Origin of the sequence: Pseudomonas shahriarae, from assembly GCF_014268455.2 — a bacterium.
GTDB lineage: Bacteria > Pseudomonadota > Gammaproteobacteria > Pseudomonadales > Pseudomonadaceae > Aquipseudomonas > Aquipseudomonas shahriarae.
The window spans coordinates 1,091,790-1,207,132 of the sequence record NZ_CP077085.1 but is presented as its reverse complement, the minus strand read 5'-3'; the positions used below and the strand labels follow the sequence as shown (position 1 = coordinate 1,207,132).

Sequence of the window (115,343 nt, the reverse complement as noted above, 5' to 3'; positions counted from 1 at the left end):
CCTGTTTGACTGATGCCGTGCGCCAGGTGGTCAGTACGGCGTTGGGGCATACCCCACAGGGCACTGTCTGCCTGCTGACCCAGGTCCGCAGTTGGGGCCTGGCGTTCAACCCGGTGAGTTTCTTTTACTGCTTCGAGGCTGATGGGCAACTGGCGGCGATTGTCTGTGAAGTGACCAACACCCCATGGCGCGAACGCTATCACTACGTGCTGCCGGCCCGCGCCCTGGCGGGCGGCGAGCACCAGCATTTCGCGGTGGCCAAGGCGTTTCATGTGTCGCCGTTCTTGCCCCGGGACCTGGAATACCGCATGAGCTTCAGCCCACCCGGCCAGCGCCTGGGGGTGCATATGGCCGACTGGCAGGGCGAGACCAAGGTGTTCGACGCCACCTTGAGCCTGCAACGCGAAGCCCTGGACCGCGCCAGCCTGCATCGCTACTTGTGGCGCTTCCCGTGGATGACCGCCAAGACCGGCCTGGCAATTTACTGGCAAGCCCTGCGCTTGCTGCTTAAACGCACACCGATTTTCCCCCATCAGGCCGCCGATGGCGCCTGTGCAACTGGGTATCCCAAGGATCGCCGCCATGAAATCCCCTAGCTTATCGGTCAAATCCAATCGCCTGAACGTCAATGGCCTGACCGGCGCGTTGTTGCGCAAGGCCGTGCTGCGTCAACTCGGCAACCTGCGTCACGGCCAACTGGTGGTGGTCGAGGACGGTGAGCGCCAGGTGTTCGGCGCACGGGAGGCGCACTTGCTGGGGGAAATCCAGATCCTCGACCCGGCGGTGTGGGGCCTGGTAGCCGCCAACGGTTCCATCGGCGCCGGCGAGGCGTTTATTCATGGTTACTGGAGTAGCCCGGACCTGACCGCGGTGGTGCGGGTGATGGTCAGCAACCTTGAGGTACTGGATGCCCTGGAAGGCGGCCTGGCCAAGTTGGCCCGCCCATTCACCCAGGGCCTGCACTGGCTCAACCGCAATACCCGCAAGGGCTCGCAAAAGAACATCGCTGCTCACTACGACCTGGGCAACGACCTGTTCCAGGAGTTTCTCGACCCGACCATGATGTATTCGGCGGCGCAGTTCCTCACCGCCGACGACACCCTGGAACAGGCGCAGCTCAACAAGCTCGAACGTATCTGCCAGAAACTCGCGCTCAAGCCTTCGGACCACCTGCTGGAAATCGGCACCGGCTGGGGCAGCATGGCCCTGTACGCGGCGCAGCAGTATGGCTGCCGGGTCACCACGACCACCTTGTCCAAAGAGCAGTTTGCCTACACCGAACAGCGCATCCAGGCCCTGGGTTTGCAGAATCAGGTGACATTGCTGTTGCAGGACTACCGCGACTTGAGCGGGCAGTACGACAAACTGGTGTCCATTGAAATGATCGAGGCCGTGGGTCATCGTTTCCTGCCCACCTACTTCAAGCAATGCGCGCACTTGCTCAAGAGCGACGGGCTGATGCTGCTGCAGGCCATCACCATCCGCGAACAACGCTATGAACAGGCCAAGAGCAGCGTCGACTTTATCCAGCGCTACATTTTCCCCGGTGGCGCCCTGCCCTGTGTACAGAAGATGTTGCAGATCGTCAGTCGCGACACCGATATGAACCTGCTGCACATGGAAGACTTCGGCCTGCATTACGCGCGAACCCTGCGCTTGTGGCATGAGAATTTTCGCCGTGCCCATGGCCGCCTCACGGAACTGGGCTACGACGAATACTTCCTGCGGTTGTGGGAGTTCTACCTGTGCTACTGCGAAGGTGGTTTTATGGAACGCACCATCGGCACCGCGCAATTGCTGCTGGCCAAACCTGGCGCGGTGACACAACCACTGCTCGGGCGCTTCAATGCTTAAAAACCTGGCCAATGCCGCGCTGTTCCAGTGCGGCTGGTTTGCCTGTGTGATGGGTGGCGACAGCCTGTGGTTATTGCTCGGGCTGGGCGTGCTGGCGATCCACCTGCTGTGGATAACTTCGTGGGCCGTTGAAGGGCGGTTGATCTTGAGCGTGACCGTGCTGGGCACCCTGCTCGACACGCTGTTGCGCACGGCCGGTGTGTTTGAATTCAGTGATCCAGGCCCGTTGATTCCTCTGTGGTTGATCTTGCTGTGGGCGCTGCTGGCGACTACCTTGCGCCACTGCCTGGCCTGGAGCGCCCGGCCCTGGTGGCGCGCAAGCCTGCTGGGAGCAGTGGGCGGGCCGCTGTCGTACTACGCCGGTAGCCAGTTGGCAGGCGTGAGCTTCGGGTTTGCCACGGCCCCGACCCTGGCGGCCATCGCACTGCTGTGGGCTGTGGTATTTCCTGGCCTGCACCGGCTCGCGCGCTGACGTCCGTCAGAGCTTTCACACGCGCCCGACCGGCTTGCCTTACACTGCGCGCCTATGACCACCATTCCCCACATTCAAATCGCCGAACCCGCCGTGACGTGCTCCACGTGTGCAGCTTGCTGCTGCCAACTGGAAGTCATGTTGATCACCGACACCGGCGTGCCTGATCGCTTTATCGACACGGACGATTGGGGCGGCGAAGTCATGCTGCGCCTGGACGACGGCTGGTGCGCGGCGCTGGATCGCGACACGATGATGTGCACCATCTATGAGAAGCGACCGCTGATTTGCCGGGAGTTCGAGATGGGCGCGCCGGAGTGCCTTGAAGAGCGCCAGGGGATTGCGACGGTCTACCGCTGACCGTGAAAACTGCCGAGCTCAAATGGGGGAGCGGGCTTATGTGGGCTTGCCTGCGATAGCATCACTTCGGTTTGTCTGAAGCACCGAGCCATCTGCATCGCGGGCAAGCCCGACTCCCACACAAGCCCGGCTTCCACATGGGCTCTGCTGTGCCGGGGAATATCAGAGCGGCAGGGTGTAGTTCAACGAATAGCTCTCGATACCATCGTTGTGACTACTGATGCCTGCGTTGGAATAGTGCGTGGCACGGATCCCCACCTGATGCCCGCCGGCAAAACGCAAGCCGAAGCCCAGGCGGTCTTCGAACTGGAAGGCCCCGCCGATGTTGTTGTCCTCGATCCGGGTGCGTGAGAACAGCGCCACACCGATCCCCGCTTCGATATAGGGTTTCACCGACTCGCCGGCGAATTCGTACACAAACACCGGCGAAAACGACAGGCTGCTGACACTCGCCCGCTCATCACCGTCCCAGAAGGTATAAGCGCCGCTCCAGTAGCCGGTCAGGCGCCCCACATCGCTCTGCCACCAGCTCTTGTCCCAGTCCGATTGCAGGCCCAGACGATAAGTCATGGTCGAATCGCTGGTATGCCCTACCGCAAACTCCAGGCCGGCAGCCTGGGCCGAAACCGAGTGTCCCAACACAGCGGCTGCAATCGCAGCCAAATAGAACAAGCGCTTCATAAGAAACATCCTTTCCAAACGAAGTTGTATGGTTGTGTACCGCTAATCAAGAGCTATAGAAATCACGGACTACGCAGAAGTTCAGCTAAAAAACCCGCTATTTCACGAATTTTTCACAGGCCGAAGCTTCGCACAACGCCGCTGAACTTCCACAGTGTGGGTAGGATATTTCTTAGATGCTGCGGATCACCGCTGGTCCAGAACTGCGCAGCCCGAGGATTGCCCTCGGCCAGCAGTTGGCGCTCGCCCAGCAGACGCTGCAACTGACGCGCCACGGCCGCCCCGGTGTCGATCAGGATGACCGTCGGTGGCAGCATCGTCGCCAGCAATGGCTTGAGGAAAGGATAATGAGTGCAACCGAGGATGATGGTGTCGCACCCGGCCTCGACCAGCGGCGTGACGTACCCCTGCAACAACTGGCGCAGCGCCGGGCTGCCCAGGTCGCCGGCCTCGATCAACTCCACCAGCCCCGGACAGGGTTGGGTGACCACCCGCACATCGCTGGCAAAGCGGTCCAGTAACGCGGCGAACTTGGCGCTTTGCAGGGTGCCCGTGGTGGCGAGCACCCCGATCACCCCGCTGCGGGTCGCGGCGGCGGCTGGTTTGACTGCCGGCTCCATGCCCACCAGGGGCCAATCCGGATAATCAATACGCAAGTCCGCAACCGCGGCTACGGTTGCCGTGTTGCAGGCGATCACAAAGGCCTTGGCGCCCTGCTCGCGGAAAAACTCCGCGACCACCCGCGAACGTTCGCGAATGAACGCCGGGGTTTTCTCGCCGTAGGGGATATGCCCGCAATCCGCCACGTACAGCAGCGACTCATGGGGCAATAAACGATGAATTTCGTCCAGCACCGACAGGCCGCCAACGCCGGAGTCGAACACACCAATCGGTGCATCCTTAACCATGCTGGCTGCCGCAGACGCTGCAACCGGGATCGCGCTTGACCCGCAGTTCGCGAAAACGTGTGCCCAGGGCGTCGATCAACAGCAGGCGCCCAACCAGCGGTGTGCCAAAGCCAGCCAGCAGCTTCAGGGCTTCCAGGGCTTGCAGGCTGCCGACCAACCCCACCAGCGGGCCGACGACGCCGGCTTCGCTGCAGGTCAGCTCGGTATCGCTGCCGTGCCCATATAAGCAGTGGTAGCACGGGCTTTCCGGACGCCGCGGATCAAACACCGAGAGCTGGCCTTCGAGGCGAATCGCCGCGCCGCTGACCAGGGGCTTGCCAGCTGCCACGCACGCCGCGTTCACCGCTTCGCGGGTGGCGAAGTTGTCACAGCAGTCGAGCACCAGGTCCACATTGGACACAGCGGCGGCCAACGAATCAGCGTCCAGCGCCGTGCGGTGGGCAATCAGTCGGATCTCGGGGTTGATCGCGCTCAAGCGGCCGATGGCGGAATCGACCTTGCTCAGGCCGATGCTGTCGGTGTCGTGGATGATCTGGCGTTGCAGGTTGGTCAGGTCGACGGTGTCAAAGTCCGCCAGATGCAGCTCACCGACGCCAGCCGCTGCCAGGTACAAGGCCACCGGAGCGCCCAGGCCGCCAAGGCCGACAATCAGCACGCGGCTGTTTTTCAGGCGTAACTGGCCGTCGATATCGACCTGTTGCAACAGGATCTGCCGGCTGTAGCGCAACAGCTCCTGATCGGTCAGCACGGCCGGCGTCCCAGGCTGATGCGCTCATGGCCGCCGAGGTCGATACGGCTGTGGACCTCTTCGAAACCTTGCGCCAGCAGCAGGTCGCGCACGGCCGGAGCCTGGTCGTAACCATGCTCGAGCAACAACCAGCCAGCGGCCTCCAGGTGCTGCGGCGCCTGGGCGATGATCAGGCGCAGGTCGTCCAGGCCGTCGTGGCCGGCCACCAATGCGCTGGCCGGCTCGAAACGCACATCGCCCGCCGCCAGGTGCGGATCGCTGTCGGCAATATAGGGCGGGTTGCTGATGATCAGGTGATAGGTGTGATCTTTGAGGGCGCTGAACCAGTGACTATTGAGCACCGTGACGTTATCCAGGTGCAGGCGCTGGCGATTGCGCTCGGCCAGGGCCACGGCTTCCAGCACGCGATCCACCGCCGTCACGCGCCAGGCCGGGCGCTCGCTGGCCAGGGCCAGGGCGATGGCGCCGCTGCCAGTGCCCAGGTCGAGGACATTGGCCGGGGTCGCGGGCAACAACTCCAGGGCCGCTTCCACCAGCAGTTCGGTGTCCGGGCGCGGGATCAGGGTGTGCGGCGCGACTTCCAGGTCAAGCTTCCAGAAACCTTGCTGGCCGAGGATATAGGCCACCGGCTCGCCGCTGCGGCGACGTTGCAGGTAGTCGGCAAAGCGCAGCGCGTCTTCGCTGCTGACGATTTTTTCCGGCCAGGTGTGTAGGTAACTGCGGGACTTGCCCAAGGCAGCGGCCAGCAACAACTCCACATCCAGGCGCGCGGTAGGCGAGTCCGGCAGGTCGGCGGCGCGCAGCAAGCTGGCAATAATGGTCATTTATTCACCTATCGCGGCCAGTTGGTCCGCCTGGTATTCGGCGAGCAACGGCTCGATCACTGCGTCCACGCCACCGGCAAGGATCTCGTCCAGGGAATACAGGGTCAGGTTGACCCGATGGTCGGTAACCCGGCCCTGGGCGTAGTTATAGGTGCGAATGCGTTCGGAACGGTCACCCGAGCCCACCAGCAACTTGCGCTCACTGGCAATGGCGTTGGCGGCGGCGCTGGTCTGCTGGTCGTTGAGCTTGGCCGACAACCAGGACATGGCCCGCGCACGGTTCTTGTGCTGGGAGCGTTCTTCCTGGCACTCCACCACAATGCCGGACGGCAAGTGGGTGATGCGGATCGCCGAGTCGGTCTTGTTGACGTGCTGGCCACCGGCGCCCGACGAGCGGTAAGTGTCGACCCGCAAGTCTGCCGGGTTGATTTCAATGGCTTCCTGCTCGTCCGGCTCGGGCAATACCGCCACGGTGCAGGCCGAGGTATGGATACGGCCCTGGGATTCGGTGGCGGGCACACGCTGTACGCGGTGCACGCCGGACTCGAATTTCAGCTTGCCGTAGACGTTCTCGCCTTCGACCCGGGCAATGATTTCCTTGTAGCCGCCGTGCTCCCCTTCGTTCTCCGAGAGGATTTCCACGCGCCAGCCGCGCCGCTCGGCATAGCGCGAATACATGCGGAACAGGTCGCCGGAGAAGATCGCCGCCTCGTCACCGCCAGTACCGGCGCGGATTTCCAGGAATACGTTGCGCCCGTCGTTGGGGTCTTTGGGCAGCAACATGCGTTGCAGGTCGCCCTCCAACTCGATGAGCTTATCTTTGGCTTCGCGGACTTCTTCCACGGCCATTTCACGCATGTCCGGGTCGCTGTCCTTGAGCAGTGCCTGGGCACCTTCGAGGTCGGCCTGCACTTTGAGCAGTTGCGAATAGGTGGTGACAATCGGCTCAACTTCGGCGTATTCCTTGGAATAGGCACGGAACTTGGTCTGATCGGAAATAACCTCGCCATCGCCGAGCAAGGCAGTCAGTTCTTCGAAACGGTCCTGGAGCACGTCCAGTTTATTGAGCAGTGACGCTTTCATTGCGGTTTTTTATCCGAAGAGCTGTCTGACGCGCCCTCTCCGAGGGCAAAGAGTTCCTGGGCCATGGCCAGCGCATCGAGGCGGCCTTCGGCTGTCAGTTTTTTAAGCTGTACGCTGGGAGCATGCAACAGCTTGTTGGTAAGGCCACGGGCCAATTGCATCAAAATGTCTTCAGCGTTGCCGCCATTGGCCAGCAGGCGCTGGGCCTTGATCAATTCTTCGTCACGCAAGCGCTCGCCCTGTTGGCGATAGGCCTTGAGCACATCCACGGCGGCCAGCTCGCGCAGGCGCACCATAAAGTCATCGGCGCCGATCGCGACCATTTCCTCGGCCGCCTGGGCAGCGCCCTGGCGGCTCTTGAGGTTTTCGGCGACCACTTCGTGCAGATCGTCGACGCTATAGAGGTAAACGTCGTCCAACTCGCCGACTTCCGGCTCGATATCCCGGGGAACGGCGATATCCACCATGAAAATCGGTTTGTGCTTGCGCAGTTTCAGGGCGCTTTCCACTGCGCCCTTGCCGAGGATCGGCAACTGGCTGGCGGTGGAACTGATGACGATATCGCTGCGCACCAGTTCGGCCGGAATATCGGCCAGCAACACGGCGTGGGCGCCGAACTCTTCGGCCAGGATGCTGGCGCGCTCCAGGGTCCGGTTGGCCACCACGATGCGCTTCACGCCCAGGTCATGCAGGTGCCGGGCGACCAGGGTGATGGTCTCGCCCGCGCCGATCAGCAGGGCCTGGCTGCGTTGCAGGTCGCTGAAAATCTGCTTGGCCAGGCTGACGGCGGCAAACGCCACGGAGACCGGGTTTTCACCGATGGCCGTATCAGTGCGCACCTGTTTGGCCGAGTTGAAAGTGGCCTGGAACAAACGCCCCAACAACGGCCCCACGGTCCCGGCTTCGCGGGCTACGGCGTAGGCCGATTTCATCTGGCCGAGGATCTGCGGTTCGCCCAACACCAGCGAATCGAGCCCGGACGCCACACGCATCATGTGACGAACTGCCGCATCATCTTCATGCACATAAGCGCTGGCGCGCAGGTCATCCAGGCTCAAATGGTGGTAATCAGCCAGCCAGCGCAGCACCCCATCCGACGAAAGATGTTCCTGCTCTATATAGAGCTCGCTGCGGTTGCAGGTGGAAAGGATCGCAGCTTCGCGGCTGTCGGTGAGCCGGCACAGCTGCTGCAAAGCCTCAACCAACTGCTCCGGGGTAAACGCCACGCGCTCGCGGACGTCTACAGAAGCAGTCTTGTGGTTGATACCCAGAGCAAGGAAGGCCATTCAATATCGCTGATGATGTCGAGAAGCCGACAATTGTCCTACTTCGACTGATTCAGAACAACCACCGTCGTCTATTGTCCTAATGCCCTATGCCTATAAAGGCGCCAATTGAGACTCGGTTATGTTTGGCCGAGGGCTTGTGTCATGATGATCCGACCGCAGGTTAGTCGTCCTCTTCCTATATGAATAGATCTTCCGCGTTGCTCCTTGCCCTTGCCTTCCTAGGCGGCTGCCAGTCCATGGCCCCCGTATCGCCGCAGAGTCCTGCGCCGGTGGAAGACAACACCCCCGCCCCTGAAAAGCCCAAGGTTTATTCCTCGTTCAGCGAAGAAACGGTGTTCAGCCTGCTGAGCGCGGAGCTGGCCGGCCAGCGCAATCGTTTCGACATTGCCCTGGATAACTACGTGACCCAGGCCATCAACACCCAGGACCCGGGGATTTCCGAGCGCGCGTTTCGCATCGCCGAATACCTGGGCGCCGACCAGGCCGCCCTGGACACCGCACTGATCTGGGCGAAAAACGCCCCGGACGATCTCGAAGCCCAACGCGCTGCGGCAATCCAGTTGGCGCGTGCCGGGCGCTACGACGACTCCATGGTCTATATGGAGAAAGTCTTGCAGGGCAAGGGCGATACCCATTTCGACTTCCTCGCCCTGTCTGCTGCCGACACCGACCAGGACACCCGCGATGGTCTGATGAAGAGTTTCGACCGCCTGCTGCAAAAGCACCCGAGCAATGGCCAACTGGTATTTGGCAAGGCGCTGCTGCTGCAACAGGATGACGAACCGCAGGCGGCCCTCAAGCTGCTGGAGCAAAACCCGCCGGAAGAAGGTGAGATCGCCCCGCTGCTGCTGCGCGCGCGCCTGCTGCAAAGCCTCAACCGCGGTAAGGAAGCCTTGCCGCTGCTGCAAAAAAGCATCAAGAAGTATCCGGACGACAAGCGTCTGCGCCTGACTTATGCGCGCATGCTGGTAGAACAGGACCGCATGGAAGACGCCAAGGTGGAGTTCGCCAGCCTGGTCCAGCAATACCCGGACGATGACGAGTTGCGTTATTCCCTGGCGCTGGTATGCCTGGAAGCCAAGGCCTGGGAAGAGGCCAAGGGCTACCTGGAAGACCTGATCGCGCGGGAAAGCCATGTCGATTCGGCCCACCTGAACCTGGGGCGCATCGCCGAAGAACGGGATGACCCGCAAGGCGCGCTGATCGAGTACGCCCAGGTCGGCCCCGGCAATGACTATCTGCCGGCACAACTGCGCCAGGCCGATATCCTGATGAATAACGGCCGCACCGACGAAGCCGAAAAACGCCTGGCCGCCGCCCGCGATGCCGAGCCGGACTACGCCATCCAGCTGTATCTGATCCAGGCCGAAACCTTGTCGGCCAACAATCAGGGGGAGCGCGCCTGGAAAATCCTCGCCCAGGCCCTGCTGCAATACCCCGACGACCTGAACCTGCTGTACACCCGCGCCATGCAGGCCGAAAAACGCAACGACCTGGCGCAGATGGAAAAAGACCTGCGCCTGATCATCAAGCGCGACCCGGACAATGCCATGGCACTGAACGCCCTGGGTTACACCTTGTCAGACCGTACGACGCGCTATGCCGAGGCCAAGGCTCTGATCGAACAGGCGCACCAGCTCAACCCGGAAGACCCGGCAGTGCTCGACAGCCTGGGCTGGGTGAATTACCGCCTGGGCAACCTCGATGAAGCCGAACGCCTGCTGCGCCAGGCCCTGGAGCGATTCCCCGACCAGGAAGTCGCCGCGCACCTGGGCGAAGTGCTCTGGGCCCAGGGCAAACAACGCGAAGCCCGACAAATCTGGGGCAAGTTCCTCAAGGAACAACCCGACAGCCCTATCCTGCGCAGCACCATCAAGCGCCTGACCGGATCCGAGACTCTTTAATTCTATGTTTTTGCGCCACGCCATCGTTTTCAGTTTTATCGCCCTGCTCGCCGGTTGTGCGGGCTTCGGTGCCCGTGAGTCCGTCGAAGGCCAGGGCAACCCGGCACAGTGGCGACAGCATAAGGATCAGCTCAGCAGCATTGATGGCTGGCAGATCGAAGGCAAGATCGGGGTTCGCGCACCGAAGGATTCGGGCAGCGGCACCTTGTTCTGGCTGCAACGCCAGGACTATTACGACATCCGCCTTTCTGGCCCCCTGGGTCGCGGTGCTGCGCGCCTGACCGGTCGACCGGGGCAAGTGAGCCTGGAAGTGGCCAACCAGGGCCGCTACGAAGCGCCATCGCCGGAAGCCTTGCTTGAAGAGCAGGTCGGCTGGAAGCTGCCGGTCTCCCATCTGGTCTGGTGGGTTCGCGGCCTGCCCGCGCCCGAGAGCAAGAGCCGTCTGAGCCTCAATGGCGACAGCCGCCTGGCCACCCTGGAGCAGGATGGCTGGCGGGTCGAATACCTCAGCTATGTGGAACAAAGCGGCTACTGGCTGCCCGAACGCATCAAGCTGCACGGCTCCAACCTTGACGTCACGCTGGTGATCAAGGACTGGCAACCACGCAAGCTGGGGCAGTGACATGAGCGAACGCCTGACCCTGCCCTCCCCGGCCAAGCTCAATCTGATGCTGCACATCCTCGGGCGTCGTGAAGACGGCTACCACGAGTTGCAGACGCTGTTTCAGTTTCTCGATTATGGCGATGAGATGACCTTCGCCGTGCGCGACGATGGCGTGATTCAGCTGCACACCGAATTTGCCGACGTGCCCCATGACAGCAACCTGATCGTGAAGGCCGCAAAAAAACTTCAGGAACAATCCGGTTGCCCGCTGGGCATTGATATCTGGATCGACAAAATCCTGCCCATGGGTGGCGGTATCGGTGGTGGCAGCTCGAATGCCGCGACCACCCTGCTCGGCCTCAATCACTTGTGGCAGCTTGGCTGGGATGAAGATCGCCTGGCCGCACTGGGCCTGACCCTGGGCGCCGACGTCCCGGTTTTTGTGCGTGGACACGCCGCATTTGCTGAGGGTGTAGGGGAAAAACTCACCCCTGTAGACCCCGAAGAGCCGTGGTATGTCGTGCTTGTTCCGCAAGTATCTGTAAGTACAGCAGAAATTTTTTCAGATCCGTTGTTGACACGTAACTCTTCTCCCATTAAAGTGCGCCCCGTTCCCAAGGGAAACAGTCGAAATGACTGCTTACCGGTGGTAGCAAGGCGTTATCCAGATGTACGTAACGCATTGAATTTGTTAGGTAAATTTACCGAAGCAAAACTCACCGGAACTGGAAGTTGTGTGTTTGGGGGCTTCCCAAGCAAAGCTGAAGCTGATAAAGTCTCGGCCCTTCTTACAGAGACCCTTACAGGGTTTGTAGCAAAGGGAAGCAACGTTTCGATGTTGCATCGCAAGCTGCAAAGTCTGCTCTAAAGGAACCGAGTACTGGGTACTCGTTGCAACAGATACAGGGGCGTCGCCAAGCGGTAAGGCAGCAGGTTTTGATCCTGCCATGCGTTGGTTCGAATCCAGCCGCCCCTGCCATTTTCTATACTCATCCAGGTTACCCTCAGCCTCTAGGTACTGCGCGTGTCCAAGATGATGGTCTTTACGGGGAACGCTAACCCCGATCTGGCTCGACGTGTCGTACGTCAGCTGCATATCCCTCTCGGTGACATCTCTGTCGGTAAGTTTTCCGACGGCGAAATTACAGCCGAGATCAATGAAAATGTCCGCGGTAAAGATGTTTTCATTATTCAGCCGACTTGCGCTCCGACCAACGATAACCTGATGGAACTCGTCGTGATGGCTGATGCCTTCCGCCGCTCCTCAGCGACTCGAATCACAGCTGTAATCCCTTACTTTGGTTATGCCCGTCAGGATCGCCGTCCGCGTTCCGCACGTGTGGCTATCAGCGCGAAAGTCGTCGCTGACATGCTGACCGTGGTAGGTATCGACCGTGTTCTCACGGTTGACCTGCACGCTGACCAAATCCAGGGGTTCTTCGATATTCCGGTAGATAACATCTACGGCTCCCCCGTTCTGGTGGATGACATCGAAGACCAGCGCTTTGAAAACCTGATGATCGTGTCCCCGGACATTGGTGGCGTCGTGCGTGCACGGGCTGTTGCCAAATCCCTGGGCGTGGACCTCGGGATCATCGACAAACGCCGCGAGAAAGCCAATCACTCTGAAGTGATGCATATCATCGGTGATGTCGAAGGGCGTACCTGTATTCTGGTCGATGACATGGTTGATACCGCCGGCACCTTGTGCCACGCGGCAAAAGCCTTGAAAGAGCACGGTGCGGCTAAAGTCTTCGCCTACTGCACACACCCTGTGCTGTCGGGCCGAGCGATCGAGAACATCGAGAACTCTGTGCTGGATGAACTGGTGGTGACTAACACCATCCCGTTGTCCGCTGCTGCTCAAGCCTGTGCACGTATCCGTCAACTGGATATCGCACCGGTTGTTGCTGAGGCGGTTCGCCGTATCAGCAATGAAGAATCGATCAGCGCGATGTTCCGCTAAGGGTCAAACCCTGGCGGCATCAACCTGACGAAAAGCGCCCCGCCCCAGCACAATGCTGGGGCGGGGCTTTTTTGCCCATATCGCCTTTAGCGCTGGTCGCAAACGCTGGGGCGAATGTGGTTATTTTGGAGATACAACATGAACGATTTTACTTTGAATGCTGAACTGCGTTCCGACCTGGGGAAAGGTGCGAGCCGCCGCCTGCGTCGTCTCGCAAGCCTGGTTCCAGCTGTAGTCTACGGTGGCGAAAAAGCCCCTGAGTCCATCAGCATGCTGGCTAAAGAAATTGCCAAACTGCTCGAAAACGATGCGGCCTACAGCCACATCATCGAGCTGAACGTTGGCGGCAAAAAGCAGAACGTCATCATCAAGGCCCTGCAACGTCACCCAGCTAAAGGTCACGTGCTGCACGCTGACTTCGTACGCGTCGTAGCAGGTCAGAAACTGACCGCTATCGTACCTGTGCACTTTGTTGGTGAAGAAGCTCCGGTCAAGAAAGGTGGTGTTATTTCCCACACCACTACCGAGCTGGAAGTAAGCTGCCTGCCGAAAGATCTGCCTGAGTTCATCGAAGTCGACCTGTCGGCCGCTGAAATCGGCACCATCATTCACCTGTCCGACCTCAAGGCCCCGAAAGGCGTTGAGTTCGTTGCCCTGGCTCACGATGACGACAAGGCTGTTGCCAACGTCCACGCTCCACGTGTAGTCGCTGCAGATGAAGAAGCTGGCGAAACCGCTGCAGAGTAATTTCTCTCTGTAACGTCGGAGCTTGAGGAAACATCGCGGACCGAAACGTAGCGAGAAAGCGGGCGATAACGCGAAGTTTATCTCTGGATAAGTGAGCTCCTGTCGTCCACTTTCGCCGCAATGAGGTTGCGGCGATGTTATCCACAACTCCAAAGGAAGGGCCCCTGTCGTGACTGCCATTAAACTGATCGTTGGCCTGGGAAATCCAGGCGCCGAATACGAACAGACCCGGCACAACGCGGGGGCCCTTTTTGTTGAGCGCATCGCCCACGCCCAAGGCATCAATCTGGTGGCCGATCGCAAATATTTTGGCCTGACCGGACGCTTCTCGCATCAGGGTCAGGATGTTCGTCTGCTGATTCCCACCACCTACATGAACCGCAGCGGCCAGGCTGTCGCGGCGCTTGCGGGCTTCTTCCGGATCAAACCCGAAGAAATCCTGGTGGCCCATGACGAACTGGACCTGCCACCCGGCGTTGCCAAGCTCAAGCAAGGCGGCGGCCACGGCGGTCATAATGGCCTGCGCGACATCATTGCGCAGTTGGGCAATCAGAATACGTTTTACCGCCTGCGGCTCGGCATTGGCCACCCAGGCGTTGCCAGTATGGTTTCAAATTTCGTCCTGGGTCGTGCGCCACGCGCCGAACAGGAAAAACTCGATGCCAGCATCGACTTTGCCCTCGGCGTGCTGCCGGATATCTTCGCCGGTGAATGGAACCGTGCGATGAAAAACCTGCACAGCCAGAAGGCCTGACTTTTTTGCGAGGGGAAACACCATGGGATTCAATTGCGGCATCGTCGGCTTACCTAACGTCGGCAAGTCCACCCTGTTCAACGCCCTGACCAAGTCCGGTATTGCGGCGGAGAACTTCCCCTTCTGCACCATCGAACCCAACACCGGTATCGTGCCAATGCCCGATCCGCGCCTGGAGGCCCTGGCGGCCATCGTCAATCCCAAGCGCATCCTGCCGACCACCATGGAGTTCGTCGACATCGCCGGCCTGGTGGCTGGCGCGTCGAAAGGTGAAGGCCTGGGCAACAAGTTCCTCGCCAACATCCGTGAGACCGATGCCATCGCCCACGTGGTCCGCTGCTTTGAAGACGAGAACGTGATTCACGTCTCCAACAGCGTCGACCCGAAACGCGACATCGAGATCATCGACCTGGAACTGATCTTCGCCGACCTCGACAGCTGCGAGAAGCAACTGCAAAAGGTCACGCGCAACGCCAAAGGCGGCGACAAGGACGCAGTGGTCCAGAAGGCCCTGCTGGAGCAGTTGATCGCACACTTCACCCTGGGCAAGCCGGCACGCAGCCTGATGAAGAACATGAGCGTCGACGAAAAGGCCGTGATCAAGGGCTTCCACCTGCTGACCACCAAGCCTGTGATGTACATCGCCAACGTGGCTGAAGACGGTTTCGAGAACAACCCGCTGCTCGACGTGGTCCTGGCCATTGCCGAAGAAGAAGGCGCAATGGTTGTACCGGTCTGCAACAAGATCGAAGCGGAAATCGCCGAACTTGAAGACGGCGAAGAGAAAGACATGTTCCTCGAGGCCCTGGGCCTGGAAGAGCCTGGCCTGAACCGCGTGATCCGTGCGGGCTACGAAATGCTGCACCTGCAGACCTACTTCACCGCCGGCGTCGAAGAAGTACGTGCCTGGACCGTCAAGGTCGGCGCCACCGCGCCACAGGCTGCCGGTGTGATCCACACCGACTTCGAAAAAGGCTTTATCCGCGCGGAAGTGATCGCCTACAACGACTTTATCCAGTTCAAGGGTGAAGCCGGGGCCAAGGAAGCCGGTAAATGGCGCCTGGAAGGCAAGGAATATGTCGTCAAGGATGGCGATGTGATGCACTTCCGCTTCAACGTGTAAGCTGGCTGTACGATCCAAGCGGTAGAACAAAAAGCCGATGCTCTGCATCGGCTTTTTTGTGGGCGATGATTTCTGTTACCCATCACAACGAAACAATCACTTACCTTATAAATCAAAAGATTCAAATACAAATATTCCACTCCGCAGACAAAAAATCTTCTCAACAGAAAACTCACAGCTACTTGTAGACTATTCCTGCCGAGAATAAGCATATCCACACAACCAGACACTTGACTTATATAAAACCCCAGGCCACCAAGCCTTTCGCACAACAAAGCCGCCATTTACCATTTTTAACCACGATGACAATCCAGAAATTTTACTATCTACTTACCAACATATAACAAACTTTAGTCCCACAATAGTGAAGCGACACATTATTGGAGCAACAGCAATATGTCGACCTCCTATCAGTACGAGTTCGAGACTGACACATCGCTAACCGAGTGCCCGGATATCGAAAGCACAATCCACAATACCGCCACGCAGAACATCGATATATTGCTGTTGGGCGAAACAGGCACTGGTAAAGATACACTGGCGCAACGTGTGCACCGTTTATCTCATCGAAAAGGTAACTTTGTTGCCATCAATTGCGCAGCGATACCGGAAAGCCTTGCAGAAAGCCAACTGTTCGGAGTCAACAGTGGCGCCTATACCGGGGCCATACAATCACGTGCAGGATTTATTGAAGCCGCCCATCTGGGCACTTTATACCTGGATGAAATCGATAGCATGCCACTCACTTTGCAAGCGAAGTTGCTGCGTGTGCTGGAGGCTCGGGGTGTCGAGCGGCTGGGCTCTACGCGGTTTATCCCGCTGGACATACGCATCATAGCCTCAGCCCAACATTCGCTGCACGACATGGTGGAACAAGGTGCGTTCAGACGAGACCTGTACTTTCGCCTGAATGTCGTCAACATCACCCTCCCCCCCTTACGTGAACGCCCCGAGCGGATTATTCCGTTATTTTTTAACATGATCCGGCAAGAGGCAGAGTACTTTAAGTGCCCAGTTCCACAACCGCCCAGCACCCTCATTCAACAATTGCTGTGTCACCCATGGCGCGGTAACGTCCGAGAGTTGCGCTCAACCGCCAAGCGTTTCGTGCTGGGACTGCCTCCAACTTCAGTGCCTTTAATGAGCACCGAAGACAATAATTTGAACTTAAAAGAACGCTTGCAGCAAATAGAGAAACTTCTGATTGAAGAATCCCTGCGCCGCCATGTTTATAACGTGGACAGTGTGGCGACCGAACTGAATATCGCCAAACGCACGCTCTACCATCGAATGAAGCAACTGGGAATATCGCTGGAGTGAATGAAGACTGCTCAACAAGGACATATTTCGATACAGCTGCTCCCACAGGCTTTGGAACGACATGCTATTTGCAACCACATAGATAATGGCTACAGGCTTTGACTGCCCAACGTCAAGGGGCATTTGAAACACTGTCAGCAACCACCTTTTACGTTAATGATCATGGAGTAAACAAATATGGGTGTCAGTGGCGTTGGTAATAGTAATAGTGGCGGCTCTTCAAATTTTGGTTTTGGCGACGGAGATAACGCAGACCTGAAAGCACAACGTAGAGCCATCCAGCGTGAATCCCTGAAGGAAGGTAACGAATCCTTCAAGCTGAGTGAACAGAAAAAAAATATTGAAGCAATGCGATAACCCACTGCGTCCCCTGCCTCCTGGCAGGGGACGCAGCCTCACTGTCTGGCTTCGGGATTTTATATGCGTACAGAAGCGCTACAGGCGTTTTCATCAACCGATGAAAAGCGCCTGAAAACCTCCACAATGGCTACATCTCCTGTGTTCCAAAGCGAGGATGTGAACTTTTTCATCTCAAGCCTGGAGCACTCAGGCCAAGCTGCAATAGCCGTAGCCCCAACGGTTACGCCGAACGCCCTCACGGACATGTCCAACCAGTTGCTCAAATCGTCAAACTATATGGGCAGAGCCCTGAAAGCGATGGGGAACGGCACGAGAGAAAACTTCTCGCTCGGCTACTCCACCCAACTGTCCACTACGGTGCTGGGAACACAGATGCTGGTCAAGGGCCTCTCAAAGGGTGCCCAGCTCATCGAAAAAATCAGCAACCTGCAGTAGGTAAACATGATTCGTCTCCTGGTCACCGGGTTGGTTTTATCTCTGACATTAGTGCTCACGGGGTGTAATGACAGTGTCGAACTCCATCGCCAGCTTTCCGAGCAGGAAGCCAATGAGGTGATTGCGGAACTGGCAGACAAACACATACGCGCCCAGAAAATCCCCGCCAAAGATGGTGTGGTTGTACGAGTGAACAGCGCCGATATCAGTCGTGCAGTGCGTACACTTGATGCCGTCGGTTTGCCCAAGATGGCCCGCGCCACAATGGGCGATACCTTTCGCAAGGAAGGCGTCATCTCCACCCCACTGGAGGAACGTGCCCGCTACATCTACGCCTTGTCCCAGGAGTTGGAGGCGACCTTGTCAAATATCGATGGGGTGATTGTCGCCCGGGTCCACGTAGTGTTGCCAGAACGCGTTGCACCTGGAGAACCCGTGCAACCTGCATCCGCTTCGGTCTTTATCAAACACGATCCGCGACTGGAGCCTGACAGTATCCACGGACGCGTCCGGCGGATGGTCGCCAGTAGCATTCCCGGCATGGCCACGGCCGTCGATAACTCACAAAAACTGACCGTGGTATTCGTACCCGCAACGGCTTACCAGGAGCAGCAACGCCTGAGCTATTTCGGCCCGTTTCTGATACCGGGCGATGACCTTGTTTTTTGGCGCAGCACCCTCGCGTTGATAGCCGCCGTCATAGTACTTGTACCGGCTGGCGCCCTGTTCTGGCATAGGCGTGGTCAACGCCTGCGGCGTGAGACACTCACCACGGCCACCCCGGCCCATGAGTGAGCAGTTGGAGTGGGCCCGATGGTGGGCTTTCCCGTGGAAGTTTTCACACAGCGACTGGGGCAACTTCGACGAATATCATGCACAGAGCGCCCTGTACCACCCACGGCACGTTTTCGTGAATACCCGGCTGGGTATCGAACCCTGCCTGCCGCCCACGCCCCACTCCACAATCCTTCGCTTGGCGCTGGCCCCCCAGGAGCAACTCGAGAGCATGCTGGCGCTGCTGGACAACGTTTGTCGCCCCGCCACCGATAGCCAGTTGAGCCAAGACCAATACGAGTGGTGTCAGCGCCTGTCCAAGGCACTACGCCCAGACACGCTGTTGTCCGGTAAAGAAGACCCACTGCAATTGCTACGTGCCTGGGTAACCCCAGCCATCTGGCAACGCCTTCGATTGCGGTTTGAGCGCCGTCGGACCCACCCCCCTGAAGAGCACACACCCGCACTCAATGACGCTCGAAACCGCCTGGACACGCTGTGGCAGGCCATAGTCTGGCGAGCAACCACCATGCCAAGCGAGCAATCCTTCACTTATCAAACTGAGCAGAGAACGGATGATGTTGAACATACGTAAAATCGAGTTGCGCACCGGTGCTCCAGGATTACCGCAAACCCTGATTTCCCAGGAAATGCTGGCGGATTGCCGCAGGGCCAGTCAATTGTTGAGCCGTGCCAAGGTCCAAGCCAAGGAACTGCTGCGCCAGGCAACCGAACACCGGGAAAAAGCCCTTGAAAAGCTCACACTGGAGTTCTGGCGGCGGGCCAATGCGCAACTCAAGGAATGGGAAAAACAACAGCACGTTATGTGCGACAACCTGGAGCAATATGCCACCTCTATTGCCAACCAGACCATCCTCTGCCTGCTTGAAGAGGCACCTGTGGCACAGCGCCTTAGCGCCTTGGTCAAGCAATTACTGGCGACTCAAGTTCCATCAGGCAAGGCAACACTCCTCTGTCACCCACTTGAGTGTGCCGAGGTAGAACGCTGTCTTTCCAGGCAGCACGCCACGTTTTGGACACTACGTCCTGATGACCGGGTCCGTCCTCAATCCCTGGTATTGGAAACGGAGGAAGGGGACTTCTGTATCAACTGGGCCAGCCTGTGCGAAACAGTACTGGTCCGTGACGTGCAAACACCAGGTGCCTGACGGGTCAGGGAGCGTTGCCGAACAGATGTATCAATAAACACCGAAACAAATGGAACTGAAATTTGAGGGGAACCACATAGCTCAGACACATCAGGAGAAAAATATATGGATTTCCACCACGACGTGAAAAAGAACCTGCTCAGACAACTGCAGAGCAGCATAAACAAGGCAGCCGATATAAACGAAGATTTTGCCAACACAGATTTCGATGAGTATTTGTTCGCTGAGTTGATGAAACAGGAGCGTTACTCGTTGATCGCCTACAACGAGGCCGTTCGCGCCAGCCATACCATTCTCAAAATAGTTGCTGACGGCGTGCAGTAAGGTGGATGCGCTGATTGCCCGCTGGATGAACGACCAAACTGAACACATCAGCCTGATGGAGGGCAACGATGAGATTGTCTTACGGCGCTCTGGCCCAGTGCTGCTGTTAAGTGTGCAACTGACTCAGGAACGGCCCGACAAATCCACCCTGCAAAACTGGATGCGATTGGGACGCGCCAGCCTGAACCACTTCCAAGGAGCGCTGGCCCAATCACCGGAAAGTGGTGCGCTCTGGCTGCGTCAACAATTGATCAGTGGGTGCAGTCCAGAACAGTTGTGCAACACACTCGAAACGCTGCTCAACCAGCGCGACACCTGGCGCGCAATGATCAAGCGTCTCGCAAAGCCAAACCTGAAACACAAGCCCCTGTCACTACGCTCGCTGCCGTACTAATCAGAGAGTTCCCCCATGTATAACAAGATCGACAAGCGCAATCGCTTGCGCGCCGTCTCGCCTGCAGGTCCGCGAAAAATAGCCGATTGGCGCTGCCTGCTAGCGTTACCCTGGTTGCTTATGCCCCTGCAAAGTACGCTCGCGGCTATCCCCAGTGAATGGAAAAACACCGCGTATGCCTATGAAGCCGAACATAAGCCGGTGCAAGAAGTCCTGGAGGATTTCGCCCAGACCTTTGGCACGCAATTGCAGATCGACGGCCTGCTGGAGGGCAACGTCAATGGCAAGATCCGCGCTGATACCCCCCAGTCACTGCTCGACAGGCTGGGAGTAGAACATCGTTTCCAGTGGTACATGTACAACAACACGCTGTACATCAGCACCCTGGACCAACAGGAGTCCGCGCGCCTGGAAGTCTCCTCCGAAACCGTGGCTGACTTGAAGCAGGCCTTGACCGACATTGGCCTGCTCGATAGCCGTTTCGGCTGGGGAGAATTACCTGACGATGGTGTGGTGCTGGTGTCGGGCCCCAAGCGTTATATCGACCAGATCAAGCATTTCAGCAGCCAGCGTAAATCTCCCGATGAAAAACAGAGTGTGCTGACGTTCCCGCTGAAGTTCGCCAACGCAGCAGACCGCCCGATTGATTATCGTGGCGAAAAGTTGGCCATCCCCGGGGTTGCCAGCATGTTGCGAGGCTTATTGGAACCTCGGGACACCTCAGTGCTTTCGTCGAGGACCTCACGTCCCGCCTCGTCATCGCAGCCCTCGCCTGTCACCCCGATCCTGCCCCGCCTAAGCAACCCGATGCTGGACCAGATGCTCGGCGCGCCAGCTCCCCTCGGGCAGATGAATCCAGGCATGCCGCTCACCACCAGAGCCCCGGTTGCAAGAGGCCGGATCCGCGTTGAAGCGGATGTGCGTAACAACGCCGTATTGATCTATGACCTGCCAGAGCGCCAGGCAATGTACCGCGAGCTGATCGCCCAGCTCGATGTGGCACGCAAGCTGGTGGAGATCGACGCGATCATTCTCGATATCGAGCGCACGCAGCTGCGTGAGTTCGGGGTCAACTGGGGTTTCCAGAACAGCCGCTTTCGTGGCGGGGTGAACATGGCGCCGGGTACCTCCGCACAGATGTCGATTGGAAACCGCGACCGCTTCTACGCCGATATCCGCGCCCTGGAGGCCAAGGGCCTGGCGACCATGGTGTCCAACCCGTCGGTGCTGACCCTGGAAAACCAGCCCGCTGTGATTGATTTCAATCGCACCCAGTACCTGACCGCTGGCGTCGAAAACGCGACCATCTTGCCCATCACCGTGGGCACCAGTTTCCAGGTGGTGCCACGGGTCATCACCTCGCGCGGCAGCCATCAGGTCCATCTGGCGGTGGATATTGAAGACGGCAACTTCGACGAAACCAACCCCGAACGCATCGGCCCCGATGTACGCCGCGGCAAGGTCAGCACCCAGGCGGTGATGGCGGAAAAACGCTCGCTGGTGGTCGGCGGGTTCCATGTCAGCGAAAGCGCCGACAGACGCAATAAAGTGCCGGTGCTGGGCGATATTCCCTTGCTGGGCAAGACGCTGTTCTCCTCCACCGAGCGCAAGAACAACCGCCGTGAACGCCTGTTTATCCTGACCCCGCGGGTGATCGGCGACCAGGCGGACCCGTCGCGCTATTTGCCCCAGGACGACCAGGCGGAACTGCAGGCCGCCCTCAAGCCTTTGGCCAGGCGCTATGCCGAGCATCAGCCCGTGATCAAGCGCAGCGATATCACCAGCGCCCTTGCACACCTGGTCACCGGTCAAGTGCCCCACACGTTCAAGGCTGAGCCTATGCCGCTGGGCCTGAACACCTTGTGCAGCACCCGTGATCTGCTGGCGCTCAATACCGAACGCAGCCAGTGGTACACCGGCCCGCAGTTCAACTTGGCGGTGGTCGTGCTGCGTAACCAGTTCAAGCGCAACGTGCGTATCGATGAGAAGGAATGCAGCAACTCCCAGACCCTGGCCGTCGGTGTCTGGCCGCGGGCCTGGCTCAAGCCCGGTGAAGAGGCCGAGGTATTCATCGCCATGCGCCCGGTGGTGAAGGATGAACATATCGGTGTGACCCGCCCCTCCCTGCTCACCCCAACACGGAAAACTGCGCCATGAAACAGCGAATCGCCTGCATCACCCTCCTCGGCCTGACCCTGCTGCTGGAGGGGTGTACACCGACATGTCGAGGCGACTCCTGCTCCCGCCCCCAATCGAGCGCCGACAAACTGGTGGTGTGGTGGCCGCCGCAAATGCGTGTCGAACCCGGCCCCTCGGGGGAGCGCTCGGATTACCAGACAATCTCCCTGGAGCGATGACGGTCATGCCATTACCCGACGCTGGTTCGCATGACCAGGAGTTTCTGCAGAACCTGGTGAGCGGCCGTGTCGCTTACCACTCGCTGCACCCGGGCATTGGCCTGTGCCGTTTGAATCCCGGCTCGCAACCCGGCCTGGCCTTGCAGATTGCGCCTGAGGCGTTGCAGGTCGGCCAGTTGGAACGGGTGCTGGAGCGGCGCTTTGAACACGCAACGGCGTTCGATGGGTGCTTTGTGTTCCTCGATGCCAAGGGCAGCCTGGTGATCTGGCATGCACTGCCCTCCTGCGGCCACTCGCCCGCTGACACCCTCAGCCGCATGCTTTCCCTGGCCCGGCTCGAAGCGCTGGATGTACACCGCGCGCCCTAGCGGCGCGCAAGCTCCGGCAACTCCAGGGTCTGGCGCTTGGCTTCATCATCCAGTTCACGCAAGGTGCGATAGATCAGCGCCACTGCCTGCAGGGTCTCCCGGGGAATCGGCGCGCCCAGCTTGCGCTCATACAGCATGCGCGCCAACCACACACATTGGATCACCGGCACGTCGGCGGACTTGGCCCGTTCAATCAACTTACGGGCCAGGGCATCCGTGCCTTTGTCCACCAGCATCGGCAGCGGGGTTTTGCCGGGGCGGTAGTACAACGCCACGGCATAGTGCGTGGGGTTGACCACCAGCATGTCGGACTCTTCCAGCTTGGGTAACTTGATCTTGGGTTCTTCCTGGGCGAGCTGGTAAGCCAGGGAACGCCGCTGCCCCTTGACGTGGGGGTCGCCCTCCATGTCCTTGTACTCCTTGACCACCTCCACCTGGGTCATGCGCATGCGCTTGGCAAAGAAGTGCTTCTGCATGGCCAGGTCGATCAGCGCGAGCACCAGCAGCAGCCCCAGGCAGGCATGCAGCAAGTGGCGGAACAAGGTGATCAGCGCCACGATATAGCTTTGCAGATCGCTGGTGGCCAGGTTGATCAACACCTGCAAAGAGGGGGTGATAACCACATACAGAATCAGCGAGAGCAGCAATGCCTTGCCCAGCCCCATCAACAGGTTGATCACCGACTGGGCGGAAAACATCTGCTTGAGCTGGTTCAGCGGATTGAGGCGATTGAAATCCGGCTTCAGGCTTTCCGGGGCAAACAGGAAGCCGAACTGCATCCAACTGCTGATCAGTTTCGTCGCGATCGCCACCGCGCACATCAACAGACCAAACGAGAAAAAAACGACCAGGCCATCGAGCAACACTTCTTCCAGGGCGCGAACAAACGGTTGGTCCAAGCGCGAAAACGGCAACACCATCAACTGCTGGAAGCGCTGCATGCTGGTTTCGGCGGTGAGCAACGCGATCTCGCTGATCGCGGTGAGCACCAGCAACTTGGGCACGTCCTGGCTTTGTGCAACCTGGCCTTTCTTGCGTTGGTCCTTGAGCTTCTTGGGCGTTGCCGCGTGTTTTTTCTCGCCGGAATCGCTCATTGGTTCACGCCCCGGAACATCAGGCCAAGGGCATGCTTAAGGTCGCCCAGCAGCCCCATGCGCCCTACGATCAGATCTTGCAGCAATGGAAAATACAGCAGTAAAAAGGCCAGTCCCGCCAGGCTCTTTGCCGGCATTGCCAGGGTACTGACCTGCAACTGCGGGCTGTACAACCCGAGTAAGGCGAAACCGAACTCCAGTAACAGCAGCACCGCGATAAAAGGCGCAGCGTAAAGCATCATGTGTGTGAAGGTTTCACCAAGCATCCCAACGAACACGCTGAAACCGTTGACGGCCACCACCGGCAGCCAATCCGTGGCGGGCCAGATCAGGTAGCTATCCCAGATAACCTGGGTCAATACGCCCAGCCCAAGGGTGGCAATCAACAGGAAAATCACCACCTGCTTGAATAAATGCCCCACGGGCGTGGCGTCCGGGCCGAGCGAGGGGTTCAGTTGCCCGCCCGCCAGGGCCCCACGCTGGTTATCCAGCAGCGCGCCTACCGACTCGAACATCCAGAATGGCATGGACAACAAGACACCCAGCAAAACCCCCAGGCCCACCTCCTTGAGCAATAGCCCACCGAGCATCAGCACCGAGTATTCGTTGCCCGCCAGCGCAGCATGGATCATCGGCGCCGGCATAAACGCCATGACCATCACAATGGTATGCCGGGGCATACCGCGTATATGTTGAAAACAGAAGGCCGGCACCAGGAACGCGCAAGGGTAGATGCGTGCCATGGCGATCACCAGGCTGACCAGGAAGTCGAGATAAGGCAGCACCGGTCGTACCTCAGTTCAAGGCCGAACGGGCGATCATGTCGAACATCAGGTTGATCAGTTGGATCAACTCCACGCCAATCCAGCGCCCCGTCAGGATCAGGGTAATGCCAACCGCCACCAGCTTGATGCCAAAGGGCAGCGTCTGGTCCTGTATCTGCATCAGGGCCTGTACCAGAGATGTCATCACGCCGACGATCACTGCCACGATCAACGGAGGTGCCGATAGCACCACCACCAGCAACATGCCCTGTTTGAAGAGTAGGATCGGTTCCATAGGCCACTCAGAGATAAGAAAAGAACAAGCTGTCGAGCAGGCGCGACCACCCGGACACCAGCACGAACAACAACAACTTGAGGGGTAAGGAAATGGTCATGGGTGAGACCATCTGCATGCCCAGCGCCAGTAACAGGTTGGAAACAATCAGATCGATGACGATAAAGGGCACATAGATCAGGAAGCCGATCTCGAACCCTGCCTGCAACTGCGAAAGCACAAAAGCCGGGATCAGCAGCAACAGGTCATCGCGATGGGCGTTTTGCGCCATCTCCGGCGGCCACATGCGCGCGGTGTTTTCCACCAAATGGGTCAGGACGTCCGGGTCGGTGTTGCGGCTCATAAAGGTGCGCAGCGGCTTTATCGCCTCTAGCCCCGTTTCTTGCAGGCGCTGCACGCTGCTCATGTCCACGGGGAATTGCTTGGCATTCTGTGCCATTTCATATCCCACGGGCGCCATGACAAACAGGGTTGCCGCCAGCGCTATGCCGTTCAACGCCATGCTGGGCGGCACCTGCTGCACGCCAATCGCGTTGCGGGTGATCATCAGCACAATGACGATTTTCAGAAAGGCCGTGCAGACAATCAACAACATAGGCATCAACGACAATGCCGCGAGAAACAACGCCAGGACAATGGGGTCGATCCCCTGAAAAGTCATCGCGCGAAAATCACACGGGACAACTGCAAGCCGAGGCGTCCATCCACCTCCACCAACTGGCCCTGACCAATCGGTCGATCGCCGTAGTAAAGCCCTGCCATGCCCGGGGCGTAGCCCGCGATGCTCAACACCGCGCCGGGGGCCAGATTGCGCAGCTCCCCGAGGGTCAGGTTCAGGGTCCCACAGCGCACATTCAAGGCCATGCTCAACTCATCGAAAGGCTCATGGCCAAAAACATCTACCACGGGTTCATCAAGATCATGCTCGTCATACCCTGAGTAATGTTGTGCTGAAAGATCCTCGTCCACAGACGTCTCCTCGATAGATATAAGTGTCAGGCACACAGACCCCGATTCATCATCAAGGCGCCCATGCACGCGATGCCTTCCCATCCGCAACCGACCATTGCCGTGCACATCGAAAAAGGCCTGTTCCAGCATCACCACATCACCGACACGCAGGCTGCGAACCTGGGTCAGGGGTAGCTGCAAGCGCCCCAGCGTCACGGCAATCGCCAGTTGAAACGAGGCCGGTAATGGCTGGGCCGTCGGCTGCCATTGCCCCGCCTCGCACAGCGCCAACAGACTTTCAGGGGTCAGCAACAGATACCCCACCACCCTGGAGGGCCCCAGCGTCACCGTAAGCCGGCAACCGAAATTCAGTTTTCCAGGAGGCGTGCGAAGGCGCAGGTAACCGAACAGCGCTCGCACCTGAGGGCTCAAGTGGTGCTGGAACAGCTCCCAGAACCAGGAATCCGGATCATTGCCAGCCTCTGCCAGCGTCACCGGGCACTCCCCCAGCAGGCTGAACATCGGCCCCGGCTCGCTGAAGGCCAGCAGGCCGCAAGCACTGTCGAAATACAGGGGGGCAGCGCTTCTGGGCGCGCGCCCGGGTTCCAGCAGCAACTCTCCCTGCTGGTCCTGGACCGTAAACCCCATGCGCAAGCCGCGCCCCAAACGAAGCCTCGCCGCCACCGTGCCGCTTTTGACCGATGGAATGAGCAAGGTCGGCAGGATCATGCCGTCCCCACATGCACCAGATGCACATTGACCGGCTGGCCCAACCCTTCGGCCAAACGCTCCTCGCAGCACTGGCGCACGCCCCCCAGCCAACGGGCGGTCAGCTCCTGTTCTGCCGCCAACTCTATGCTCCAGGCCCCCTGTTCACGACGCACACTGGCATTGATCCGGCCCAGGCGCGGCAGATACAGCAACGCCTGCAGGGGCCACTGCACTCCCCCACGGATCTGGGGGAGCAACTGGCCGGTCATGGCTTCAATCATCAAGATATCGGCGGACGCCGCAGCACCCGTGGCCGATGGGCCGTAACCGGCGCTCTCGTCGGTGTCGCCAAGCAGATGAGTAAACAACTGCCCCAGCTCCCTGGCCAAGCCGCCCACCATCACCGGCTCCCTGTCGTCCCGAGGCTCACGCAGACGCGGGCGTTCGGGTTTGCTTGCTGGAACTTGCGTCATATTTCTTCCTGTATTGCTTCCTGAGCCAACAAAACGGACAACTCCTGAAGTTTCTCGACCTCTTTAAGGCATTGGCTCACCTGTTGCTGCGCACTGGCGACCTGCACCACCTGCTCCTCACGCCGGCCATGCAGCTCATGCAACTGCCCTTCTTCGCGCCGGGTTCCGGCGGACAAAGTGCGCTCCTGGGTCCCCCAGGACTTGAGCTGGGACAGCGAGAGCACCTGCCCCTGGTGCTTCTCCAACAGCTCTGCGGTTTTCTGGATTTCCTCCAGGCGGGTCTGCTCAAGGGCTTGCTGGGCCTGCTGGATTTGCGCCAACAAGGCCTGCTGGTGCCGCTTGGCCTCACGCAACGCGCGCTCGGCGCGGTCGGCGCGATGCCTGCGCAGACGCCGCAAGGTGTCGAGTTCAGAAAGGGACATGGGTGGTCAGGCTCATCAATTGATCGAGGGTCATCGGCATCGGTGCCGGCTCGCGCAAGTCCTGGCGCAGGAAGCCATCCACCGCCTGGCGGCTGTCCACGGCCAGGTCCGTCAGGGCATCGTTGCCGGGCTGGTATTCCCCCAGCTTGAGCATCAGCTCGATCTGTTGGTACGCCGATAACAAGCGACGCAGTGCCGTCCCGGCCTGGATATGCGCGGGCTCGGCGACGTTGCTCAAAATCCGTGACAGGCTGGCCAGCACATCCACCGCCGGGTAGTGGCCGCGCTCGGCCAATTTGCGCGACAAGACGATATGGCCATCGAGCAGCGAGCGCACTTCATCGGCCACCGGATCGCTCATGGAGTCCTGCTCGATCAGCACCGTATAGATCGCCGTGATCACCCCCTCGCGGGTCAGCCCTGCGCGCTCTACCAGACGCGGCAGCAAGCTGTACACCGACGGCGGCAGGCCGCCACGCCCCAGCGGTTCGCCGGCGGCCAGGCCGATTTCGCGCTGGGCCCGGGCAAAACGGGTCAGGGAGTCGATCAGCAACAGGACCCGCTTGCCCTTGCGTCGGTAGCCTTCGGCCAGTGCCGTGGCGGTGAAGGCAGCCCGGGCGCGCTCCATGCTTGAACGGTCGGACGTCGCACACACCAGCACCGCCTTGGCCCGCAGTTGCTCATCCAGTTCATGATCGAGAAACTCGCGCAACTCGCGGCCCCGCTCGCCAATCAGGCCGAACACAATCACATCACAGTCGACGTTACGGGCGATCTCCGCGAGCAAGGTGGTCTTGCCACAGCCGGCCCCCGCAAACAGGCCAACGCGCTGGCCTTCACCCAGGGTCAGCAGGCCGTCGATCGAACGCACCCCGGTGGACAATGCGCGGTGGATCCGCGGCCGCTCGGTGGGCAACGGCGCCTCGCACAACACCAGGCTGGTATCGTGGGCGTGCGCCTCGACAAAGGCGCTGGCCCCCTCCCCCGTAATCGGGCGGCCAAAGCCGTCCAACACCTGGCCCAACAGGTCATCGCCGACCCGCACCCGATGCGCAACCCCCAACTGCTCGACACTGGCCCCCACGCGCACGCCTTCCAGGTTGCCCAGGGCACTGAGCACCGCATCCTGCTGATCGAAACCGATAATTTCGGCCAGCATGTAGTCGCCCGTGGACTTTTCCACCTGGCACAAATCGCCAATACGCGCGTCGGGCAAGCGGCATTGCAGCAACATGCCGTTGACCCGCTGAATACGCCCACGTACCGAGACCGGCGCAAAATTGGCCAGGGCCTGTGATCGGTCCTGCTGCCAGGCCTCCAGGCGTGCCTGCAGCTCGCCACTCACCAGCGCACCTCATAGCGCTGCACGCCGTCGAACACCACCTTGCTGTTATCAATCAGGACCAGCCGCAAGCCATCCACTTCATCCCCGACAAACAGCCGGCTGCCTTCATCCAGGACCACATGCCCATTGGGCCCGCCGACGATCTGCAGGATCTTGAAAGGGAACACGGCGCTGCGCTCTTTGACCCGGCTGATCACCGGCACGGAGGTCTCGAACTGCTCGCCAAAACGACTGAGCATGCGCGACACCACTCCCACCTCGTCCAGGGAAACGTCACCGTCCAGAGCCACCTGGCCATTGATCACCTGCAGGCGGATCCGATTACCCAGCTCACGCTCGTTGAGCATTTTCAGCAGTTGCTGGCGGACTTCGTAGGGTGAGTCCAGCTCGTTTTTTTGACTTTTCACCGGCATCAACGACGCCTGCGCCTCGTGGTCGCCCGTGGTGGCCAGGCCCACCGCCGTAATGATGACGGCAATCACCAGCACCAGGCTGAGCATGCGCTTCTGTTGCGGCCCGGAAATCGAGGACAACGTTAATGCCGGCACCGCCTGGCCGACCGGCCTGGGCGCAGGCGCATCGGCAGCAGGCATCGCTGCTTGCGGCCAAGGCTGGTCGGCCAGGGTGACACACAGGCGAACATTGCCAATCGTAAAAGGACTACCCAGTGCCAGGTCGGCAATCTGCGCCAGAAGCCGACCGTCGCCGGCCCGCACCAGCCCTTCTTCGGCCTGCACCGACCAGCGCTGCTCGATACAACGCAACAGCACATGCCGCTCGGCAATACCTTCGTCATACAGCGAAAGATCAGCATCCGGGTGGGCCCCAATCAGCCATTGCCCGCCAAACAGTGGCAGCGCAGCCCCCTGGTGCAGACCATCAAGCACGCGCAATTCAAACATCATCGAGCCTCATCACCGCTGGAACGACATTGGCCCGCGCAAGACTCACCAACGCCCTCATGCCACCTCCTCGCGCATCAGATCGTCCCGGGCCAGATCAAAACGCCCCAGCACCTTGACCTTGGATGAAGCACTCAGCTCGGCGAACGACAGAACCGGCACATGGTTGAACTCTTCCAACAGCAGGGTGCGCAAGGGGCTGCGCAAATCCTGAGCCACCAGCAGCACGCTCTTGCTCTTGGGGCGCACGGCAAAGGCTTGCTTGAGCAGGCTGACCAGCGCCGCACTGCTTTCGTGATCCAGGGAAAAGAACACCCCCGTCTGGGTCTGGCGCAGGGCATCGCGCAATACGTTTTCGGTGTGGGGCGACAGCAGCCAGGCATGCAGACCGTCGACTTCGCTGTATTGGTGGAGAATCTGCGACTTGAGGGCTATGCGTGCATAGTCAGCCAGGGCATCCGGCTCACGCTCATGCTGACCGTGTTCGATCAGCGCCTCGACAATCAGCCGCACCGCCCGTAGGGGTACGCCCTCACCGGCCAGGCGCTGCAACACCGATGAAAACCGCGACAGCGGCATGATCCGCTGCAGCTCCTGCACCAGCTCCGGCTGGTTGAACTCCAGCCAACTGAGAATCGCCTTGCTCTCCTGAATCCCGAGAAACTGCGGGCCACTGAGCAACATCGCCCGGGTCATCCGCTCCTGGAGCAAGCTGTACGCCGTCGAGCGCGCCAGGTGTTCGTCCGCCAACACCGGGTCATCGGGGGGGAACCAGACCCAGTCCTGTTCATCACGCTCCACCAGGCCCCTGCTGCCGCTTTCAGGCTCGGCCGACAGTGCCGCCAGCTCCACGCCGACCCAGTGACCTAGGGTGGCTTTCAATATGGGCACTTCATGCACGCAGAAGCGAAACTCATCGTCGGCCAGCGTAGGCGCAAACTCGACTTCAAACGGCGGCAGCGTCAAGCCAATCTGGGTCACCAGGCTATTGCGGCTCTGGCGCACCCCGTGGATCACTTCAGTGACCAGCGGGCTATCCTGCAGGGCCGGCGGAAACTGCAACAGGTAAGGCCGCGACGGATCGAAACCACGCAAGTCCTCCACCCCGTTCTGCTCCGGCGGGAGGGTATCGGCGACCGGTTCCTGCGCCTGCTGCTCACGCTGACGCTGGCGCGTAAGGTAATAACCCAGGCTGCCGGTCATCAGCGAAATAAGGATAAACACCACCGTGGGCATCCCCGGCAGCGTCGCGAACGCGAGCATGCCCACCGAGGCGATCATCCAGCTCTTGGGCTCACTGGTCATTTGCCGGGCAATCTCGGCGCCCATGTTGTTGCTGCCTTTGTTGCGACCGGACGGCGCCACACGGGTGATGATCATGCCGGCCGTCAGCGAGATCAGCAGGGCCGGGATCTGCGCGATCAAGCCGTCACCAATGGTCAGTACCGAGTACAACGCCATGGAGTCGCCGGCGCTCATGCCATGCTGGAACATGCCGGTGGCAAAACCGCCCAGCAAGTTGATCACCACAATGATCAGCCCGGCGATAGCGTCCCCCTTGACGAACTTCATCGCCCCGTCCATGGCCCCGAACAACTGGCTTTCACGGGACAGTTGCTCACGCTTGTCCCGGGCCTGGTTGCCATCAATCAGGCCGGCACGCAGGTCACTGTCAATGGACATTTGCTTGCCGGGCATGGCATCGAGGCTGAAACGCGCGGCCACTTCCGCAACCCGTTCCGAGCCCTTGGTGATCACCAGGAAGTTCACCAGGGTCAGGATCATAAAGATCACCAACCCCACCGCCAGGTTGCCGCCCACCACAAAGTTGCCGAACGCCTCGACAATGTCACCGGCGTCCTGCTCCAGCAGGATCAGACGCGTGGTGGCAATCGACAACGCCAGGCGAAACATCGTGGTCAGCAGCAGGATCGACGGAAACGAGGAAAAGGCCAGCGGCCCCGGCAGGTACAACGCCAACACGATCAGCAGGCACGAAATACAGATATTGACCGCAATCAGGATATCCACCAGCCAGGTGGGCAACGGCACGATAAAGATAAACACAATGGCCATGACGACCACCGCGCCCAGCACCTCGGCACGCTGTGCAACCTTCAACAGCACCCCGTTGATTGCCCGCAACGCACTCATGCCTTGAGCCCTGGCCACGTGTGGGTATGTCGCGCGCCTCGCTCCTGCATGGCGTATTCAAGCAGCACCTGCTTGTAGCTGTTCACGGCCTCTTCGCGCCGTCTTGCATCGCACCACCAGGCCAGGGGCAAGGCTTTGAGCTCGGGAAAAAAGGCGCCGAGGGAACTCAACTGGTGAGACAGCTCACTCCCCCCCAGGTCCCTGGCCAGGTGCTTGATTTCGTGGGGCGTAAGACCATTGGCCGCATACCCCAGCAAGCGCTGCAACAGACCCAGCGGATCCAGATGCAGTTCGGGGTACAACAGCAGGGAGCGCCCGATCAGCTCCTTGCAGCGCGCGAGCACGCCGCTCAGCCGGCTGCAGTCGTTCAGGCCCAACAGCAAAGTGCGCAACTGGCCCCGATCGACCGACGAGGTCTGCGCGGCAATATCATCGGCCAGGGCCCGGCGGATCAGCTTCAGCCCCGTCTCGAAGTCACCTTCACCATACAGCCCCAGCAGCGACTGCATCAGGGTCGCCAGCGATTGGGTCGTGACCACGCTGGTGTAATACAGGCTGCGCACCGCCTGGCGCATCTGTGGGTCATCGCTGCCGGCCTGCAGCGCCATCGCCGTGTTCAGGCCCGCCTGGATCTGCGGCTGGTAGTGGTTCTCCAGATCAGTCAGGGAACTGCGTGCCAGGCTAGCCTCCGCAGTACGCCCCTCAGCATCCGCCTGGAGCGCCACGTGCTTGAGCACCACATAGGCCCGCGCCGGGTCGTTGCCGGTGATCTGCATGATTTTGCCGACGCCGGCGCGGAGCAGCAATTGCCCCCTGACATTACGGGCAATGGTCGCCATTTTCGCCTGGGCCGGGTGACCCAGTTGCTCATAGAGCTGGACCAACTGCTCGGCCGGAGGCGTACGCAAGCCCAGTTGACGCTCGCTCAGGGACGTGGCGTTGCGTGCGACCTCCTGGCTGAACATCTCACTGAAATCGTCAGCGATGGGGGCGTTTATCTGCGACGACGGCCCACTCTCGAACCGTGCAGATGCCGGTTGATTCAACTGCGGGTGATTTTGCACATCAAGGTTGGGATCGACTTTCATGGGAGTGCCAGGACAAGAGATTCGTATCCTTGTGTGGCTACAGCACCCGATACAGTTCCATCTTCGCCGTCATTTCCCAGGGCAATGAAAATACCTGCACAAACTCATGATGCTTTGTGCAAGGCCTTGCATGAAAAACACCTAAAACAAGATATTTCCTTATATTTATCAACCAGATAGAGACTTTCCGCGCTTGGCACAAGCGGTGCTAACAGGGTTCTCGTCGAAACCATTTCGACTGCTTCTACCCTGAGGAAAAATCATGGATATCCCTATCAGTGTTTTAGTTAATTTACCCCGTGACCCTAGCCAATCCATCCAAGATCTGTCCGACGACCACCACAAGCGCCTGCGCCGGTTCATTCATAAACGCGTACTGAACCCAGAGGATGCGGACGACATCCTGCAACTGACGTATCTGGAGGCCTGGCGCAACCGCCATCACTTCAGCGCGCAGGCGTCACTGAGCACCTGGATGTGCGGGATCGCGCTGAACTTGATCCGCAATCACTTCCGCCGCCTCTATGCCAAGCCGGTGCATTGCGAGTTCGACGAAGCGCTCTCCCATGGGCAGAACGAAGAACAGGATCTGGCGCGCCAATTTGAGATCAGCCGCCGCCTGGAAAATACTCTGAGTGCCATCCAGCACCTGCCCCTGGAAATGCGCAATACCTTGTATGCCTCATTGGAAACCGACGGCAGCTACCAGGACACCGCCGACGCCCTGGCGATCCCGATTGGTACCGTCCGCTCCCGACTGTCCCGGGCGCGGGAACAGCTCAAACGCGCGACAAAGTCTCACCCCTACCAGTAGGAAAGGTGTCGCCCAGGGATAGGGCAAACCTTACGGCTTTACGCTTTTTTCGTGCGAGGCAACAGAATCGCCAGCACCCCGAGCAATGGCAGGAACGAGCACAACGTGTACACGTACTCGATGCCATGAATATCTGCCAGATACCCCAGCAACGCCGCGCCAATCCCGCCAAACCCAAACATCAGGCCAAAGAACACCCCGGCGATCATCCCTACATTGCCCGGTACCAATTCCTGCGCGTACACCACAATCGCCGAGAACGCCGAGGCCAGGATAAAACCGATCACCACACTGAGCACGCTGGTCCAGAACAGGTCGACATGGGGCAACAGCAAGGTGAACGGCGCCACACCGAGGATCGAGAACCAGATCACCGCCTTACGGCCGATCTTGTCGCCAATCGGCCCGCCAAAGAACGTACCCGCCGCCACCGCGCCGAGGAACAGGAACAGATGCAACTGGGAACTGGCCACCGACAGGTCGAACTTCTCGATCAGGTAAAAGGTGAAGTAACTGGTGAAGCTGGCCATGTAGAAGTACTTGGAGAACACCAACAGCCCCAGCACCACCAGCGCGCCGAGCACACGGTTTTTCGACAGGCCATGGGTGGCGGCCTGGCCTTGCTTGAGCTTGAACAGGTTCAAATGGTTGCGGTACCAGCGGCTGATCGCATACAGCACGCCCAGGGCAAACACCGCGAACAAGCCGAACCAGGCGACATTGCCCTGGCCGAACGGAATGATGATCGCCGCCGCCAGCAACGGGCCAAACGCCGAACCCACGTTACCGCCCACCTGGAAGGTCGATTGTGCCAGGCCATAACGCCCACCCGAGGCCAGGCGCGCCACGCGGGACGCCTCCGGGTGGAAGGTCGAGGAGCCAATACCGATCAACGCCGCCGCCAGCAGAATCAGCGGGAAACTGCCGACCTGGGACATCATCAAAATCCCCACCAGCGTACAGATCATCCCGCAGGGCAACAGGAACGGCTTGGGATGACGGTCGGTGTAATACCCCACCCATGGCTGCAGCAGCGAGGCCGTGAGCTGGAACGTCAGGGTAATCAGGCCGACCTGGGTAAAGGTCAGGCCATAGCTTTGCTTGAGCATCGGGTAGATCGACGGCAACACCGCCTGAATCAAGTCATTGATCAAGTGCGCCAGCGCCACGGCGCCGATGATACGCATGACCAACGGGCTGGATTGCGCCGCGGCCGGCGCCGTAGCCACTGAAGGCTGGGAATTGGTAAGGGCCATGAGGAACGTTTCCGTACAGCAGATGGATGCACAGGTGCAGGTGTGACAATGTGCCACTTAATGGGGCAGGAAGGCTATCCCGTTAGCAGGCTAACGAGTAGGTGAATCGTTGCAGCGAACACCTGCCAGGCGCCGAACGCGCCACAAATCAAATGTGTGCGGGCTTGTGTGGGAGCCGGGCTTGCCCGCGATGCAGGCAACTCGGTGTATCAGATGCCATCGCAGGCAAGCCCCACACTCAGATGTTCGCGGCCTGGTGAAGTGCACAAATCCCCAGCCACTGGTCGCCTCACCCGGTGTTTTTCCTTAAACAGTTGATAGCGTAGATAAATTTTCAAAAAAAGCGCTTGACGCATTCCCGTTCTACGCGAATAATGCGCGCCACTTGGCTACATAGCTCAGTTGGTTAGAGCATAGCATTCATAATGCTGGGGTCCGGGGTTCAAGTCCCTGTGTAGCCACCAAGTACCGATCCATAGATGTCTACAGCAGTCTATGAATCACCTCAAGAAGCCCGCCTCGTGCGGGCTTTCTTGTTTCTGGCTGTCTACCTCTACCCCATCCTTCCCCTCTGTGTAGGCCCACACGCATGCTTCAATAGCACATGGCGGAAGCTCGGGCGCAGACCATCATCGATGAAGGCATCCCATCAGAAGAGACGCTTCGCGAACTGCTTATTCTTTGCTGGCACTCGTCCCAGATCGCGGACTCATTCTTTCTATCTCACGCCAACTGCACCCGTTTTCTCGTCCAACTGGCGCAGATCGCAATTGACGAAAAAGACTATCAAGGCGACGCACCGCCCGCTGCTGCTTACTACCTTGAGAAGCTGCCACCTCCAGTGTTGAAGGGCGTCGCGGATATCCTGCTACGTGGTTTTCCCGTTGAGGAGTGCGGCCACAACAACTCACTCGCTGTCGCAATTGCACTCTCCGGGATCGAAGGTGGCAGGGCAAAAGTTCAGGGCGCATACGAGAATGATTTCCTCAACACCGACAGCTACGAAAAGGCCATGGCAATCTATGCCGAGCACTCGCAGCCCTGACCCTACGCTCAAGTTCGCTCAGTAAAGCGTAAGCTGGAGATGCGAATGGCCGAGGCTCATGCCAGGGTCGCTCAGGAGCTTGATACTGCGCGACGCGTCGAGACCACAGAAGTGTGGCGATGCGCCCTCAAAAGGGAGAACCCAATGCAGCGGGCAATTGTTGATCAATGGGTTATCCAGTGATGCCCCGGATGAAGCTTCAGCAAATGCCGCCTCAGCCACGCCACCTCCTCATCGGGCAGCGTCGGCAAGGTCTTGTGAAAATCCTCCTCATCCTTTGGCCGCACGTGCAGGGCTTTGAACAAGAGGATCGCCGCTGGCCTTAAATATGGAATGCCCTCACTGCTCAGATACAACATTTCGGTACGGGGAAACCGGATAGACCCATCCCGTTTGTATACCCATACTTCAGGGCTTCCTGATTCAATCATCATGTCCACCCGCCAGGCTTGCGCAACAGGGTCGAAACACCACACCTGCTGAATGTCTAATCCTGGGCTTTGACCCACGGGGAGAAAAGTGAGCACTCCGGCCTTCGCGGTGTACATATCAAGGTCGCCAAGCGCGTGCCGGAACTCCAGAAAATCGTCTCGCAACAGGGTGAACTCTATATCGTCATGCTCCCTCGTTTTTTCGCCGTGCCATAGGTCAAGCGCCCACCCGCCGACAACGCACCAGGGGAGCGAGACGGTCTTCAGGCGAACAGCCAACTCAGCGGGCGTCCATGAACGCCATAGTTCTTGATCCGGCGCCAGAGCCTTGTCCGTCATAACCTGATCTCCGATCGTTCTGAAAATTACTGGCATGCCTAGCGCATTGGGCCACTCACGCATCACATCAATGAAAACCGCTTTCGATAATCACTTGGCCCAACGCCGAGACGCCGCATAAATGCCCTTCTGAACCCGTCCGCATTGGCATAACCGACTGTATCGGCCAAGCGTTTAAGTGAAACATCGGCATCTTCAATCAGCCGTCTGGCCGCATCAATGCGGGCCAATTCGACAAATTCGGCCGGGGTCGAACCGGCTTCAGCCTTGAAGGTACGGGCGAAGTTTCGCTCACTCATACCGGCGCGGGCGGCCAAGGCAGGGACGCTCAAGTCGGCCTTCAGGTGCTCTACCACATATTCCTGCACGTCCCGGATCACGCTGCGTTCGGCGGTTTGCGCTGCCAGTTGCGCGCTGAACTGCGATTGCCCGCCAGGCCGCTTGAAGAACATCACCATTTCACGGGCCACGCTGAGCGCCAATTCTCTGCCGTAATCTTCTTCGACCAGCGCCAACGCCAGGTCCATGCCCGCCGTAACACCCGCCGACGTGTAGATGTTGCCGTCCTTGATAAAGATGCTATCCGGATCGACGTGGGTGTGCGGATACTCCTTGGCAAGTCTTGCGCTGGAATTCCAATGGGTGGTGACACGGCGCCCGTCGAGCAGACCTGCGGCGGCCAGCAAAAAAGCACCGCTACAGACTGAGCCGATACGACGGACGGATTTGGCTTGCCGGCGTAGCCAATCTTGCAACGCAGGGTCATGCGCGATTTCGTTGATATGTGGGCTGCCGGCCACGAGCAAGGTGTCGACCTTGCCCTTATATGTTTCGAAGGTTTCATCAATGCCAAGCTTCAAACCACTTGAGGTTTTGATCAGGCCCTTGCTGGTACCGATGACTTCGACCCGATAGGCACGCGGGTTCCCCAGTTGCTTGGCGGCTTCAGCAAAGATATCGGCGGGCCCGGCGACGTCCAGCAGTTGCACACGAGGGAATGCCAGAAGGGTGATACGCATGATGTCTGTCCTTGTCGAATAATTGGCTGAATACATCGCTTTATGACTATTTCAGCCAATGTTTATTTGGCTGAAAATATCCACAACAGCAAATTCAGTCAATCAAGAGACTAGCATGAACACTGCATACACCCCCACCGTCGATACCGCTCGAGCGGTAACCGTCAGCAAAACTTCGATCAAAAACCTGCCTATCAATTTATTCGGCTCAGTGATGGGTTTGGCCGGCCTGGCCCTGGCTTGGCGCTTGAGTGGTCAGTATTACGGCGTCGGCGGCAGCTTGGGTGAGGCCATTGGCGCGCTGGCCGGCCTGGTATTCGTGCTGTTGACCCTGGGTTACCTGACCAAATGGGTGAAACATCCAGCAGCAGTCAAGGCCGAGTTCAACCACCCGATTGCCAGCAACTTTTTTGGCACCGTCACCATTGCACTGCTGTTGCTTTCGGCAGTCGCGGGGGCCCACAACGAATGGCTCGGACAGGCTCTCTGGATACTAGGCAGCGCACTGACGGTGCTGCTCGCAGGCTTCGTGGTTTACCGTCTGTTGTCGGGCAATCAGGACCCGTTGAATGCCGTACCTGCCTGGCTGATTCCAGGCGTTGCCACCCTTGATATCGCGGTAACCGGTGCGCATATGCCGATGGCCTGGGCGACTGAGTTCAACCTGTTTGCCCTCGCCGTGGGTGCGGTGCTGGCGCTGGTATTCTTCACCCGAATCTTTTCGCGGCTGGTGCATGAGGCCGCTCCGGCCAAAGGCATGGTGCCTTCGCTGATGATCCTGATTGCCCCCTTTGAAGTAGGTTTTCTGGCCTACACCAACGTGTTCGGCGAGATCGACCGGTTTGCCAGCGTGTTGTTCTACTTCGGCCTGTTCCTGTTCGTGGTGCTGAGCTTCAAAGTGTTCCGTCGGGATGTGCCTTTTGCCCCTTCATGGTGGGCAATCAGCTTCCCCATCGCAGCGCTGAGCAACGCAGCGTTGAAATATGCACATGCCCAGGACAGCAGCGTGTTGATGGTCATCGCCGCTGTGATCCTGCTGTTCCTCACTGTGGCACTGAGCGTGCTGCTGGTGAAAACCCTGACCAGCCTGCTCAGCGGAAAACTGTTGGCCAACTGACCGTTTACCTCCCTTTGGCGAGCCTTAACGGGCTCGCTTTTTTGCCTTTGCGCATCGTCATGCCGGCTCTGAGTGCTAACTCACCTAGCGTACACCGCCAAAGACAATGGCTCCCATCAACCATGCTACTCCCCAAGCGCCAGACCGGGCCGTTGCCAGCCTTGATCGCGAGCAAACCGAACAATGGCCAGGCAAGGGTTATGTGAACCGCAGATTTGCGCCATCAGGCGGGCTCGCCCGCAACGGCTCTATCGCTACCTTTATCACCAAATGATCCGAGGTGAACGTTGAAAGGTAACAAGGCAGTTCCCCTTGTTGATCCCCTGACGACCCATCGGTTGGTACTGCGCACGGTCCATGCATCTCATGCGGCAACAATGCACACTTATTTGCTGGAAAATCGTACCTATCTCCAACCGTGGGAACCGCTGCGAGATGGTGGATTTTTCAACCTTGATGCCGTGACTCAACGGCTGCAGTTGATGGAGCACAAAGCCGCCAGAGGCGAGGCCTTGCACGTGCTGATGCGCGATAGCGATGAGCATCGAGGGTAGGAAGCTGCACCGGATCATGGCCAATGACCGACCGGAGAACCTGCGCAGCGCGCGTCTGTTAACGCACTTAGGATTCGAAACCGAAGGCAAGGCACGCGCCTACCTTCAGATCAATGGCGCCTGATCAATCCTAAAATGGACTGAGCCATCAGCAAGCCCGCGAGCAGCTGTTGCTCGCGGGGCATGGCTACACCTCAAAAGTAAGTCGTAGCCCCGGCAAAAAACGCCCGGCCCGGCACATAGAACGTCGTCGAACCATCCCGCGCATCTTCATCCAGCAAGTTCTGCACGCCGCCATTGAGCGTCAACCACTTGGTCACGGCCAGGTTCGCCGTCAGGTCATAGGTGGTGTAGGACTTGACGAAGTCGTTACCCACACCCCGCTGCTTGCCGACATGCTGCGCCGACAGTTCGGTGTTGAGTGTGTCGGTGGCTTGCCAGTTGATTGCACTGAAAGCCGACAACTTGGGCGCGCTGATCAGGTCTTCGCCGGTGGACAGGTTTTTGCTCTCCAGCATGTAGGTGGCGTTGGTGCGCCAGTCCAGGGAATCGGTCAGTGGTACGCGAACCGAGCCTTCCCAGCCGCGGGTGCGCGCTTCTTCGACGTTTTCCAGCATGGTCCACCAGCGACCCTGGAACTGGCCCAGTGGCGCGTATTCGATCTTGTCTTCGAAGTCGGTGTGGAAGTAGGTCAGGCTGGCCTCCCAACCGTCACGGTCGAAGGACACGCCTATTTCCTTGTTGACGCTGGTCTCTGGCGACAGGTTCGGGTTACCGGCCATCCAGCAACTGCCGCTCACATAACCCAGGGGTTTCAAGGAGCCGCAACCGCGACCGCCGGATTCAGTGGCGGCGCCGGCGCTGCCCTCTTTCAGGCTTGGCGCACGGAAGCCCTTGGACACCCCGCCGCGCACGGTCCAGTCCGGGTGCGGATGGTAGACCAAGTACGCCCGCGGGCTGTTGTGGTTGCCATAGTCTTGACTGTGGTCGAAACGGTTGCCCAGGGTCAGGGCCAGGTTGTCGAGCAGGTACAACTCATCTTCGATAAACGCGGCCGAGTAGTCACCCTTGAGCGACGAACCGGAAACCGCAGCGCCCTGGTAGTCCACAGGCACCGTGCCCAGGGTATCGCTGTTGGTCAGTTCTTCACGCTTCCACTGCCCGCCCACGGTCATGCGCTGGCTGAGCAACAACTCAAACGGAATGTTCAGGCTGCCTTCGGCGATTTTCTCTTCGGCGCTGGATTTGCCCCAGTCGATGTCGTTCTTGAATTTGTTCAGGTACAGGTCGACCTTCGAGGTACCGAAACTCCAGTCCCCGCTGTGGGACACAGAGTAGCTGTCGCGAATCAACCGCCCAGGACCGAAGCCAGCGCCGAGGGTTTCGCCCCAATCGCCAAAGGTCTTTTTGCTCGACCAGGAGCGCTCGACGCCATGCACGGCCTCGAACGACAGGCTTTGCTCGTCATTGATTTTCCAGTCGAGCAAGGCGTTGACGCTATGGTCCTTGGCGCCGCCAGCGCCGTCGCCGTACATGAACTCGCCATCCTTATCCAGGCGCGCCGTGACCTCATCGGCGGCCCGCCGGGTCAGGTTGGCGCCCAGGCGCAGGCCCACGGACTCGGTCAACGGCCCGGACAGGTTGAGGCTGGTCTGGGTGGTCTGGCCACGGTCGGAATCTTCGGGAATCGTGGTGTTGACGTTGGCCGAACCGCTCCAGGTGCTCGAGACCTTGCGCGTGATGATGTTGATCACCCCGCCCATGGCATCCGAGCCGTACAGCGACGACATGGGGCCGCGCACGATCTCGATGCGCTCAATCATGTTCGGGGTGATCCAGTTCAGGTCCTGGCGCGCCAGGTCGCGGCGATAGCTCAAGTCTCCGGAACCACCGAGGCGTTTGCCGTCCACCAGGATCAAGGTGTACTTGTCGTCCAGGCCACGCAGTTTGATTTTCGATTGCTCGCCCACCGGGCCGAAGCCACCGGTGACCCCGGGTACACGCCGCAGCAGGGTATTGAGGTCGTACACCGGCTGGCGCTCGATTTCTTCGCGGGTAATCACGCTGACGCTGGCCGGTGCGTCGCGCAGGTCCGTGGCGCCGCCGGTGGCGGTGACGAATGAGGTATCGAGTTCGGTGACGGCGTGTTTATCGACCTCGCCAATCTCTTCTGCCTGCAACACGGGGGCGGCGATCAGCACGCCGGCGGTGAGGAAAAGAGAGCTGAAAAGGCAGGGAGGGGTTTTCATTGCAAACAGTCCTTGTTGGGCCAATATGCACCATGGTGGAGCATTAAAGGCCAAGGATCGTAATGCAAATCCTTATCATTTAGAAAGACGTTTTTGAAAAATCTCGCAACAACCCCATGCGGTTGAAACAAATTTGTTGTCTGCGCCACGCCTGGTCATAGGCCAAGATGGCCGAGAACGCCGAAGCCGGAGGGGGGATTTTGACGCTCCTGTCTCCCGCTGTTAGTGTCCGCCCTCCTCCCCGCAGATATCTGCCAGGTGCGTTTTACCCGCCAAGCATCACCCCAGGGACAACAGATCATTCTCAAAATGAACGGAGTTCAGCGCGTGCTTTTCAACCTACGCTTGCAGCGCCTTACCAGCCTCTCGGTGATCATCGCCGCCCTCAGCCTCGGTGCCTGCAACAGCACCAGCACCCCCGACCTGCCGCCCGCCCCGGAGCTGGGTTCGGGTTATCGCACGGACATGACGGTACGCCACGCCGAACGCCATATGGCGGCGGCGGCCAACCCGCTGGCGGCCGAAGCCGGGCGCAAGATCCTGCGCCAGGGTGGCTCGGCGATTGACGCGGCCATCGCCATGCAAGCGGTGCTGACACTGGTGGAGCCGCAGTCCTCGGGGATCGGTGGTGGCGCCTTTATCATGCTGTGGGATGGCAAGCAGGTACGGGCCTATGACGGCCGTGAAACGGCCCCGGCCGGCGCCACGGCCGATATGTTGTTGAAGGCCGACGGCACACCGATGGCGTTTGCCCAGGCGCAGATCGGTGGTCGTTCGGTCGCCACCCCCGGTGTGCTGCGCGCGCTGAAGATGGCCCACGAACACAGCGGCCGTCTGCCCTGGGCGCAGTTGTTTGTGCCGGCGATCCAGCTGTCCGAGCAAGGCTTTGCGATTTCCCCGCGCCTGCACAGCCTGATCGCCGCCGATCGCTACATCAGCCAGTCACCGGACATGGCGGCGTACTTCCTCAACGCCGACGGCAGCCCGAAAGCCACCGGTACCCTGTTGAAAAACCCGGCGCTGGCCAATGTGTTCAAGCGCATCGCCAAGGAAGGACCCGACGCGCTGTACCACGGCCCGATCGCCGAGGAGATTGCACGCAAGGTCCAGGGTCATCAGAACACGGGGCGCCTTGCACTGAGCGATCTCAAGGGCTACCGCGCCAAGGAGCGCGCGCCGCTGTGTACCGACTACAAGCGCTGGCAAGTGTGCGGCATGCCACCGCCCTCTTCAGGCGGGGTGGCCATTGCGCAGATCCTCGGCACCTTGCAGGCCCTCGAAGCCCGCGACCCACGCTGGGCCCTGGCGCCGCTCAAGCCGGTGAAGAGCGCGACAGCCGCCGGCCTGGAACCGGTGCCCGAAGCGGTGCATCTGATTGCCGAAGCTGATCGCCTGGCTTACGCCGACCGTGGGCAATACGTCGCCGATACGGACTTCGTCCCGGTGCCGGTCGCGGGCCTGGTCGCCCCCGGCTACCTGGCCAGCCGCGCAGGATTGATCGGCGAACGCAGCATGGGCGTGGCCAAGCCCGGCCAACCGATGGGCGTTCAAGTGGCCTACGCGCCGGATCGCTCGCCGCTGCGCATTTCCACCTCGCAAGTGGTGGCCGTGGATGACCTGGGTGGCGCAGTGTCGATGACCACCACCATCGAAGCCGCGTTCGGTTCCCACGTCATGGTTCAGGGCTTCCTGCTGAACAATCAGATGACTGATTTTTCCTTTATCCCCGAGGAAAACGGCCAGCCGGTGGCCAACCGCATCGAGCCGGGCAAACGCCCCCGGTCGTCCATGGCGCCAACCCTGGTCTTCGACCGCCAAAGTGGCGAGCTGCTGGCCACGGTCGGCTCCCCCGGCGGATCGCAGATCATCGAATACGTGAGTAAATCCCTGGTGGGCATGCTCGACTGGAACCTCGACCCGCAAGCCGCCATCAGCCTGCCCAACTTCGGCAGCCGCAACGGCGCGACCGAGCTGGAGCAAGGGCTGTTCAGCGAGCCGTTGAAGGCGGCGCTCAAGGAGCGAGGGCATACCTTGAGCGAGATCGAGATGACCAGCGGCACCCAGGCCATCGTGCGAGTACGCGATGCCCAGGGTAAGGCGACCTGGAGTGGGGGCGCGGATCCGCGTCGTGAAGGGGAAGCGTTGGGGGATTGACCCAGGGTTGTATCGCCTTTACGGGCCTCATCGCTGGCAAGCCGGCTCCTACAAAGTTAACGGCAGAATACGCCATACCCTGTAGAAGCTGGCTTGCCGGCGATGGCGGTTGAAGCTTAGCGACTGATCTTCAGCCCCTTGCGCATCCCATGCCGCTCCAGCGCCAGTTCGATCAGGCGGCTGACCAGTTCGCTGTAGCTCATCCCCGCCGCCTGCCACAGCTTGGGATACATGCTGATGCGCGTGAACCCTGGCAGTGAGTTGACCTCATTGATCAGTACTTCACCGTCCTCGCAAAGAAACACATCGACCCGCGCCAGCCCGGCGCAGCCCAGCACTTCAAAGGCCTCGACGGCCAGGGCACGAATGCGTTCGCTGGCTTCGACGCTGATGTCCGCCGGCACCAGCACTTGGGCGGCCTGGTCGTCGATGTACTTGCTGTCGTAGGAATAGAAGCCGTCACGCACCACGATCTCACCACAACCGCTGGCGATGGGACGCTCGTTGCCCAGCACCGCGCATTCGATTTCGCGGCCTTTGACGGCAGACTCCACCAACACTTTTTCATCGAAACCCAGGGCCAGTTCAATCGCCGCCAGGTACTCGGCTTCGTCAGCCACCTTGCTCACGCCCACCGAGGAGCCTTGGTTGGCCGGTTTGACGAACAGGGGCAACCCCAGCTTTTGCCGAGCCTGATCGAAGGTTGTGCGTGCCGCGTTGCCACGGTTAAGGGTGATAAAGGGCGCCACGGCGATACCGGCATCACGCAACAGGCGCTTGCTGATGTCCTTGTCCATGCACACCGCCGACCCCAGCACGTCGGAACCCACAAACGGCAGGTCCGCCATGCGCAGCAAGCCTTGCAGGCAACCGTCTTCGCCGAGGGTGCCGTGGACGATGGGGAAGATCACATCGACGTGTTCCAGCAAGCCCTGGCCCGAGGTTTCCACCAGTTGCTGGCTGGCCTTGCCCGGCACCACCGCCAGTTCGCGGTTGGACTGGTTGAGGGCGATCAGCGCCGGGTTTTCCTGGTTGAGCAGGAAGTTCGAGGTGTCGTTGAGGTGCCAGTGGCCGGCCTTGTCGATGCCGATCAGTACCGGCTCGAAGCGCGTGCGGTCGAGGGCGTCGACGATGTTGCGTGCCGACTGCAAGGACACTTCATGCTCGGCCGAACGCCCACCAAAAATAATACCTACCCGCAACTTGCTCATAACCTGCCTCACATTTGAAATGTAGGGTTTATTACCACGAGCGGTCAGCAGCCTGCCACCGTTGAGGCCGCGCACAATCGTTCAAGACCCTGGCAGACAGCCGCCCCAGACTCAGTTAACGTAACTCCATCCGACATATTTCGAAAACATCCCATGGGCAAACCCACTGCAAATATCGACTGGCTGCACCGGGCGCCTCATGCCAGCGGCCTGGAGCGGATCGAGGCATATTTCTCCGGGTTCGGCTTCGACCCTCATCGCCACGATACGTACGCCATCGGCCATACCCTGTTCGGTGTGCAGAGCTTTCATTATCGCGGCGGCCAGACCCACAGCCTGCCGGGCACGACCATGGTGATCCACCCCGACGAAGTCCACGATGGCTGGGCCGGCAGCGACGAGGGCTTCAAGTACCGGATGATTTATGTGGAGCCGGCGCAGATCCAGCAGGTTCTCGGCGGCAAGCCGTTGCCGTTTATCCACAACGGGCTGTCCAACGACCCATGGCTGCACCGGGCCTGCCAGGCCTTTGTGCAGCAGCTCGACTGCCCGCTGGACCCGCTGCAGGAGCAGGACGCGTTGTTCGACCTGGCCCACGCCCTGAACAACGCGTCGGGCATCAGCGTCAGCCGCAAGACGTTTGATTACCAGGCCGCCGAGCGGGCCCGGGAATTTATCCACAGCGCCCTGGGGCGCAGCATCACCCTGGATGAAATGGCCGCGCACTGCGGGCGGGATCGCTGGGCCTTGTCGCGGGACTTTCGCCTGTTGTTCGGCACCAGCCCCTATCGTTACCTGACCATGCGCCGCCTGGATCTGGTGCGCAACCTGCTGGGCCAGGGCCAGTCACTGGTGGATGCGGCGCTGATCGCCGGGTTCACCGACCAGAGCCACATGACCCGGCAGTTTCGCAGTACCTTTGGCATACCGCCTTCGCGGTGGGTGAAGATGCTAGGCCGATAAGCCAATAGAAACGGTAGGACCAAGCTCGCTCCTACAGAAAATCCAAGCCGCCTGCAGAACAGGTCCGGACCGCAATGACCCCAGCCTCATTGCCACCAGCGCCCCGAGTGTGAGAAGAAAGGATGCGCTACCACCACCGCGAGGTTTTCCACGGATGAACCTGACATTGACGCCCCCCCAGTGGGATGACGTGAACGAGCTGCTGGCGTTCGAGCTGGCCAATCGGGCCTTTTTCGAAAGTTGGATCAATGCCCGGCCCGAGGCTTACTACAACGTGGAAGGGGTACAACGCGCCATCGAGAGTGCGCTGCTGGAGGCCAGTGAAGACCGCGCCTATCAGTACCTGATCCGCGAAAACGGCGTGCTGGTGGGGCGGATCAACTTTACCCAGGTGCGCCGCCGCTACTATCACTCAGCGTCCCTGGGCTATCGCATGGGGGCCGAGTTCACGGGGCGCGGCCTGGCCCGGCAAGCTGTGGCACTGGGCCTGCAAAAAGCCTTTGGCGAGCACGCCCTCAAGCGCATCGAGGCCACCGTGCGCCCGGAAAACCCGGGCTCGTTGCGGGTGTTGCAGCGCAGCGGTTTTACCCAGTATGGGCATTCACGCAAGGCGTTCCTGCTCGACGGGCAGTGGTTCGACCTATTGCTGTTCGAGGTCCACGCCCCCTGACTGGCTGGCCAAACACAGCTCCTGCCTTTGAGCCGGCCTGCGGCCTAGCTGGATAACTGATTGGCAAACTGGCCAACCGCACTCACTACTTTCTGCGCGCCGTCCTGGATCTCGACGATCACCGTACCGGCCTCGGCCGCCAGGGACAGCCCCTGCTCGGCCTGCAGCCGGCCATCGGTCATCAGCGCCACGGCATCGCGGGCCATGTCCTGGTTCTGGCGCACCACGCCGACGATTTCTTCAGTGGCTTTGCTGGTACGCGAGGCCAACTGCCGCACTTCATCGGCCACCACCGCAAACCCGCGCCCCTGCTCGCCGGCACGGGCCGCTTCGATGGCGGCGTTGAGCGCCAGTAGGTTGGTTTGCTCGGCAATCCCGCTGATGGTCTTGACGATACTGCCAATCACCTGGGACTGAGCATTCAGGGCCTCGATCCCCTCACCCGCCTGTTCCATGTGTTTGGCCAGGTCGCGCATCACCTCCACCGCCTGGGTGACCACGGCGGTACCGCGCTGGGCGCTGCTGTCGGTTTGCAGCGAGGTGCTGTAGGCAATGTTGGCAGCCTCGGCCACCGCGCGTTCCTGATTGATCTGGTCGGTGATCACCGTGGCGAACTTGACCACTTTGTACAGCCGGTTATTGGCATCCAGTACCGGGTTATAGGACGCTTCCAGCCAGACCTCGCGACCATGGGCGTCGACACGCTTGAAGCGCCCGGCCACAAACTCACCGCTGTTCAAACGCTTCCAGAACGCCTGGTACTCGGCGCTGTTGTAATCCTGCGGTTCACAGAACATACGGTGCGGCTTGCCCAGGATCTGCGCCAGGCTGTAACCCATGCCCTGCAGGAAACGCTCGTTGGCAGCCAGCACGTTGCCATTGAGGTCAAACTCGATCACCGCCGTGGAGCGCACCAGGGCGGTGATCAGGTTTTCGTGCTCGCGGGAGGCTTCGATGGTGCGGGTCAGGTCGCTGGAGTACACCGAAAACCGCTTGATGCGCCCATCCGAGCTCCGCACCGGCTGCACGATGGAACGCAACCACGCCTCCTTGCCGTTGCCGCGCAACAGGCGCACGGTGCCGGCATAGTGTTCGCCACGGCTCAGGGCGTTGTTGAAGCGCTGCTGGAATTCATCGCGTTTCACATGCTCGGGCACAAACCCGTGAATGGCATGGCCCAGCAGGTCGCTGGATTTGTAGAGCATTTCGTCGAGGAAGTTCTGGTTGACCGACTCGATCCGGCCCTCGGGGTCCAGGCTCAGGGCCAGCATCTCGCTCTCCAGGCTTTCCTGGACCTGCTGAAGGCTGGACAGTTCTTCGCGAAGAGCGGACAGCTCCTGCTTCAAGCGGGTATTGAACATAGGAACACCAGAGGGCAGAGATGAGTGGTTTATCTAACCATCGGCGCTTCTGGCGTTTTCTGAAGAGGGCTTGAGTGTTCGACTCAACTATTTTTTCAGTCCCTCAACAGCCGTTGTGACGGGGCCGCCTCAGGACCTGGGACTCCAAGGTAACCAACGCCGCGTTTCAGGGGGCTCGCGTGCGGATTGCCAATCCGTCATCCCGTGTGGAGCTGGCAAAATTGTAATGCGCATGCCACCTCGGCGTTATCCGCTGTTTGCAACTATGAGCCGGGCTCCCCTTATCAGGGACAGCTCTCCAATAAGAACGCCCCAGGCGACTAAAAAGCTCATAGCTGCCAACACCGAGGAGCGATACATGCGTACTAACCGCACACTTTCCCTTTCCATCATTGCGGCACTGGCCAGCGCTGCACCGCTGGCGGGCATGGCCGCAGGAGATAAACCCGAGGGTTTTATCGAAGGCAGTACGTTGAACGTGCTGGCACGCAACTTTTACTTCAACCGCGATGACCGCAAAGGCCAGTCCAGCCCGACCGGCAACGGCTACTCAGAGGCGTGGGCCCAGGGCCTGATCGGCAAGTTCGAGTCCGGGTTCACCCAAGGCACTGTAGGGTTTGGCCTGGATGCCTTTGCGATGTATGGCTTGAAGCTCGACTCCGGCACCGGGCGCAGCGGCGGCCGGGGTTCCTTCGACATGTTGCCGGTGGACAGCGACAATCGCCCTGAAGACGACTACAGCAAACTCGGCGGTGCCGTAAAAATGCGCCTGTTGGATACGGTGGTCAAAGTCGGCGATGTCTTTCCACAAACCCCGGTGGTGCATTACGGCGACTCACGCCTGCTGCCGGAAAGCTTTCGCGGCGTGACCCTGGAAAACACCAGCCTGGAAGGCTTGACCCTGCAGGGCGGACGCTTGCACGCCATGAGCCAGCCGAACAGCAGCAGTATGCGTGACGGCTTCGCGACGTTTTATGCCGGCAACCTCAACTCGCCCTGGGTCGGTTACTTCGGTGGCGACTATCAGTTGAACCCGCACCTGAGCCTCAGCCTCTACAGCAGCCGCTTGAAAGACGCCTGGGACCAGTACTACTTCGGCACCGCCGCCAGCTATCCGCTGACGGAAGAAGTCTCGCTGTTTGGCGGTTTCAACTACTACAACACCCAGGACGAGGGTAAAAAACTGCTGGGCGAACTCAACAACAACATCTGGAGTGCCAAGCTCGGGGTCAAGGTCGGCGCCCATCGCCTGGCCCTCTCGCACCAGCGCAACAACGGCAACAATGACTTCGACTACCTGCGCCAGTCGGACTCGATCTTCCTCGACAACTCGATCCAGTACAGCGATTTCAACTCGCCGAAGGAGCGCTCGTGGGCGCTGCGCTACGACCTGGATATGCAGCCCTTCGGCATTCCCGGCCTATCGTTCATGACCCGTTATGGCAAAGGCACCGGCGCCGATTACAGCAACGCCAACGCGGTATATATGCGCCGTGATGCCGCGGGCGACCCGCTGACTGACCAGCGCCGCTGGGAGCGCGACATCGAGGCCAAATATGTATTTCAGGGCGGCAGTTTGAAAGACCTGTCCCTGCGCATTCGCCAGGCCACGGTGCGCTCCAGTGCCTTTGAATCAGACCTGGAAGAGTTCCGGCTGATCATGGAGTACCCGCTGGCCATCCTCTGATAGGCCCCAACGGCAAGTGCTTACATTCACTTGCCGTTGACTAGCACTTCTTCACAATTGGCAGTCTGTCAGAACTGTAATATGCGCCTCACGTTCTCGTTAAGTTGCACTTCATATACTGCCCGCATCGACCGGCCGAGTAGCTTTGGGCAACTAACGGCACGGGTCTTTTGCGGAGAAGGTTGATGAAGGTACTGCATAGTTTATTCACCGGTTTGCTCATTGCGGCCTCCACCGCAGCGCTGGCCGACGATGGCGGCGAGCGCTCCCGTCAGTTGCTGGCTGAATTTCGCCAGCAACAGCAACAAATCCATGGCACCCAAGTGCTAGCCCAGCAAACACCCGCGCCCTCGACCTGAGCGGCGCACTCCGAGCACATTCATCTCTTGAAGCTTTTTTTGTGGAGCTCCTTTGGAAGGAGATGAATTTTTAGCGCCCTCACGGGCGCTTTTTTTTGCCTGCCCAGTGGAGTCAAAGCCCCGCCCACAGCGACCAATCGTCGCACCTGTGCCCAAACAGCATGATTGCGCGGGATGCGCCTTGACCCTGAAGTAGCTTCAAGGCTCAGAATTTTCCTACTTTTGGGACTACAGCCCTTATCTCGCGTAGCTCCCGTCGCCTATCCGCTTACCAGTATGAGGTCAATCTGCATGCGTATCCTTGTGGTTGAGGACGAGCCAAAAACTGCCGACTACTTGCATCAAGGCTTGAGTGAAAGTGGTTATGTCGTCGATTGTGCCGCCAGCGGCATCGACGGCCTGCACCTGGCCGAGCAACACCGCTACGAACTGGTGATCCTTGACGTCAACCTGCCCGGCAAGGACGGCTGGCAGGTGCTGGAACAACTGCGCCGCAACAACACCTTGCGGGTGATGATGCTCACCGCCCGTGGCCGGCTGGCCGACAAGATCAAGGGCCTGGACATGGGCGCCGATGATTACCTGGTCAAACCCTTCGAGTTTCCCGAATTGCTGGCCAGGGTGCGTTCATTGCTGCGACGCAGCGAGCCGATTGCGCTGCCGGAAGTATTCCGCGTCTCGGACCTGGAGCTGGACCCACGTCGTCACCGAGCGTACCGGGGCACGCGGCGCATCGACCTGACCACCAAGGAGTTCACGCTGTTGCAGGTTTTGATGCGCCAGAGCGGCGAAGTCCTGACGCGCACGCAGATCATTTCCCTGGTCTGGGACATGAACTTCGACTGCGACACCAACGTGGTGGAGGTGTCGATCAGCCGGCTACGGGCCAAGATCGACGACCAGAGCGAGGTCAAGTTGATCCATACCATTCGTGGCGTGGGCTATGTGCTGGAAGCGCGCCAATGAGACCTGGCAGTTTATCCATGCGCCTGGGGCTCACCGTCAGCCTGATGGGCGCCGGCCTGGTGCTGTTGCTGGCGACCCTGGCGTACCTGGCCCTCACCCACGAGCTGGAAAACCTCGCGCGCAAGGGCCTGGAAAGCAAGATGGAGCAGATCCAGCACAGCCTGCTGCAGGATCTCAACACCCGCGACATCAGCGCCCGGCCCCATTCGCTGCTGGACCTGGTGATGGGCCACGACAATTTCTACCTGACCATCATCGGCCCGTCGCCCGCCAATACGGTGCTGCTGAGCGTCGGCGCCAAACCCCAGGAACCCTTGCTGCTCGACTTTGCCGCCAGGCCGACCCTGGGCTTTTTCAACTGGACCGATGGGCGCGGCAACCAGATCCTCAGCGCGTCGAGCCTGATGCCCCTGCACACCGGGGAGAAGGTGCGGGTGCTGCTGTCCCTGGACCGTTCCGACGACCAGGCGCTGCTCAGTGCCTATCTGCAATCCACGGTTATCGCCCTGCCGCTGTTGCTGATCCTGATCGGCATGGGCGCCTGGTGGCTGGTGCAGCGCGGGCTGGCACCGCTGCAGCAATTCAGCCGCGTCGCCGGCAAAGTCACCACCCAGGACCTGAGCCATCGCCTGGCCGTCGAGAATCTACCCCGGGAACTCAGCGAACTGGCGCGGGGCATCAATGTGATGCTCGACCGGCTGGATGCCGGTGTGCAGCAGTTGTCGCAATTCTCCGACGACCTGGCCCACGAACTGCGTGCGCCCCTGACCAACCTGATGGGTAAGGCCCAGGTGACACTGTCCCGCGCCCGGGCGCCCGACGAGTACAAATCGGCGCTGGAGTCCAGCACCGAAGAGCTGGACCGCTTAGCGCGGATCGTCGCCGACATGCTGTTTCTCGCCCAGGTCAGCCATCCGGCGGCGCGGGTGTCGTTTACCACGGTGAACCTGCGGGATGAAGCGCTGCGGGTCATGGACCTGTTTGCCTTGAGCGCCGAAGACAAAGGGTTGCGCCTGAACCTGGCCGGCGACGCCTGGGTCCTGGGGGATCGGCTGATGATCCAGCGGGCCATTTCCAACCTGCTGTCCAATGCGATCCGCCACAGCCCGCACGGCTCTGGCATTGCCTTGCAGATCGACAGCCACGACCAGCGCGTCTCACTCACCGTGAGCAACCCTGGCGCAGGCATTGAAGCGCAACACCTGCCCCACCTGTTCGAACGTTTCTACCGCGCCGACAACAGCCGCGCCCGCAGCGAGGGCGGCACCGGGCTGGGCCTGGCGATTGTGCGTTCGATCATCAGCCTGCACCAGGGCCAGGCCGAGGCCACCAGCGTGCTGGGTGGCGTGACCTCGTTCCGACTGATATTCCCCGCCCTGTCTGCCGCCCCAAAAGCCCCGTAGCAACCCTCTTAGTGGTCCGGCCCCCTGCTGAACATGCTTGCCATGGCCAGCTGGGGGGTTGTTGTGGTGAGGGAGCTTGCCCCACTCCCCCAAGGTCACTGGGGCTCCTGCTCCTCATCGCGACGATGGGCCCAGTGGTAGAGCGCAGGCAGTACCAGCAACGTCAGCAGCGTCGAAGAAATAATCCCGCCAATCACCACCGTCGCCAGTGGCCGTTGCACTTCAGCGCCGGTGCCGGTGGCCAGGGCCATGGGGATAAACCCGAGGGACGCGACCAGCGCGGTCATCAACACCGGGCGCAAACGGGTCAGTGCCCCCTCGTTGATCGCCACCGTCAGCGAACGCCCTTCCTCGCGCAGGTTGCGGATAAACGCGATCATCACCAGGCCATTGAGCACTGCCACCCCCGACAGCGCGATAAACCCCACCCCGGCGGAAATCGACAACGGAATATCGCGCAACCACAGCGCCATGATCCCACCGGTCAGGGCGAAGGGAATCCCGGTGAACACCAGCAACCCATCCTTGAGGTTGTTGAACATCATGAACAACAAGCCGAACACCAGCAGCAATGCCACCGGCACCACCACCTGCAGGCGCTCTGACGCCTCCTTGAGTTGCTCGAACTGGCCGCCCCAGGTGGTCCAGTAGCCGGCGGGGATTTTCACCTGTGTCGCCAACGCGTTTTCCGCCTCGGCAACAAAGGAGCCGATATCCCGCCCCCGCACGTTGGCGCTGACGATCACCAGGCGCTTGCCGTTTTCGCGGCTGATCTGGTTCGGGCCCAGCACCAGGTCCAGGCTGGCCACTTGCGACAAGGCGATAAAGCCCAATTGCCCCGTGGTATTGCCGGCCAGCGCCGGGATCGGGATCAACAGCCGCGACAAGCCCTCGATATCGGTACGCAGGGTTTCCGACAAGCGCACGACCATGTCAAAGCGTCGGTCGCCTTCGTACATCGTGCCGGCCTGGCGCCCACCCACGGCCACCGCGATGGTGTCTTGCACATCGCCCACGTTCAGGCCAAAGCGCGCGGCCTTGTCGCGGTCGATGTTGATGGTCAGCACCGGCAGGCCGGAGGTCTGTTCCACTTTCACTTCCGAGGCACCATCGAGCTTCTGCAAGGTTTCGGCAATCTCCCCGGCAGTCTTGTTCAGCACCGCCATATCATCGCCAAACACCTTCACCGCCACATCGCTGCGCACCCCGGAAATCAACTCGTTGAACCGCAGCTGGATCGGTTGCGACAACTCGTACTGGCTGCCCGGCACAATCGCACTGGCGCGCTGGATATCGGCGATCAGGGCTTCGCGGGACTTTTTCGGATCCGGCCACTGGTCCTTGGGTTTGAGCATCAGATAGGCGTCGGAAATATTCGGTGGCATCGGGTCGGAGGCAATTTCTGCGGTGCCGGTACGGGCAAATACCCGCTGGATTTCCGGCACCTGTTCCATCAAGGTTTTTTCCAGTTGCTGTTGCATCTGCACCGACTGCGTGAGGCTGGTGCCCGGCACGCGCAAGGCTTGCTGGGCGAAGTCACCTTCACTGAGGCTGGGGATAAACTCGCTACCCATGCGGCTGGCCACGGCGCCGGAGAGCACGATGGTCAACAGTGCCAGGCCAAACGCCCAGGTACGGTGCGCCATCACCCAATCCAGCACCGGCGCATAACCCCGGCGCGCGTTGCGCATCACCCAGTTTTCGTCTTCCTTGACCTTGCCGGTGACAAACAGCGCAATCGCCGCGGGGACAAACGTCACCGACAGAATCATCGCGCCCAGCAAGGCCATGACTACGGTGAACGCCATGGGGTGGAACATTTTCCCGGCCACGCCCGTCAAGGCGAAGATCGGCAGGTACACCACCATGATGATCAGTTGTCCAAAGATCAGCGCACGGCGCGCTTCCTTGGCGGCGGCGAACACTTCGTGCAGGCGCTCGCTACGGGTCAGCAGGCGGCCATGGCGTTGCTGCGCATGGGCCAGGCGGCGGATCGCATTCTCGACGATCACCACCGCACCATCGACGATAATCCCGAAGTCCAGCGCGCCCAGGCTCATCAGGTTGGCGCTGACCTTGTTGGTGAACATCCCGGTAAACGTGAACAGCATGGCCAGCGGAATCACCATCGCGGTGATCAACGCCGCGCGGATATTGCCGAGGAACAAGAACAGAACCACGATCACCAGCAGCGCACCTTCGAAGAGGTTTTTCTTCACGGTGGCGATGGCTTTTTCCACCAGGTTGGTGCGGTCGTAAACCGTGACCGCGACCACGCCTTCGGGCAGTGAGCGGTTGATCTCTTCGAGCTTTTTCGCCACGGCCTGGGACACGGTGCGGCTGTTTTCGCCGATCAACATAAAGACCGTGCCGAGCACCACTTCACGACCATTTTCGGTGGCTGCACCAGTACGCAGCTCACGGCCGATATCGACCTGGGCCACATTGCGCACGCGGATCGGCGTGCCGTCCACGGTATTGATCACGATATTGGCGATGTCGTCGATGGACGCCACCTGCCCCGGCGCGCGAATCAGCAACTGCTCGCCGCTGCGCTCGATATACCCGGCGCCAACGTTGGCGTTGTTGCGCTCCAGCGCCGTCACCAGATCACTCAAGGTCAGGTTGTAGGCCGCCAGGCGCTTGGGGTCCGGGGCGATCTGGTATTCCTTGGCAAAGCCGCCGATGGTATTGATCTCGGCCACGCCGGGCACGTTGCGCAACTGTGGCTTGATGATCCAGTCCTGGATCACCCGCAGGTCCGTCGGGGTGTAGGCCGAGCCGTCTTCCTTGCGCGCGCCGTCTTCAGCCTCCACGGTCCACAGGAATATTTCCCCGAGCCCCGTGGAAATCGGCCCCATCGCCGTTTCAATGCCGTCCGGCAGTTGCTCGCGGGCCACTTGCAGCCGCTCATTCACCAGTTGCCGGGCGAAGAACAGATCAGTGCCGTCCTTGAAGATCACCGTGACCTGGGACAGCCCCGAGCGCGACAGTGAACGAGTCTGCTGCAAGCCCGGCAGGCCGGCCATGGCGGTTTCGATGGGAAAGGTGATGCGCTGCTCGGTTTCCAGCGGCGAAAAACCGGCCGCCGCCGAGTTGATCTGCACCTGGACGTTGGTGATGTCCGGCACCGCGTCGATCGGCAGTTTCTGGTAGCTGGCGATGCCGACACCGGCCATCAGCAACACGGCCAGCAGCACGATGATGCGCTGCTCGATGGCAAATTGAATCAGACGTTCAAACATGGGCAATCACTCGCAGGATCAATGGGCGTGCTCGGCCGAAGCCTTGCCCAGCTCGGACTTGAGGACGAAGCTGCCAACGGCCGCCACCTGGGCGCCGGCCTCCAGGCCCTGGCGCACTTCGACGAAGCCGTTTTCACTGAGCCCCAGCTCAACGTGGCGGGTGGCGAAGCCTTCGGCGGTGCGCACAAACAGCGACGGTTTGTCTTCCACGGTCTGGATCGCCTCCACCGGCACGGTGACCGGCGCCGAGTAGGTATCCGTGGCCACCTGCACCGCCACGAACAACCCGGGGCGCCACGAGTCGTCGGGGTTGGGTACGTTGACCCGGACCATTGCGGTGCGGGTCTGCTCGCCCAGCAGGTTGCCGACATAGGCCACGGTGCCCATCACATCGGTGCCCATTTCCGTGGAGCTGACCTTCACCGGCCGGCCCACCTGGACCTTGTTCAAGTCCTTGGGAAACACCCCAAACGTGACCCACACCTGGGACAGGTCCGACAGGGTGAAGGCAGCGCTGGTCTCACTCACCACTTCGCCGACACCCAGGTGTTTTTCCACCACCACCCCGGCAAACGGCGCACGCAACTCGTAGCGATTGCCGCCGACCAGAACCGCGCTGCCGCTCAAGGCATTCATCTTTTGCCGCGCATTGTTCAGGGCGATCTCGGCCTCTTGCAGGGTCTGGCGGGCCAGCAGGTAATCCTGTTCGGCAGAGATTTTGTCCTGCCATAACTGGCGCTCGCGCTGGAAGGTGGTGCGGGCCAGCTCGACCCGGCGTTCGCTGGCGGCCAACTCACTGCGCTGATCGGAAATCTGCTGGCTGGCGATCACCGCCAATAGCTCGCCCTGCTTGACCTTCTGACCAAGGTTGACCCTGACCGACTCCACCACACCCGCTGCACGGGGCACGATATGCGAGGTGCGGTCTTCATCGAATCGCACCTCGCCCGGCAACGACAGCACGCTGCTGATTTGCCGGGGCTGAGCCTTGGCCAGTTGAATGCCGGCGGCCTGGATCTGCTGCTCATTGAGCACCAGCACACCCTCTTCCTCTTCTTCCTCCGGTGCTTCGACGTGCGCTACCGGTGCCTGAGGCGCCACGCTGGTGGCCGGCCAAAACACTATCGCCCCGAGGGCGACGGCCACTGCAACGGCCAAAGCCAGGCCTTGTAGTTTGTTCATGGGGAACTCCTGAAAGATCAAATGCGGGCGAGGTCGCCGTAAATCCGTTCGATGCGCACCCAGGCATCGGTGGCCTGGGCGAGTGCGGCGAGGTATTGGGTGCGGGCGGCGATCAAGGTGCGCTGGGCGTCGAGTACCTCGAGGAAGTTGAACTTGCCCATCTCAAAACCACGGGTGGCGCTGTCCACCGCGCTTTGGGCGGCGGGCAGGATCACTTGGTTGAACGCGCGCACTTCACTGTTGGCCGTCGCCCACAGGTCCAGGGCCTGGCGGGTTTCGGTGCGCAGGCGCAGCTCGGTGGCGTTGCGCAAATCCCGGGCCTGGTCGGCACGGCGGCTGGCGGCCAGTACATTGCCCTGGTTGCGATTGAACAGCGGGATCGGCATCGATACGCCCACCAGGTTCACCCGCTCACGCACGCTGGCGTCGTACTGGCTGCCGATGGACACGTCGAGGTCGGGAATCCGCTGGGCCTTTTCCAGGCCCAGGCCGGCTTCCCGTTGCTGGATTTGCAGCTCCGCCAGGCGCAGCTCGGCGGTGCTCTCCAGGCGCGCCAACAGTTGGGTGGCCGAAGGCAACGCCGGGGTGCTCAGGGCCCCTGACTCGACACGCTCAAAGCCGATGTTGGCGCTGCCGGTGATGGCGGCCAGGCGGCGATAGGCATCACTCACACCAATCTCGGCGCGGCTGCGCTCCAGGCGGATTTCCGAGAGCTGTACCTGGGCGCGGGTAGCTTCGACCGGCGACGCCTTGCCCGCCGTGACCCGGCCATTGGCAATCACCAGGCCGCGCTCGGCCAGCGCCATCGAGCGTTGGGCCAGCTCCAGGCGTTCCTGGGCCCGCAGCGCACCATAAAAGCCCTCGATGACCTCGGCCCGCAGCAGGTTGCGCCGCTGCTCCAGTTCCTGGGCGGCCGCATCTTGTGCACGCGAGGCCACGTCGATGCGTGCCCCGCGCTTGCCGCCCAACTCCAGGGTCTGGCTCAGCTTGACGGTGGTGGTGCGCGTGCTGCGGCGGGTGTCTTCGGCGTCCCAGGAGGCCACCGGGTTGGGGATCAGCCCGGCCTGTTGCCGCCCACCCTGGGCAATCTCGATTTCCCACTGGGCTGCGGCCAGGTCCGGGTTGCCGGCAAACGCACTTTGCAGGGCCGATTCAAGGGTCAGGGTCTGGGCGCTTGCCACTTGGGACAGCGCCAAGACCCCCACTACAGAGCACACAATTGTTCTTAAAAACGTTGGCATAACAAGCGTTCCACACCCATGAGTTGGCGGACAAATCCAAGCAGGGGCAATGTAGCTTTCGCTCCTTATCAGAGGGGTGGCCGGAACATTACAAATCCGTTAGCAAAGGCTCTGTTCCGGGCTTTTGCTTTAATCTGCGCGCAACTATGCAGATCCTTTCTCCTGCCCCGAGGCACGCTCTACATGCGAATCCTGGTTATCGAAGATGAACTGAAAACGGCGGAGTACTTGCTTCAGGGACTGAGCGAAAGTGGCTATGTGGTCGACTGCGCGGCCAGCGGCGCCGACGGTGTGCACCTGGCGCGGCAATACGCCTATGACCTGGTGATCCTGGATGTGAACCTACCGCTGATGGACGGCTGGGAGGTGTTGCAACGCATCCGCCAGAGCAGCAACACACGCATCATGATGCTCACCGCCCAAGGGCGCCTGGCCGACAAAATCAAAGGCCTGGAACTGGGCGCCGACGACTATCTGGTCAAGCCTTTCGAGTTTCCCGAACTGCTGGCCCGGGTCCGCAGCCTGATGCGCCGCAGCATCGAGAGCGCAGTGCCGGACGTGCTGCGGGTGGCCGATCTGGAACTGGACCAGGGTCGCCACCGGGCCTTTCGCGGCAACCAGCGGATCGACCTGACCACCAAGGAGTTTGCCTTGCTGCACCTGCTGATGCGCCAGAGCGGCGTGGTGCTGTCACGCACGCAAATCATCTCGTTTGTGTGGGACATGAACTTCGATTGCGACACCAATGTGGTCGAGGTCTCGATCCGCCGCCTGCGCGCAAAGATCGACGACCCGTTCGAGCGCAAGTTGATCCATACCTTGCGCGGGGTGGGCTACGTGCTGGAAGAGCGCGAATAGCGGTCAGTGCGTGAGGGGTTCCTGATGAAAGCCCGCGCCTTCGATCTGAATGGTGACGTGGGAAATATCGAATTGCTCATGCAGCAATTCCGTCACCTGGGCGAGGACCTGTTGCTCGCTGCCCTGCGCCGGGTCCACCACCAGATGGGTGCTCAGCACGTTCTTGCCGCTGGTCAGGGCCCAGATGTGCAAGTCATGCACCTCCCTGACCCCTGGCACCGCGTGAATGGCCTGCTCTACCGCGTCGATATCAATGCCGTCCGGCACACCTTGCAGCAGCACGTTCATGCTGGCCTTGAGCAGTGTCCAGGTTCGCGGCACCACCCAAAAACCAATCGCGGCGGCCACCACCGAGTCGACCCAGCCCCAACCAGTGAGCATGATCAGCACGGCGGCAATGATCACCCCGATAGAACCGAGCATATCGCTCCAGACCTCCAGGTAGGCGCCCTTGACGTTCAGGCTCTCGCCACTGGCCGCGCTGAGCAGGCGCATGGAAATCAGGTTGACGATCAGGCCCAGCACGGCAATCACCAGCATGCCGGTGGACTGGATTTCGGCCGGCGCCTGCAGGCGCAGGTAAGCCTCATAGAGGATGTAGAACGCCACCCCGAACAGCAGCAACGCGTTGAACGCGGCGGCGAGGATTTCGAAGCGCGCATAGCCAAAGGTGCGCTTGCGGTCCGCAGCGCGCTTGGCCACCTGGATGGCCACCAGGGAAATGGCCAGGGCCAGGGCGTCGGTCATCATATGGGCGGCGTCGGACAACAGCGCCAGGCTGCCGGTGACAAAGGCGCCGATCACTTCGGCAATCATGAAACTGCCGGTCAGGCCCAGGGCCATCCATAACTTGCGTTCATGACCGGCGCGTACGGTGGCGTGGCTGTGTCCTGCACTCATGGCATGTCCTCGTGGGGGGATGTGCGCTGATCATAGAGCGATAAGGGGAAACCTTTGGTATGGATTTCACAATTGTCATAACGCTGCCAGCGGGGTGTTAACCACATGGGGGATCTGGCTTGCCTGCGATAGCAGTACACCCTGACCCACCGCCATCGCGGGCAAGCCCTAATGCCAGTCAGTTAAGCGCAGATCCCCTGTGGGAGCGGGCTTGCTCGCGAAAGCAGTGGGTCAGTCAACATCAATGTTGGCTGGGCCGACGTCTTCGCGGGCAAGCCCGCTCCCACAGGGGGAATGCGGCGGCTTTAAAAAACCGGGCGCCGGCTAAACCGCAATGCGCTGGCCACGCCCACCGCGCCCATCACCACACAGTAAAAAACGCAGATCCACGGGCTGGTGGGCATCAAGGCGATCAGCATCAACGGCGTGGTACTCGCCCACAGCGCGTAGGCAATGTTGTAGGTAAAGGAAATCCCCGACACGCGCACCGGTGCCGGAAACAGGCTGACCATCACCGAGGGCACCGCGCCCACCACCCCACAACTCAACCCCGCGATGGCATAGGCCGCGCCCAGCCACACGCCGCCGGCAATCAGGCTGGCGTAGAGCACGGCAATGCCCACCGGCAACAGCAGGCTGTAGACCAGCACCGCGCGCCAGGCGCCGATGCGATCCACCAACAGGCCGGCCAGCACACAACCGATGTTCAGGAAAACGATGCCCAATGCACTCAGGGCGAAGGTGTGGCTGGGGCTCATGCCGAAGGTTTTCTGCATCATGGTCGGCGTGATCACCACCAGCACCACCACCGCTGAGGTGAGCACACAGGTCAGCAACATGGCCGGCAGCAATGCCTGGCGGTGGTCACGCAACACCGTGCGCAGCGGTAGTTCGGCGTCGGCCTGGCGGCGCGCCTGCATGGCCAGGAACACCGGGGTTTCACTCAGCCAACGCCGCAGCCACACGCCGATCACACCAAACACACCGCCCAGCAGGAACGGAAAGCGCCAGGCGTAATCGAGGATTTGTTCAGGGGTGAACATCTGCGCCAGCAATGTCGCGGTCAAGGCCCCCAGCAGGTAACCGAAGGTCAGCCCGGCCTGCAGGAACCCCAAGGCATAACCGCGATGGCCGGCGGGCGCGTGCTCGGCGACAAACACCCAGGCGCTGGGCACTTCACCGCCCACTGCCGCGCCCTGCAGGACGCGCAGCGCCAGCAAAATCAGGGGGGCGAAATAGCCGATTTGCGCGTAGGTCGGCATGATCCCGATCAGCAGGCACGGCAAGGCCATCATCAGGATACTCAGGCTGAACACGCGCTTGCGCCCCAGGTGATCGGCAAAGTGCGCCATCAGGATCCCGCCCAGTGGCCGCGCCAGATAGCCGGTGACAAAAATCCCGAAGCTCTGCAGCAGGCGCAGCCATTCGGGCATTTCCGGGGGGAAGAACAGTTGGCTCAGGGTCAGGGCGAAAAATACGAAAATGATGAAGTCGTAGATTTCCAGGGCACCGCCCAGGGCAGCCAGCCCCAGGGTTTTGTAGTCGGAGCGGGAAAAACGCTGCGCCTGTGGATAAGCGGTGGCAGTCATGAAGAGGCTCGGCAGACAAACAAAATGGCGTGCAGGTTATGAGCTGAACCGAATCCTGGCAATCGCCGCCGATATATTCGTTTTACTCATTGATCCATGAAAATAACAACATTCCCAAATAAATAGCCGTGGGCCAAGATGCAGCGATACCTTGCCAACACCCCGACGCTTGCATAATAACTACAAGAGGTACTCCCACATGGCCGACCCTATCGAAGATAGCCGTTATGCCCGCTTTGCCCTGCGCTGCTCCAATTTTGCCGAACGCTGGTTTCCCGACTCCTGGGTGTTTGCCGCCCTGGCGGTGATCATTGTCACCGTGGCGGTTCTGGGCATGGGCGCTGCACCCACCGACGCTGCCAAGGCCTTTGGCGATGGTTTCTGGAGCCTGATCCCGTTCACCATGCAGATGGCCTTTGTGGTGATTGGCGGCTATGTGGTGGCCAGTTCGCCGCCCGCCGTGAAGCTGATTGATCGCCTGGCACGCATCCCGAAAAACGGCCGCTCGGCCGTGGCGTGGGTGGCGCTGATCTCGATGGTCGCGTCGCTGCTCAACTGGGGCCTGTCCCTGGTGTTCGGCGGGTTGCTGGTGCGGGCCCTGGCCCGGCGCACGGATTTGCGCATGGACTATCGCGCCGCTGGCGCGGCGGCCTATTTGGGCCTGGGCGCCGTGTGGGCGCTGGGGTTGTCGTCATCGGCCGCGCAATTGCAGGCCAACCCGGCCAGCTTGCCGCCGTCGATCCTGGCGATCACCGGGACCATCCCCTTCACCGACACGATCTTTTTGTGGCAATCGGGGGTGCTGTTGCTGGCACTGATCGTGGTGTCGCTGATCATCGCCTACGTCACCGCACCGGGGCCCAACTCGGCCCGTGATGCCAAGGCCTGCGGCGTGGACCCGGCGTTCAACCTGCCCAAGCTACAACCGCCAACCCGCCCGGGGGAATGGCTGGAGCACAGCCCGCTGCTGACCATCCTCCTGGCACTGCTGGCCGCCGGCTGGCTGTTCCACGAGTTTTCGACCAAGCCTGCGATCAGCGCGATCTCGGGGCTCAACACCTATAACTTCCTGTTCCTGATGGTCGGCGCCCTGCTGCACTGGCGCCCGCGCAGTTTCCTCGACGCAGTGGCGCGCGCGGTGCCCACCACCACCGGGGTGTTGATCCAGTTCCCACTGTACGGCTCCATCGCGGCGTTGATTACCGTGGTCAAGGGCGGCGACGGCCAGACCCTGGCCCACCATATCTCGATCCTCTTCACTTCCATCGCCTCCCACGACACCTACGCGCTGCTGATGGGCGTTTACTCGGCGGTACTGGGGTTCTTTATTCCGTCGGGCGGTGGCAAGTGGATCATCGAGGCGCCCTATGTGATGCAGGTAGCCAATGACCTGCAATACCACCTGGGCTGGGCCGTGCAGATCTACAACGCCGCCGAGGCCCTGCCGAACCTGATCAACCCGTTCTATATGCTGCCATTGCTGGGGGTACTGGGGCTGAAGGCGCGGGACTTGATCGGCTTCTCGTTTGTGCAGCTGCTGGTGCACACGCCGCTGGTGTTGTTCCTGCTGTGGGCGCTGGGGACGACGTTGAAGTACATGCCGCCGGTAATGCCTTAATCATTGGACGCCGCACCCGTCGTTATGACGGGTGCATCCAGGTCGACATTGAGCGCCGTTGTTCCCTCTGAATATTTCAGGAAGGGAACCACGCGTTAATGACGGGCCACCTAACAGTGTCTTTTAGTAGCACCAGACACTCTTCAACTTAACTAAGAGACCACAACTAATTATTTAGAGTTACAACTGGAGTCATACCGATGAATATCGCACCTACCGCTACTACGCCTACACCTCAAAACAGTGCTGAGACTGGCAATACCCAAGATGTCAACCCACAGCAAAACCCCGCGTTGAAAAAATTCAAACAATTCAAACCGGCGTTCGGCCAGCCGGCGGGAAGAATAGTATTTGCAGAGTCAAACCCTAACAAAAACCTTTTTAAGCCTGTTGCAGCGTTTAAAGGCTGATTCCTTTATAGAGGCTGTGATCCCCCTCAAGCCCTGGAGCTTCACAGCCTGCATTGAATACTTACAAGTAACGCGACGACCTCAAGCCTAGTTGCACATTCATGGACAACCACAGCAACGCGCAGCACTTCACGTTATAGCGAGGCGGCCAGGCCCTGCAAAAAAACCGCATTTTCCGAGGCATTTTCCCGGTCAGCCGCTACTGTGTGAAGGTGGGCATTCATCCCGCGCAGACGGGCATTAGCTGACAAGGAAACATGCATGTTTAAACTGACCAGGCTGTCCTTCACCTTTGTCGCACTTGCTGTGAGCACGGTCGTACAAGCCGACGTCGAACTTGATCTGGGCACGGCACAACGGGTCACGCAATTGTTCGCCTACCCCAACAATTGCAGCGTGATCTGCTTTCGGCCGCTGACCCTGGAACAGACCGTCGAACACTATCTGACCCAGAGCCTGCAGCGCGATGGCTACAGCCGGGCCAGGGTCAGCGTGAAGACCGAGCAGGGTCAGGTCCGCGCGCGCTTTACCGGAGTGCCCGATGGCTATGGGCAGCCCTTGACCGCGTTGCTGAACACCGCCGACCTGGCTTACGAGGGCGCCAGCCGGCTCAACCGCGATGGCAAGTGGCAATTTAGCTGGTACCTGTTCCTGCCACTGGGCATGGCCCTGGAAAACCGCAAGAGCATCGAGTTGATGCACTTCCCGCCGGATTACTCCCTGACCCACTACCAGGACTATCTGGAATCAGCCACCACCGACCGTTGGGCCACGCTACTGAGCGCCAACGGTATACCGGCGACCCAGACCCCGGAATACCAGACCATCATTGATATCGCGCCCATTGCCGCCCCCTCCACGGCGGGCAAGGATCTGGAGGGGGTCTACAGCTACTTCAGCGAGTATCAGACCCGGGTTGTCCGGGAACTGAGCCTGCACCCCACTGGCCCGTTGCCCATGGTCGCCTTCGGTGCGCCCGTGCGCAGTTGGATCCAGCAACACTACGGGCAAACCCTCGGGGTACTGGGCCTGACGCAAATCAGCCCGGCCGAAGGCAGTAAAGTCGCAGTGCTGGGGGCCAATCACCCCAGTTACATCTGGTACGCCGCCAACCCGGACAGCTACGACGGCGACGAACAGAAAGCCGACGAGGCCGGCTTGAAAGTCATGGGCCAGGACTTGAGCGCGGCCTGCTGGCAAGCCGGGATGGGGCAAAAGCCTGCCAGCGACCCCAATGTGTTGCTCAAGGGCTGCATGAACACCTGGCAGGTGACGCGCAAGGAGCAGACCTGCGAATTGTTCTACACCTCGGTGCGCGAATTGTCCGCCGAGCAGGCCAAGGAAAAATGCACCAGCGCCTCGATCAAGCCCCAGCTCAAGCGCCTGAAAAGCCCTCTGCCAGAAGCTTCTGTCGCGGCGCCGGCGCTGTAGGCTCCTGCCCTTATCGCCAGTGTCTTACGCAAAAAAGCCGATACCTACTGTCAGATTTGACAGTAGATATCGGCTTTTTTTTGCGCAAACCTTGAGCGGTGCCCATTTGCTGCAAGACTGGCAGTCATAGCAACACCAGGAGGTCGATGCAGCCCGACAAGGAATGCTATGAAAACCCAGATCATGGAAGAGGCGCCTGCTGCGGCCAGTGACTGTCTGTACCCCTTCGCAACACTGTTGGCGAAAAAAGGTTACCCCTCGCGTCAAAACTTTGAGGTGGTACACACCCGCAATGGGCGCGGAACCGGGATCAAGGCCAAGGTGGCCTTCGACAGCCGTGTGCGAATCGCCAAAATTTCCGGGCACGCCCTGGGTGAACGGCGTTTGCACACGCTGCAGGTGTCTTCACGCATCCACTTGTACGACCCGTGGTTCAGCGGCCTGCTCCTGCATTCGTGCGATCCGAATGTGTTCCTCGACATCAGCGAGCTGGAGCTATGGTCGATCCAGGCCATCCGCCCTGGCACGCTGCTGACCATGGATTACGCCACCACCGAGGATGTGCTGTACCGGCAGTTCCCGTGCCGTTGCGGCGCGGGGAACTGCCGGGGCTGGATCACCGGCATGAAAGAGCCGCTGAACCAGGAAGGCCAACTGTTTATGGAACAGTGGCGCCAGCGCAAACGCTCTTAAAGGGCCTCCACCGGACGCAGGCGGTACTGCGGCGGCAGTTGCTCGAAGCCGGTGATGGTGGCGTTGAGGCTTTTCCAGCGGCCGTCCTTGATCCCGTAGATGCACCCGTGGATCGACAGGCTCTGCCCGCGATGCCAGGCGTTCTGCACGATGCTGGTGTGACCGACATTGGCGACTTGCTGGATGACATTGAGTTCACACAGGCGATCGACACGTTCTTCTTCGGTAGGCAACTGGGCCAGTACTTCGCGGTTCTCGTAGTAAAGGTCGCGGATCGACCGCAACCAACCGTCGATCAGGCCGAACTGGCGGTCCTGCATCGAGGCGCGCACGCCGCCGCAGCCATAGTGGCCAGTGACCAGGATATGTTTGACCTTGAGCACATCCACAGCGTACTGGATCACCGACAGGCAGTTGAGGTCGGTGTGCAGCACCACATTGGCCACGTTACGGTGCACAAACAGGTCGCCGGGCAACATGCCGACGATCTCGTTGGCCGGCACCCGGGCGTCCGAACAGCCGATCCACAGGTATTCCGGGGTCTGCTGGCGGGCGAGCTTGGCGAAGAATTCGGGATCTTCCTGTTTGATCGCATCCGCCCAGCGTTCGTTGTTATCAAGCAGGTCTTGTAGTTCGTTCATCAGGGAAAGCCTCAGGAATGATGCGCAGCTTTGACAGACGACCGCCCGTCCGGGTCACGCCGTCTATAAAGATAGCCGGTCGGTAATGACTTGAATCTTGGGGCGCCCTGCCTGTCCACACACTATAAGCCCCACAGTATGAGGATTGACCATGACTGAATCACGACGTCCGTACGGCGCTACGCAGCCCGAACCGATTGATGACAACGAAGATCGCATGGGCTCGATGCGGGAGCTGGATTTTGACGAGGAGACGCCGACGGCGGAAATCGGCGATGAGATCCCCCGTGCCGAGCGCGAGCAGCTGATGCCCGACGAACGGGTACGCGAGGCTGGGATGACTGGGGCGTCGACGGCGGATCATGAGTCCACGGATGATGATATGAGCCCCGAAACGCTGATTCAGGAAGACGGCGCGCGCGATGCCCTGGAAGAAGGTGAGGACGAACCGGCCGATTGGGACCTGAGCATCGTCGATGAAGATGAGATTGGCGGCGGTAATGGGTTGGATGAGGCAGAGCTGGCGGACATTGATCCGGTCGACGGTAACCGCTGATACAGCGCCAGACTTATGGTGAAGCATGGCGGTGTGGGAGCTGGCAAGCCTGCTCCCACACAAGACTGCTCCCACCCGGGATCGTGTGTGTTAGTCGACCAGGGTGCAGGCCATGACAACTGCGTCTTCGCGGCCACCGACGGCCGGGTAGTAGTCGCGACGACGGCCAATTTCATTGAACCCGTAGCGCTCATACAGGCGGAAAGCCCCGGTATTGCTGTCGCGCACTTCCAGGAAGCACTCCCGTGCATGGGCGGCATACGCCCGCGACATCAGATGCTCCAGCAGGGCCAGGCCCAGGCCACGCCCTTGGTTTTCCGGCTTGACGGTGATGTTCAGCAAATGCGCTTCATCGAGGATGATCTGCACCACGCCGTGGCCCACTTGTTGCTCGCCTTCGAACATCAACCAGATCTGGTACTTGCCCAGCCCATCGAGAAAGATGCCCCGGGTCCAGGGGTGGCTGAACGCCGCGTATTCGATTTTCAGCACGGCGTCGAGGTCAGCCTCGGTCATCGGGCGGAAGGATAAAGCCTCACTCATCGGTTGTTTTCCAGCGCGCCATCAGCCGGCGCATGGCTTGCCAGACATCAGCCTTACGCTGTGGCTCTTCCATTAATAATTCCAGGCCCGGCAAGGCCCAGACCGAGCCCAGGCCTTCGACCTGCAGTTCGCGGTACCAGGCCTCGGCGTCGGCTTCGCCGGCAAACCGCACGGCCGGCAGGCCGATCAGCCACAGGCACACGCAGGGTTCGTCTTCCAGGCGGGCCGAGACAAAACCTTGCACAAAATCACGCGCGGCGTCCGGGCCCTGGTCCATATTGCCGCGCACCAGCAGCGGCCAGCGCACGGGCTCGCCGACGATCTGCGGGCTGTCGGGCAGGCCGGCGGCGCGCAGCATGTCCTTGAGCAGCAGGTAGGCCGGGTCACGCGTCTGGAAGCGCTCGCCGGTCGGCAACTCGACCAGCAACAGGCAACGCCCGGCCCGCAGCAACTGCAGGGCAAAACGCGGTGGCGGCACGACCGGGGCCTTGGCCACCGGGGCCGGGGCATCGTCGGCCACGGCAGCGGGTTTGGGCGCGCTCGACGGGCGTGGTACTTCGATCTTGACCCGCTCCGACGGCCGCACAGGCACCTCGGCCACGGGTTTGACCAGCGCAACCGGCGCCGCCGCTTCCTCACCCGAGGCGTCGAACGGCTCGAAGGCTTCCAGCGCCTGCAGCAGTTCGGGCCGCGACGGCGCGGCAAAGGGCAATTCGGTGCGCGGCAGCCAGTTGACCACCTGCATGGCAGTCAAGTAAGCGCGACGTCGGGACTCGATAAGCAAGGCTCGGCCACTTGTGGATAACTAAAGAGCGCAGATTCTACCGCCCTTCGACGATGATCGCCCACCGTTGATGACTTTCTCTGCATTGCTGACCGCCCATCGCGAACGCGCCCTGACCGGCTGTGGATAAATCCCGCGCCTGATGCAGTACAATCGCTGCTTTTAATTCGCCAACCAGCCGGCCATTCCGATGATCGAACCCAAGCGCGTCTTGCGCGCCCTCGCCGAACACTGGGCCCTGCTTGAGCCACTGTGCGAACACTTCGACCAAGGCACCCTGAGCCTTGGCGAGTTGCGCGCGCAACTGGCCGCCCAACAACTGGACAGCACGCCACAGGACATCACCAACCTGCTGGACGTGTGGATTCGCCTGGATATCCTGGTGCCTGTCGCCAAGAGCCCGAACCGTTTCGAGCTCAACGCGCAGATCCATGACTTCCTGGCCTATCTTCGCAAGGAGCACCGGCTAGGCCTGTGCCTGGAAATCGAAGCCTACCTGCGCCACCTCGAGCGCCTGGCCGGTTATATCCAGGACGCCTTCGACATCCGCGACGGCCACGACCTGGCCCGCCAACTGCGGCTGCTGGACATGCGCGTGCGCGACGTGCTGAAAAAACTCGCCAATGACGAACAGGCCCTCGCTGCCGTGGCCGACCGGGCCAAGACCAGCGACCGGCAGATCCCGTTGCGCCAGCGTTATGCCGAGGTCCTGGCGACCTGGGACGAGTACGTCGAGCCGATGATCCAACTGGTGAACGCCGACGGCGCCTTCGAGCAAGGCGTGCGCAAGGTAGAGAACGTGCTGTTGCGCATGCTCACCGAGCAGCAACGCCTGGGCCACCTGGTGGACGACGACATGTTGCTGCGCACCCACGCGCGCATCCTCGAAATGCAGACCAGCGCCCAGTTGACCTTGCGCCATGCCCGGGAACTGCTGCTGCCGCTGCGCGAAGAAGCGCGCCGGCACAACGCCGTGACCCGTGGCGCAGCGCTGGCCCTGTCGGCGATCCGGCGCAAGGGCCTGGACGCGTTGCCGCAAGCGGCGATGCCGATGTTTACCCGGCCACAGAGCACCTTCCTCGGCAGCGCCAGCCAAGTGGAAGCCTATGTGTATGCCCTGGCGAATTTCGAACCCAAGCCGGCGCGCTTCCCCAAGGCCCACAAATCCCACAAGGGCGAAGCCCAGCGTGCGCCGCGCACGGTCAAGGAGATGCTCGAGCGCTGCGAAGACGCACTGCCGATGCCCGACCTGATGACCTGGCTGCTGGAACAGGAACCAGACGGGGCCACCGACGAGTTGCTGTACTGGTTCTCGCGTTTGTCGCGGGAGAAGCGTTTCAAGCGCGAGCGCCTGGAACGCCGGGATTACCATACTCACGAGCACCAGGTCAGCCTGCGCTCATTCGCCCTGCTCCCGGCCAGCACCGACTTAGCCGAGAATTCTGCGAGCACACCTTATGCATCTTGATCTATCCGAACTGTCCCAGCTGGCGCCGATCTTTCGCGAGCTGTTCAAGGGTTACCACGTCAGCCGCCGCGACCCGGAGCTGTACGCGCAACTGTCGAACTTCCAGGACCAGTACCGCACGCTGTTCAAGGCCCTGGGCTTTGAGTTGGTGTGCGATACCCGGGGTTTCTACTACTTCGTACCCGACTCGGCCATCGCCAGCGCGCAGGTGAACAAGACTGCGCAACGCCTGGCGCTGTTCACTTTCATCATTGTCGAGCACCTGGCCGACCAGGGCCGCGACCCGATTGCCGTGCTCGACGGCGGTAGCCTGGGCCGCGATGAACTGCCCTCCTTGCTGGAGAAGTACCGCGACCTGTTTATCCAGGCCGAAGTGCAGACCCAGGAAGAACTGGAAGAAAAAATCATGCGCCGCATGACCCAGCTCGGGTTTGCCAGTGAAGACAACGGCGTCTATCGCTTCCTGCCGCCGATGCACCGCTTCCTTGATGTGTGCCTGTCGGTCCAGGCCGACCGCGACCTGGCAGCCAGCGTGCACAGCGTGCTGCCGTTGCCAGCGCCGGTGATCATCGACGAAGACAGCGATGAAAAACTGCTGCAGACCGATGACCCGCTGGACTTGAGCGAATTTGAAAGCGAAGAAGATGCCCTCGCCCGCGCCATTGCCGAAGAACAGGAGACCGATGCATGAGCAAGGAACGCTACGGCATTCGCCGCTTCGCCCTATTGAATACCGCCGGCTACAGCCTGGGCCTGTTCCCGCTGGAAGAGCCGCTGTCGGTGTATGGCGCGAACAACCTCGGTAAGTCGGCGTCGATCAACGCCTTGCAGTTCCCGATCCTGGCGCGCATGTCGGACATGAGCTTCGGCAAGTACACCCTGGAACAGTCGCGGCGCTTCTACTTCGCCACCGACACCAGCTACATCCTCGTCGAAGTCTCGCTGCCCCACGGCCCGCACGTGATTGGCGTGGTCGGCCGCGGCCCGGGCGGTGGTTTCGGCCACCAGTTCTTTGCCTACGCCGGCAAGCTGGACCTGGCCCACTACCAGAAGAACGACACCTGCCTGCGCCAGAAAGAGCTGTTCACCAACCTTGAGCGCGAGGGCCTGAAGGCTTACGAGCTCAAGCCCGATGAGTTGCGGCGCTTGCTGGTCGGCGGCCATACGTCGATCCCGCTGGACCTGACCCTGATTCCGCTGCGCTCCACCAGCGAGCAGAGCCTGAAGACCTTCCGTGCGCTGTTTATCAACCTGCTGCACATGCGCGAAATCACCGCGGCCAAGCTCAAGCAGCTGTTCCTCGATGCCTTCGAACACAGCCTGCGCTCCGGCAGCGTGGATTACATCGCCGCGTGCGAAGAAGCGTTCCGCGATGTACGACGCATGGAGCAGGACTACAACTCCCTGGTGGCCGCCGGCCCTCTGGTGGAGGCGCTGTCCAACGGCGTGAAGCAGCGGGAAATCCTGCGCGGCAAGTTGCATCGCCTGTCACCATTGCTCGACTCACTGCTGGGCACCTGGTCGGACTACGCCAATGCACGCAAGGAAGAGCTGACGATCCAGGCCGAACACTACCGCAACGAGCAGGATGCGCTGCAGAACGATCAGCGCGGCGGCACCCAGGAGCTGATGCGCCTGGAGCGGGAAATCAGCGGCATTCAACGCTGGCTGGGCGAGTTGTCGGTGCTCAAGCATCGCTTTGCCCTGGTGGATGACGTCAAGGTCCTGGAGCAGCAACTGCTGGCGGCCAAGGATGCCCACGACGAACTGGCCGGCGCCCTGGCGCAATCGCGACAGTTCAGTGCCGAGGACCTGGACGAACGCCTGCGCGACCTGGAAAAACGCCTGAAGTCGGTCAAGCAGCAACTCGATCACGCCGACAACAACAGCTACGCCAAACTGCGGGAAGAATTCTCACAGCAGGACGTCGAGCGTCTGATGCGTCTGTTCAACAGTTCGTTGTTCAGCCTGCCGCTGGGCGAGCACGGCATCACCCTGGATGAAGACGGCCAGTGGGTCAAATCCCTGGAGCTGATCCTCGATGGCTTCACCGGCGAGCGCTTTGAAGTGCCGGGGCTGTCCATCGACATCTCGCACATCGAGCCACCGGCCTTGCAGGCCCTGGCGGACCGCGCGGCGTTGCGCGACCAGAAGGAGCGCCTGGAAAAAGAACTCAAGCAACTCAAGACCCAGCAGGCCGTGGCCTCGGACCGCGCGGCGAGCAAGAGCCAGACCGAAGCGCTGTACCAGCAGGTACTCGATGCGCAGAAAGCCCTGGAAGACTTCCGCCGCGCCCAGACCCTGAGTGCCGAGGAAGGCGAGAAACTGGAAAACCTGGCGCAGATGGAAGCGGCCCAGGATGAACTGAAGCGCTCCAGTGATGCGTTCACCGAACGCGTCCAGCAATTGTCGGCCAAGCTGCAACTGGTCGGCCGGCAGATCGGTGATATGGAAGCCAAGCAGCGCACCCTCGATGACGCCTTGCGCCGTCGCCAGCTGCTGCCGGCCGACTTGCCGTTCGGCACGCCGTTCATGGACCCGATCGACGATTCCATGGACAACCTGCTGCCGCTGCTCAACGACTATCAGGACAGCTGGCAGGGCTTGCAGCGCGCTGACGGGCAGATCGACGCGCTGTACGCCCAGGTGCGCCTCAAGGGCGTGGCCAAGTTCGACAGTGAAGACGATATGGAGCGTCGCCTGCACCTGTTGATCAATGCGTATGCGCACCGTACCGACGAAGCCCTGACCCTGGGCAAGGCACGCCGTGCAGCGGTGACGGATATCGCGCGGACCCTGCGCAATATCCGCAGCGACTACGACAGCCTTGAGCACCAGTTGGCCCTGTTCAACCGCGAGATCAACAAGCGCCAGGTATCCAACCTGCAAAGCTTCCGTATTGTGTTGGCGCCGAACAAGGAAGCGCTCAAGCATATCGACCAGATCATTCACAGTGCCGGTCAGTATGAGGAAGGCGAAACCCTCTCGGTGTTCGATCTCAGCCAAAGTGCCGAGCAGGACAACAAGAACGAAGAGGCCAAGGAATACCTGGCACGCCTGGTCGCTGCCAACCATAACCAGCTGGGGCTCAAGGACCTGTTCGAACTGGCGTTCGAGATCACCAAGGTCAATGGCCAGCCGATCATTCACACCGACATTGATGGCGCCGCGTCCAACGGCACCACCATGACCATCAAGGCGCTGACCAACATGTACTTGTTGCTGCACTTGATGGACCGCGACCAGGCCGGTCGCGTGCGCCTGCCGTACTACCTCGACGAAGCGGCGGATATCGACGAGAAGAACCAGGCAGCACTGCTGGAGACCAGCCTGCAGCTGGGCTTTGTGCCGATCCTGGCCAGTGTGAAGCCGCAGGTCTCCGCCCAGGTGGCGATCGACCTCGAAGGCGGCAGCGGGCCGAACGGGATCTACATTGATGAGGCGGACTGGAAGTACATTCGCCGGCATGATGCGGTGAAGGCGACGGTGAATGTGCAGGCGGATGAGCCGGAGTTGGATGAGGTCTGATCCGCGCTGTTGAAATACAAAAAGGCCGCGATCCTATGGATCGCGGCCTTTTTTGTGGGCGGGTTATGCGGTGTTGGTGGGGGCGCTATTTACCCAGGGGGATCTTCGGCGCCCAGATCAGCCACTCGTCTTCGAACTTGTCGAATAACGGGAAAGTCTGCTCGGGCAGCGCCGGGTTGCCCATGCGCTCGCCATCCGGCGTGGCAAAGGCGATACCGCCCTGGACCAGGGTTTCCAGGGACTCGGTGCGCACTGTCGCGCCCTTGAACAGGCCAAAGTCCAGGCCAAAGCCGCTGCTGTTCCAGAAACGGCTGCCGCCGCGAACCAGCGGAGCGTATTTGGGCTCGATCAGCACATGGATCAGCACACGGTCAGCGGTCTTGCCCAACTCGTAGCCGGTGACCTTGCCGACTGTGACTTCCCGGTAGGTGACTGGCACGCCGACTTTCAACGAGCCACGGCGGGCGGCGCTGAGTACCAGGCTCAAGCCGGCTTCTTGCACGTTGCTCTCTGGCGGTTGGGCCAGGGCCACGAAGTTCTTTTGCGCACCGGTGCTTTTCACCGCCGGCAGCACTTCGATGTATTGGCCGGTGACCAGGGTTTCCAGGTTGGCGGTCTTCATCAGGCCCAACTCGGGCTTGACCACCCAGAACTGGCTGCCGGTACGGGCGATCCGCTCAGGGACTTCGGTGATGCGCGCAGTGAGCATCACCGACTGCATGTCCGGGCTCAGGTCAACGCTTTCAATCTTGCCCACGTCCAGGCCTTTGAAGCGAATCGGCGTATCGGTGCGCAGGCCATCGGCGCGGTCAACCTTGATCGTGATCAGGGTGCCACGCTGGGTGGAGGCTTCGCGATCGGCAAACAGGCGGAAACGCGGGATGCGATTTCTCAGCGGTACGTTCGGCTCTGGGGTCTCAAAGGCGATCCCCCCGGCCATCAGGCTTTGCAGGGATTCGCTTTTGACCTGGATGCCGCCGGTGAGCCCGCCGGTCAGGGTCACGCCACTGGCGTTCCAGAAGCGCGTCGAACCGTTGACCAGGCCTTCATATTCCTTCTCGATATGCACGCCGATCACCAGTTGCTTGCGCTTGCGCGAAAACTGGTAGCTCTGCACCGAACCGACCTTGACCTGTTTGTAGAGGATCGGGCTGCCAACTTCCAGGGAGCCGAGGCTTTCTGTGAGCAGGACCAGGTGCAAGCCAGGGGAGCGCAGGTCCAGCGGTGGCGCCTTGGCCCGGGCCACAAACTCGCGCTGAGGGTTTGCGCCTTTGTCACCAGGGCGGATGGCAATGTAATTGCCCTTGACCAAGGCTTCCAGGCCGGTGATGCCCGCCAGGGAGATGGATGGCTTGACCACCCAGAACTGGGTGCCCTCCACCAGGTAATCTTCGGCCAATGGGTCGAGGGTCAAGTCGGCGCTGGCGCTGGACAGGTCAGAGTCCACCTTCAGGGCCTTGAGGCTGCCGACCTGGATGCCTTTGTACATCACCGGCGTGCGACCGGCTTGCAAGCCCTCGAAGTCACTGAGCTTGACCTTGATGCGGATCCCTGCGGCGGCGGCATCGAAGTCTTCGTACAGGCGGAACGGCAGGCTTGGGTCGGTGGGCGGGCTGTCCTTGCGGTTCTCTGGCGTAGCGAAGGCAATCCCCCCGGCGACGATGCTGGCCAGGGACTCGCTGCGCACTTTGACCCCGGAGAGGTTGGCGTCGATGCTGATGCCGCTGGCATTCCAGAAACGCGTATGTTTGCGCACCAGGCTGGCGTAGGTCGGCTCGATATAGACCTTGATCTCGACCGTGTTCTGATCAGCCGACAGCAGGTAGCTTTTGACCTGGCCGACCTGGATCTGTTTGTAGAACACCGGGCTGCCACGGTCCAGCGAGCCGAGCCGCTCGGCCTTGACCGTCAGGTGCAGGCCGGGCTTGGCGTCGGATAATGGGGGCTCTTCGGAGAGCGCCTTGAATTTACGCGTGGGCTCACCGTCGCCGGGGCTGGCGGCGATGTAATTGCCCGAGACCAGGGTTTCCAGGCCAGTAATCCCGGCCAGGCTGACGCTAGGCTTGACCAGCCAGAAGCGCGTATTGGCCTTGAGGTATTGCTCGACATCCTTGTTCATCTCAATAGTCGCAATCACCCCACGATTGCTGCCCTCGTCATCCAATGCCAAGGTCTTGACCTTGCCCACGGTCATGCCTTTGTAGACCACTTCGGTCTTGTTGACCTGGATGCCTTCACCGCTTTCAAAGCGCACCTGGATCTCGATGCCCGTCTGGGTATAGGCGCGCCATCCGAGCCAGCCACCGATCACCAGGGCGATCAACGGCAGTACCCAAATGGCCGACCAGTTCGAAGCGGGGCGGGTTTTAGCCTTTGGCAAATCAGTCATGGTCGTCGTCCGACTCCGTGTTATCCCAAATCAGTCGGGGATCGAAAGTTACTGCGGCAAGCATCGTCAAGATCACCACACTGGCGAACGCCACGGCACCGAGATTGGCCTCGATACTGGCTAGTCGCCCAAAGTTAACGACCGCCACCAGAATGGCGATCACGAAGATATCCAGCATGGACCAGCGACCGATAAACTCGATAAAGCGGTACATGATAATGCGTTGTCGGGCGGAAAGCGGCTGGTGACGTTGCACCGAGAACAGCAGCAGTGCGATGCCTACCAGCTTGAAGGTCGGCACCAGGATACTGGCAATAAACACCACGGCGGCAATCGGGAACATGCCGTGCTGAACCAGTTCGATCACGCCGGACATGATGGTGCTTGGAGCGCCCTGCCCCAGTGAGTTAACCGTCATGATTGGCAACAGGTTAGCCGGGATGTACAGAATTGCCGCAGTAATCAGCAACGCCCAGGTGCGCATCAGGCTGTTCGGCCGGCGCGCATGGACCAGGGCACCACAACGGGTGCAGGTTTGCTCGTCGGTGTCCGGGTCCTGCCTGTTCAGTTCGTGGCATTCGGTACAGATCAGAATGCCAGCATCAATCGCCCGCATGTTCGTCCTCCCCGGACAACGCTTGCCAGATCTGATGGGGTGACATCACCACCTCCAGCAGTACCTGGACCATCAACAGGCTGATAAAACAGGCCAGTCCCAGGCCTACGCTAAGGGCAGCCATATCGGCCAATTTTACAATCGCCACCAGCACGCCCATCAGGTAGACCTCCAGCATCCCCCAATCGCGCATATGGTGATAAATACGGTATAGCAACAGGCCATAACTGCGGCCTATGTTCCAGCGGATACTGAGCAGCACCGCAAGCTGGCAGAGCAGCTTGAGCAACGGAATGCCCATGCTGCACAGGAACACCACCACCGCCACGCCTTGCATGCCGGTATTGAACAGGGCAACTACACCGCTCCAGACCGTGTCCTGCGAAGACTGCCCGAGTAGATTGAGCTGCATGATGGGTAGAAAGTTCGCCGGGATGTACAGCAATAGCGCTGCGATCACCAAGGCAAGGCTGCGCTCTACGACATTGAAGCGGTGGGCGTACATCTCATAACCACAGCGTGGACACAGGGCCTTTTCACCGTGCGCAAGCTCTGGCTTGCGCATCAGCAAGTCGCACTCGTGGCAGGCAACCAGGTCCTCCAGCGGTAGGTCGGACACCTGGGTGGTATCAACCGGGTCGGACATATAGGACTCTAAGACAAAATGATCAGGTGTGTATTCTAGTGTTCTGGTTCAGAAATAACTGTGCAAATTTGTCGGGATCAAGCGATGGCGATAGGCCAGAACCTTTTCGACCGCCCAAAACAAAACCCCAACTGCTTTCGCAATTGGGGTCTCGGAATTTAATCTTGACGATGACCTACTCTCACATGGGGAAACCCCACACTACCATCGGCGATGCATCGTTTCACTACTGAGTTCGGGATGGGATCAGGTGGTTCCAATGCTCTATGGTCGTCAAGAAATTCGGGTACTGAGTCGTGACCAGATGGCCTCGCTTCAGCAAATTGGGTATGTGATAGCTTTCGGTGTTTTGTGAGATTCGAACTTTCGGTTCATTTCGTCTTCACACACCGCAATCTGATGCTTTTGCTTGTTTCCAAGTCAAGAGTAGTCAAATTGCTTGGGTGTTATATGGTCAAGCCTCACGGGCAATTAGTATTGGTTAGCTCAACGCCTCACAGCGCTTACACACCCAACCTATCAACGTCGTAGTCTTCGACGGCCCTTCAGGGAACTCAAGGTTCCAGTGAGATCTCATCTTGAGGCTAGTTTCCCGCTTAGATGCTTTCAGCGGTTATCTATTCCGAACATAGCTACCCGGCAATGCCACTGGCGTGACAACCGGAACACCAGAGGTTCGTCCACTCCGGTCCTCTCGTACTAGGAGCAGCCCCTCTCAAATCTCAAACGTCCACGGCAGATAGGGACCGAACTGTCTCACGACGTTCTAAACCCAGCTCGCGTACCACTTTAAATGGCGAACAGCCATACCCTTGGGACCGGCTTCAGCCCCAGGATGTGATGAGCCGACATCGAGGTGCCAAACACCGCCGTCGATATGAACTCTTGGGCGGTATCAGCCTGTTATCCCCGGAGTACCTTTTATCCGTTGAGCGATGGCCCTTCCATACAGAACCACCGGATCACTAAGACCTACTTTCGTACCTGCTCGACGTGTCTGTCTCGCAGTCAAGCGCGCTTTTGCCTTTATACTCTACGACCGATTTCCGACCGGTCTGAGCGCACCTTCGTACTCCTCCGTTACTCTTTAGGAGGAGACCGCCCCAGTCAAACTACCCACCATACACTGTCCTCGATCCGGATAACGGACCTGAGTTAGAACCTCAAAGTTGCCAGGGTGGTATTTCAAGGTTGGCTCCACGCGAACTGGCGTCCACGCTTCAAAGCCTCCCACCTATCCTACACAAGCAAATTCAAAGTCCAGTGCAAAGCTATAGTAAAGGTTCACGGGGTCTTTCCGTCTAGCCGCGGATACACTGCATCTTCACAGCGATTTCAATTTCACTGAGTCTCGGGTGGAGACAGCGCCGCCATCGTTACGCCATTCGTGCAGGTCGGAACTTACCCGACAAGGAATTTCGCTACCTTAGGACCGTTATAGTTACGGCCGCCGTTTACCGGGGCTTCGATCAAGAGCTTCGCGTTAGCTAACCCCATCAATTAACCTTCCGGCACCGGGCAGGCGTCACACCCTATACGTCCACTTTCGTGTTTGCAGAGTGCTGTGTTTTTAATAAACAGTCGCAGCGGCCTGGTATCTTCGACCGGCATGAGCTTACGGAGCAAGTCCTTCACCCTCACCGGCGCACCTTCTCCCGAAGTTACGGTGCCATTTTGCCTAGTTCCTTCACCCGAGTTCTCTCAAGCGCCTTGGTATTCTCTACCCAACCACCTGTGTCGGTTTGGGGTACGGTTCCTGGTTACCTGAAGCTTAGAAGCTTTTCTTGGAAGCATGGCATCAACCACTTCGTCATCTAAAAGATGACTCGTCATCAGCTCTCGGCCTTAGAATCCCGGATTTACCTAAGATTCCAGCCTACCACCTTAAACTTGGACAACCAACGCCAAGCTGGCCTAGCCTTCTCCGTCCCTCCATCGCAATAACCAGAAGTACAGGAATATTAACCTGTTTTCCATCGACTACGCTTTTCAGCCTCGCCTTAGGGACCGACTAACCCTGCGTCGATTAACGTTGCGCAGGAAACCTTGGTCTTTCGGCGTGGGTGTTTTTCACACCCATTGTCGTTACTCATGTCAGCATTCGCACTTCTGATACCTCCAGCAAGCTTCTCAACTCACCTTCACAGGCTTACAGAACGCTCCTCTACCGCATCACCCGAAGGTGATACCCGTAGCTTCGGTGTATGGTTTGAGCCCCGTTACATCTTCCGCGCAGGCCGACTCGACTAGTGAGCTATTACGCTTTCTTTAAAGGGTGGCTGCTTCTAAGCCAACCTCCTAGCTGTCTAAGCCTTCCCACATCGTTTCCCACTTAACCATAACTTTGGGACCTTAGCTGACGGTCTGGGTTGTTTCCCTTTTCACGACGGACGTTAGCACCCGCCGTGTGTCTCCCATGCTCGGCACTTGTAGGTATTCGGAGTTTGCATCGGTTTGGTAAGTCGGGATGACCCCCTAGCCGAAACAGTGCTCTACCCCCTACAGTGATACATGAGGCGCTACCTAAATAGCTTTCGAGGAGAACCAGCTATCTCCGAGCTTGATTAGCCTTTCACTCCGATCCACAGGTCATCCGCTAACTTTTCAACGGTAGTCGGTTCGGTCCTCCAGTTAGTGTTACCCAACCTTCAACCTGCCCATGGATAGATCGCCCGGTTTCGGGTCTATTCCCAGCGACTAGACGCCCTATTAAGACTCGCTTTCGCTACGCCTCCCCTATTCGGTTAAGCTCGCCACTGAAAATAAGTCGCTGACCCATTATACAAAAGGTACGCAGTCACCCAACAAAGTGGGCTCCCACTGCTTGTACGCATACGGTTTCAGGATCTATTTCACTCCCCTCTCCGGGGTTCTTTTCGCCTTTCCCTCACGGTACTAGTTCACTATCGGTCAGTCAGTAGTATTTAGCCTTGGAGGATGGTCCCCCCATATTCAGACAAAGTTTCTCGTGCTCCGTCCTACTCGATTTCATGACTAAGAGATTTTCGCGTACAGGGCTATCACCCACTATGGCCGCACTTTCCAGAGCGTTCCGCTAATCTCAAAGCCACTTAAGGGCTAGTCCCCGTTCGCTCGCCACTACTAAGGGAATCTCGGTTGATTTCTTTTCCTCAGGGTACTTAGATGTTTCAGTTCCCCTGGTTCGCCTCTTAAGCCTATGTATTCAGCTTAAGATAACCATCTTATGATGGCTGGGTTCCCCCATTCAGACATCTCCGGATCAAAGTCTGTTTGCCGACTCCCCGAAGCTTTTCGCAGGCTACCACGTCTTTCATCGCCTCTGACTGCCAAGGCATCCACCGTATGCGCTTCTTCACTTGACCATATAACCCCAAGCAATCTGGTTATACTGTGAAGACGACATTCGCCGAAAATTCGATAATACTCAATTTGAGTAACTCACAAATTTTACCTTAGCCTGATCCGTTACCAGTGAAAGTAACGTTCAGTCTATCTTTCTATCACATACCCAAATTTTTAAAGAACGAACTAGTCAAAGACTAGAAATCAACATTCACCATCGCATGGATGGAATGCTCATTTCTAAGCTTTATACAAACAGAAGCAGTAGTGGTGGAGCCAAGCGGGATCGAACCGCTGACCTCCTGCGTGCAAGGCAGGCGCTCTCCCAGCTGAGCTATGGCCCCGTATTTCTACAGGCGTTTCCCACACAAAATTGGTGGGTCTGGGCAGATTCGAACTGCCGACCTCACCCTTATCAGGGGTGCGCTCTAACCAACTGAGCTACAGACCCAATTTCGGGCTGCTTCTTTCGTCTTCTTCAATGAATCAAGCAATTCGTGTGGGAACTTATGGAGCAGCTGATGTCGTCGATTAAGGAGGTGATCCAGCCGCAGGTTCCCCTACGGCTACCTTGTTACGACTTCACCCCAGTCATGAATCACACCGTGGTAACCGTCCTCCCGAAGGTTAGACTAGCTACTTCTGGTGCAACCCACTCCCATGGTGTGACGGGCGGTGTGTACAAGGCCCGGGAACGTATTCACCGCGACATTCTGATTCGCGATTACTAGCGATTCCGACTTCACGCAGTCGAGTTGCAGACTGCGATCCGGACTACGATCGGTTTTGTGGGATTAGCTCCACCTCGCGGCTTGGCAACCCTCTGTACCGACCATTGTAGCACGTGTGTAGCCCAGGCCGTAAGGGCCATGATGACTTGACGTCATCCCCACCTTCCTCCGGTTTGTCACCGGCAGTCTCCTTAGAGTGCCCACCATTACGTGCTGGTAACTAAGGACAAGGGTTGCGCTCGTTACGGGACTTAACCCAACATCTCACGACACGAGCTGACGACAGCCATGCAGCACCTGTCTCAATGTTCCCGAAGGCACCAATCTATCTCTAGAAAGTTCATTGGATGTCAAGGCCTGGTAAGGTTCTTCGCGTTGCTTCGAATTAAACCACATGCTCCACCGCTTGTGCGGGCCCCCGTCAATTCATTTGAGTTTTAACCTTGCGGCCGTACTCCCCAGGCGGTCAACTTAATGCGTTAGCTGCGCCACTAAGAGCTCAAGGCTCCCAACGGCTAGTTGACATCGTTTACGGCGTGGACTACCAGGGTATCTAATCCTGTTTGCTCCCCACGCTTTCGCACCTCAGTGTCAGTATCAGTCCAGGTGGTCGCCTTCGCCACTGGTGTTCCTTCCTATATCTACGCATTTCACCGCTACACAGGAAATTCCACCACCCTCTACCATACTCTAGTCAGTCAGTTTTGAATGCAGTTCCCAGGTTGAGCCCGGGGATTTCACATCCAACTTAACTAACCACCTACGCGCGCTTTACGCCCAGTAATTCCGATTAACGCTTGCACCCTCTGTATTACCGCGGCTGCTGGCACAGAGTTAGCCGGTGCTTATTCTGTCGGTAACGTCAAAATTGCAGAGTATTAATCTACAACCCTTCCTCCCAACTTAAAGTGCTTTACAATCCGAAGACCTTCTTCACACACGCGGCATGGCTGGATCAGGCTTTCGCCCATTGTCCAATATTCCCCACTGCTGCCTCCCGTAGGAGTCTGGACCGTGTCTCAGTTCCAGTGTGACTGATCATCCTCTCAGACCAGTTACGGATCGTCGCCTTGGTGAGCCATTACCCCACCAACTAGCTAATCCGACCTAGGCTCATCTGATAGCGCAAGGCCCGAAGGTCCCCTGCTTTCTCCCGTAGGACGTATGCGGTATTAGCGTCCGTTTCCGAACGTTATCCCCCACTACCAGGCAGATTCCTAGGCATTACTCACCCGTCCGCCGCTCTCAAGAGAAGCAAGCTTCTCTCTACCGCTCGACTTGCATGTGTTAGGCCTGCCGCCAGCGTTCAATCTGAGCCATGATCAAACTCTTCAGTTCAAACATCTTTGGGTTTTTAAGAAACCCTAAACTTGGCTCAGCAATCGTTGGTTACATCTTTGATTTCTCGCGGAGTAACTTGTGATGCTGATAATCTTGTTGACTATCAGTCTGACTCCACAAGCACCCACACGAATTGCTTGATTCAGTTGTTAAAGAGCGGTTGGTTAAGATCTTTCGTCTCAACCGAGGCGCGCATTCTACAGCAGCCTCATTTGCTGTCAAGTGATTATTTTCAGAAGTTTTCGAGGATTTCCTCAACAACTTCAACCACTTGCGCTTCCGATCTCTCGTTAGCGGGAGGCGAATTCTACAGCGTTACACGCTGCTGTCAACACCTCTTTTTCTCCGCTTTCGACCGAGAGGATCGAAACGTTAATAGAGCCAAACAACACTGCTCTACCAACTCCTTCTGGGCCTCGATAAACTGAAGCAACTCGCTGCCGAATTCTGCGTAACTCTTTGTTTACCAAGGAGTTTTCCGTTTCGACTGCGCCGGAAGTGGGGCGAATTATAGACTTCCAGAATCTGCCGTCAAGCGTTAATTACGCTTTTGTTGCAGAAGGTGCTTTTTTAGCAATAAGGCGGGGAATTCGACGCATCACCGGTGGAATCCGCAGGACCAAAAGCAGCCCCCCTATAGAAGCATAGATAGCCCACTCCTTCAGGTCGGCACGCACGATCCACAGCATATGCAACAAACCAAGCCCCAGAATCACATACACGAGGCGATGCAACTTCTTCCAACGGGTACCCAATCGACGCTGGCTATAGCGATTGGATGTCACCGCCAACGCCAGCAAACACAGGAACGCCAACGCTCCCACAATAATGTAGGGGCGTTTGCGCAGCTCGACGCCCAACTGCGACCAATCCAACCCAAGGATAAATACACAATAAGCCGCAAGGTGCAGCACCACATAAGCAAAGCACCACAACCCCAACTGCCGGCGCACAGCGATCCACCCCGCCCAACCGCTCAACTTTTGCAGAGGCGTCATCGCAAGCGTGACCAGCAGCAAGATCAGCGTTCCCAGCCCCAGCCGATCAACCAGCACTTTGCCGGGATCAGGCCCCAAGGTAAGACTCCAGGCCTCATACAACCAGTACAACGGCCACACTGCCGCAGCTATAAAGACGCCAAGGCGCCAGAGGGGGTAGCGCATCAGTAGTTCTTCCGCAGATCAAGACCCGTATAAAGAGAAGCGACCTCATCCGAGTAGCCATTGAACATCTGCGTCTCGCGCACATTCGGGCTGAACAAGCCGCTAGGCAGACGTCGCTCCCGCGCCTGGGTCCAGCGAGGATGATCGACCGTGGGGTTCACATTTGCATAAAACCCATACTCATCCGCCGCAATGCTTTGCCAGGTGGTTTTCGGCTGCTCGCTCACCAGGCTGATCCGCACGATGGACTTCACACTCTTGAAGCCATACTTCCAAGGCACCACCAGCCGCAGCGGCGCACCATTCTGGTTGGGCAGTTCACGGCCATACATGCCCACCGCAAGGATTGCCAAAGGGTTCATCGCTTCATCCAGACGTAACCCTTCTATATAAGGCCAGTCGATCAGGCCGAAACTCGAACGCTGGCCCGGCATGCTCTTGGGGTCCTGCAGAGTTTCAAAGCGGATGTACTTGGCCTTGGAAGTGGGTTCGACCTGTTTAAGCAAAGCCGATATAGGGAAGCCGATCCAGGGAATGACCATCGACCACGCCTCGACACAGCGTAGACGGTAGATTCGCTCCTCCAACTGATACGGTTTCATGAAGTCCTCCAAGGCATAACGCCCAGGCTTGGCGACCTCACCATCAATCACGACGCTCCACGGCTCCGTCTTGAGGGAACCAGCATTCGCCGCCGGATCGCCCTTGTCGGTACCGAACTCATAGAAGTTGTTGTAGTGGGTCGCATCTTTGAACGGGGTGATGGCTTCGTCTTTGACCGTCACCGCCTGCCATTGGGTGCCTGGCAGCTTCTCGGCAAACCAGCCGGGAGCCTTGCCCGGCTCGACATCGGCATAACGCGCGGTATCAGCTGCACTCGCCCAACGCGGCAGGCTGCTGGCAGCAATACCGGCAAGCGCACCACCGAGCAAACTGCGGCGGGAGAAATAGAGGGATTCCGGGGTGACATCCGATTCGTGACAATCGGACGCTTTAGGCAACTTGATTAACATGGCAACTCCGCAGCATTGGAGAACTGATGCACCAATAGACTGCGGAGTATGGGGGAAATTACATTAAGGCAATGTTTTGTCCCGGCGCAGATGCAACAGGTACTGAACCGGACCCGAAGCCGCATACACCAGGAACGCCAGCAACAGAATCCGCGGCGGATCACTGAAGACCACTGCGAAAACCAGCACCACTACCAGAATCGCCACGAAAGGCACCCGCCCCTTCAGGTCGAACTCCTTGAAGCTGTTGTACTTGATATTGCTGACCATCAGCATGCCGGCCGCCGCAACCATCAAGGCCACCAGGAACGACATCTTCGACCCCTGGATACCGTAGTCACTGAACGCCCAGACAATACCCGCCACCACACCTGCCGCAGCAGGACTGGCAAGGCCAATGAAGTAACGCTTGTCGGCAGTCCCCACCTGGGTATTGAAACGCGCCAGGCGCAGTGCAGCACCGGCCACGTAGATGAAGGCAACCATCCAGCCGACCTTGCCCATATCACCCAGGGCCCAGGCAAACGCCAACAGCGCAGGTGCGACACCAAAGGCAACCATGTCCGACAGCGAGTCGTATTCGGCACCGAAGGCACTTTGCGTATTGGTCATGCGCGCTACGCGGCCATCCAGGCCGTCAAGGACCATGGCCACAAAGATCGCGATGGCAGCAAAACCGAAGTATTTGCTGGCACTCGCCGCATCACCTGCCGCCAGCGCACTCTGGGCACTCATGGAATTGATGATGGAGTAGAAACCGGCAAACAGGTTCGCCGTGGTGAACAGGTTGGGCAGAAGATAGATGCCACGATGCCGGACCTTGCGGCCTTCCGCGTCATGCCCTTCTTCGACATGCTCATCGATCGGTAGCAGGCTTTCGGCGTCAGAGGCCTGGTTTGGCTCTTCGGGACGTTCGCTCATGGACTTTACCTTGCAACGGTGTGAAAAAATTCGACAGACACTTGCGGCGAGTGTTCGCCCGCAAACGATGCAGCTTTATACCAGAACCGGCCCGCAAACGAAAAAACGCGGCCTAGGCCGCGTTTTCCCTTGATGCATCCGACTTAGTTTTTGGCTTTGTCGACGATCTTGTTGGCACCGATCCACGGCATCATGGAGCGCAGTTGCTCGCCGATGACTTCGATACCGTGAGCAGCGTTGTTACGACGCTTGGCGGTCATCGAAGGGTAGCCGGTTGCACCTTCGCTGATGAACATTTTGGCGTACTCGCCGTCCTGAATACGTTTCAGGGCGTTGCGCATGGCCTGACGGGATTCGGCGTTGATCACTTCCGGACCTGTCACGTACTCGCCGTACTCAGCGTTGTTGGAGATCGAGTAGTTCATGTTGGCGATACCGCCTTCGTACATGAGGTCAACGATCAGCTTCAGTTCGTGCAGGCACTCGAAGTAGGCCATTTCTGGCGCGTAGCCAGCTTCAACCAGGGTTTCGAAACCGGCTTTTACCAGCTCAACGGTACCGCCACACAGAACGGCTTGCTCGCCGAACAGGTCGGTTTCAGTCTCGTCCTTGAAGGTGGTTTCGATGATGCCGGTACGACCGCCACCGACGCCAGCAGCGTAGGACAGTGCAACGTTCTTGGCGTTGCCCGAAGCGTCCTGGTAGATCGCGATCAGGTCAGGGATACCACCGCCTTTGACGAACTCGGAACGCACGGTGTGGCCCGGTGCTTTCGGCGCGATCATGATCACGTCGAGGTCAGCACGCGGCACGACCTGGTTGTAGTGGATCGCGAAGCCGTGGGAGAAGGCCAGGGTGGCGCCTTTCTTGATGTTCGGCTCGATTTCGTTCTTGTACAGCGAGGACTGGAACTCGTCCGGGGTCAGGATCATGACCAGGTCGGCAGCCGCAACAGCAGAAGCCACGTCAGTGACTTTCAGGCCGTGGGCTTCAGCCTTGGCAACGGTAGCCGAGCCTTTACGCAGACCGACAGTGACGTCGACGCCGGAGTCTTTCAGGTTGCACGCCTGGGCGTGGCCCTGGGAGCCGTAACCGATGATGGCGACTTTCTTGCCCTGGATGATCGACAGGTCACAATCTTTATCGTAATAAACTTTCATGAGGTTCCTCTATATATCCAGGCCGTAAGGCCATTCGCTAATTTGGGTTAGATGCTGAGTACTTTGTCGCCACGGGCAATCCCGGTGACGCCACTGCGTACGGTTTCCAGAATCGAGGCCGTCCCGATCGACTGGATGAAGCTGTCCAGCTTGTCGCTGGTACCGGTCAGTTGAACGGTATAAACGCTGGCGCTCACATCGACGATCTGCCCACGATAAATATCGGTAGTCCGCTTGATCTCGGCACGCTGGGCGCCCGTGGCCTTGACCTTAACCAGCATCAGCTCGCGCTCGATGTGGGCACTTTCCGACAAATCGACCAGCTTGACCACTTCGATCAGCTTGTTGAGGTTCTTGGTGATCTGCTCGATCACTTCATCATGGCCTACAGTGGTCAACGTCAGGCGCGACAGGGTCGGGTCTTCGGTCGGGGCCACCGTCAGGCTTTCGATGTTGTAGTTGCGCTGCGAAAACAGGCCGACCACACGAGACAGAGCGCCCGGTTCGTTCTCCAGAAGCAGGGAGATAATGTGCCGCATGATTAGGTCCGCTCCGTCTTGTTCAGCCACATGTCGCGCATAGAGCCGTCTTTGATCTGCATCGGGTAGACGTGCTCGCTGGTGTCGACCTGGATGTCGATAAACACCAGACGATCCTTCATGGCGAACGCCTCTTCCATCTTCGGCTTGAGATCCTTCAAATCGGTGATGCGCATGCCGACATGGCCATAGGCTTCAACCAACTTGACGAAATCTGGCAGCGATTCCATGTAGGAATGGGAGTGGCGACTGTTGTAGCTCATGTCCTGCCATTGGCGAACCATGCCCAACACACCGTTGTTCAGGCAGACGATCTTCACCGGCAAGCCATATTGCAGGCAGGTCGACAGCTCCTGGATGTTCATCTGGATGCTGCCTTCACCGGTGACGCAGGCCACGTCAGTGTCCGGGAAGCTCAACTTCACACCCATGGCCGCCGGGAAACCGAAGCCCATCGTGCCCAGGCCACCGGAGTTGATCCAGCGGTTAGGCTTGTCGAACTTGTAGTACTGCGCGGCAAACATCTGGTGCTGGCCCACGTCCGAGGTCACAAAGGCGTCGCCCTTGGTCACTTCACACAGGGTTTCGATCACGGTCTGTGGCTTGATGATGCTGCCGTCGCCCTTGTCGTAAGGGAACAGGCCGCGATCACCGCGCCATTCGTCGATCTGCTTCCACCAGCTGGCGACCGACTCCTTGTTCGGAGTTTCGCCAATGTCCTTGAGCGCGGCGACCATTTCGGTCAATACGCTCTCCACAGGACCGACAATCGGCACGTCGGCCTTGATGGTCTTGGAGATGGACGCCGGGTCGATGTCGATGTGGATGATCTTGGCATTCGGGCAGAACTTGCTCGCGCCATTGATCACCCGGTCATCGAACCGTGCACCCACGGCCAGGATCACATCAGCGTGGTGCATGGTCAGGTTGGCCGTGTAGCTGCCGTGCATGCCGAGCATCCCGACGAACTGACGATCCGAACCCGGGAAGGCACCGAGGCCCATCAAGGTGTTGGTGACCGGCAGGTTGAGCATCTTGGCCAGTTCGGTCAAAGGTGCGGAACCACCGCCCAGGATCACGCCGCCACCCGAGTACAGCACTGGACGCTTGGCCGCCAGGAGCATTTCTGCCGCCTTGCGGATTTGCCCCGAGTGCCCACGAACGGCCGGGCTGTAGGAACGCAGCTTGGCTTTCTTCGGGAAAACGTATTCGAATTTTTCCGCCGGGTTGGTCATGTCTTTCGGGATATCGACCACCACAGGACCCGGGCGACCGGATTGCGCGAGGTAGAACGCCTTTTTCATGATTTCCGGGATTTCCGAGGCGTGCTTGATCATGAAGCTGTGTTTCACGATCGGCCGGGAAATACCGATCATATCGGTTTCCTGGAATGCATCAGTGCCCACCATGGTGCTCGCCACCTGGCCGGAAATGATCACCATCGGAATAGAGTCCATATACGCAGTCGCGATGCCAGTAATGGCATTGGTTGCGCCTGGGCCGGACGTTACCAGTACCACGCCGGCTTTGCCGGTGGCACGGGCATAACCGTCAGCCATATGGGTCGCGGCCTGCTCATGGCGAACCAGGATGTGGTTGACAGCCGGTTCCTTGAACAGTGCGTCGTAGACATGCAGCAGAGCACCACCTGGGTACCCGTAGATATAGTCGACGCCTTCGTCACGCAAAAAGCGGACGAGCATCTCACCGCCAGATAAAAGCTCCACGTTGTTCACCTCTAAAACGCCAGAATACCGTCCGTTGAAAACCGACGGGTCTTAATAGGTTTACTTCTCAACAGAGCATGAGCGACGGTGGTCGCCGACTACGTCAGCACTGACTGAGCAAGTATTGGGATCGTCCCAAGTGTTGCGGGCTTTTCCCACCCAGCGCGAGGTAACGCGTTGCGGGTGTAACAGGTCGGCGCGGATGTGCGCCTCATGATCTGCTGAGCGGGCCTGCTTCTGGCAGTCCCGATACAGCGGACTTTGGATTCTTCTGTTTCAGCCCCTTCAAGTCAAGCAATAATTGCGCTTTTTTCCAACTAAGCGCATGTGAACGTAGAAGAAAGGGCTTTGAGGAGGGATAAAACTCGCCTGAATGTCGTCAAGCGGTAGAAATGTGCGCAAGACTGCCGGAAAACCCGGCAGTCAGGCAATTAACGAGCGCCGACGATCAGTTGGTCGAACTTTTTCAGCGCCGACCGTAGGCCGAGGCTCTCTTGAAGACGATCGGCGTAGACCATCTCGGCCATCTCCAGAATGCCCGAGGCATTGGGCAACGGCAGGTCCTGCTCGAGGATCTGTTTCATGCGACCCAGGAAGATCCACTGCAACCACTGATGAAAATCCAGGGTATCAACCGAAAACGGCTCGACGCTGCTCAGCGCCTCGGCACTGGGGGACACTTCATCCCACCAGCCCGCCAGGCGCAATTCGCGCTCAATCAGCAATAACTGCTCGGCAATTGCCGGAAAACGAGGATCCATCAGAGACTGACCTTGGCCTTTTGCCGAGCCTGGGCAGCACCGGCAGCATCACCTTGCGCAGCGCGCGCGTCGCCAATCAGGGCCCACAGACTGGCCTGCAGGTCAGGACGACCGTTAGCCATGGTCAGGCCACGACGGGCGAACTGTTCGGCTTGTGGCGCATCCCCCTGGGCCATGCGCACTTGCGCCAGGCGGTAGAGCACCTGCGGTTCACGTGGCGCGACACGCTGGGCGCGCTCGAGGCTGGACGATGCACCGTTCAAGTCTCCACCGGCTTGCTGTTGCTGCGCAGTGGTGAGCAAGGCCAGGACCGGACCGTCCAACTGCTCGTCGGCGGACAGGCCACCGGCGTTGGCCGAAGGAATCCCGCTCGGGGTCGAGGGCATGTTGTAGGTGCCCTGGTTGATCGGCGCGCTATCAATCGGCGCGGAGTTCGACGGCCCAGGTGTGATCGGGCCCGGTGTCCATGGCGCCGAGCTGATCGGCGCAGACGTAGTAGCGCCGCCCCCCGGAACCATTACCACCACTCCGGAATCCTGGGGTACAGCCTGGGTTGTGGCAGGGTTTGGACGCGTGGTCACGGTCTGGCGGAAGCCGCCGTTGGCCGAGATCCGGTCATTGTTGGACACGGCCGTGCCGGAATCCACCACCGGGATGGACCCGCGCTGCACGGTGGAGCAACCACTGAGCAAAGCTAACGTTGTAATAGCCGGAATCAACCACTTGTTCACTTGAAATCCTCTTTGCTTAATTCATCCAGCCCTTGACCCAATCCATCACCGAATCGGCATCCGTGGGCACACCTGTGCCACATGGAGCGCCGGCTGGCGGTTCACTGCCGCGAATATACGGCATCTGCACCGCGCCCGGACAGTTGGCATCGGAGCCCTGCCCGGTATGGGGGTCGATCCAGGCCTGCACGATGTTGTCGGGTTGCGGCATGTTCAGTGGCAGCGGGTCGGCCTTGCGCATAAAACTGGTCCAGACCTGCAAGGCGCCGGTCGCCCCCGTGAAGGGTGTCTTGCCATTGTCATCGCGCCCCAGCCACACCACCGCGAGCAGGTCCTGGCTGAAACCGGCGAACCAACTGTCCCGGGAATCGTTACTGGTACCGGTCTTGCCGGCCAGCGTCAGGTTGCCAGGCAGTGAGCTGTACACCGAGCGCCCGGTACCTTCGCGCATGACCCGCTGCATGGCGTTCTGGGTCAGATAGATGGAGGCCGGATCAAAGCGCTGCTCGATCTGGAACGGGTAGCGCTTGAGCGGCTCGCCTTCCGCCGTAAGCACACTGCGGATCCCGCGCATCGGTGTATTGAAACCACCGTTGGCCAGGGTCTGGTACATGGTCGCCACTTCCATCGGGCTCAAGCCCCCCGCCCCCAGCAACATCGAAGGGAACGCCGGGAACTCGCGGCTCACGCCCAGGCGCGCCAGGGTCTTGAGGACGTTCGGCACCCCCAGCTCCAGGCCCAGCCGCGCCGTGGACAGATTGTAGGAGTGTGCCAGGCCCTGGTACAGGAACACCGTACCGTGGGAGCGACGGTCATAGTTCTGCGGCTTCCACACCTGGCCATCGGCGCCCTTGACCGAAAACGCTTCGTCGGACAACCAACTGGTCAGGGTGTACTTGCTCGGTTTTTCCAGCGCCGTGAGGTACACCGCCGGCTTGATCAGCGAGCCAATCGGCCGTACGGCATCCAGGGCACGGTTGAAGCCGGCAAAACTGGCCTGGCGGCTGCCGATCATGGCCTGGACTTCACCGGTTTCCGGATTGGTCACCACCATGGCCGCCTCAACCTCATCCGAACCCTTGCGCCCGGCCAGGCGCTTGAAGGTATCGCTGACCGACGCTTCGGCCTTCATCTGCAGGATCGGGTCGAAACTGGTGAAGATCCGCAGGCCTTCTTCGGTCAAGTCCTCGTCGCGATAGTCTTCGCGCAACTGGCGCTTGACCAGGTCGATGAAGCCGGGGAATGAACTGTCGGCCAACTTGCCACGGGTAGTGACACCCAGAGGCATCTTCTTCGCGGCAGCGACCTGTTCTGCGGTGGCCACGCCCTGCTGTTCCAGCACGTCGAGGACCAGGTTACGACGTTCCAGGGCCCGCTCCGGGTTGCGGCGCGGGTTGTAATAGGACGGCCCCTTGACCATGCCCACCAGCAACGCCACCTGATGCAGCTTGAGCTCGGACAATGGCTGGCCGAAGAAGAACTGACTGGCCAGGCCGAAACCATGCACCGCGCGCTGGCCATCCTGGCCGACGAACACTTCGTTGAGGTAGGCCTCCAGGATCTCCTGCTTGCTGTAATGCAGCTCCAGCAACATCGCCATCATGGCTTCAGTGAGTTTACGGGTCAGGCTGCGCTCACTGGTCAGGTAGAAATTCTTGACCAATTGTTGCGTCAGCGTACTGCCGCCCTGGGTCATGCGGCCACCCGAGGTGTTGACCCAGATGGCGCGGGCGATGGACTTGGGCGATACGCCCCAGTGGCTGTAGAAATCCCGGTCTTCAACCGCGACCAGGGTTTCCAACAGATACGGCGGGACCTGATCAATCTTGATCAGGATGCGATCTTCAAGGTTCTTCGGGTAAATCCCGCCGATCAGCAATGGCTCAAGGCGCACCACCGGCAGCTTGCCGCCGTTGAGTGCGGAAAGCTCGGCCACGTAATCCCCGGAGAAACGCACACGCACCGGCTGGGCCTTTTCCAGGCCTTCATAGAACTGGAAGCCCCGGGTGTTCAAGTCCACGGTATTGCCGCTGACCGCCGCCGCCCCCGGACCGTTGGCCACGGCTTCGCGTCGGTAACCCAGCGCATCGAGTTCGGTAAGGAAGTCAGCCTTGCTCAATTTCTGGCCGGTAAACAGCTCCAGCGGGCGAGCGTACACCTTCGCCGGGATGGTCCAGCGCTTGCCAGAGAACTTCTCCTGGACCACGGCATCGAGGTACACCGCGACGCCTGCGAGTGCCACCAGGCCAACCAGGCCGAGCTTGATCGCCCAGCCCAGCCAGGGGCGCAGGCTGCGGGGAGGAGGTTTTTTACGGGAACGGGGAGATCGGGTACGAGTCATGGCGGCGGATTATACGCATTTTATTGATGATCAACATGAACCGGACGGCGGTTTGCATGACCGACTTGAGCGGCCATAATGCGCTCCATTATTTTCCCAGACTCCGAAGGATCGCCCGTGAGCCAGCCCCTGATTGCCGCCCTGCAAAACCCGGCCCTGTTTCCTCATCCGGTCGAAGCGTTTCAAGTCATCGAAACCCATATTTCCTGGGTTCTGCTCACTGGCCCCTACGCCTACAAGATCAAGAAACCGGTGAACTTCGGCTTCCTCGACTTTACCCAGTTGGACGCCCGCTCCCACTTCTGCAACGAGGAACTGCGCCTCAACCAGCGCCTGACACAAGATTTGTATCTTGAAGTGTTACCGATCACCGGCAGCGTTGAAGCCCCGCAACTGGCCGGCGAAGGTCCGGCCATCGAATATGTGCTGAAAATGCGCCAGTTCCCGCAAAGCCAACTGCTGAGCACCTTGCAGGCCAATGGCGAGCTGACCAGCGGCCACATCGACGAAATGGCCAGCCAGATTGCGCAGTTCCACTTGAACGCGCCCAAGGTTCCCGAGGCGCACCCGGCCGGCACGCCGGACGAGGTGATGGCACCTGTACAGCAGAACTTCGAGCAGATCCGCCCGTTTCTCAGCGACAAGGCCGACCTGGCCCAACTGCAAGCACTGCAAGCCTGGGCCCAGAGCAGCTTCGAACGCCTCAAGCCCCTGCTGGAGCAACGCAAGCTCAATGGCTTTATCCGCGAGTGCCACGGCGACATTCACCTGGGCAACGCAACGATGATCGACGATCACGTGGTGATCTTCGACTGCATCGAGTTCAACGAGCCGTTCCGCTTCACCGACGTATGTGCCGACACTGGCTTCCTGGCCATGGACCTGGAAGACCGTGGCCTCAAGTCCCTGGCCCGACGTTTTATCAGCCAGTACCTGGAACTGACTGGCGATTACCAGAGCCTCGAACTGCTGAACTTCTATAAGGCCTACCGTGCCCTGGTGCGGGCCAAGGTCGCCCTGTTCAGCATGCCGTCCGAAGCAACGCCTGTAGAGCGTGCAACCACCCTGCGCCAATACCGTAACTACGCCAACCTGGCCGAAAGCTACAGCACCATCCCCTCGCGCTTCCTGGCAATTACCCACGGTGTGTCGGCCACCGGCAAAAGCCATGTGGCAATGCGCCTGGTCGACGCGCTCGGTGCCATACGCCTGCGCTCCGATGTAGAACGCAAGCGCTTGTTTGGCGAGCAGCAAGTGGAGAACACCCCACAAGCTGGGATCTATGCCTCGGATGCCAGCGCAGCGACCTACGCCCGCCTGCATACCCTCGCCGAAACCGTGCTGCGCGCGGGCTTCCCGGTGGTCCTGGACGCCACCTACCTCAAGCGTGAACAACGCGACGCCGCCGCCAAAGTCGCAGAGGCCACTGGCGCGCCCTTCCTGATCCTCGATTGCAATGCACCACAGGCAGTGATCGCCAACTGGCTGGCGAAACGTCAGGCAGATAAAAACGATCCTTCTGACGCCACCCTGGAGGTCATTGAGCAGCAGCAAGCCAGCCGCGATCCTCTGAGCGCCGAGGAACTGCTACTGAGCAAGCGGGTCGAGACCAATGAAAGCGGGACGCTGGACGCGCTGGTTGCCCATGTTCGTCAACACCTGCCAGGGCTGTAAGAAATATTTCCTGGCTGTGAAGCAGTTAACAGCTCACAGCCAGCAATAGTGGCACTATAATGGCGCCATGAATCCAACAGGAGATGCCGCCATGGGCCAGCCGAAGTTGCTTGATACCCCGCTCTACGCGCTGCTGCATAAAGATGACATCCATGGCTTCAATCAGGAACGCCCCAAGGATGGCCCCATTGATATGCGTGGCGGTGACTTCCGCGGGCTCGACCTGCGCCACCTGGATGCCGAGGGCGTGGATTTTACCGACGCCTATTTCCGTTCGGCCGATTTGCGTGGCCTGGACCTGCGCGCTTGCGCGCTGGAAGGCGCCAGCTTGGCCCATGCGCAGATTTCGGGCACTTACTTCCCGCCTGAGCTGAGCGCTGACGAGATCCTGATGTCGGTCAATTTCGGCACTCGCCTGCGTTACCGCACCCGCTGACAACACGCCCTTATCCCCAGCTACGCGCAACGCGGGCTGGGGGCTTGCGCCACTCGCCGTCAATAATCCAGCGCCAGCCTTAGAAGCGTTTACATCGTTTCTGAGCAAAGAACTACGCTTTTCCTACTGAGCGCTACACTCCTTTCAGGCTTGCCTGGTCACGATACCCACCGAACCATTCGGCCGTCGCAAGGAGGCTTAATGAACGATGAGCTGCAACACCTGAAAAACCTTGGCAAGACCTCTGCGCAATGGCTGCATGCGGTGGGCATCCATAGCGCTTCAGACCTGCGTCGCCTGGGCGCCGTGGACGCCTATCGGGCGGTACGCAGTCGTGGCTTTCGGGCGTCCAAAGTCCTGCTGTATGCCATCGAAGGCGCATTGATGGATGTGCATTGGAACGATATTCCAACTGAGCGCAAGGAAGCCTTGAATCGCCAATTGGAAGTTTTGTCGGTACGCAACAAGAACTGAAACAGTCCGGAGCCCAGGATTTACGGGAATTTCAAACATGCGTTTGAGGAAAAGCCCCAGGGCGTAAAAACAAATATTGACTCTCAAATGAGAATCGTTATGATTATCACAACTGGTCGCGAGATCAGCCGATAACTGAAAGACCCTTGGTTCGGACTCTCAGTTTATCTCCTCATCAGGCTAATCACGGTTATTTGACCCGGCTCTTGCCGGGTCTTTTTTTGCCTGGGTTTTATGAACCCGGTACATCGCTGCAGCCACGACGAACCTCAGCGGGCAATGACCAATGGATGACCTAGTTCAGGATGGGGCTGCACCAGCACATCCAGGCCAAACACGGCCTTGAGCAGTTCCGGGCGCAATACCTGCGCCGGCGTACCCAGGGCATGGGGGCGGCCGTTTTCCAGCAGCAGAATGCGGTCACAGTAGCGCGCCGCCAGGTTCAGGTCGTGGAGGATCACCAGCACAGCCGCGCCACGATCAGCAAAGCTGCGGATCGCCTGTAAGGTGGTGTGCTGGTGCAGCGGGTCGAGCATCGACGTCGGTTCGTCCAGCAATAATGTCTGCCCCGCCTCGCCCGGCCAGAGCTGCGCCAGCACTCGCGCCAGGTGCACACGCTGGCGCTCGCCGCCAGACAAGGCCAGGTAACTGCGCCCGCTCAAGTGGCTCACGTCAGCGGCCTGCAAGGCGGCGTCGATGATTTCAGCGTCGCGCGCCCGACCGGTCTGATGGGGCAGTCGTCCCATGCCCACCACTTCCTCGACGCGAAACGCGAAATCCAGGGTCGACACCTGTGGCAGCACCGCCAGCCGCTGGGCCCGTTGCGCACCCTGCCAATCCTTGAGTTCGCGGTCATCCAGCCAGACCTGGCCTTCATCCGCCTGCAACTGCGCGCACAACGCGCCCAGCAACGTACTTTTGCCGGCGCCATTGGGGCCAAGCACACCCAGGACTTCACTGGGCTTCAGGTCCAGGGTCACGTCGGTCAATACGGTTTTGCGACCGCGGCGGATCTGCAGGTTTTCCACTCGCAGCATCAGGCGCGCCCTCGCAACAGCAGGTAAAGAAAAAACGGCGCGCCAATAAAGGCGGTAACAATGCCAATGGGCAACTCAGCGGGCGCCAGGGCCAGGCGGGCCACCAGGTCGGCGAATAACAACAGGCTCGCCCCCGCCAGCACCGAGGCCGGCAGCAGCACGCGATGATCCGGCCCCGCCAGCAGGCGCACCAGATGCGGCACCACCAGCCCGACAAAACCAATCAACCCCGCTGCGGCGACCGCGGCGCCAACCCCCAGGGCCGTGCAAAACACCAGCTCACGCTTGAGCCCCTCGACATTGATCCCCAGATGACTGGCTTCCGACTCCCCGAGGAGCAAGGCATTGAGCGCCTTGGCCCGGCGCGGCAGCCACAGCGCCACCCCGGCACTGACCAGCAGCAACGGCCACAGCCGCGAGTAACTGGCGCCATTGAGGCTGCCGAGGTTCCAGAACGTCAGGGTGCGCAAGGTGGCGTCATCCGCCAGGTAAGTGAACAGGCCCACCGCCGAGGCCGCCAGGGCGGTCAGGGCGATACCGGCCAACAGCATGGTTGCGACATTGGTCTGGCCATCACGCCGCCCCAGGCGATAGACCAGCGCCGTCACGCCCAAGCCACCGAGGAATGCACACAGCGACAGCAGATACGGCCCCACCGCATCCGGCAGGCCACCAAAGGCCGCGCCGCCGACGATAGCCACCGCCGCCCCGAGCGCGGCGCCACTGGACACACCAACCAGCCCCGGGTCGGCCAAGGGGTTGCGAAACAACCCCTGCATGGCCACCCCCGACAGCGCCAGCACCCCGCCGACCGCCAACCCCAACAAGGTGCGCGGCAAACGGATCTGCCCCAGAATCAACTCTGCCTGCTCCAGCCCCTGAGCCTCAAGGGGCACGCCAAGCAAGCGTAACGCGGCGCGCAATGTGTCGAGCAACGGCAGGCTGACAGGCCCCAAAGCCAAGGACAGCCAGATCGCCAATACACACAACAGGCTCAGGCCTATAAACAGGGCGCGTGGTTTAACCAGAGTGGTCATGGGGCGGCTTGGGTTTTAGCGGGGTAGAACCCGGCGGACAAGGCTTGCAGGCTGGCCGGCAACCGTGGGCCCAGGCCCCCGACCAACAAGGTGGGGTCCAACTCAACGACCCGACCGGTCTTGGCCGCCGAGGTGTTCGCCAGAATCGGATTTTCCTTGAACAAGGCTGCGCGGGCCGCCTCGCCACTCAGGGCACGGTCGGAGAACACCAGCACTTCAGGGCTCAGCCCCGCCAGGGACTCCACCGAAAACGGCTTGTACCCGGTGTGCGTCGCCAGATTGCGCCCACCGGCTTGTTGCAGTACCCAATCGGCGGCGGTGTCCTTGCCGGCGATCAATGGCTTGCCGCCAGCATGCCCGAGCACCAACAGCACGCCTGGGGCCTTTTGCCGGGTTTGCGCCTGGGTCACGGCGTTTTTTTGCAGGTTTAGTTGCTGTTGATACGTACTGAACAGTGCCATGGCCCGATCTTCAGCCCCCAGCAGCGTGCCCAAGTGTTGCAGGTTGCCTTGCAGGGTCGGTAAGTCAGGCTGTGCGGAAAACAGCTCCACTTGCACCCCGGCATTGCGAATCTGCGCCAGCACCGGGGGCGGTCCCATTTCCTCAGTGCCCACCAGGATTTGCGGGCGCAGGCTCAAGATCCCTTCGGCCGACAGCTGGCGCTGGTAACCGATACTGGGTAATGCCTTGAGCGATTGTGGGTGCTGGCTAGTGGTGTCGACGCCCACCAGCTTTGACTCGCCCCCCAGGGCCACCACCCACTCCGACAACGCCCCGCCGGCGCTGACCCAGCGTTGTGGCGGTTCAGCGGCTTGCGCCACGTGGTTGACCAGCAGTCCGACAACAAGCGCAATAGCGCTGGTACTCAGGCGCATAAAAGGGTTTCCTTCCAGGGGGTGGAGCCAGTCATGCGACCGTCTGAGCACGCAGTCAGCTAACAGGCGAAGCCGGCATTTGATAATTGTTTGCATTTGAACGTCAAGCACCGGGCTCACCCGCAAACCCTGGATCACTCTACAGCCCTTGACCCGCACCACCTGAGAACGCTTATGAAGTTTCTATGCCCCTCCCACGAACTGGCACCCGACAGCAGCCGCGGCTTCGATATCGACGGCCGCAAGCTGTTTGCCGTGCGCCGCGAAGGCCGGGTGTATTTCTATATCAACCGCTGCCCTCATCGCGGCGTTCCGCTGGAATGGCAGCCGGACCGCTTTCTCGATCCCAGCGCGAGCATGATCCAATGCGCCACCCACGGCGCGTTGTTTCTGATCGAAAACGGTGAGTGCGTGGCCGGCCCGTGCGCGGGCCAAAGCCTCAGCCCCCTGCCCGGCCGCGAAGACGCACAGGGGTTGTGGGTGCAACTCTAGTCGTTGAGCAACACCGTCAATGGCCGATCAATATAGATTTGCTGCGCCCCCACCTGCACGCCGTACGCCAGGACTTCCACCCCGGCAGCTTTGGCTTCACGCAGTGCCGCCGCGTAGCCCGCGTCGATTTCCTCGGCCGGCCTTACGCTGTCGATGCCCGACAGGTTCACACAGTACAACTGCACCGCCCGCACGCCGCTGCGGGCCAAATGCGCCAATTCGCGCAAATGCTTGGCCCCACGCTGAGTCACCGCATCGGGAAACGCCGCGACAGAGGTGCCGTCAAACCCCAGGGTGACACTTTTGACTTCGACATAGGCCGCGCCGTCGGGATAGTCCAGGCGAAAGTCGATGCGGCTTTTTTCCTGGCCATACGGCACTTCACGCTTTAGTCCGGTAAAGCCATTGAGCTCGGTGATCACCCCGGCATGCAGCGCTTCTTCGACCAACGGGTTGGCACGTGCGGTGTTGACGCACGCCAGGCGACCCTGGGGCGTTTCAGCGATTTCCCAGGTGCCCGGCAGCTTGCGCTTGGGGTCGTTGGAGCGGCTGAACCAGACTTGTCCGCCCTCGACCATGCAGTTGAACATCGAGCCCGTGTTCGGGCAGTGAATGGTGAGCAACTCGCCGGTAGCGGTTTCGATATCGGCCAGAAAACGCTTGTAGCGGCGAATCAGCCGACCTTCTTCGAGGGGAGGATGAAAGCGCATCAGCCTTGCCAGCTCCGCAAACCACGGGCAATCCGCTCCACCGCTTCCTGTAGTCGATCAAGATTTTGCGTGTAGGCAAAACGCACATGATGCCCCGCCTGGAAGCGACCAAAATCCAACCCGGGCGTGAATGCCACGTGTTCGGTTTCAAGAAAATGCCGGCAAAATGCAAAGGCATCGCCACCAAAGGCGCTGATATCGGCATACAGGTAAAACGCCCCTTCAGGCTCGACCGCAATACCAAAACCCAATTCGCGCAAAGCCGGTAGCAAAAAGTCACGCCGGCGACCGAATTCGGCCCGTCGCTCTTCAAGGATCGCCAGAGTCTGCGGGGTAAAGCAGGCCAATGCCGCATGCTGGGCCATGCTCGGCGCGCTGATGTACAGGTTCTGCGCCAGCTTCTCCAGTTCGCCCACGGCTGCAGGGGGCGCCACCAGCCAGCCCAGACGCCAGCCGGTCATGCCGAAATACTTTGAAAAACTGTTTAAGACAAACGCCTCGTCATCCACTTCCAGCACGCTGGCCGCGTCAGTGCCGTAGGTCAGGCCGTGATAGATCTCATCCACTACCAGGTGGCCGTTGCGGGCCTTGATCGCGCTGGACAGGCCCGCCAGTTCATCACGGGTCAGGATGGTCCCGGTCGGGTTGGCCGGCGAAGCGACCAAGGCCCCCACGCTGTCCTGATCCCAGTAGCGCTCCACCAGATCGGCAGTCAGTTGGTAGCGCACCTCGGGGCCGACCGGCACCAGTTGCGCCGCACCTTCCACCAAGCGCAGGAAATGCCGGTTGCAGGGGTAGCCCGGGTCCGCGAGTAGCCAATGCTTGCCGGGGTCCACCAGCAGGCTACTGGCCAGGAGCAAGGCCCCGGAGCCGCCCGGGGTGATCAGGATGCGCTCGGGGTCGATACTCAAGCCATAACGCTGCTGGTAGAAGCCACTGATGGCCTCGCGCAGTTCCGGCAAGCCACGGGCGGCGGTGTAGCGGGTTTTGCCGTTGGCCAGCGCGGCCTGGCCGGCCTGGATGATCGGTTCGGCGGTGGTGAAGTCCGGCTCGCCGATTTCCAAATGAATCACATCATGGCCTGCGGCCTGTAGCTCATTGGCCCGCGCCAGTAACGCCATGACATGAAAAGGTTCGATAGCTCGACTGCGAGCACTGTAGGGCTGAGCCATTAGCCTTCCTTAACAATGAGGACAAAATCGGGATTCTACCGAACCCGCGAGGTAAAACATGCTCTATTGCCTGCCTGGCCCAGGGCAATGAGCCGGGCAAGCACCTGCAAAACGACTAAAATCAACATTCGAGACAATGCATACCCAGCCATTGCCGGTCGCAGCAGTTTGCAACCCCGGCACGACGGGCCTCGACAACCGGGAGTGGCGCACCCCGAAGCTATCTGGTAAGTTCGCCCGCTTGCAGCCGCAGGGCCGGCAGGTGTCGGTGATGTTGCAATCCTGCGCAATGGATTAGAAGAGTGAGAGGCGGTCTATTCATGTCCACCCAAGCAAAGCAACAGCAGACTCAAGGTCTCGGCGGCTTCGAACCTTACGTAGAAAAGAAGGGCGAAGAATACATGGGCGAGCCCATGCGCGAGCACTTCACCAAGATCCTGAACAAGTGGAAACAGGACTTGATGCAGGAGGTCGATCGTACCGTTGGCCATATGAAGGACGAAGCAGCCAACTTTCCTGACCCGGCAGACCGTGCCAGCCAGGAAGAAGAATTTGCCCTGGAATTGCGTGCGCGCGATCGCGAGCGCAAGTTGATCAAGAAGATCGACAAGACGCTGCAACTGATCAAGGACGAAGAATACGGCTGGTGCGAATCCTGTGGCATCGAGATCGGTATTCGTCGCCTGGAAGCCCGTCCTACCGCAGACATGTGTGTGGACTGCAAGAACCTTGCAGAAATCAAGGAAAAACAGGTCGGCAAGTAATCCCTGCCCGGCCGAACAAATGGGGCGTGCAAACGCCCCATTTTTGTTTCTGGGGTTTGGCGGTTTTCCAGTAATATCCAGGCCATGACAGCCTCTCCTTATATCGGGCGTTTCGCCCCCACCCCCAGCGGCCATTTGCACTTCGGCTCCCTGGTTGCAGCCCTCGCGTCCTATCTCGACGCCCGCGCCAATCAAGGCCGCTGGCTGATGCGCATGGAAGACCTCGACCCTCCCCGTGAAGAGCCCGGCGCCCAGGCGGCGATCCTGCATGCTCTGGAAAGCTATGGTTTTGAATGGGACGGGGAACTGGTCCGACAAAGCGAGCGGCATGATGCCTACGCCAAAGTCCTGAACGACATGTTCAACCATGGCCTGGCCTACGCCTGCACCTGCTCACGCAAGCAACTGGAACCGTATAACGGCATTTACCCGGGCCTGTGCCGCAACGCCGGCCACGCTCAGCAGGATGCTGCCATTCGCCTACGGGTTCCCGAACTGGAATACCATTTCACTGACCGCGTACAAGGCCAATTCCGACAACACTTGGGCCGCGATGTAGGCGATTTCGTCATCCGCCGCCGCGACGGCCTGTATGCCTACCAACTGGCGGTGGTGCTCGACGATGCCTGGCAAGGTGTCACCGATATCGTGCGCGGCGCCGACCTGCTGGACTCCACGCCGCGCCAGCTGTACCTGCAAGAACTGCTGGGCCTGCGCCAGCCGCGCTACCTGCATGTACCGCTGATCATCCAGCCGGACGGTAACAAGCTGGGTAAATCCTACCGCTCGCCGCCGCTAACGCCCGACCAGGCCACACCTCTGCTACTCAGGGCCCTGCGCGCCCTCGGCCAGCAGCCGGGGGATGAGCTGCTCCACGCCAGCCCACAGGAACTGCTCGGTTGGGGCATCCGGCACTGGGATGCCACCCGGATCCCGCGCACACTGACCCTGGCCGAAGCGCAATTGCACTGAAGACGCTTGCAGCCTGCCAACCATCCGTTAACATCGCCGCAGTTTTTCAATCAGAGGCCAACATGTACATCTATCGATTGGTCCTGCTGCTGGTCGTCGGGATCTACCTGTTTTCTCCCGCCATCATGGACTGGTGGATCGACGCCACGGGCGCCTGGTATCGCCCCTATCTGCTGTGGTTGATCCTGATCGTCGTGACTTTCATCCTGCAGAGCCAAAAAGATGCCGATGAGCTTTAGCCTGACCCAGATGCTGCTGATCAGCGCCGCCTACCTGGCCGCGCTGTTCGGGGTGGCCTGGATCAGTGAGCGTGGGATGATCCCGCGGGCGATCATTCGCCACCCGCTGACCTACACCTTGTCCCTGGGCGTCTATGCCAGCGCTTGGGCGTTCTATGGCACGGTGGGCCTGGCCTACCAATATGGCTATGGGTTTCTTTCCAGCTACCTCGGGGTATCCGGGGCCTTCCTGCTGGCGCCGGTGCTGCTGTACCCGATCCTGAAAATCACCCGCACCTACCAACTGTCGTCGCTGGCTGACCTGTTTGCCTTCCGCTTTCGCAGCACCTGGGCCGGCGCGCTGACCACGATCTTCATGCTGATCGGCGTGCTGCCGCTGCTGGCCCTGCAGATCCAGGCAGTGGCCGATTCCATCGGTATTCTTACCCACGAGCCGGTGCAACATCGGGTGGCCCTGAGCTTTTGTGCGCTGATCACCCTGTTCACGATTTTTTTCGGCTCGCGGCATATCGCCACCCGGGAAAAACACGAAGGCCTGGTGTTTGCGATTGCCTTCGAGTCGGTGATCAAGCTGATCGCCATCGGTGGCGTGGGCTTGTACGCGCTGTACGGGGTGTTCGACGGCCCGCAACAGCTTGAGCTGTGGCTGCTGCAAAACCAGACCGCCCTCGCCGCCCTGCACACCCCGCTGCAGGAAGGCCCCTGGCGCACGTTGCTGCTGGTGTTCTTTGCCTCGGCCATCGTCATGCCGCACATGTACCACATGACCTTCACCGAGAACCTCAACCCGCGTTCGCTGGTCAGCGCCAGCTGGGGCCTGCCCCTGTTCCTGTTGCTGATGAGCCTGGCGGTGCCGCTGATCCTCTGGGCCGGGCTGAAACTGGGGGCCACCACCAACCCGGAATACTTCACCCTCGGCATCGGCATCGCCGCCAACAGTAAATCCCTGGCGCTGCTGGCCTATGTCGGTGGGTTATCGGCGGCCAGTGGCTTGATTATCGTCACCACCCTGGCGCTGTCGGGCATGGCCCTCAACCACCTGGTGCTGCCGCTGTATCAGCCGCCCGCCGAAGGCAATATCTACCGCTGGCTGAAATGGACACGCCGCGCGCTGATCGTGGCCATCATCATGGCCGGCTATGGCTTCTACCTGCTGATGGCGGCCGAGCAAGACCTGGCCAACCTCGGCATTGTGGCCTTCGTCGCCACCTTGCAGTTCCTGCCGGGGGTGTTGTCGGTGCTGTACTGGCCAACCGCCAATCGGCGTGGATTTATCGCCGGGCTGCTGGCGGGGATCCTGGTGTGGCTGGTGACCATGCTGCTACCACTGGTCGGCAACCTGCAGGGTTTCTACATCCCGCTGCTGAACATGATCTACGTGCTGGATGACACCAGTTGGCACATGGCAGCCATCGCCTCGCTGGCGGCCAACGTACTGATGTTCACCCTGATCTCCCTGTTCACCAACGCCAGCCCCGAAGAAACCAGTGCGGCCGAAGCCTGCGCGGTGGATAACGTACGCCGCCCGCAACGCCGCGAACTGCATGCCGCCTCGCCCCAGGAATTCGCCACGCAACTGGCCAAGCCCCTGGGCGCCAAGGCTGCACAAAAGGAAGTGGAACAGGCACTGCGCGATCTGTACCTGCCTTTCGACGAGCGCCGCCCCTATGCCCTGCGCCGCCTGCGCGACCGCATCGAGGCCAACCTGTCCGGGTTGATGGGCCCCAGCGTGTCCCAGGACATGGTCGAGACCTTCCTGCCCTACAAGGCCGGCGGCGAAAACTATGTAACTGAAGATATCCACTTTATCGAGAGCCGGCTGGAAGACTACCACTCACGCCTCACCGGCCTTGCCGCCGAACTCGATGCCCTGCGCCGCTACCACCGCCAGACCCTGCAGGAACTGCCCATGGGCGTGTGCTCCCTGGCCAAGGACCAGGAGATCCTGATGTGGAACAAGGCCATGGAAGAGCTGACCGGCATCGCCGCCCAGCGCGTGGTCGGCTCGCGCCTGACCACCATCGGCGATCCCTGGCGCGAGTTGCTGCAGGGCTTTATCAACCTGCCCGACGAACACTTGCACAAACAGCACCTGGCCCTGGATGGCCAGACCCGCTGGCTGAACCTGCACAAAGCGGCCATCGACGAACCCCTGGCCCCAGGCAACAGTGGCTTGGTATTGCTGGTCGAGGATCTCACTGAAACCCAGATGCTCGAAGACAAGCTGGTGCATTCCGAGCGCCTGGCCAGTATCGGGCGCCTGGCGGCAGGCGTGGCCCACGAGATCGGCAATCCGATCACCGGTATCGCCTGCCTGGCGCAGAACCTGCGCGAGGAGCGCGAAGAAGACGACGAAATCACCGAAATCAGCGGGCAGATCCTCGAGCAGACCAAACGCGTCTCGCGCATCGTGCAATCGCTGATGAGCTTCGCCCATGCCGGCGGCCACCAGAATCACGATGAAGCGGTGTGCCTGGCCGAAGTCGCCCAGGATGCTATTGGGCTGCTGGCCTTGAACCGGCGTAATTTCGAAGTACAGTTCTATAACTTGTGCGATCCGGAACACTGGGTGGTCGGCGACTCACAACGCCTGGCCCAGGTGCTGATCAACCTGCTGTCCAATGCCCGCGACGCGACACCCGCCGGCAGTGCGGTAAGGGTCAAGAGCGAGGCTTACGAGCACACGGTAGACCTGATCGTCGAAGACGAAGGCAGCGGTATTCCACAGAACATCATGGACCGATTGTTCGAACCCTTCTTCACCACCAAGGATCCTGGTGAAGGTACCGGTCTGGGCCTTGCACTGGTCTATTCCATCGTTGAAGAGCATTATGGACAAATCACCATCGACAGCCCGGCTGACACCGAAAGCCAACGCGGCACCCGTATTCGGGTGACCTTGCCGCGTCATGTCGAAGCGACGTCCGCTGTGAACTGAGACCGTCGAGAGAATTGAATCAATGCCGCACATTTTGATCGTCGAAGACGAAACCATTATCCGCTCTGCCTTGCGTCGCCTGCTTGAACGTAATCAGTACCAGGTCAGCGAAGCCGGCTCGGTGCAGGAAGCCCAAGAGCGTTTCAGCATTCCCACATTCGACCTGATTGTCAGTGACCTGCGCCTGCCTGGCGCGCCCGGTACCGAACTGATCAAGCTGGGCCAGGGCACGCCGGTGCTGATCATGACCAGCTATGCCAGCCTGCGCTCGGCCGTAGACTCCATGAAGATGGGCGCGGTGGACTACATCGCCAAGCCCTTCGACCACGACGAAATGCTCCAGGCCGTGGCGCGCATCCTGCGTGACCGCCAGTCCACCAACAGTGCCCCGGCGGAACGGCCGGCCGGCAAGGCCGCCAGCGACAAACCCGGGGTCGACAACAGCAATGGCGAAATCGGCATCATCGGCTCCTGCCCGCCCATGCAGGACCTGTACGTCAAGATCCGCAAGGTTGCGCCCACGGACTCCAATGTCCTGATCCAGGGCGAGTCCGGCACCGGCAAAGAGCTGGTGGCCCGCGCCCTGCACAACCTGTCCAAGCGCGCCAAGGCCCCGATGATCTCGGTGAACTGCGCGGCAATCCCCGAATCCTTGATCGAATCCGAACTGTTCGGCCACGAGAAAGGTGCCTTTACCGGCGCCAGCGCCGGACGCGCCGGCTTGGTGGAAGCGGCGGACGGCGGCACGCTGTTCCTCGACGAAATCGGTGAGCTGCCCCTGGAAGCCCAGGCACGCCTGCTGCGCGTATTGCAGGAAGGCGAGATTCGCCGGGTCGGCTCGGTGCAGTCACAAAAAGTCGATGTGCGCCTGATCGCCGCGACTCACCGGGACCTGAAGAGCCTGGCGAAAATCGGCCAGTTCCGCGAAGACCTGTATTACCGCCTGCACGTAATCGCCCTCAAGCTGCCGGCCCTGCGCGAACGCGGTGCCGACGTCAACGAGATTGCCAATGCATTCCTGTTGCGCCAGAGCGCGCGCGTCAACCGTACCGACCTGACGTTTGCGGCCGACGCCGAGCAAGCTATCCGCCACTATTCGTGGCCAGGTAACGTGCGCGAGCTGGAAAACGCCGTGGAGCGGGCTGTGATTCTTTCGGAGAGCCCGCAGATCTCCGCCGAGCTGCTGGGCATTGATATCGAACTGAGTGACCTGGACGATGACGACTTCATTGGCCTGGCACCACAACAGGGCGGCAGTAACACCAGCCATGAGCCTACGGAAGACTTGTCCCTGGAAGACTACTTCCAGCACTTCGTCCTGGAGCACCAGGACCATATGACCGAGACCGAACTGGCGCGCAAACTGGGCGTCAGCCGCAAGTGCCTGTGGGAACGGCGCCAGCGCCTGGGCATTCCACGGCGCAAGACCGGGGTTGCCAGCGAAAGCTGAGGTCAACTCACATTGGGTAACACCCCAAACGTGAAAAAACTGTTACCTCAGATATTCACGTAACAAAAAGCCGGGGCTTACGGTAACGAAGCCCCGGCTTTTTTTCGTCCTCCAAACACCCAAAACCCGGCCAACCCCCTGATTTTGCTGGGGCTCGCAAAAGTTGGCACGCACCCTGCTATATGCTTAGTACAAGAACAATAAAAAGCACCGTACACACACAATAAAAATAAGACGAATCGACTCACGCACAATAAAAACAACACGGCGGAGGCGCAGCTAACTGATTCTTTTGGAGAGGCGTTGCATTTGGGGCTTGCCCCGCAACCAGGCCGAGAACAACAAAAACTGCCCTAAGGCAGAGCCTGAACTGGTTGGATCATTGATCATCGCAACACAGCGACCAAAGCAATCCGTTTGCTCTTGACTCCCGATTGGGAGTGTCATGAAGGTCAAATCTCATGGCGAGGGCGATCAACAAAAACAAGAAGCCCGAAACCAATAATAAAAATAGAGCACGCAACTACTTTCTGGGGGAGCTTCGGCTCCCCTTGTAGTTTCTGCGATTTGAGCGCCACACCGGCTTATTTAAGCATCTGGCTCAACGCTTGCAGCTAGTTCCTACACCATCCCCTGACTAAATGCTAGAATCCCGGCCCATCATGCGGTCATTCTTCGTTATGGCCGAACATTCCTTCAAACAGTGCATCCCATGCTGAAGAAGTTGTTCCAGTCATTCCGTTCCCCCTTGCGTCGTACGCAACACATTCGCAGCACGCCTGAAGTGCTCAACAGCAATCAACATTCGCTGCAGCGCGCCCAGTTCAGCCGTTATGCGGTGAACATCGTCGAACGCCTGCAGAACGCTGGCTACCAGGCCTACCTGGTCGGTGGTTGTGTGCGCGACATGTTGCTCAACATCACTCCCAAGGATTTCGACGTCGCCACCAGCGCCACGCCTGAACAAGTGCGCGCCGAGTTTCGCAACGCGCGGATCATCGGTCGGCGCTTCAAGTTGGTGCATATCCACTTTGGTCGCGAGATCATCGAGGTCGCCACCTTCCGAGCAGGCCACCCGCAAAACGATGAAGAGGAAGACAGCAACCAGTCTTCCCGCAACGAAAGCGGACGCATCCTGCGGGACAATGTGTACGGCACCCTGGAAGAAGACGCGCAACGCCGCGACTTCACCATCAATGCCCTCTATTACGATCCGGTCAGCGAGCGCATCCTCGATTACGCCAACGGCGTACACGATATTCGCAACCACCTGATCCGCCTGATCGGCGACCCTACGCAGCGCTACCAGGAAGACCCGGTGCGCATGCTGCGGGCCGTGCGCTTTGCCGCCAAGCTGAACTTCGGCATCGAGAAACATACGGCCGCGCCGATTCGCGAGCTGGCGCCGATGCTGCGGGAAATCCCTTCGGCACGCCTGTTCGAGGAAGTGCTCAAGCTGTTCCTTTCCGGGCATGCCGCCGACACCTTCGAAATGCTGGTGGACCTGCAGTTGTTCGACCCACTGTTCCCGACCAGCGCCGATGCACTGGAGCACAACCCCACGTACACCCACACGCTGATCAGTGAAGCGTTGATCAACACTGACCTGCGGATCAAACAGAACAAACCGGTGACCCCGGCGTTCCTGTTTGCCGCCCTGCTCTGGCCGGCACTGCCCGCCCGCGTGCTGCGCCTGCAGAACCGTGGCATGCCGCCGATTCCAGCGATGCAGGAAGCGGCGCACGAGTTGATCGCCGAGCAATGCCAGCGCATCGCAATCCCCAAGCGTTTCACCATGCCGATCCGCGAGATCTGGGACATGCAGGAACGCCTGCCACGGCGCAGTGGCAAACGTGCCGACCTGCTGCTGGACAACCCGCGCTTCCGTGCCGGCTATGACTTCCTGCTGCTGCGTGAAAGCGCCGGCGAGCAGACTGATGGCCTGGGCGAATGGTGGACCGACTACCAGGACGCCAATGACAGCGAACGTCGCGAGATGATTCGTGAACTGAGCAGCAAAGGCGAACCCACTGGCGACGGCCCGAAAAAGCGCCGCCGCAGCAGCGGTAGCAAACGCAAGCGCAGTGCCGCCGATACCTCTGGCGAATAAGCACCGTGGAGCGTATCTACATCGGTATGGGCAGCAACCTCGCTGCCCCGCAACAGCAATTGCGCAACGCCATCGAGGCGTTGGCGCAGTTGCCGAACACCACATTCGTCGGTGTTTCTGCCTTCTACCAAAGTGATTCCCTGCTTCCCGGCCAGCCCCGCTATACCAATGCGGTGGCGGCGCTGGACAGTACCCTCGCGCCACTGGAACTGCTGGATGCGCTGCAAGCCATCGAGAACGACCAGGGCCGCGAACGCCTTGAGCGCTGGGGCCCGCGCACCCTGGACCTGGATATCCTGCTGTTTGGCGATCGCCTGATTGATGAGCCGCGCCTCAAGGTGCCTCATTACCAGATGCATCTAAGGGCTTTTGTGTTGTATCCACTTGCCGAACTGGCACCGGCCACTTTGCAACTGCCTGACGGCCGCCTACTCAGTGATCTGCTCGATCAATGCCCATTCGTCGGCCTGGAACGCCTGCCTCCTGCTTGACTCAAGCCCTGTGGGCGCTGGCCGAGCACGCCTTTTACCTGCTGAATCGCATCAGTAACAGCGGTAACACCCCGCTCGTAACAATGCGGTAACACATCCAATTGACTTCCAGAGTCCTCCTCACGACTATAGGCGTCCCGCTGCCGCCAACCCGGCGCTGAAGGGCGCAATCCAGGCCTTATAAGCACTGCTCTGAAGAAAGTGCGCCTGTATAAACGAAGACTCACGCGCGTTACTCGCTGTTTCCAAGCGCCTGAACGAGGACCCTTTTCATGCCAGACATTACCCTGACCACCTTGCAGAGCCTCAAACTCAAGGGTGAAAAAATCACCATGCTGACCTGCTATGACGCCACGTTCGCCCAGGCTTGCTGCCAGGCCGGGGTCGAGGTGTTACTGGTGGGCGACTCCCTGGGCATGGTTCTTCAAGGGAATGACAGCACCCTCCCCGTCACCACCGATGAACTTGCCTACCACACCGCCAGCGTCAAGCGCGGTAACGAAGGCGCCTTTATCATCGCCGACCTGCCGTTCATGGCGTACGCAACGCTTGAGCAGACCTTCCAGAACGCCGGCAAGCTGATGCAGGCCGGGGCACATATGATCAAGGTCGAAGGTGCCTTGTGGCTTGCCGAGTCGATCCGATTGTTGGCTGAACGCGGCGTTCCGGTATGCGCACACATGGGCCTCACGCCACAGTCCGTCAATATCCTGGGTGGCTACAAGGTCCAGGGCCGTAATGAAGCCCAAGCCCGGCAGATGCGGGCCGACGCCATCGCCCTGGAGCAGGCCGGCGCTGCAATGATTGTGCTCGAGTGCGTGCCTAGCGAACTGGCGGAAGAAATCACCCAGGCGGTGAAAATCCCGGTGATCGGCATTGGCGCCGGCAGCGCGACCGACGGCCAGGTCCTGGTGCTGCATGACATGCTCGGCCTGAACCTCACCGGCCGCGCCCCCAAATTCGTGAAGAACTTCATGACCGGCCAGGACAACATCCAGGCCGCGCTGAGCGCCTATGTGGCTGAAGTCAAAGCCGTTACCTTCCCTGGCCTCGAACACGGATTCTCTGCATGAACACCGTAAAAACCCTGCGCGAACTGCGGGCCGCCGTCACTCACGCGCGTAACGCCGGCAAGCGCATTGGCTTCGTGCCGACCATGGGCAACCTGCATGCCGGCCACGCTACGCTGGTGACACGCGCCGCCGAACAAGCCGACTTCGTGGTGGCGAGCATTTTCGTCAACCCACTGCAGTTTGGCGCCGGTGAAGACCTGGACAAGTACCCGCGCACTCTGGCCGCCGACCAGGAAAAGCTGCTGGTGGCGGGCTGCAACCTGCTGTTCGCCCCCACCGTCGACGAGATGTACCCCGACGGCATGACGGTGCAGACCCGGGTCAGCGTGCCGCAACTGTCCGAAGGCCTGTGCGGCGCCAGCCGCCCGGGTCACTTCGAGGGCGTGGCGACGGTGGTGAGCAAACTGTTCAACATGGCCCAGCCCGACCTGGCGGTGTTCGGGCAAAAGGACTACCAGCAACTGGCGGTGATCCGCGCCATGGTGCGCGACCTGAACATGCCGATCCAGATCATTGGCGAGCCCACCGTGCGCGCCGAGGACGGCCTGGCGCTGTCCTCGCGCAACGGTTACCTGACTGAAGAACAGCGCGCCATCGCCCCGGTGCTGTACCGCAGCCTCCGTCATATCGCCACCGCCATTGAAAACGGCGACCGCGACTTCGCCAAGCTGCGGGCCGAGCAGGTCCAGCACATCGAGGCCGCCGGCCTGCGCATGGACTACCTGGAAGTCTGCCAGGGCCAGCATCTGCGTCCGGCAACCGCCGAGGATCGTGATGTGGTGATCCTGGTCGCCGCGTACCTGGGCGCAACACGGTTGATCGACAACCTGCACCTCAACCTCAGCGCTTAAGCCTGGCAATCTCCCCATGTGGGAGCGGGCTTGCCCTCGATGGCGGACGGTCAGTCGATGTATTTGTCGCTGACCCAGCACCATCGCGGGCAAGCTCGCTCCCACATTCAGTTTTTAGCGCCTCCCAGGCCCCGGTATAAAAAAGTACCGGCTTGCGCGCAGACAAAGCCAAGACATATCGACACGCTAGGTTTAATGTAATCGCCCGGCGTTATAGTTAGCGCTGTCTGGAACCCAAACCTTGATACAAAACTGGATGTTCCGGGTTTAGAAGTGTCCTAAAAGCAGTCCCAGTAATAAAAAGGAAACCCGCAGCGATGGCGTATTACCGCACCCCTCATGACGTTACCGCTCTGCCCGCCTGGCAAGCGCTCAATCAACATCGCCAAGCCATGCAGGATTTCAGCATGCGCGAAGCGTTTAATGCCGATCCCCAGCGCTTTACCCAGTTCACGTTGAGCAGCTGCGGACTTTTCCTCGATTACTCGAAAAACCTGATTACCCCTGAAACCCGCGACCTGCTGGTGGGCCTGGCCAACGAAGTCGATCTCAAAAGCGCAATCAAGGCGCTGTTCGATGGCGAGCCGGTCAACTCTTCGGAAGGTCGTCCGGCGCTGCACACCGCACTGCGCCGCCCGGTGGGCGACAAGTTGTCGGTCAACGGCACCAATATCATGCCCGACGTGCACAAGGTGCTGAACCAGATCACCGACCTGGTGGGCCGCATCCATGACGGCCTGTGGCGTGGCTACACCGAGAAGCCGATCACCGACGTGGTCAACATCGGCATCGGCGGTTCGTTCCTCGGCCCAGAGCTGGTCTCCGAGGCACTGTTGTCCTACGCCCATAAAGGCGTGCGCTGCCACTACCTGGCGAATATCGATGGCAGTGAATTCCACGAGCTAACCCAGAAGCTGCGCGCCGAGACCACGCTGTTTATCGTCTCGTCGAAGTCCTTCAACACCCTGGAAACCCTGAAAAACGCCCAGGCCGCCCGCGCCTGGTACCTGGCCCAGGGTGGCTCGGAAGCCGAGCTGTATCGCCACTTTATCGCCGTGTCGAGCAACAACGCGGCGGCCGTGGCCTTCGGTATCCGTGAAGAGAACATCTTCCCGATGTGGGATTGGGTCGGCGGCCGTTACTCGTTGTGGTCGGCCATCGGCTTGCCAATCGCCCTGGCCATTGGCATGTCCAACTTCAAGGAACTGCTGTCGGGTGCCTACACCATGGACCAGCACTTCCAGACCGCGCCGTTCGAGGCAAACATGCCGGTGCTGCTGGGCCTGCTGGGTGTGTGGTACGGCAACTTCTGGGGCGCCCAGAGCCACGCGATCCTGCCGTACGACCACTACCTGCGTAACATCACCAAGCACTTGCAACAGTTGGACATGGAATCCAACGGCAAGAGCGTACGCCAGGACGGCACGCCGGTTTCCACCGATACTGGCCCGGTTATCTGGGGCGGCGTGGGCTGCAACGGTCAGCACGCGTACCACCAGTTGCTGCACCAGGGCACCCAGTTGATCCCGGCCGACTTCATTGTGCCGATCGTCAGCTTCAACCCGGTCTCCGACCACCATCAGTGGCTGTATGCCAACTGCCTGTCCCAGAGCCAGGCGCTGATGCTCGGCAAAACCCGCAGCGAAGCCGAAGCAGAGTTGCGTGACAAAGGCATGGCCGAAGACGAAATACAAAAGCTGGCGCCGCACAAGGTGATCCCGGGCAACCGCCCGAGCAACACCCTGGTGGTGGAGCGGATCAGCCCGCGCCGTCTGGGCGCGCTGGTGGCGATGTATGAACACAAAGTATTCGTACAAAGCGTCATCTGGGGCATCAACGCCTTTGACCAATGGGGCGTGGAGCTGGGCAAGGAACTGGGCAAGGGCGTCTACAACCGCCTGACGGGCGCCGAGGAAACCTTGGCCGACGATGCCTCGACCCAAGGCTTGATCAACTACTTCCGTGGTCGTCACCGCGGTTGATGTGATCGGCACTACAATCAGGGATTGAACCTGCACAAGCGCCCCCTGGGGGAGCTGGCTTGCCAGCTCCCCCAGGGACCAGCCTTGAACTCTTGTCTCTATAACAAGAAGAGGGATCCCTAATGTTCGATATCAGCCAGTTTCCCCATGCCGATGCAGTGCGCCGGGGCGCGCAACTCAGTCAAGAGGGCTACCAGCGCCTCTATCGGCAATCCATCGAACACCCCGATACGTTCTGGGCCGAACAGGCCAAGGCGCTGCTCGACTGGATCACGCCCTGGCAGACCGTCCAGCACTGCGATATCAACACCGGCGCCGCGCAGTGGTTTGCCGGTGGCCAGTTGAACGTCAGCTACAACTGCATTGACCGTCACCTGGCGCAACGCGCCGATCAGCCGGCCTTTATCTGGGAAGGCGATGATCCTGCAAAATCTTCCAAAATCACCTACCGCCAACTTCACCAAAACGTCAGCCGCCTGGCCAATGTGCTGAAAAGCCGTGGCGTGAAAAAAGGCGACCGGGTGTGTATCTACATGCCGATGATTCCGGAAGCCGCCTACGCGATGCTGGCCTGCACGCGGATTGGTGCGGTGCATTCCGTGGTGTTTGGCGGGTTCTCACCGGATGCCCTGCGCGACCGTATCCTGGATGCCGACTGCCGCACCGTGATCACCGCCGACGAAGGCGTACGCGGCGGTAAACCGGTGGCGCTGAAAAAGAATGTCGACAAGGCCCTGGCCAGCTGTCCGAATGTCACGACGGTGCTGGTGGTGGAACGAACCGGTGCGGCCGTAGCCTGGACTGAAGGGCGCGACCTCAAGTACCAACAGGCGGTGGACGCGGTCAGCGACGCATGCCCGCCCGAGCCGATGGCTGCCGAAGACCCGCTGTTTATCCTCTATACCTCCGGCAGTACCGGCAAGCCCAAGGGCGTGCTGCACACCACCGGCGGCTATCTGCTGCAAGCGGCGATGACCTTCAAATACGTGCTCGATTATCGCGAGGGCGAAGTGTTCTGGTGCACCGCCGATGTCGGCTGGGTCACGGGCCATAGCTATATCGTGTACGGGCCGCTGGCCAATGGCGCCACCTCCCTGATGTTCGAGGGTGTGCCGAGCTACCCGGACAGCTCGCGCTTCTGGCAGGTGATCGATAAACATCAGGTGAATATTTTCTACACCGCGCCCACCGCCCTGCGGGCCTTGATGCGCGAGGGTCATGGCCCGCTGGAAAGTACGTCCAGGGCCAGCCTGAGATTGCTCGGCAGTGTCGGCGAACCGATCAACCCGGAAGCCTGGGAGTGGTATTTCAACGCCGTCGGCGAGCAGCGCTGCCCGATTGTCGATACCTGGTGGCAGACCGAGACCGGCGGCATCATGCTCAGCCCGCTGGTCAGCGCCCAGCGCATCAAGCCCGGCTGCGCGACCCAGCCGATGTTTGGGGTGCAGCCGGTATTGCTCGACGAGCAGGGCAAGGAAATCAGCGGCGCCGGCAGCGGCGTCCTGGCGATCAAAGCAAGCTGGCCGGGGCAGATCCGCAGCGTGTATGGCGACCCGCAGCGGATGATCGACACCTACTTCAAGCCCTACCCCGGCTACTACTTTACCGGCGACGGTGCGCGGCGCGACGAGGATGGCGACTACTGGATCACCGGGCGCATTGATGACGTGATCAACGTCTCCGGCCATCGCATCGGCACCGCCGAGGTGGAAAGCGCGCTGGTGCTGCATGACAAAGTGGCCGAGGCTGCCGTCGTCGGCTACCCCCATGACCTCAAGGGCCAGGGCATCTATGCGTTTGTCACACCGATGAATGGCGTCGAGCCCAGCGATGCGCTGAAAAAACACCTGCTGGACCTGGT

General features: G+C 60.0%; 104 protein-coding genes, 4 tRNA genes, 3 rRNA genes and 2 pseudogenes (2 of these 113 cut by a window edge). 59 read left to right on the top strand and 54 right to left on the bottom strand.

The annotated features are described in order from the left end of the window. The 4 genes in view from HU773_RS05280 to HU773_RS05265 are tightly spaced (at most 54 nt apart) and all read left to right on the top strand, a layout consistent with a single transcriptional unit that may run on beyond the window. Positions 1-596, top strand: partial view of a DUF1365 domain-containing protein gene (locus HU773_RS05280; RefSeq protein ID WP_057958306.1) — the 3' portion only. It extends 208 nt beyond the left edge of the window; the window shows 596 of its 804 coding nt (coding positions 209-804); its start codon lies beyond the left edge, outside the window; it ends in the stop codon at positions 594-596. Further along, positions 583-1,854, top strand: a complete 1,272-nt coding sequence (locus HU773_RS05275; protein ID WP_057437758.1) for an SAM-dependent methyltransferase — start codon at positions 583-585, stop codon at positions 1,852-1,854. The genes HU773_RS05280 and HU773_RS05275 overlap by 14 nt, the downstream gene beginning before the upstream one ends. Then, positions 1,847-2,326 carry a DUF2878 domain-containing protein gene (locus HU773_RS05270; RefSeq protein ID WP_057958305.1) on the top strand — a complete coding sequence of 160 codons (480 nt, stop codon included), beginning with the start codon at positions 1,847-1,849 and terminating at the stop codon, positions 2,324-2,326. Before HU773_RS05275 ends, HU773_RS05270 begins: the two co-directional genes overlap by 8 nt. A 54-nt stretch (positions 2,327-2,380) precedes the next feature. Continuing rightward, on the top strand, positions 2,381-2,686 hold the full coding sequence (locus tag HU773_RS05265) for a YkgJ family cysteine cluster protein (RefSeq protein ID WP_057958304.1): 306 nt from the start codon (positions 2,381-2,383) through the stop codon (positions 2,684-2,686). A 162-nt stretch (positions 2,687-2,848) separates the two neighbouring features. Here HU773_RS05265 and HU773_RS05260 read toward each other — a convergent pair whose 3' ends face one another. The 6 genes from HU773_RS05260 to hemA form a co-directional block, all read right to left on the bottom strand. Continuing rightward, a complete protein-coding gene (locus HU773_RS05260; protein WP_057958303.1) occupies positions 2,849-3,367 on the bottom strand; it encodes an acyloxyacyl hydrolase in 519 nt (172 codons plus the stop codon). 113 nt (positions 3,368-3,480) lie between these two features. Then, positions 3,481-4,275, bottom strand: a complete 795-nt coding sequence (murI, locus tag HU773_RS05255) for a glutamate racemase (RefSeq protein ID WP_057958302.1) — start codon at positions 4,273-4,275, stop codon at positions 3,481-3,483. Further along, the gene (locus HU773_RS05250) at positions 4,268-5,023 is read right to left on the bottom strand and encodes a molybdopterin-synthase adenylyltransferase MoeB (RefSeq protein ID WP_120731660.1); all 756 of its coding nucleotides are present in this window, start codon (positions 5,021-5,023) and stop codon (positions 4,268-4,270) included. The genes murI and HU773_RS05250 overlap by 8 nt, the downstream gene beginning before the upstream one ends. Then, positions 5,017-5,847, bottom strand: coding sequence for a peptide chain release factor N(5)-glutamine methyltransferase (gene prmC, locus HU773_RS05245; RefSeq protein WP_057958300.1), 831 nt, complete (start codon positions 5,845-5,847; stop codon positions 5,017-5,019). The genes HU773_RS05250 and prmC overlap by 7 nt, the downstream gene beginning before the upstream one ends. Next, a complete protein-coding gene (gene prfA / locus HU773_RS05240) occupies positions 5,848-6,930 on the bottom strand; it encodes a peptide chain release factor 1 (RefSeq protein WP_057437746.1) in 1,083 nt (360 codons plus the stop codon). It lies immediately after the preceding gene. Further along, positions 6,927-8,216 (bottom strand): glutamyl-tRNA reductase, encoded by a 1,290-nt coding sequence (gene hemA / locus HU773_RS05235; RefSeq protein WP_057958299.1) that lies wholly within the window; start codon positions 8,214-8,216, stop codon positions 6,927-6,929. Before hemA ends, prfA begins: the two co-directional genes overlap by 4 nt. A 182-nt stretch (positions 8,217-8,398) precedes the next feature. Between hemA and HU773_RS05230 the strand changes: the two genes are divergently transcribed. From HU773_RS05230 to HU773_RS05140, 19 genes are all read left to right on the top strand, one after another. Continuing rightward, positions 8,399-10,123 (top strand): tetratricopeptide repeat protein, encoded by a 1,725-nt coding sequence (locus HU773_RS05230; RefSeq protein ID WP_057958298.1) that lies wholly within the window; start codon positions 8,399-8,401, stop codon positions 10,121-10,123. 4 nt (positions 10,124-10,127) lie between these two features. Then, positions 10,128-10,745: a lipoprotein insertase outer membrane protein LolB gene (gene lolB / locus HU773_RS05225; RefSeq protein WP_057437742.1), complete on the top strand. Its 618-nt coding sequence runs from the start codon at positions 10,128-10,130 to the stop codon at positions 10,743-10,745. A 1-nt stretch (position 10,746) separates the two neighbouring features. Further along, positions 10,747-11,595: a 4-(cytidine 5'-diphospho)-2-C-methyl-D-erythritol kinase gene (ispE, locus tag HU773_RS05220; protein ID WP_115127432.1), complete on the top strand. Its 849-nt coding sequence runs from the start codon at positions 10,747-10,749 to the stop codon at positions 11,593-11,595. 36 nt (positions 11,596-11,631) lie between these two features. Continuing rightward, positions 11,632-11,706: transfer RNA gene (locus HU773_RS05215), tRNA-Gln, on the top strand. A gap of 45 nt (positions 11,707-11,751) precedes the next feature. Then, positions 11,752-12,693 carry a ribose-phosphate pyrophosphokinase gene (locus HU773_RS05210; RefSeq protein ID WP_003171603.1) on the top strand — a complete coding sequence of 314 codons (942 nt, stop codon included), beginning with the start codon at positions 11,752-11,754 and terminating at the stop codon, positions 12,691-12,693. A 138-nt stretch (positions 12,694-12,831) separates the two neighbouring features. Next, a complete protein-coding gene (locus HU773_RS05205) occupies positions 12,832-13,440 on the top strand; it encodes a 50S ribosomal protein L25/general stress protein Ctc (protein ID WP_120731656.1) in 609 nt (202 codons plus the stop codon). Positions 13,441-13,609: 169 nt separating this feature from the next. After that, entirely contained in the window at positions 13,610-14,194 is a 585-nt protein-coding gene (gene pth, locus HU773_RS05200; protein ID WP_032857782.1) for an aminoacyl-tRNA hydrolase, read from the top strand. A 22-nt stretch (positions 14,195-14,216) separates the two neighbouring features. Next, entirely contained in the window at positions 14,217-15,317 is a 1,101-nt protein-coding gene (gene ychF, locus HU773_RS05195) for a redox-regulated ATPase YchF (protein WP_057437736.1), read from the top strand. 396 nt (positions 15,318-15,713) lie between these two features. Then, positions 15,714-16,637: a sigma 54-interacting transcriptional regulator gene (locus HU773_RS05190; RefSeq protein ID WP_057958295.1), complete on the top strand. Its 924-nt coding sequence runs from the start codon at positions 15,714-15,716 to the stop codon at positions 16,635-16,637. Positions 16,638-16,814: 177 nt separating this feature from the next. After that, complete coding sequence (locus HU773_RS05185) at positions 16,815-16,994, top strand: hypothetical protein (protein WP_081044173.1); 180 nt, start codon at positions 16,815-16,817, stop codon at positions 16,992-16,994. Positions 16,995-17,057: 63 nt separating this feature from the next. Continuing rightward, positions 17,058-17,432 carry a hypothetical protein gene (locus HU773_RS05180; RefSeq protein ID WP_057958294.1) on the top strand — a complete coding sequence of 125 codons (375 nt, stop codon included), beginning with the start codon at positions 17,058-17,060 and terminating at the stop codon, positions 17,430-17,432. A 6-nt stretch (positions 17,433-17,438) separates the two neighbouring features. Next, positions 17,439-18,227 (top strand): type III secretion system inner membrane ring lipoprotein SctJ, encoded by a 789-nt coding sequence (gene sctJ / locus HU773_RS05175; RefSeq protein ID WP_057958293.1) that lies wholly within the window; start codon positions 17,439-17,441, stop codon positions 18,225-18,227. Continuing rightward, positions 18,220-18,801: a hypothetical protein gene (locus tag HU773_RS27355; RefSeq protein ID WP_057958292.1), complete on the top strand. Its 582-nt coding sequence runs from the start codon at positions 18,220-18,222 to the stop codon at positions 18,799-18,801. The genes sctJ and HU773_RS27355 overlap by 8 nt, the downstream gene beginning before the upstream one ends. Beyond that, entirely contained in the window at positions 18,785-19,375 is a 591-nt protein-coding gene (sctL, locus tag HU773_RS05165) for a type III secretion system stator protein SctL (protein WP_057438025.1), read from the top strand. The genes HU773_RS27355 and sctL overlap by 17 nt, the downstream gene beginning before the upstream one ends. 105 nt (positions 19,376-19,480) lie before the next feature. Further along, on the top strand, positions 19,481-19,699 hold the full coding sequence (locus HU773_RS05160) for a hypothetical protein (RefSeq protein WP_057958291.1): 219 nt from the start codon (positions 19,481-19,483) through the stop codon (positions 19,697-19,699). A 1-nt stretch (position 19,700) separates the two neighbouring features. Next, complete coding sequence (locus HU773_RS05155) at positions 19,701-20,093, top strand: CesT family type III secretion system chaperone (RefSeq protein ID WP_057437726.1); 393 nt, start codon at positions 19,701-19,703, stop codon at positions 20,091-20,093. A 15-nt stretch (positions 20,094-20,108) separates the two neighbouring features. After that, positions 20,109-22,250: a type III secretion system outer membrane ring subunit SctC gene (gene sctC, locus HU773_RS05150; RefSeq protein WP_057958290.1), complete on the top strand. Its 2,142-nt coding sequence runs from the start codon at positions 20,109-20,111 to the stop codon at positions 22,248-22,250. Continuing rightward, on the top strand, positions 22,247-22,450 hold the full coding sequence (gene hrpT / locus HU773_RS05145) for an HrpT family type III secretion system protein (RefSeq protein WP_057958289.1): 204 nt from the start codon (positions 22,247-22,249) through the stop codon (positions 22,448-22,450). Before sctC ends, hrpT begins: the two co-directional genes overlap by 4 nt. Next, positions 22,447-22,818, top strand: coding sequence for a hypothetical protein (locus HU773_RS05140; protein ID WP_057958288.1), 372 nt, complete (start codon positions 22,447-22,449; stop codon positions 22,816-22,818). Before hrpT ends, HU773_RS05140 begins: the two co-directional genes overlap by 4 nt. Here the strand turns inward: HU773_RS05140 and sctU are convergent. From sctU to sctW, 11 genes are read right to left on the bottom strand one after another with little or no spacing between them, the layout of a single operon-like run. Further along, positions 22,815-23,912 carry a type III secretion system export apparatus subunit SctU gene (gene sctU / locus HU773_RS05135; protein ID WP_169990137.1) on the bottom strand — a complete coding sequence of 366 codons (1,098 nt, stop codon included), beginning with the start codon at positions 23,910-23,912 and terminating at the stop codon, positions 22,815-22,817. The genes HU773_RS05140 and sctU overlap by 4 nt on opposite strands. Continuing rightward, positions 23,909-24,697, bottom strand: a complete 789-nt coding sequence (gene sctT / locus HU773_RS05130; protein ID WP_169990136.1) for a type III secretion system export apparatus subunit SctT — start codon at positions 24,695-24,697, stop codon at positions 23,909-23,911. Before sctT ends, sctU begins: the two co-directional genes overlap by 4 nt. Positions 24,698-24,707: 10 nt before the next feature. Beyond that, positions 24,708-24,971: a type III secretion system export apparatus subunit SctS gene (gene sctS, locus HU773_RS05125; RefSeq protein ID WP_057958285.1), complete on the bottom strand. Its 264-nt coding sequence runs from the start codon at positions 24,969-24,971 to the stop codon at positions 24,708-24,710. Positions 24,972-24,978: 7 nt separating this feature from the next. Next, on the bottom strand, positions 24,979-25,632 hold the full coding sequence (gene sctR, locus HU773_RS05120) for a type III secretion system export apparatus subunit SctR (protein WP_057958284.1): 654 nt from the start codon (positions 25,630-25,632) through the stop codon (positions 24,979-24,981). Next, positions 25,629-26,651 carry a FliM/FliN family flagellar motor switch protein gene (locus HU773_RS05115; RefSeq protein WP_057958283.1) on the bottom strand — a complete coding sequence of 341 codons (1,023 nt, stop codon included), beginning with the start codon at positions 26,649-26,651 and terminating at the stop codon, positions 25,629-25,631. The genes sctR and HU773_RS05115 overlap by 4 nt, the downstream gene beginning before the upstream one ends. Further along, on the bottom strand, positions 26,648-27,106 hold the full coding sequence (locus HU773_RS05110; RefSeq protein ID WP_057958282.1) for a type III secretion system HrpP C-terminal domain-containing protein: 459 nt from the start codon (positions 27,104-27,106) through the stop codon (positions 26,648-26,650). The genes HU773_RS05115 and HU773_RS05110 overlap by 4 nt, the downstream gene beginning before the upstream one ends. Next, positions 27,103-27,528, bottom strand: coding sequence for a type III secretion system stalk subunit SctO (sctO, locus tag HU773_RS05105; protein WP_057958281.1), 426 nt, complete (start codon positions 27,526-27,528; stop codon positions 27,103-27,105). The genes HU773_RS05110 and sctO overlap by 4 nt, the downstream gene beginning before the upstream one ends. Next, on the bottom strand, positions 27,515-28,873 hold the full coding sequence (locus HU773_RS05100) for a FliI/YscN family ATPase (RefSeq protein ID WP_057958280.1): 1,359 nt from the start codon (positions 28,871-28,873) through the stop codon (positions 27,515-27,517). Before HU773_RS05100 ends, sctO begins: the two co-directional genes overlap by 14 nt. Next, entirely contained in the window at positions 28,870-29,775 is a 906-nt protein-coding gene (locus tag HU773_RS05095; RefSeq protein ID WP_081044177.1) for an FHA domain-containing protein, read from the bottom strand. Before HU773_RS05095 ends, HU773_RS05100 begins: the two co-directional genes overlap by 4 nt. A gap of 57 nt (positions 29,776-29,832) precedes the next feature. Beyond that, positions 29,833-31,929: a type III secretion system export apparatus subunit SctV gene (gene sctV / locus HU773_RS05090; protein ID WP_115127419.1), complete on the bottom strand. Its 2,097-nt coding sequence runs from the start codon at positions 31,927-31,929 to the stop codon at positions 29,833-29,835. Then, positions 31,926-33,017 (bottom strand): type III secretion system gatekeeper subunit SctW, encoded by a 1,092-nt coding sequence (sctW, locus tag HU773_RS05085; protein ID WP_057958277.1) that lies wholly within the window; start codon positions 33,015-33,017, stop codon positions 31,926-31,928. Before sctW ends, sctV begins: the two co-directional genes overlap by 4 nt. Before the next feature lie 262 nt (positions 33,018-33,279). Here sctW and HU773_RS05080 point away from each other — a divergent pair, with 262 nt between their 5' ends. Next, positions 33,280-33,831, top strand: coding sequence for an RNA polymerase sigma factor (locus HU773_RS05080; RefSeq protein WP_057437724.1), 552 nt, complete (start codon positions 33,280-33,282; stop codon positions 33,829-33,831). 38 nt (positions 33,832-33,869) lie between these two features. Here HU773_RS05080 and HU773_RS05075 read toward each other — a convergent pair whose 3' ends face one another. Further along, positions 33,870-35,087, bottom strand: coding sequence for an MFS transporter (locus tag HU773_RS05075; protein ID WP_057958276.1), 1,218 nt, complete (start codon positions 35,085-35,087; stop codon positions 33,870-33,872). Between the two features lie 387 nt (positions 35,088-35,474). On the opposite strand from HU773_RS05075, the gene HU773_RS05070 reads away from it, so the two are divergent. Together HU773_RS05070 and HU773_RS05065 are read left to right on the top strand one after the other, a co-directional pair. Further along, a tRNA-Met gene (locus HU773_RS05070) sits at positions 35,475-35,551 on the top strand. 140 nt (positions 35,552-35,691) lie between these two features. Next, complete coding sequence (locus tag HU773_RS05065) at positions 35,692-36,132, top strand: hypothetical protein (RefSeq protein WP_162947690.1); 441 nt, start codon at positions 35,692-35,694, stop codon at positions 36,130-36,132. Positions 36,133-36,296: 164 nt separating this feature from the next. On the opposite strand, the gene HU773_RS05060 is transcribed toward HU773_RS05065, so the two are convergent. Both HU773_RS05060 and HU773_RS05055 read right to left on the bottom strand, forming a co-directional pair. After that, positions 36,297-36,902: a nucleotidyltransferase domain-containing protein gene (locus HU773_RS05060; protein ID WP_186625429.1), complete on the bottom strand. Its 606-nt coding sequence runs from the start codon at positions 36,900-36,902 to the stop codon at positions 36,297-36,299. 62 nt (positions 36,903-36,964) lie between these two features. Then, complete coding sequence (locus tag HU773_RS05055) at positions 36,965-37,921, bottom strand: GlxA family transcriptional regulator (protein ID WP_057958274.1); 957 nt, start codon at positions 37,919-37,921, stop codon at positions 36,965-36,967. A 115-nt stretch (positions 37,922-38,036) separates the two neighbouring features. Here HU773_RS05055 and HU773_RS05050 point away from each other — a divergent pair, with 115 nt between their 5' ends. Beyond that, positions 38,037-39,038, top strand: a complete 1,002-nt coding sequence (locus tag HU773_RS05050; protein WP_057958273.1) for an SLAC1 anion channel family protein — start codon at positions 38,037-38,039, stop codon at positions 39,036-39,038. Positions 39,039-39,325: 287 nt separating this feature from the next. Continuing rightward, a complete protein-coding gene (locus HU773_RS05045) occupies positions 39,326-39,592 on the top strand; it encodes a GNAT family protein (RefSeq protein ID WP_225923839.1) in 267 nt (88 codons plus the stop codon). A 194-nt stretch (positions 39,593-39,786) separates the two neighbouring features. Here the strand turns inward: HU773_RS05045 and HU773_RS05040 are convergent, their stop codons facing one another. Then, positions 39,787-41,841 carry a TonB-dependent receptor domain-containing protein gene (locus tag HU773_RS05040; RefSeq protein WP_057442027.1) on the bottom strand — a complete coding sequence of 685 codons (2,055 nt, stop codon included), beginning with the start codon at positions 41,839-41,841 and terminating at the stop codon, positions 39,787-39,789. Between the two features lie 309 nt (positions 41,842-42,150). On the opposite strand from HU773_RS05040, the gene ggt reads away from it, so the two are divergent. Next, positions 42,151-43,995, top strand: coding sequence for a gamma-glutamyltransferase (gene ggt / locus HU773_RS05035; protein WP_186625427.1), 1,845 nt, complete (start codon positions 42,151-42,153; stop codon positions 43,993-43,995). Between the two features lie 116 nt (positions 43,996-44,111). Here the strand turns inward: ggt and ddlA are convergent, their stop codons facing one another. Further along, entirely contained in the window at positions 44,112-45,206 is a 1,095-nt protein-coding gene (ddlA, locus tag HU773_RS05030; protein WP_057442032.1) for a D-alanine--D-alanine ligase, read from the bottom strand. Positions 45,207-45,359: 153 nt separating this feature from the next. Between ddlA and HU773_RS05025 the strand changes: the two genes are divergently transcribed. Together HU773_RS05025 and HU773_RS05020 are read left to right on the top strand one after the other, a co-directional pair. Further along, complete coding sequence (locus HU773_RS05025) at positions 45,360-46,169, top strand: AraC family transcriptional regulator (protein ID WP_057442033.1); 810 nt, start codon at positions 45,360-45,362, stop codon at positions 46,167-46,169. A 154-nt stretch (positions 46,170-46,323) separates the two neighbouring features. Continuing rightward, complete coding sequence (locus tag HU773_RS05020) at positions 46,324-46,839, top strand: GNAT family N-acetyltransferase (protein ID WP_057442037.1); 516 nt, start codon at positions 46,324-46,326, stop codon at positions 46,837-46,839. A 44-nt stretch (positions 46,840-46,883) separates the two neighbouring features. On the opposite strand, the pseudogene HU773_RS27735 reads toward HU773_RS05020, so the two are convergent. Together HU773_RS27735 and HU773_RS27730 are read right to left on the bottom strand one after the other, a co-directional pair. Beyond that, positions 46,884-47,315, bottom strand: a pseudogene (locus HU773_RS27735) (methyl-accepting chemotaxis protein); the annotation flags it as partial. Positions 47,316-47,423: 108 nt separating this feature from the next. Beyond that, positions 47,424-48,110 (bottom strand): annotated as a pseudogene (locus HU773_RS27730) (PAS domain-containing protein); the annotation flags it as partial. A gap of 448 nt (positions 48,111-48,558) precedes the next feature. Between HU773_RS27730 and HU773_RS05010 the strand changes: the two are divergent. The 4 genes from HU773_RS05010 to HU773_RS04995 all read left to right on the top strand — a co-directional run bounded on the left by HU773_RS05010 (position 48,559) and on the right by HU773_RS04995 (position 52,615). Further along, positions 48,559-49,887, top strand: a complete 1,329-nt coding sequence (locus HU773_RS05010; RefSeq protein ID WP_057958270.1) for an OprD family porin — start codon at positions 48,559-48,561, stop codon at positions 49,885-49,887. Between the two features lie 185 nt (positions 49,888-50,072). Next, entirely contained in the window at positions 50,073-50,246 is a 174-nt protein-coding gene (locus HU773_RS05005) for a hypothetical protein (RefSeq protein WP_169990520.1), read from the top strand. Between the two features lie 291 nt (positions 50,247-50,537). Further along, entirely contained in the window at positions 50,538-51,212 is a 675-nt protein-coding gene (locus tag HU773_RS05000; RefSeq protein ID WP_057958269.1) for a heavy metal response regulator transcription factor, read from the top strand. Then, the gene (locus tag HU773_RS04995; RefSeq protein WP_057442049.1) at positions 51,209-52,615 is read left to right on the top strand and encodes a heavy metal sensor histidine kinase; all 1,407 of its coding nucleotides are present in this window, start codon (positions 51,209-51,211) and stop codon (positions 52,613-52,615) included. Before HU773_RS05000 ends, HU773_RS04995 begins: the two co-directional genes overlap by 4 nt. A gap of 95 nt (positions 52,616-52,710) precedes the next feature. Here the strand turns inward: HU773_RS04995 and HU773_RS04990 are convergent, their stop codons facing one another. Genes HU773_RS04990 through HU773_RS04980 form a run of 3 tightly spaced genes read right to left on the bottom strand, consistent with a single transcriptional unit; the run spans position 52,711 to position 58,283 of the window. Next, entirely contained in the window at positions 52,711-55,860 is a 3,150-nt protein-coding gene (locus HU773_RS04990; protein WP_057958267.1) for a CusA/CzcA family heavy metal efflux RND transporter, read from the bottom strand. A gap of 18 nt (positions 55,861-55,878) precedes the next feature. Next, positions 55,879-57,042 (bottom strand): efflux RND transporter periplasmic adaptor subunit, encoded by a 1,164-nt coding sequence (locus HU773_RS04985; protein WP_057958266.1) that lies wholly within the window; start codon positions 57,040-57,042, stop codon positions 55,879-55,881. Between the two features lie 17 nt (positions 57,043-57,059). Next, a complete protein-coding gene (locus HU773_RS04980) occupies positions 57,060-58,283 on the bottom strand; it encodes a TolC family protein (protein WP_057958265.1) in 1,224 nt (407 codons plus the stop codon). Between the two features lie 183 nt (positions 58,284-58,466). Here HU773_RS04980 and HU773_RS04975 point away from each other — a divergent pair, with 183 nt between their 5' ends. Then, a complete protein-coding gene (locus tag HU773_RS04975) occupies positions 58,467-59,141 on the top strand; it encodes a heavy metal response regulator transcription factor (protein WP_057958264.1) in 675 nt (224 codons plus the stop codon). Positions 59,142-59,144: 3 nt separating this feature from the next. Here the strand turns inward: HU773_RS04975 and HU773_RS04970 are convergent, their stop codons facing one another. Together HU773_RS04970 and HU773_RS04965 are read right to left on the bottom strand one after the other, a co-directional pair. Next, positions 59,145-60,041 (bottom strand): cation diffusion facilitator family transporter, encoded by an 897-nt coding sequence (locus HU773_RS04970; RefSeq protein WP_057958263.1) that lies wholly within the window; start codon positions 60,039-60,041, stop codon positions 59,145-59,147. A 305-nt stretch (positions 60,042-60,346) separates the two neighbouring features. After that, the gene (locus tag HU773_RS04965; RefSeq protein WP_057958262.1) at positions 60,347-61,630 is read right to left on the bottom strand and encodes an MFS transporter; all 1,284 of its coding nucleotides are present in this window, start codon (positions 61,628-61,630) and stop codon (positions 60,347-60,349) included. Between the two features lie 199 nt (positions 61,631-61,829). Between HU773_RS04965 and HU773_RS04960 the strand changes: the two genes are divergently transcribed. The 4 genes from HU773_RS04960 to HU773_RS04945 all read left to right on the top strand — a co-directional run bounded on the left by HU773_RS04960 (position 61,830) and on the right by HU773_RS04945 (position 65,782). After that, positions 61,830-63,248 carry a short-chain fatty acid transporter gene (locus HU773_RS04960; RefSeq protein WP_057442063.1) on the top strand — a complete coding sequence of 473 codons (1,419 nt, stop codon included), beginning with the start codon at positions 61,830-61,832 and terminating at the stop codon, positions 63,246-63,248. A gap of 200 nt (positions 63,249-63,448) precedes the next feature. Beyond that, positions 63,449-63,658: a hypothetical protein gene (locus HU773_RS04955; RefSeq protein ID WP_186625425.1), complete on the top strand. Its 210-nt coding sequence runs from the start codon at positions 63,449-63,451 to the stop codon at positions 63,656-63,658. Positions 63,659-63,919: 261 nt separating this feature from the next. Continuing rightward, positions 63,920-65,089 (top strand): hypothetical protein, encoded by a 1,170-nt coding sequence (locus HU773_RS04950; protein ID WP_128593258.1) that lies wholly within the window; start codon positions 63,920-63,922, stop codon positions 65,087-65,089. A 168-nt stretch (positions 65,090-65,257) separates the two neighbouring features. Then, complete coding sequence (locus HU773_RS04945; RefSeq protein WP_120731590.1) at positions 65,258-65,782, top strand: SET domain-containing protein; 525 nt, start codon at positions 65,258-65,260, stop codon at positions 65,780-65,782. Here the strand turns inward: HU773_RS04945 and can are convergent. After that, positions 65,779-66,423, bottom strand: a complete 645-nt coding sequence (can, locus tag HU773_RS04940) for a carbonate dehydratase (RefSeq protein ID WP_057442066.1) — start codon at positions 66,421-66,423, stop codon at positions 65,779-65,781. The two genes, HU773_RS04945 and can, sit on opposite strands and share 4 nt — an antisense overlap. Before the next feature lie 151 nt (positions 66,424-66,574). On the opposite strand from can, the gene HU773_RS04935 reads away from it, so the two are divergent. Beyond that, positions 66,575-66,979, top strand: coding sequence for a hypothetical protein (locus HU773_RS04935; RefSeq protein ID WP_057442067.1), 405 nt, complete (start codon positions 66,575-66,577; stop codon positions 66,977-66,979). 90 nt (positions 66,980-67,069) lie between these two features. Here the strand turns inward: HU773_RS04935 and rimI are convergent, their stop codons facing one another. Continuing rightward, positions 67,070-67,522: a ribosomal protein S18-alanine N-acetyltransferase gene (rimI, locus tag HU773_RS04930; RefSeq protein WP_057442068.1), complete on the bottom strand. Its 453-nt coding sequence runs from the start codon at positions 67,520-67,522 to the stop codon at positions 67,070-67,072. Next, a complete protein-coding gene (locus tag HU773_RS04925) occupies positions 67,515-68,267 on the bottom strand; it encodes an energy transducer TonB (RefSeq protein ID WP_170060244.1) in 753 nt (250 codons plus the stop codon). Before HU773_RS04925 ends, rimI begins: the two co-directional genes overlap by 8 nt. 229 nt (positions 68,268-68,496) lie before the next feature. Between HU773_RS04925 and mksB the strand changes: the two genes are divergently transcribed. The 3 genes from mksB to mksF are packed head-to-tail and all read left to right on the top strand — an operon-like array spanning position 68,497 to position 73,302. Then, a complete protein-coding gene (gene mksB, locus HU773_RS04920) occupies positions 68,497-69,774 on the top strand; it encodes an Mks condensin complex protein MksB (RefSeq protein ID WP_186625424.1) in 1,278 nt (425 codons plus the stop codon). Continuing rightward, positions 69,764-70,465 (top strand): Mks condensin complex protein MksE, encoded by a 702-nt coding sequence (gene mksE / locus HU773_RS04915; RefSeq protein ID WP_057442072.1) that lies wholly within the window; start codon positions 69,764-69,766, stop codon positions 70,463-70,465. Before mksB ends, mksE begins: the two co-directional genes overlap by 11 nt. Continuing rightward, positions 70,462-73,302 carry an Mks condensin complex protein MksF gene (gene mksF / locus HU773_RS04910; RefSeq protein ID WP_120731588.1) on the top strand — a complete coding sequence of 947 codons (2,841 nt, stop codon included), beginning with the start codon at positions 70,462-70,464 and terminating at the stop codon, positions 73,300-73,302. Before mksE ends, mksF begins: the two co-directional genes overlap by 4 nt. Before the next feature lie 85 nt (positions 73,303-73,387). Here the strand turns inward: mksF and HU773_RS04905 are convergent, their stop codons facing one another. The 17 genes from HU773_RS04905 to mrcB form a co-directional block, all read right to left on the bottom strand. Further along, positions 73,388-75,691 (bottom strand): PqiB family protein, encoded by a 2,304-nt coding sequence (locus tag HU773_RS04905; RefSeq protein WP_186625423.1) that lies wholly within the window; start codon positions 75,689-75,691, stop codon positions 73,388-73,390. Next, complete coding sequence (locus HU773_RS04900; RefSeq protein WP_057442078.1) at positions 75,684-76,307, bottom strand: paraquat-inducible protein A; 624 nt, start codon at positions 76,305-76,307, stop codon at positions 75,684-75,686. Before HU773_RS04900 ends, HU773_RS04905 begins: the two co-directional genes overlap by 8 nt. Continuing rightward, positions 76,294-76,953: a paraquat-inducible protein A gene (locus tag HU773_RS04895; protein WP_170060243.1), complete on the bottom strand. Its 660-nt coding sequence runs from the start codon at positions 76,951-76,953 to the stop codon at positions 76,294-76,296. Before HU773_RS04895 ends, HU773_RS04900 begins: the two co-directional genes overlap by 14 nt. Before the next feature lie 162 nt (positions 76,954-77,115). Then, positions 77,116-77,231 (bottom strand): 5S ribosomal RNA (gene rrf, locus HU773_RS04890). Between the two features lie 172 nt (positions 77,232-77,403). After that, positions 77,404-80,297 (bottom strand): 23S ribosomal RNA (locus tag HU773_RS04885). 248 nt (positions 80,298-80,545) lie between these two features. After that, positions 80,546-80,621, bottom strand: a tRNA-Ala gene (locus tag HU773_RS04880). Between the two features lie 30 nt (positions 80,622-80,651). Next, positions 80,652-80,728, bottom strand: a tRNA-Ile gene (locus HU773_RS04875). A gap of 81 nt (positions 80,729-80,809) precedes the next feature. Next, positions 80,810-82,346, bottom strand: a 16S ribosomal RNA gene (locus HU773_RS04870). Together the 16S, 23S and 5S rRNA genes with 2 tRNA genes alongside form the textbook arrangement of a ribosomal RNA operon. Positions 82,347-82,891: 545 nt before the next feature. Beyond that, positions 82,892-83,512 (bottom strand): protein-methionine-sulfoxide reductase heme-binding subunit MsrQ, encoded by a 621-nt coding sequence (msrQ, locus tag HU773_RS04865; RefSeq protein WP_170060131.1) that lies wholly within the window; start codon positions 83,510-83,512, stop codon positions 82,892-82,894. Next, the gene (gene msrP, locus HU773_RS04860; RefSeq protein ID WP_057960636.1) at positions 83,512-84,525 is read right to left on the bottom strand and encodes a protein-methionine-sulfoxide reductase catalytic subunit MsrP; all 1,014 of its coding nucleotides are present in this window, start codon (positions 84,523-84,525) and stop codon (positions 83,512-83,514) included. Before msrP ends, msrQ begins: the two co-directional genes overlap by 1 nt. 63 nt (positions 84,526-84,588) lie before the next feature. After that, on the bottom strand, positions 84,589-85,446 hold the full coding sequence (pssA, locus tag HU773_RS04855) for a CDP-diacylglycerol--serine O-phosphatidyltransferase (protein ID WP_029298897.1): 858 nt from the start codon (positions 85,444-85,446) through the stop codon (positions 84,589-84,591). Positions 85,447-85,589: 143 nt separating this feature from the next. Then, entirely contained in the window at positions 85,590-86,606 is a 1,017-nt protein-coding gene (gene ilvC, locus HU773_RS04850; RefSeq protein WP_003194132.1) for a ketol-acid reductoisomerase, read from the bottom strand. Positions 86,607-86,653: 47 nt separating this feature from the next. Next, on the bottom strand, positions 86,654-87,145 hold the full coding sequence (ilvN, locus tag HU773_RS04845; protein WP_003176102.1) for an acetolactate synthase small subunit: 492 nt from the start codon (positions 87,143-87,145) through the stop codon (positions 86,654-86,656). Between the two features lie 2 nt (positions 87,146-87,147). Next, positions 87,148-88,872 carry an acetolactate synthase 3 large subunit gene (locus tag HU773_RS04840; protein WP_057960672.1) on the bottom strand — a complete coding sequence of 575 codons (1,725 nt, stop codon included), beginning with the start codon at positions 88,870-88,872 and terminating at the stop codon, positions 87,148-87,150. 431 nt (positions 88,873-89,303) lie between these two features. Further along, entirely contained in the window at positions 89,304-89,633 is a 330-nt protein-coding gene (locus tag HU773_RS04835; protein WP_057960637.1) for a YqcC family protein, read from the bottom strand. Further along, on the bottom strand, positions 89,633-90,364 hold the full coding sequence (locus HU773_RS04830; RefSeq protein WP_057960638.1) for a tetratricopeptide repeat protein: 732 nt from the start codon (positions 90,362-90,364) through the stop codon (positions 89,633-89,635). The genes HU773_RS04835 and HU773_RS04830 overlap by 1 nt, the downstream gene beginning before the upstream one ends. Before the next feature lie 16 nt (positions 90,365-90,380). Continuing rightward, on the bottom strand, positions 90,381-92,705 hold the full coding sequence (gene mrcB, locus HU773_RS04825) for a penicillin-binding protein 1B (protein WP_120731577.1): 2,325 nt from the start codon (positions 92,703-92,705) through the stop codon (positions 90,381-90,383). A gap of 117 nt (positions 92,706-92,822) precedes the next feature. On the opposite strand from mrcB, the gene HU773_RS04820 reads away from it, so the two are divergent. The 3 genes from HU773_RS04820 to HU773_RS04810 all read left to right on the top strand — a co-directional run bounded on the left by HU773_RS04820 (position 92,823) and on the right by HU773_RS04810 (position 95,289). Continuing rightward, on the top strand, positions 92,823-94,379 hold the full coding sequence (locus HU773_RS04820; RefSeq protein WP_057960640.1) for a bifunctional aminoglycoside phosphotransferase/ATP-binding protein: 1,557 nt from the start codon (positions 92,823-92,825) through the stop codon (positions 94,377-94,379). Between the two features lie 91 nt (positions 94,380-94,470). After that, a complete protein-coding gene (locus HU773_RS04815) occupies positions 94,471-94,815 on the top strand; it encodes a pentapeptide repeat-containing protein (protein ID WP_057960641.1) in 345 nt (114 codons plus the stop codon). Positions 94,816-95,016: 201 nt separating this feature from the next. Continuing rightward, the gene (locus tag HU773_RS04810; protein ID WP_057440152.1) at positions 95,017-95,289 is read left to right on the top strand and encodes a TfoX/Sxy family protein; all 273 of its coding nucleotides are present in this window, start codon (positions 95,017-95,019) and stop codon (positions 95,287-95,289) included. 269 nt (positions 95,290-95,558) lie between these two features. Here HU773_RS04810 and HU773_RS04805 read toward each other — a convergent pair whose 3' ends face one another. Genes HU773_RS04805 through HU773_RS04795 form a run of 3 tightly spaced genes read right to left on the bottom strand, consistent with a single transcriptional unit; the run spans position 95,559 to position 98,238 of the window. Then, positions 95,559-96,326, bottom strand: coding sequence for a heme ABC transporter ATP-binding protein (locus HU773_RS04805; protein WP_057440153.1), 768 nt, complete (start codon positions 96,324-96,326; stop codon positions 95,559-95,561). Beyond that, positions 96,326-97,363: a FecCD family ABC transporter permease gene (locus HU773_RS04800; RefSeq protein WP_057440154.1), complete on the bottom strand. Its 1,038-nt coding sequence runs from the start codon at positions 97,361-97,363 to the stop codon at positions 96,326-96,328. Before HU773_RS04800 ends, HU773_RS04805 begins: the two co-directional genes overlap by 1 nt. After that, positions 97,360-98,238 (bottom strand): heme/hemin ABC transporter substrate-binding protein, encoded by an 879-nt coding sequence (locus HU773_RS04795; RefSeq protein WP_057960642.1) that lies wholly within the window; start codon positions 98,236-98,238, stop codon positions 97,360-97,362. Before HU773_RS04795 ends, HU773_RS04800 begins: the two co-directional genes overlap by 4 nt. Before the next feature lie 174 nt (positions 98,239-98,412). Here HU773_RS04795 and HU773_RS04790 point away from each other — a divergent pair, with 174 nt between their 5' ends. Then, the gene (locus tag HU773_RS04790) at positions 98,413-98,730 is read left to right on the top strand and encodes a Rieske (2Fe-2S) protein (RefSeq protein ID WP_057960643.1); all 318 of its coding nucleotides are present in this window, start codon (positions 98,413-98,415) and stop codon (positions 98,728-98,730) included. Here HU773_RS04790 and sfsA read toward each other — a convergent pair. Together sfsA and HU773_RS04780 are read right to left on the bottom strand one after the other, a co-directional pair. After that, complete coding sequence (gene sfsA / locus HU773_RS04785) at positions 98,727-99,440, bottom strand: DNA/RNA nuclease SfsA (protein ID WP_057440157.1); 714 nt, start codon at positions 99,438-99,440, stop codon at positions 98,727-98,729. The two genes, HU773_RS04790 and sfsA, sit on opposite strands and share 4 nt — an antisense overlap. After that, the gene (locus HU773_RS04780) at positions 99,440-100,612 is read right to left on the bottom strand and encodes a pyridoxal phosphate-dependent aminotransferase (RefSeq protein ID WP_057960645.1); all 1,173 of its coding nucleotides are present in this window, start codon (positions 100,610-100,612) and stop codon (positions 99,440-99,442) included. Before HU773_RS04780 ends, sfsA begins: the two co-directional genes overlap by 1 nt. A 320-nt stretch (positions 100,613-100,932) precedes the next feature. Here HU773_RS04780 and dksA point away from each other — a divergent pair, with 320 nt between their 5' ends. The 11 genes from dksA to acs form a co-directional block, all read left to right on the top strand. Next, positions 100,933-101,376: an RNA polymerase-binding protein DksA gene (gene dksA, locus HU773_RS04775; protein ID WP_057440158.1), complete on the top strand. Its 444-nt coding sequence runs from the start codon at positions 100,933-100,935 to the stop codon at positions 101,374-101,376. 84 nt (positions 101,377-101,460) lie between these two features. Then, positions 101,461-102,348 carry a tRNA glutamyl-Q(34) synthetase GluQRS gene (gluQRS, locus tag HU773_RS04770; protein ID WP_057960646.1) on the top strand — a complete coding sequence of 296 codons (888 nt, stop codon included), beginning with the start codon at positions 101,461-101,463 and terminating at the stop codon, positions 102,346-102,348. Positions 102,349-102,410: 62 nt separating this feature from the next. Further along, positions 102,411-102,587 carry a hypothetical protein gene (locus HU773_RS04765; RefSeq protein WP_003176118.1) on the top strand — a complete coding sequence of 59 codons (177 nt, stop codon included), beginning with the start codon at positions 102,411-102,413 and terminating at the stop codon, positions 102,585-102,587. Beyond that, complete coding sequence (locus HU773_RS04760; protein WP_170045325.1) at positions 102,571-105,525, top strand: sensor histidine kinase; 2,955 nt, start codon at positions 102,571-102,573, stop codon at positions 105,523-105,525. The genes HU773_RS04765 and HU773_RS04760 overlap by 17 nt, the downstream gene beginning before the upstream one ends. Positions 105,526-105,547: 22 nt before the next feature. Next, a complete protein-coding gene (locus tag HU773_RS04755; protein ID WP_057960648.1) occupies positions 105,548-106,975 on the top strand; it encodes a sigma-54-dependent transcriptional regulator in 1,428 nt (475 codons plus the stop codon). Between the two features lie 712 nt (positions 106,976-107,687). After that, a complete protein-coding gene (locus HU773_RS04750; protein ID WP_186625363.1) occupies positions 107,688-109,085 on the top strand; it encodes a polynucleotide adenylyltransferase PcnB in 1,398 nt (465 codons plus the stop codon). 5 nt (positions 109,086-109,090) lie between these two features. Beyond that, positions 109,091-109,576 (top strand): 2-amino-4-hydroxy-6-hydroxymethyldihydropteridine diphosphokinase, encoded by a 486-nt coding sequence (gene folK, locus HU773_RS04745; protein ID WP_057440161.1) that lies wholly within the window; start codon positions 109,091-109,093, stop codon positions 109,574-109,576. Between the two features lie 272 nt (positions 109,577-109,848). Further along, the gene (panB, locus tag HU773_RS04740; protein ID WP_057960650.1) at positions 109,849-110,649 is read left to right on the top strand and encodes a 3-methyl-2-oxobutanoate hydroxymethyltransferase; all 801 of its coding nucleotides are present in this window, start codon (positions 109,849-109,851) and stop codon (positions 110,647-110,649) included. Beyond that, the gene (panC, locus tag HU773_RS04735) at positions 110,646-111,500 is read left to right on the top strand and encodes a pantoate--beta-alanine ligase (RefSeq protein ID WP_186625361.1); all 855 of its coding nucleotides are present in this window, start codon (positions 110,646-110,648) and stop codon (positions 111,498-111,500) included. Before panB ends, panC begins: the two co-directional genes overlap by 4 nt. A 317-nt stretch (positions 111,501-111,817) precedes the next feature. Further along, positions 111,818-113,482, top strand: a complete 1,665-nt coding sequence (gene pgi / locus HU773_RS04730) for a glucose-6-phosphate isomerase (protein ID WP_057440163.1) — start codon at positions 111,818-111,820, stop codon at positions 113,480-113,482. A 122-nt stretch (positions 113,483-113,604) separates the two neighbouring features. Beyond that, positions 113,605-115,343, top strand: partial view of an acetate--CoA ligase gene (gene acs, locus HU773_RS04725; RefSeq protein ID WP_186625359.1) — the 5' portion only. The gene runs 199 nt beyond the window's last position; 1,739 of the gene's 1,938 nt are visible here — the first part of the coding sequence; the start codon lies at positions 113,605-113,607; the stop codon falls past the right edge of the window.

Excerpts from the sequence above, each read along its gene's own strand:
- HU773_RS04995 (WP_057442049.1), top strand. The coding sequence starts at position 51,209 with ATGAGACCTGGCAGTTTATCCATGCGCCTGGGGCTCACCGTCAGCCTG.
- HU773_RS04925 (WP_170060244.1), bottom strand. The coding sequence starts at position 68,267 with ATGCAGGTGGTCAACTGGCTGCCGCGCACCGAATTGCCCTTTGCCGCG.
- prfA (WP_057437746.1), bottom strand. The coding sequence starts at position 6,930 with ATGAAAGCGTCACTGCTCAATAAACTGGACGTGCTCCAGGACCGTTTC.
- HU773_RS05020 (WP_057442037.1), top strand. The coding sequence starts at position 46,324 with ATGAACCTGACATTGACGCCCCCCCAGTGGGATGACGTGAACGAGCTG.
- HU773_RS05230 (WP_057958298.1), top strand. The coding sequence starts at position 8,399 with ATGAATAGATCTTCCGCGTTGCTCCTTGCCCTTGCCTTCCTAGGCGGC.
- can (WP_057442066.1), bottom strand. The coding sequence starts at position 66,423 with ATGAACGAACTACAAGACCTGCTTGATAACAACGAACGCTGGGCGGAT.
- mksF (WP_120731588.1), top strand. The coding sequence starts at position 70,462 with ATGAGCAAGGAACGCTACGGCATTCGCCGCTTCGCCCTATTGAATACC.
- pssA (WP_029298897.1), bottom strand. The coding sequence starts at position 85,446 with ATGAGCGAACGTCCCGAAGAGCCAAACCAGGCCTCTGACGCCGAAAGC.
- mksB (WP_186625424.1), top strand. The coding sequence starts at position 68,497 with ATGATCGAACCCAAGCGCGTCTTGCGCGCCCTCGCCGAACACTGGGCC.
- HU773_RS05025 (WP_057442033.1), top strand. The coding sequence starts at position 45,360 with ATGGGCAAACCCACTGCAAATATCGACTGGCTGCACCGGGCGCCTCAT.
- sctW (WP_057958277.1), bottom strand. The coding sequence starts at position 33,017 with ATGAAAGTCGATCCCAACCTTGATGTGCAAAATCACCCGCAGTTGAAT.
- HU773_RS04765 (WP_003176118.1), top strand. The coding sequence starts at position 102,411 with ATGTACATCTATCGATTGGTCCTGCTGCTGGTCGTCGGGATCTACCTG.
- dksA (WP_057440158.1), top strand. The coding sequence starts at position 100,933 with ATGTCCACCCAAGCAAAGCAACAGCAGACTCAAGGTCTCGGCGGCTTC.
- HU773_RS04835 (WP_057960637.1), bottom strand. The coding sequence starts at position 89,633 with ATGGATCCTCGTTTTCCGGCAATTGCCGAGCAGTTATTGCTGATTGAG.
- HU773_RS05190 (WP_057958295.1), top strand. The coding sequence starts at position 15,714 with ATGTCGACCTCCTATCAGTACGAGTTCGAGACTGACACATCGCTAACC.
- HU773_RS04790 (WP_057960643.1), top strand. The coding sequence starts at position 98,413 with ATGAAGTTTCTATGCCCCTCCCACGAACTGGCACCCGACAGCAGCCGC.
- sctR (WP_057958284.1), bottom strand. The coding sequence starts at position 25,632 with ATGACTTTTCAGGGGATCGACCCCATTGTCCTGGCGTTGTTTCTCGCG.
- HU773_RS04985 (WP_057958266.1), bottom strand. The coding sequence starts at position 57,042 with ATGAACAAACTACAAGGCCTGGCTTTGGCCGTTGCAGTGGCCGTCGCC.
- hemA (WP_057958299.1), bottom strand. The coding sequence starts at position 8,216 with ATGGCCTTCCTTGCTCTGGGTATCAACCACAAGACTGCTTCTGTAGAC.
- sctL (WP_057438025.1), top strand. The coding sequence starts at position 18,785 with ATGTTGAACATACGTAAAATCGAGTTGCGCACCGGTGCTCCAGGATTA.
- mksE (WP_057442072.1), top strand. The coding sequence starts at position 69,764 with ATGCATCTTGATCTATCCGAACTGTCCCAGCTGGCGCCGATCTTTCGC.
- HU773_RS04780 (WP_057960645.1), bottom strand. The coding sequence starts at position 100,612 with ATGGCTCAGCCCTACAGTGCTCGCAGTCGAGCTATCGAACCTTTTCAT.
- HU773_RS04975 (WP_057958264.1), top strand. The coding sequence starts at position 58,467 with ATGCGAATCCTGGTTATCGAAGATGAACTGAAAACGGCGGAGTACTTG.
- HU773_RS05205 (WP_120731656.1), top strand. The coding sequence starts at position 12,832 with ATGAACGATTTTACTTTGAATGCTGAACTGCGTTCCGACCTGGGGAAA.
- gluQRS (WP_057960646.1), top strand. The coding sequence starts at position 101,461 with ATGACAGCCTCTCCTTATATCGGGCGTTTCGCCCCCACCCCCAGCGGC.
- sctJ (WP_057958293.1), top strand. The coding sequence starts at position 17,439 with ATGATTCGTCTCCTGGTCACCGGGTTGGTTTTATCTCTGACATTAGTG.
- HU773_RS04905 (WP_186625423.1), bottom strand. The coding sequence starts at position 75,691 with ATGACTGATTTGCCAAAGGCTAAAACCCGCCCCGCTTCGAACTGGTCG.
- HU773_RS04900 (WP_057442078.1), bottom strand. The coding sequence starts at position 76,307 with ATGCGGGCGATTGATGCTGGCATTCTGATCTGTACCGAATGCCACGAA.
- HU773_RS04795 (WP_057960642.1), bottom strand. The coding sequence starts at position 98,238 with ATGCGCCTGAGTACCAGCGCTATTGCGCTTGTTGTCGGACTGCTGGTC.
- HU773_RS05260 (WP_057958303.1), bottom strand. The coding sequence starts at position 3,367 with ATGAAGCGCTTGTTCTATTTGGCTGCGATTGCAGCCGCTGTGTTGGGA.
- HU773_RS04755 (WP_057960648.1), top strand. The coding sequence starts at position 105,548 with ATGCCGCACATTTTGATCGTCGAAGACGAAACCATTATCCGCTCTGCC.
- ddlA (WP_057442032.1), bottom strand. The coding sequence starts at position 45,206 with ATGAGCAAGTTGCGGGTAGGTATTATTTTTGGTGGGCGTTCGGCCGAG.
- prmC (WP_057958300.1), bottom strand. The coding sequence starts at position 5,847 with ATGACCATTATTGCCAGCTTGCTGCGCGCCGCCGACCTGCCGGACTCG.
- HU773_RS04960 (WP_057442063.1), top strand. The coding sequence starts at position 61,830 with ATGGCCGACCCTATCGAAGATAGCCGTTATGCCCGCTTTGCCCTGCGC.
- hrpT (WP_057958289.1), top strand. The coding sequence starts at position 22,247 with ATGAAACAGCGAATCGCCTGCATCACCCTCCTCGGCCTGACCCTGCTG.
- sctC (WP_057958290.1), top strand. The coding sequence starts at position 20,109 with ATGTATAACAAGATCGACAAGCGCAATCGCTTGCGCGCCGTCTCGCCT.
- HU773_RS04895 (WP_170060243.1), bottom strand. The coding sequence starts at position 76,953 with ATGTCCGACCCGGTTGATACCACCCAGGTGTCCGACCTACCGCTGGAG.
- HU773_RS04990 (WP_057958267.1), bottom strand. The coding sequence starts at position 55,860 with ATGTTTGAACGTCTGATTCAATTTGCCATCGAGCAGCGCATCATCGTG.
- msrP (WP_057960636.1), bottom strand. The coding sequence starts at position 84,525 with ATGTTAATCAAGTTGCCTAAAGCGTCCGATTGTCACGAATCGGATGTC.
- HU773_RS05055 (WP_057958274.1), bottom strand. The coding sequence starts at position 37,921 with ATGCGTATCACCCTTCTGGCATTCCCTCGTGTGCAACTGCTGGACGTC.
- HU773_RS05140 (WP_057958288.1), top strand. The coding sequence starts at position 22,447 with ATGACGGTCATGCCATTACCCGACGCTGGTTCGCATGACCAGGAGTTT.
- HU773_RS04955 (WP_186625425.1), top strand. The coding sequence starts at position 63,449 with ATGAATATCGCACCTACCGCTACTACGCCTACACCTCAAAACAGTGCT.
- murI (WP_057958302.1), bottom strand. The coding sequence starts at position 4,275 with ATGGTTAAGGATGCACCGATTGGTGTGTTCGACTCCGGCGTTGGCGGC.
- HU773_RS04980 (WP_057958265.1), bottom strand. The coding sequence starts at position 58,283 with ATGCCAACGTTTTTAAGAACAATTGTGTGCTCTGTAGTGGGGGTCTTG.
- rimI (WP_057442068.1), bottom strand. The coding sequence starts at position 67,522 with ATGAGTGAGGCTTTATCCTTCCGCCCGATGACCGAGGCTGACCTCGAC.
- HU773_RS27355 (WP_057958292.1), top strand. The coding sequence starts at position 18,220 with ATGAGTGAGCAGTTGGAGTGGGCCCGATGGTGGGCTTTCCCGTGGAAG.
- HU773_RS05000 (WP_057958269.1), top strand. The coding sequence starts at position 50,538 with ATGCGTATCCTTGTGGTTGAGGACGAGCCAAAAACTGCCGACTACTTG.
- HU773_RS04965 (WP_057958262.1), bottom strand. The coding sequence starts at position 61,630 with ATGACTGCCACCGCTTATCCACAGGCGCAGCGTTTTTCCCGCTCCGAC.
- ilvC (WP_003194132.1), bottom strand. The coding sequence starts at position 86,606 with ATGAAAGTTTATTACGATAAAGATTGTGACCTGTCGATCATCCAGGGC.
- HU773_RS05180 (WP_057958294.1), top strand. The coding sequence starts at position 17,058 with ATGCGTACAGAAGCGCTACAGGCGTTTTCATCAACCGATGAAAAGCGC.
- panC (WP_186625361.1), top strand. The coding sequence starts at position 110,646 with ATGAACACCGTAAAAACCCTGCGCGAACTGCGGGCCGCCGTCACTCAC.
- HU773_RS05115 (WP_057958283.1), bottom strand. The coding sequence starts at position 26,651 with ATGATCCTGCCGACCTTGCTCATTCCATCGGTCAAAAGCGGCACGGTG.
- HU773_RS05005 (WP_169990520.1), top strand. The coding sequence starts at position 50,073 with ATGAAGGTACTGCATAGTTTATTCACCGGTTTGCTCATTGCGGCCTCC.
- panB (WP_057960650.1), top strand. The coding sequence starts at position 109,849 with ATGCCAGACATTACCCTGACCACCTTGCAGAGCCTCAAACTCAAGGGT.
- HU773_RS04760 (WP_170045325.1), top strand. The coding sequence starts at position 102,571 with ATGCCGATGAGCTTTAGCCTGACCCAGATGCTGCTGATCAGCGCCGCC.
- HU773_RS04815 (WP_057960641.1), top strand. The coding sequence starts at position 94,471 with ATGGGCCAGCCGAAGTTGCTTGATACCCCGCTCTACGCGCTGCTGCAT.
- HU773_RS05040 (WP_057442027.1), bottom strand. The coding sequence starts at position 41,841 with ATGAAAACCCCTCCCTGCCTTTTCAGCTCTCTTTTCCTCACCGCCGGC.
- HU773_RS05080 (WP_057437724.1), top strand. The coding sequence starts at position 33,280 with ATGGATATCCCTATCAGTGTTTTAGTTAATTTACCCCGTGACCCTAGC.
- HU773_RS05110 (WP_057958282.1), bottom strand. The coding sequence starts at position 27,106 with ATGACGCAAGTTCCAGCAAGCAAACCCGAACGCCCGCGTCTGCGTGAG.
- HU773_RS04935 (WP_057442067.1), top strand. The coding sequence starts at position 66,575 with ATGACTGAATCACGACGTCCGTACGGCGCTACGCAGCCCGAACCGATT.
- mrcB (WP_120731577.1), bottom strand. The coding sequence starts at position 92,705 with ATGACTCGTACCCGATCTCCCCGTTCCCGTAAAAAACCTCCTCCCCGC.
- HU773_RS04750 (WP_186625363.1), top strand. The coding sequence starts at position 107,688 with ATGCTGAAGAAGTTGTTCCAGTCATTCCGTTCCCCCTTGCGTCGTACG.
- sctS (WP_057958285.1), bottom strand. The coding sequence starts at position 24,971 with ATGGAACCGATCCTACTCTTCAAACAGGGCATGTTGCTGGTGGTGGTG.
- HU773_RS05060 (WP_186625429.1), bottom strand. The coding sequence starts at position 36,902 with ATGACGGACAAGGCTCTGGCGCCGGATCAAGAACTATGGCGTTCATGG.
- sctV (WP_115127419.1), bottom strand. The coding sequence starts at position 31,929 with ATGAGTGCGTTGCGGGCAATCAACGGGGTGCTGTTGAAGGTTGCACAG.
- sctO (WP_057958281.1), bottom strand. The coding sequence starts at position 27,528 with ATGTCCCTTTCTGAACTCGACACCTTGCGGCGTCTGCGCAGGCATCGC.
- ggt (WP_186625427.1), top strand. The coding sequence starts at position 42,151 with ATGAACGGAGTTCAGCGCGTGCTTTTCAACCTACGCTTGCAGCGCCTT.
- HU773_RS05075 (WP_057958276.1), bottom strand. The coding sequence starts at position 35,087 with ATGGCCCTTACCAATTCCCAGCCTTCAGTGGCTACGGCGCCGGCCGCG.
- HU773_RS04970 (WP_057958263.1), bottom strand. The coding sequence starts at position 60,041 with ATGAGTGCAGGACACAGCCACGCCACCGTACGCGCCGGTCATGAACGC.
- lolB (WP_057437742.1), top strand. The coding sequence starts at position 10,128 with ATGTTTTTGCGCCACGCCATCGTTTTCAGTTTTATCGCCCTGCTCGCC.
- msrQ (WP_170060131.1), bottom strand. The coding sequence starts at position 83,512 with ATGCGCTACCCCCTCTGGCGCCTTGGCGTCTTTATAGCTGCGGCAGTG.
- HU773_RS04805 (WP_057440153.1), bottom strand. The coding sequence starts at position 96,326 with ATGCTGCGAGTGGAAAACCTGCAGATCCGCCGCGGTCGCAAAACCGTA.
- ychF (WP_057437736.1), top strand. The coding sequence starts at position 14,217 with ATGGGATTCAATTGCGGCATCGTCGGCTTACCTAACGTCGGCAAGTCC.
- ilvN (WP_003176102.1), bottom strand. The coding sequence starts at position 87,145 with ATGCGGCACATTATCTCCCTGCTTCTGGAGAACGAACCGGGCGCTCTG.
- HU773_RS05065 (WP_162947690.1), top strand. The coding sequence starts at position 35,692 with ATGGCGGAAGCTCGGGCGCAGACCATCATCGATGAAGGCATCCCATCA.
- HU773_RS04950 (WP_128593258.1), top strand. The coding sequence starts at position 63,920 with ATGTTTAAACTGACCAGGCTGTCCTTCACCTTTGTCGCACTTGCTGTG.
- HU773_RS05160 (WP_057958291.1), top strand. The coding sequence starts at position 19,481 with ATGGATTTCCACCACGACGTGAAAAAGAACCTGCTCAGACAACTGCAG.
- HU773_RS04945 (WP_120731590.1), top strand. The coding sequence starts at position 65,258 with ATGAAAACCCAGATCATGGAAGAGGCGCCTGCTGCGGCCAGTGACTGT.
- HU773_RS04810 (WP_057440152.1), top strand. The coding sequence starts at position 95,017 with ATGAACGATGAGCTGCAACACCTGAAAAACCTTGGCAAGACCTCTGCG.
- sctU (WP_169990137.1), bottom strand. The coding sequence starts at position 23,912 with ATGAGCGATTCCGGCGAGAAAAAACACGCGGCAACGCCCAAGAAGCTC.
- sfsA (WP_057440157.1), bottom strand. The coding sequence starts at position 99,440 with ATGCGCTTTCATCCTCCCCTCGAAGAAGGTCGGCTGATTCGCCGCTAC.
- HU773_RS05185 (WP_081044173.1), top strand. The coding sequence starts at position 16,815 with ATGGGTGTCAGTGGCGTTGGTAATAGTAATAGTGGCGGCTCTTCAAAT.
- HU773_RS05010 (WP_057958270.1), top strand. The coding sequence starts at position 48,559 with ATGCGTACTAACCGCACACTTTCCCTTTCCATCATTGCGGCACTGGCC.
- HU773_RS05275 (WP_057437758.1), top strand. The coding sequence starts at position 583 with ATGAAATCCCCTAGCTTATCGGTCAAATCCAATCGCCTGAACGTCAAT.
- HU773_RS05050 (WP_057958273.1), top strand. The coding sequence starts at position 38,037 with ATGAACACTGCATACACCCCCACCGTCGATACCGCTCGAGCGGTAACC.
- pgi (WP_057440163.1), top strand. The coding sequence starts at position 111,818 with ATGGCGTATTACCGCACCCCTCATGACGTTACCGCTCTGCCCGCCTGG.
- HU773_RS04800 (WP_057440154.1), bottom strand. The coding sequence starts at position 97,363 with ATGACCACTCTGGTTAAACCACGCGCCCTGTTTATAGGCCTGAGCCTG.
- HU773_RS05095 (WP_081044177.1), bottom strand. The coding sequence starts at position 29,775 with ATGTTTGAATTGCGCGTGCTTGATGGTCTGCACCAGGGGGCTGCGCTG.
- HU773_RS05270 (WP_057958305.1), top strand. The coding sequence starts at position 1,847 with ATGCTTAAAAACCTGGCCAATGCCGCGCTGTTCCAGTGCGGCTGGTTT.
- HU773_RS05265 (WP_057958304.1), top strand. The coding sequence starts at position 2,381 with ATGACCACCATTCCCCACATTCAAATCGCCGAACCCGCCGTGACGTGC.
- ispE (WP_115127432.1), top strand. The coding sequence starts at position 10,747 with ATGAGCGAACGCCTGACCCTGCCCTCCCCGGCCAAGCTCAATCTGATG.